General features: G+C 69.9%; 100 protein-coding genes, 2 tRNA genes, 1 other RNA gene, 2 pseudogenes and 1 riboswitch (1 of these 106 only partly in view). Of the genes and pseudogenes, 63 read left to right on the top strand and 42 right to left on the bottom strand.

What is annotated here, in order from left to right; genetic code table 11:
• Both ACLBX8_RS21595 and ACLBX8_RS21590 read left to right on the top strand, forming a co-directional pair.
• Positions 1–308 carry the 3' portion of an RNA polymerase subunit sigma-70 gene (locus ACLBX8_RS21595; protein ID WP_447715724.1) on the top strand. The gene continues 112 nt to the left of window position 1, outside the view, so only the last 308 of its 420 coding nucleotides appear in the window; the start codon falls outside the window, past its left edge; it ends in the stop codon at positions 306–308.
• Between the two features lie 378 nt (positions 309–686).
• Entirely contained in the window at positions 687–1070 is a 384-nt protein-coding gene (locus tag ACLBX8_RS21590) for a hypothetical protein (RefSeq protein ID WP_447700872.1), read from the top strand.
• A gap of 64 nt (positions 1071–1134) precedes the next feature.
• Here ACLBX8_RS21590 and ACLBX8_RS21585 read toward each other — a convergent pair whose 3' ends face one another.
• A complete protein-coding gene (locus tag ACLBX8_RS21585; RefSeq protein ID WP_447700873.1) occupies positions 1135–2463 on the bottom strand; it encodes an alpha-amylase family glycosyl hydrolase in 1329 nt (442 codons plus the stop codon).
• Between the two features lie 270 nt (positions 2464–2733).
• Positions 2734–2809, bottom strand: a tRNA-Ala gene (locus tag ACLBX8_RS21580).
• Between the two features lie 123 nt (positions 2810–2932).
• Here ACLBX8_RS21580 and ACLBX8_RS21575 point away from each other — a divergent pair.
• Both ACLBX8_RS21575 and ACLBX8_RS21570 read left to right on the top strand, forming a co-directional pair.
• Positions 2933–3235, top strand: a complete 303-nt coding sequence (locus ACLBX8_RS21575; RefSeq protein WP_020091350.1) for a YggT family protein — start codon at positions 2933–2935, stop codon at positions 3233–3235.
• A gap of 12 nt (positions 3236–3247) precedes the next feature.
• Positions 3248–4291 (top strand): MaoC family dehydratase, encoded by a 1044-nt coding sequence (locus ACLBX8_RS21570; RefSeq protein WP_043353002.1) that lies wholly within the window; start codon positions 3248–3250, stop codon positions 4289–4291.
• Positions 4292–4342: 51 nt separating this feature from the next.
• Here the strand turns inward: ACLBX8_RS21570 and ACLBX8_RS21565 are convergent, their stop codons facing one another.
• From ACLBX8_RS21565 to ACLBX8_RS21555, 3 genes are all read right to left on the bottom strand, one after another.
• Complete coding sequence (locus tag ACLBX8_RS21565) at positions 4343–4975, bottom strand: outer membrane protein (protein ID WP_020091348.1); 633 nt, start codon at positions 4973–4975, stop codon at positions 4343–4345.
• A gap of 129 nt (positions 4976–5104) precedes the next feature.
• Entirely contained in the window at positions 5105–5653 is a 549-nt protein-coding gene (locus ACLBX8_RS21560) for a formaldehyde-activating enzyme (protein WP_012321386.1), read from the bottom strand.
• A 160-nt stretch (positions 5654–5813) separates the two neighbouring features.
• Entirely contained in the window at positions 5814–6377 is a 564-nt protein-coding gene (locus ACLBX8_RS21555) for a L,D-transpeptidase (protein ID WP_447685333.1), read from the bottom strand.
• Positions 6378–6647: 270 nt separating this feature from the next.
• On the opposite strand from ACLBX8_RS21555, the gene ACLBX8_RS21550 reads away from it, so the two are divergent.
• The 9 genes from ACLBX8_RS21550 to crcB all read left to right on the top strand — a co-directional run bounded on the left by ACLBX8_RS21550 (position 6648) and on the right by crcB (position 18494).
• Positions 6648–7076, top strand: coding sequence for a hypothetical protein (locus ACLBX8_RS21550; protein ID WP_447715723.1), 429 nt, complete (start codon positions 6648–6650; stop codon positions 7074–7076).
• Between the two features lie 156 nt (positions 7077–7232).
• Positions 7233–8513, top strand: a complete 1281-nt coding sequence (locus ACLBX8_RS21545; protein WP_103985950.1) for an efflux RND transporter periplasmic adaptor subunit — start codon at positions 7233–7235, stop codon at positions 8511–8513.
• A gap of 18 nt (positions 8514–8531) precedes the next feature.
• The gene (locus ACLBX8_RS21540; protein WP_042672012.1) at positions 8532–11690 is read left to right on the top strand and encodes a multidrug efflux RND transporter permease subunit; all 3159 of its coding nucleotides are present in this window, start codon (positions 8532–8534) and stop codon (positions 11688–11690) included.
• A 312-nt stretch (positions 11691–12002) separates the two neighbouring features.
• A complete protein-coding gene (locus ACLBX8_RS21535) occupies positions 12003–13619 on the top strand; it encodes an ABC transporter substrate-binding protein (RefSeq protein ID WP_447715722.1) in 1617 nt (538 codons plus the stop codon).
• Between the two features lie 10 nt (positions 13620–13629).
• Positions 13630–14610 (top strand): ABC transporter permease, encoded by a 981-nt coding sequence (locus ACLBX8_RS21530; RefSeq protein WP_447715721.1) that lies wholly within the window; start codon positions 13630–13632, stop codon positions 14608–14610.
• A 175-nt stretch (positions 14611–14785) separates the two neighbouring features.
• Positions 14786–15757 (top strand): ABC transporter permease, encoded by a 972-nt coding sequence (locus ACLBX8_RS21525; RefSeq protein ID WP_042672010.1) that lies wholly within the window; start codon positions 14786–14788, stop codon positions 15755–15757.
• Positions 15758–15899: 142 nt separating this feature from the next.
• Positions 15900–16880 carry an ABC transporter ATP-binding protein gene (locus tag ACLBX8_RS21520; protein ID WP_447715720.1) on the top strand — a complete coding sequence of 327 codons (981 nt, stop codon included), beginning with the start codon at positions 15900–15902 and terminating at the stop codon, positions 16878–16880.
• Positions 16877–17857: an ABC transporter ATP-binding protein gene (locus ACLBX8_RS21515; RefSeq protein ID WP_447682016.1), complete on the top strand. Its 981-nt coding sequence runs from the start codon at positions 16877–16879 to the stop codon at positions 17855–17857. The genes ACLBX8_RS21520 and ACLBX8_RS21515 overlap by 4 nt, the downstream gene beginning before the upstream one ends.
• Positions 17858–17921: 64 nt before the next feature.
• Positions 17922–17983, top strand: a riboswitch (Fluoride riboswitch).
• A 79-nt stretch (positions 17984–18062) separates the two neighbouring features.
• A complete protein-coding gene (crcB, locus tag ACLBX8_RS21510) occupies positions 18063–18494 on the top strand; it encodes a fluoride efflux transporter CrcB (protein WP_091927858.1) in 432 nt (143 codons plus the stop codon).
• Between the two features lie 37 nt (positions 18495–18531).
• On the opposite strand, the gene ACLBX8_RS21505 is transcribed toward crcB, so the two are convergent.
• Together ACLBX8_RS21505 and ACLBX8_RS21500 are read right to left on the bottom strand one after the other, a co-directional pair.
• A complete protein-coding gene (locus tag ACLBX8_RS21505; protein ID WP_020091337.1) occupies positions 18532–18975 on the bottom strand; it encodes an MEKHLA domain-containing protein in 444 nt (147 codons plus the stop codon).
• Between the two features lie 6 nt (positions 18976–18981).
• On the bottom strand, positions 18982–20142 hold the full coding sequence (locus ACLBX8_RS21500; RefSeq protein ID WP_447715719.1) for an SMP-30/gluconolactonase/LRE family protein: 1161 nt from the start codon (positions 20140–20142) through the stop codon (positions 18982–18984).
• A gap of 308 nt (positions 20143–20450) precedes the next feature.
• On the opposite strand from ACLBX8_RS21500, the gene ACLBX8_RS21495 reads away from it, so the two are divergent.
• Entirely contained in the window at positions 20451–21179 is a 729-nt protein-coding gene (locus ACLBX8_RS21495; protein WP_056524449.1) for a ParA family protein, read from the top strand.
• A 19-nt stretch (positions 21180–21198) separates the two neighbouring features.
• Here ACLBX8_RS21495 and ACLBX8_RS21490 read toward each other — a convergent pair whose 3' ends face one another.
• Positions 21199–22584 (bottom strand): M20/M25/M40 family metallo-hydrolase, encoded by a 1386-nt coding sequence (locus ACLBX8_RS21490; protein ID WP_042672005.1) that lies wholly within the window; start codon positions 22582–22584, stop codon positions 21199–21201.
• 273 nt (positions 22585–22857) lie between these two features.
• Between ACLBX8_RS21490 and ACLBX8_RS21485 the strand changes: the two genes are divergently transcribed.
• From ACLBX8_RS21485 to ACLBX8_RS21465, 5 genes are all read left to right on the top strand, one after another.
• Positions 22858–23382 (top strand): (2Fe-2S)-binding protein, encoded by a 525-nt coding sequence (locus ACLBX8_RS21485; protein WP_026604649.1) that lies wholly within the window; start codon positions 22858–22860, stop codon positions 23380–23382.
• Positions 23379–24386 carry an FAD binding domain-containing protein gene (locus tag ACLBX8_RS21480; protein ID WP_091675521.1) on the top strand — a complete coding sequence of 336 codons (1008 nt, stop codon included), beginning with the start codon at positions 23379–23381 and terminating at the stop codon, positions 24384–24386. Before ACLBX8_RS21485 ends, ACLBX8_RS21480 begins: the two co-directional genes overlap by 4 nt.
• Positions 24387–24394: 8 nt before the next feature.
• Positions 24395–26647 carry a xanthine dehydrogenase family protein molybdopterin-binding subunit gene (locus ACLBX8_RS21475; RefSeq protein WP_447715718.1) on the top strand — a complete coding sequence of 751 codons (2253 nt, stop codon included), beginning with the start codon at positions 24395–24397 and terminating at the stop codon, positions 26645–26647.
• 204 nt (positions 26648–26851) lie between these two features.
• A complete protein-coding gene (locus ACLBX8_RS21470; RefSeq protein ID WP_091675525.1) occupies positions 26852–27289 on the top strand; it encodes an EamA family transporter in 438 nt (145 codons plus the stop codon).
• Between the two features lie 75 nt (positions 27290–27364).
• Entirely contained in the window at positions 27365–27520 is a 156-nt protein-coding gene (locus tag ACLBX8_RS21465; protein WP_020091329.1) for a hypothetical protein, read from the top strand.
• Positions 27521–27545: 25 nt separating this feature from the next.
• Here ACLBX8_RS21465 and ACLBX8_RS21460 read toward each other — a convergent pair whose 3' ends face one another.
• The 3 genes from ACLBX8_RS21460 to ACLBX8_RS21450 form a co-directional block, all read right to left on the bottom strand.
• Positions 27546–28226 carry a glutathione S-transferase family protein gene (locus ACLBX8_RS21460; protein ID WP_447700540.1) on the bottom strand — a complete coding sequence of 227 codons (681 nt, stop codon included), beginning with the start codon at positions 28224–28226 and terminating at the stop codon, positions 27546–27548.
• Between the two features lie 73 nt (positions 28227–28299).
• Positions 28300–29784, bottom strand: coding sequence for a M48 family metalloprotease (locus ACLBX8_RS21455; protein WP_447715717.1), 1485 nt, complete (start codon positions 29782–29784; stop codon positions 28300–28302).
• Between the two features lie 5 nt (positions 29785–29789).
• Positions 29790–30674 (bottom strand): thermonuclease family protein, encoded by an 885-nt coding sequence (locus ACLBX8_RS21450; RefSeq protein ID WP_447715716.1) that lies wholly within the window; start codon positions 30672–30674, stop codon positions 29790–29792.
• Between the two features lie 574 nt (positions 30675–31248).
• Between ACLBX8_RS21450 and ACLBX8_RS21445 the strand changes: the two genes are divergently transcribed.
• The 4 genes from ACLBX8_RS21445 to ACLBX8_RS21430 all read left to right on the top strand — a co-directional run bounded on the left by ACLBX8_RS21445 (position 31249) and on the right by ACLBX8_RS21430 (position 35945).
• On the top strand, positions 31249–31656 hold the full coding sequence (locus ACLBX8_RS21445) for a helix-turn-helix domain-containing protein (protein WP_012321411.1): 408 nt from the start codon (positions 31249–31251) through the stop codon (positions 31654–31656).
• A 177-nt stretch (positions 31657–31833) separates the two neighbouring features.
• Positions 31834–33012 (top strand): methionine adenosyltransferase, encoded by a 1179-nt coding sequence (metK, locus tag ACLBX8_RS21440; protein WP_020091324.1) that lies wholly within the window; start codon positions 31834–31836, stop codon positions 33010–33012.
• Positions 33013–33319: 307 nt separating this feature from the next.
• The gene (trmB, locus tag ACLBX8_RS21435; RefSeq protein WP_447700543.1) at positions 33320–34057 is read left to right on the top strand and encodes a tRNA (guanine(46)-N(7))-methyltransferase TrmB; all 738 of its coding nucleotides are present in this window, start codon (positions 33320–33322) and stop codon (positions 34055–34057) included.
• 172 nt (positions 34058–34229) lie between these two features.
• A complete protein-coding gene (locus tag ACLBX8_RS21430; RefSeq protein ID WP_051123710.1) occupies positions 34230–35945 on the top strand; it encodes a sensor histidine kinase in 1716 nt (571 codons plus the stop codon).
• A gap of 25 nt (positions 35946–35970) precedes the next feature.
• Here ACLBX8_RS21430 and ACLBX8_RS21425 read toward each other — a convergent pair whose 3' ends face one another.
• Positions 35971–36843, bottom strand: coding sequence for a hypothetical protein (locus ACLBX8_RS21425; RefSeq protein ID WP_447700544.1), 873 nt, complete (start codon positions 36841–36843; stop codon positions 35971–35973).
• 299 nt (positions 36844–37142) lie between these two features.
• Between ACLBX8_RS21425 and ACLBX8_RS21420 the strand changes: the two genes are divergently transcribed.
• From ACLBX8_RS21420 to ACLBX8_RS21405, 4 genes are all read left to right on the top strand, one after another.
• The gene (locus tag ACLBX8_RS21420) at positions 37143–37742 is read left to right on the top strand and encodes a superoxide dismutase (RefSeq protein ID WP_020091320.1); all 600 of its coding nucleotides are present in this window, start codon (positions 37143–37145) and stop codon (positions 37740–37742) included.
• 200 nt (positions 37743–37942) lie between these two features.
• A complete protein-coding gene (gene murJ, locus ACLBX8_RS21415; protein ID WP_447700545.1) occupies positions 37943–39469 on the top strand; it encodes a murein biosynthesis integral membrane protein MurJ in 1527 nt (508 codons plus the stop codon).
• A 71-nt stretch (positions 39470–39540) separates the two neighbouring features.
• The gene (locus tag ACLBX8_RS21410) at positions 39541–40218 is read left to right on the top strand and encodes a haloacid dehalogenase type II (RefSeq protein WP_447700546.1); all 678 of its coding nucleotides are present in this window, start codon (positions 39541–39543) and stop codon (positions 40216–40218) included.
• A 260-nt stretch (positions 40219–40478) separates the two neighbouring features.
• Complete coding sequence (locus ACLBX8_RS21405; protein WP_042673343.1) at positions 40479–40835, top strand: hypothetical protein; 357 nt, start codon at positions 40479–40481, stop codon at positions 40833–40835.
• Between the two features lie 54 nt (positions 40836–40889).
• Here ACLBX8_RS21405 and ACLBX8_RS21400 read toward each other — a convergent pair whose 3' ends face one another.
• The 3 genes from ACLBX8_RS21400 to tlpA all read right to left on the bottom strand — a co-directional run bounded on the left by ACLBX8_RS21400 (position 40890) and on the right by tlpA (position 44723).
• The gene (locus ACLBX8_RS21400) at positions 40890–42647 is read right to left on the bottom strand and encodes a carbamoyltransferase family protein (RefSeq protein WP_447715727.1); all 1758 of its coding nucleotides are present in this window, start codon (positions 42645–42647) and stop codon (positions 40890–40892) included.
• 177 nt (positions 42648–42824) lie between these two features.
• The gene (nhaA, locus tag ACLBX8_RS21395; protein WP_447715715.1) at positions 42825–44027 is read right to left on the bottom strand and encodes a Na+/H+ antiporter NhaA; all 1203 of its coding nucleotides are present in this window, start codon (positions 44025–44027) and stop codon (positions 42825–42827) included.
• A 54-nt stretch (positions 44028–44081) separates the two neighbouring features.
• On the bottom strand, positions 44082–44723 hold the full coding sequence (gene tlpA / locus ACLBX8_RS21390; RefSeq protein WP_447715714.1) for a thiol:disulfide interchange protein TlpA: 642 nt from the start codon (positions 44721–44723) through the stop codon (positions 44082–44084).
• 42 nt (positions 44724–44765) lie between these two features.
• Here tlpA and argH point away from each other — a divergent pair, with 42 nt between their 5' ends.
• From argH to ACLBX8_RS21375, 3 genes are all read left to right on the top strand, one after another.
• Positions 44766–46145, top strand: a complete 1380-nt coding sequence (gene argH, locus ACLBX8_RS21385) for an argininosuccinate lyase (protein WP_091675547.1) — start codon at positions 44766–44768, stop codon at positions 46143–46145.
• A 253-nt stretch (positions 46146–46398) separates the two neighbouring features.
• Positions 46399–46680 (top strand): hypothetical protein, encoded by a 282-nt coding sequence (locus ACLBX8_RS21380; RefSeq protein WP_234081680.1) that lies wholly within the window; start codon positions 46399–46401, stop codon positions 46678–46680.
• Positions 46681–46788: 108 nt separating this feature from the next.
• Positions 46789–47517 carry a hypothetical protein gene (locus ACLBX8_RS21375; protein ID WP_020091311.1) on the top strand — a complete coding sequence of 243 codons (729 nt, stop codon included), beginning with the start codon at positions 46789–46791 and terminating at the stop codon, positions 47515–47517.
• Positions 47518–47525: 8 nt separating this feature from the next.
• Here the strand turns inward: ACLBX8_RS21375 and ACLBX8_RS21370 are convergent, their stop codons facing one another.
• Positions 47526–47813 carry a hypothetical protein gene (locus ACLBX8_RS21370; RefSeq protein ID WP_091675555.1) on the bottom strand — a complete coding sequence of 96 codons (288 nt, stop codon included), beginning with the start codon at positions 47811–47813 and terminating at the stop codon, positions 47526–47528.
• Positions 47814–48220: 407 nt separating this feature from the next.
• Complete coding sequence (locus tag ACLBX8_RS21365; RefSeq protein WP_427508568.1) at positions 48221–48898, bottom strand: HAD family hydrolase; 678 nt, start codon at positions 48896–48898, stop codon at positions 48221–48223.
• A 187-nt stretch (positions 48899–49085) separates the two neighbouring features.
• Here ACLBX8_RS21365 and ACLBX8_RS21360 point away from each other — a divergent pair, with 187 nt between their 5' ends.
• On the top strand, positions 49086–49406 hold the full coding sequence (locus ACLBX8_RS21360; RefSeq protein ID WP_020091308.1) for a hypothetical protein: 321 nt from the start codon (positions 49086–49088) through the stop codon (positions 49404–49406).
• Between the two features lie 29 nt (positions 49407–49435).
• Here ACLBX8_RS21360 and ACLBX8_RS21355 read toward each other — a convergent pair whose 3' ends face one another.
• The 3 genes from ACLBX8_RS21355 to ACLBX8_RS21345 form a co-directional block, all read right to left on the bottom strand.
• A complete protein-coding gene (locus tag ACLBX8_RS21355) occupies positions 49436–49930 on the bottom strand; it encodes a PAS domain-containing protein (protein WP_447700548.1) in 495 nt (164 codons plus the stop codon).
• Positions 49931–50239: 309 nt separating this feature from the next.
• The gene (locus tag ACLBX8_RS21350; RefSeq protein ID WP_165923204.1) at positions 50240–50407 is read right to left on the bottom strand and encodes a hypothetical protein; all 168 of its coding nucleotides are present in this window, start codon (positions 50405–50407) and stop codon (positions 50240–50242) included.
• 9 nt (positions 50408–50416) lie between these two features.
• Complete coding sequence (locus tag ACLBX8_RS21345; RefSeq protein WP_447715713.1) at positions 50417–51943, bottom strand: FAD-dependent monooxygenase; 1527 nt, start codon at positions 51941–51943, stop codon at positions 50417–50419.
• Positions 51944–51998: 55 nt separating this feature from the next.
• On the opposite strand from ACLBX8_RS21345, the gene ACLBX8_RS21340 reads away from it, so the two are divergent.
• On the top strand, positions 51999–52652 hold the full coding sequence (locus tag ACLBX8_RS21340) for a TetR/AcrR family transcriptional regulator (protein ID WP_042672642.1): 654 nt from the start codon (positions 51999–52001) through the stop codon (positions 52650–52652).
• A 26-nt stretch (positions 52653–52678) separates the two neighbouring features.
• Here the strand turns inward: ACLBX8_RS21340 and mepA are convergent, their stop codons facing one another.
• Positions 52679–53599 carry a penicillin-insensitive murein endopeptidase gene (gene mepA / locus ACLBX8_RS21335; protein ID WP_447715712.1) on the bottom strand — a complete coding sequence of 307 codons (921 nt, stop codon included), beginning with the start codon at positions 53597–53599 and terminating at the stop codon, positions 52679–52681.
• Between the two features lie 120 nt (positions 53600–53719).
• Here mepA and ACLBX8_RS21330 point away from each other — a divergent pair, with 120 nt between their 5' ends.
• On the top strand, positions 53720–54130 hold the full coding sequence (locus tag ACLBX8_RS21330) for a PRC-barrel domain-containing protein (RefSeq protein WP_447715711.1): 411 nt from the start codon (positions 53720–53722) through the stop codon (positions 54128–54130).
• Positions 54131–54155: 25 nt separating this feature from the next.
• Here the strand turns inward: ACLBX8_RS21330 and ACLBX8_RS21325 are convergent, their stop codons facing one another.
• The 4 genes from ACLBX8_RS21325 to fumC all read right to left on the bottom strand — a co-directional run bounded on the left by ACLBX8_RS21325 (position 54156) and on the right by fumC (position 56895).
• Positions 54156–54782: a ParB-like protein gene (locus ACLBX8_RS21325; protein ID WP_020091301.1), complete on the bottom strand. Its 627-nt coding sequence runs from the start codon at positions 54780–54782 to the stop codon at positions 54156–54158.
• An 82-nt stretch (positions 54783–54864) separates the two neighbouring features.
• Positions 54865–55089 (bottom strand): ribbon-helix-helix domain-containing protein, encoded by a 225-nt coding sequence (locus ACLBX8_RS21320; protein ID WP_020091300.1) that lies wholly within the window; start codon positions 55087–55089, stop codon positions 54865–54867.
• 137 nt (positions 55090–55226) lie between these two features.
• Positions 55227–55424, bottom strand: coding sequence for a DUF4169 family protein (locus ACLBX8_RS21315; RefSeq protein ID WP_056524383.1), 198 nt, complete (start codon positions 55422–55424; stop codon positions 55227–55229).
• 61 nt (positions 55425–55485) lie between these two features.
• Positions 55486–56895, bottom strand: a complete 1410-nt coding sequence (gene fumC / locus ACLBX8_RS21310) for a class II fumarate hydratase (protein WP_020091298.1) — start codon at positions 56893–56895, stop codon at positions 55486–55488.
• Positions 56896–57017: 122 nt separating this feature from the next.
• Here fumC and ACLBX8_RS21305 point away from each other — a divergent pair, with 122 nt between their 5' ends.
• Complete coding sequence (locus tag ACLBX8_RS21305) at positions 57018–58412, top strand: cytochrome P450 (protein WP_447700550.1); 1395 nt, start codon at positions 57018–57020, stop codon at positions 58410–58412.
• Positions 58413–58497: 85 nt separating this feature from the next.
• Positions 58498–58776, top strand: coding sequence for a hypothetical protein (locus tag ACLBX8_RS21300; RefSeq protein ID WP_056524376.1), 279 nt, complete (start codon positions 58498–58500; stop codon positions 58774–58776).
• A 221-nt stretch (positions 58777–58997) separates the two neighbouring features.
• Here ACLBX8_RS21300 and ACLBX8_RS21295 read toward each other — a convergent pair whose 3' ends face one another.
• The gene (locus tag ACLBX8_RS21295; RefSeq protein ID WP_020091294.1) at positions 58998–59624 is read right to left on the bottom strand and encodes an SspB family protein; all 627 of its coding nucleotides are present in this window, start codon (positions 59622–59624) and stop codon (positions 58998–59000) included.
• A 64-nt stretch (positions 59625–59688) separates the two neighbouring features.
• Positions 59689–60070, bottom strand: a transfer-messenger RNA (tmRNA) gene (gene ssrA / locus ACLBX8_RS21290).
• Here ssrA and ACLBX8_RS21285 point away from each other — a divergent pair.
• Positions 60062–60919: a CPBP family intramembrane glutamic endopeptidase gene (locus ACLBX8_RS21285; RefSeq protein ID WP_447700551.1), complete on the top strand. Its 858-nt coding sequence runs from the start codon at positions 60062–60064 to the stop codon at positions 60917–60919. The two genes, ssrA and ACLBX8_RS21285, sit on opposite strands and share 9 nt — an antisense overlap.
• A 134-nt stretch (positions 60920–61053) precedes the next feature.
• A complete protein-coding gene (locus ACLBX8_RS21280) occupies positions 61054–61848 on the top strand; it encodes a thymidylate synthase (protein ID WP_447700552.1) in 795 nt (264 codons plus the stop codon).
• A 72-nt stretch (positions 61849–61920) separates the two neighbouring features.
• On the opposite strand, the gene ACLBX8_RS21275 is transcribed toward ACLBX8_RS21280, so the two are convergent.
• Positions 61921–62607 (bottom strand): dihydrofolate reductase, encoded by a 687-nt coding sequence (locus tag ACLBX8_RS21275; RefSeq protein WP_447700553.1) that lies wholly within the window; start codon positions 62605–62607, stop codon positions 61921–61923.
• Between the two features lie 456 nt (positions 62608–63063).
• Between ACLBX8_RS21275 and hflK the strand changes: the two genes are divergently transcribed.
• From hflK to ACLBX8_RS21255, 4 genes are all read left to right on the top strand, one after another.
• On the top strand, positions 63064–64257 hold the full coding sequence (gene hflK / locus ACLBX8_RS21270; protein ID WP_331297775.1) for an FtsH protease activity modulator HflK: 1194 nt from the start codon (positions 63064–63066) through the stop codon (positions 64255–64257).
• Positions 64254–65231: a protease modulator HflC gene (hflC, locus tag ACLBX8_RS21265; RefSeq protein WP_020091289.1), complete on the top strand. Its 978-nt coding sequence runs from the start codon at positions 64254–64256 to the stop codon at positions 65229–65231. Before hflK ends, hflC begins: the two co-directional genes overlap by 4 nt.
• A 113-nt stretch (positions 65232–65344) precedes the next feature.
• A complete protein-coding gene (locus ACLBX8_RS21260; protein WP_447700573.1) occupies positions 65345–66898 on the top strand; it encodes a DegQ family serine endoprotease in 1554 nt (517 codons plus the stop codon).
• Between the two features lie 140 nt (positions 66899–67038).
• On the top strand, positions 67039–67545 hold the full coding sequence (locus ACLBX8_RS21255) for a coiled-coil domain-containing protein (RefSeq protein WP_447700554.1): 507 nt from the start codon (positions 67039–67041) through the stop codon (positions 67543–67545).
• 3 nt (positions 67546–67548) lie between these two features.
• Here the strand turns inward: ACLBX8_RS21255 and serB are convergent, their stop codons facing one another.
• Complete coding sequence (gene serB, locus ACLBX8_RS21250) at positions 67549–68442, bottom strand: phosphoserine phosphatase SerB (RefSeq protein WP_447700555.1); 894 nt, start codon at positions 68440–68442, stop codon at positions 67549–67551.
• 14 nt (positions 68443–68456) lie between these two features.
• On the opposite strand from serB, the gene miaA reads away from it, so the two are divergent.
• Positions 68457–69383 carry a tRNA (adenosine(37)-N6)-dimethylallyltransferase MiaA gene (gene miaA / locus ACLBX8_RS21245; protein ID WP_447715710.1) on the top strand — a complete coding sequence of 309 codons (927 nt, stop codon included), beginning with the start codon at positions 68457–68459 and terminating at the stop codon, positions 69381–69383.
• 134 nt (positions 69384–69517) lie between these two features.
• Here miaA and ACLBX8_RS21240 read toward each other — a convergent pair whose 3' ends face one another.
• Positions 69518–70387, bottom strand: coding sequence for an NAD(P)-dependent oxidoreductase (locus ACLBX8_RS21240; protein WP_447681994.1), 870 nt, complete (start codon positions 70385–70387; stop codon positions 69518–69520).
• A 290-nt stretch (positions 70388–70677) separates the two neighbouring features.
• Here ACLBX8_RS21240 and ACLBX8_RS21235 point away from each other — a divergent pair, with 290 nt between their 5' ends.
• From ACLBX8_RS21235 to ACLBX8_RS21215, 5 genes are all read left to right on the top strand, one after another.
• A complete protein-coding gene (locus tag ACLBX8_RS21235) occupies positions 70678–72738 on the top strand; it encodes a carbon starvation CstA family protein (protein ID WP_447681993.1) in 2061 nt (686 codons plus the stop codon).
• A gap of 8 nt (positions 72739–72746) precedes the next feature.
• A complete protein-coding gene (locus ACLBX8_RS21230; protein WP_020091282.1) occupies positions 72747–72968 on the top strand; it encodes a YbdD/YjiX family protein in 222 nt (73 codons plus the stop codon).
• A 225-nt stretch (positions 72969–73193) separates the two neighbouring features.
• Positions 73194–73394, top strand: a complete 201-nt coding sequence (locus ACLBX8_RS21225) for a DUF3606 domain-containing protein (protein ID WP_020091281.1) — start codon at positions 73194–73196, stop codon at positions 73392–73394.
• A gap of 106 nt (positions 73395–73500) precedes the next feature.
• On the top strand, positions 73501–73935 hold the full coding sequence (locus ACLBX8_RS21220) for a tellurite resistance TerB family protein (protein ID WP_020091280.1): 435 nt from the start codon (positions 73501–73503) through the stop codon (positions 73933–73935).
• 272 nt (positions 73936–74207) lie between these two features.
• Positions 74208–77504 (top strand): efflux RND transporter permease subunit, encoded by a 3297-nt coding sequence (locus tag ACLBX8_RS21215; protein WP_447715709.1) that lies wholly within the window; start codon positions 74208–74210, stop codon positions 77502–77504.
• A gap of 97 nt (positions 77505–77601) precedes the next feature.
• On the opposite strand, the gene cynS is transcribed toward ACLBX8_RS21215, so the two are convergent.
• Entirely contained in the window at positions 77602–78090 is a 489-nt protein-coding gene (cynS, locus tag ACLBX8_RS21210) for a cyanase (RefSeq protein WP_029358676.1), read from the bottom strand.
• Positions 78091–78396: 306 nt separating this feature from the next.
• Between cynS and ACLBX8_RS21205 the strand changes: the two genes are divergently transcribed.
• The 5 genes from ACLBX8_RS21205 (at position 78397) to ACLBX8_RS21185 (ending at position 84369) form a co-directional block, all read left to right on the top strand.
• A complete protein-coding gene (locus ACLBX8_RS21205; RefSeq protein WP_447715708.1) occupies positions 78397–80289 on the top strand; it encodes a sigma 54-interacting transcriptional regulator in 1893 nt (630 codons plus the stop codon).
• Positions 80290–80375: 86 nt separating this feature from the next.
• Positions 80376–81656 (top strand): EAL domain-containing protein, encoded by a 1281-nt coding sequence (locus ACLBX8_RS21200; RefSeq protein ID WP_447700559.1) that lies wholly within the window; start codon positions 80376–80378, stop codon positions 81654–81656.
• Positions 81657–81833: 177 nt separating this feature from the next.
• Positions 81834–83396: a tRNA (adenosine(37)-N6)-threonylcarbamoyltransferase complex ATPase subunit type 1 TsaE gene (gene tsaE, locus ACLBX8_RS21195; RefSeq protein WP_427508558.1), complete on the top strand. Its 1563-nt coding sequence runs from the start codon at positions 81834–81836 to the stop codon at positions 83394–83396.
• Between the two features lie 19 nt (positions 83397–83415).
• Positions 83416–84168 carry a nucleotidyltransferase family protein gene (locus ACLBX8_RS21190; RefSeq protein WP_447700560.1) on the top strand — a complete coding sequence of 251 codons (753 nt, stop codon included), beginning with the start codon at positions 83416–83418 and terminating at the stop codon, positions 84166–84168.
• A gap of 124 nt (positions 84169–84292) precedes the next feature.
• Positions 84293–84369: transfer RNA gene (locus ACLBX8_RS21185), tRNA-Arg, on the top strand.
• Positions 84370–84565: 196 nt separating this feature from the next.
• Here the strand turns inward: ACLBX8_RS21185 and ACLBX8_RS21180 are convergent.
• From ACLBX8_RS21180 to ACLBX8_RS21170, 3 genes and pseudogenes are all read right to left on the bottom strand, one after another.
• A pseudogene (locus tag ACLBX8_RS21180) lies at positions 84566–85368 on the bottom strand (IS5 family transposase).
• Between the two features lie 82 nt (positions 85369–85450).
• Entirely contained in the window at positions 85451–86503 is a 1053-nt protein-coding gene (locus ACLBX8_RS21175) for a glycosyltransferase family 2 protein (RefSeq protein ID WP_447699917.1), read from the bottom strand.
• A gap of 316 nt (positions 86504–86819) precedes the next feature.
• Positions 86820–87134 (bottom strand): ATP-binding protein, encoded by a 315-nt coding sequence (locus ACLBX8_RS21170; protein WP_447699918.1) that lies wholly within the window; start codon positions 87132–87134, stop codon positions 86820–86822.
• Between the two features lie 433 nt (positions 87135–87567).
• On the opposite strand from ACLBX8_RS21170, the gene ACLBX8_RS21165 reads away from it, so the two are divergent.
• Both ACLBX8_RS21165 and ACLBX8_RS21160 read left to right on the top strand, forming a co-directional pair.
• Entirely contained in the window at positions 87568–88512 is a 945-nt protein-coding gene (locus tag ACLBX8_RS21165) for a glycoside hydrolase family 16 protein (RefSeq protein WP_447699919.1), read from the top strand.
• A 29-nt stretch (positions 88513–88541) separates the two neighbouring features.
• Positions 88542–89152: pseudogene (locus ACLBX8_RS21160) on the top strand (IS5 family transposase); the annotation flags it as partial.
• Positions 89153–89452: 300 nt separating this feature from the next.
• Here ACLBX8_RS21160 and ACLBX8_RS21155 read toward each other — a convergent pair.
• From ACLBX8_RS21155 to ACLBX8_RS21130, 6 genes are all read right to left on the bottom strand, one after another.
• Entirely contained in the window at positions 89453–90145 is a 693-nt protein-coding gene (locus ACLBX8_RS21155) for a class I SAM-dependent methyltransferase (RefSeq protein WP_447699920.1), read from the bottom strand.
• Between the two features lie 238 nt (positions 90146–90383).
• Positions 90384–91496, bottom strand: coding sequence for a glycosyltransferase (locus tag ACLBX8_RS21150; protein WP_447699985.1), 1113 nt, complete (start codon positions 91494–91496; stop codon positions 90384–90386).
• 71 nt (positions 91497–91567) lie between these two features.
• A complete protein-coding gene (locus ACLBX8_RS21145; RefSeq protein WP_447699921.1) occupies positions 91568–93232 on the bottom strand; it encodes a Wzz/FepE/Etk N-terminal domain-containing protein in 1665 nt (554 codons plus the stop codon).
• A gap of 1 nt (position 93233) precedes the next feature.
• Positions 93234–95264 (bottom strand): glycosyltransferase, encoded by a 2031-nt coding sequence (locus tag ACLBX8_RS21140; protein ID WP_447699922.1) that lies wholly within the window; start codon positions 95262–95264, stop codon positions 93234–93236.
• A gap of 269 nt (positions 95265–95533) precedes the next feature.
• Positions 95534–96841 (bottom strand): glycosyltransferase, encoded by a 1308-nt coding sequence (locus ACLBX8_RS21135; protein WP_447699923.1) that lies wholly within the window; start codon positions 96839–96841, stop codon positions 95534–95536.
• Positions 96838–97602, bottom strand: coding sequence for an HAD family hydrolase (locus tag ACLBX8_RS21130; protein WP_447715707.1), 765 nt, complete (start codon positions 97600–97602; stop codon positions 96838–96840). Before ACLBX8_RS21130 ends, ACLBX8_RS21135 begins: the two co-directional genes overlap by 4 nt.
• Before the next feature lie 705 nt (positions 97603–98307).
• Between ACLBX8_RS21130 and ACLBX8_RS21125 the strand changes: the two genes are divergently transcribed.
• The 6 genes from ACLBX8_RS21125 (at position 98308) to ACLBX8_RS21100 (ending at position 107408) form a co-directional block, all read left to right on the top strand.
• Positions 98308–99330: a glycosyltransferase family 2 protein gene (locus ACLBX8_RS21125; protein ID WP_091675625.1), complete on the top strand. Its 1023-nt coding sequence runs from the start codon at positions 98308–98310 to the stop codon at positions 99328–99330.
• Positions 99331–99512: 182 nt separating this feature from the next.
• Positions 99513–100574: a glycosyltransferase family 4 protein gene (locus ACLBX8_RS21120; RefSeq protein WP_447699926.1), complete on the top strand. Its 1062-nt coding sequence runs from the start codon at positions 99513–99515 to the stop codon at positions 100572–100574.
• 244 nt (positions 100575–100818) lie between these two features.
• Positions 100819–102234 (top strand): lipopolysaccharide biosynthesis protein, encoded by a 1416-nt coding sequence (locus ACLBX8_RS21115; protein ID WP_447699927.1) that lies wholly within the window; start codon positions 100819–100821, stop codon positions 102232–102234.
• Between the two features lie 280 nt (positions 102235–102514).
• Complete coding sequence (locus ACLBX8_RS21110) at positions 102515–103873, top strand: polysaccharide biosynthesis/export family protein (protein ID WP_447699928.1); 1359 nt, start codon at positions 102515–102517, stop codon at positions 103871–103873.
• Positions 103874–104021: 148 nt separating this feature from the next.
• Positions 104022–105497, top strand: coding sequence for a hypothetical protein (locus ACLBX8_RS21105; protein ID WP_447715706.1), 1476 nt, complete (start codon positions 104022–104024; stop codon positions 105495–105497).
• Between the two features lie 567 nt (positions 105498–106064).
• On the top strand, positions 106065–107408 hold the full coding sequence (locus ACLBX8_RS21100; RefSeq protein WP_447699930.1) for an FAD-dependent oxidoreductase: 1344 nt from the start codon (positions 106065–106067) through the stop codon (positions 107406–107408).
• Between the two features lie 118 nt (positions 107409–107526).
• Here ACLBX8_RS21100 and ACLBX8_RS21095 read toward each other — a convergent pair whose 3' ends face one another.
• The gene (locus ACLBX8_RS21095; RefSeq protein ID WP_020091237.1) at positions 107527–108672 is read right to left on the bottom strand and encodes a glycosyltransferase; all 1146 of its coding nucleotides are present in this window, start codon (positions 108670–108672) and stop codon (positions 107527–107529) included.
• Between the two features lie 1192 nt (positions 108673–109864).
• Here ACLBX8_RS21095 and ACLBX8_RS21090 point away from each other — a divergent pair.
• The 3 genes from ACLBX8_RS21090 to ACLBX8_RS21080 all read left to right on the top strand — a co-directional run bounded on the left by ACLBX8_RS21090 (position 109865) and on the right by ACLBX8_RS21080 (position 112651).
• The gene (locus tag ACLBX8_RS21090; protein WP_020091236.1) at positions 109865–110623 is read left to right on the top strand and encodes a sugar transferase; all 759 of its coding nucleotides are present in this window, start codon (positions 109865–109867) and stop codon (positions 110621–110623) included.
• Between the two features lie 156 nt (positions 110624–110779).
• Entirely contained in the window at positions 110780–111004 is a 225-nt protein-coding gene (locus ACLBX8_RS21085) for a hypothetical protein (protein WP_447699931.1), read from the top strand.
• A gap of 1134 nt (positions 111005–112138) precedes the next feature.
• A complete protein-coding gene (locus tag ACLBX8_RS21080; protein ID WP_139215721.1) occupies positions 112139–112651 on the top strand; it encodes a hypothetical protein in 513 nt (170 codons plus the stop codon).
• Between the two features lie 247 nt (positions 112652–112898).
• On the opposite strand, the gene ACLBX8_RS21075 is transcribed toward ACLBX8_RS21080, so the two are convergent.
• Entirely contained in the window at positions 112899–113399 is a 501-nt protein-coding gene (locus tag ACLBX8_RS21075) for a hypothetical protein (RefSeq protein WP_427508533.1), read from the bottom strand.
• Positions 113400–113709: the final 310 nt, after the last annotated feature.

Below are 113709 nucleotides of genomic sequence, written 5' to 3'. Positions count from 1 at the left end.
AGGCCGCGGACGCCGCGGAGGCCGAGGGGCAGGTCCCGGTCGGCTTCGGGGCGGCGCTGGTCGACGCCGTGCCGGACCTGCGCTGCCGCGCGCTGACGCTGACCCGCGACGCCATCGCGGGCGATGTCCAGGGGGACGACCTCGTCCGGCTCACCCTCCTGAAGGCCTGGGAGCGCCGGGCGGCGTTCCGGCCTGGAACCGGGATGCCTGCATGGCTCGACACGTTCCTGCGCTGCCGCCCCGCCGGCGGCCGCGCCGGGCCGACCGGCCTGTCGCGGAACGGCGTGTCTGCCGGGATGGCCCGCTGAGACATGTCGGCGCGTGGCGTCCCGCGGAGCCGGTGAGAAACACGGCGTACTGGTAAAAATATCTCATTCTCATGAACGTGTTAGGCCCCATATCGCGGTCGTGGAACGCGCCGTGCGCCGTCGGGCGCCGCCGGGTTCCGCGCCCCTTTCCCGAGGTTGTGCCGGGCGGATGGCCCTCTTGTCCGGCACGGCCGCGAGGCCGGGCGCCCGCGCCGCTCCGGGCGCGCGTCCGGCCCGTTGCCCTTTCACCCCGTGCTCCGGCTCCCGGCGCTCCGTCGAGCGATTGCACCGGCTGACGGTCCGCCCGCGCGCCGCGCGATGGATCCGTCCGGCACGGAGGAATCCCATCCGAGATCCGAGACCATCACTGAGGAGACGATGACCCGACTTCGCGCCGCACCGCTCGCGCCCGCCCTGATCCTGACTGCCTGCACGACCGTCTGTGCCGCGACGGGAGCCTCCGCGGCCAACCGGTTCGACGGGTCCTGGTCGGTCATCGCCACCGCGGAGAGCGGGAGCTGCACAGGGCCCTACAGCTATCCCATCGTCATCCGGGACGGGACCGTGGACGACGTCGGCGGCAACGGCGTCGACGCCTCCGGCCGGGCCGGGCCGGACGGCCGGATCACCGGCACGATCCGCAAGGGGCTGGCCAGCGTCTCGGTCACGGGCCGCCTGCGCGGGTCCGCCGGGACCGGCCGCTGGACTTTGTCCGGGCTCGGTGCCTGCGCGGGGCGCTGGACGGCCCGCCGCACCGGCTAGGGAGAGCGGGCAGTCGGCCCCTTTCCGGCCCCGTTCCGGCCCCTTTCCGGCCGAGGCGCGGCGGTCACACGGTCAGGACGGCCCAGCCGTGGGCCGGAAGGGTCACGCGGGCGCCGGTGCTGCCGGCCTCGGCGAGATCGCCGGTGCCGGCCTCGATCGCCCGGGCCTCCGGCACCGGCAGCGTCGCGTCCGCGTCGGCGAGGTTCAGGGCCGTCAGCACCCGCGCGCTCCCGTCGCCCAGCGCGAGCACGATCTGCGCGTTGGCGAGATGCAGCGCCCGCGCCCGCGCGCGGTGGAGCCCGGCGTGGCGCCGCCGGAGGGCGATCAGGTCCCGGTGCAGCCGGTAGATCGGCCAGCCGTAGGGAGCGAGATCCGCGGGCGTCGGCGGGAAGGCCGGCCGGATGGCGTCGTCGCCGCCGACCCGCTCCTCCTTCACGCCGCGGAAGGCCTGCTCGTCGCCGGCGTAGATCGAGGGCGTCCCGCCGCAGGTCAGCAGGATCGCCAGCGCGTGCGGCAGGTGCCGCTCGTCGGTGAGCCGGCTCGCGATGCGCGTCACGTCGTGGTTGCCCACGAAGGTCAGGGGCGCGAACCTGTCGAGAAGGCCGTTGTGCCGGTCCAGGGCGTGGGCCAGCTCGAACAGGTTGCGATCGTTGAGGGCGCTCCAGATCGCCTTCCAGAGCTCGTACTGGGTCACCGAATCCATGCCGGTGTCCTGCACGATGCGGGCGTAGTCGCCGTGGATCACCTCGCCGACGATGTAGGCCTCCGGATGCGCGAGGCGGACCTGCCGCAGCACGCGCGCCCAGAAGCGCGGCGGCACCGCGTAGGCCGCGTCCAGCCGCCAGCCGTCGGCGCCCCGGGCGAGCCAGTGGCCCATGACGGCGGCGACGTGGTCGGCGATTCGCGGGTCGTCGTGGTTGAGCGTGACGAGCTGCCGGTGTCCCTCGAAGCAGGCGTAGTCCGGCTCGATGCCCGGGCCGGAGCCCCGCGGCCAGGACAGCCGGAACCAGCCGGCCCGCTCGGATTCGGGCCCGTGCCGCAGGACGTCCTGGAAGGCCGGGTGCGCCCGCCCGACATGGTTGAACACGCCGTCGAGCAGGACGCGGAGGCCGCGGGCCCGGGCCGCCGCGACCAGGGCGTCGAAATCGGCCTCGTCGCCGAGGCGCGGATCGATGCGGAAATGGTCGACCGTGTCGTAGCCGTGCGTGGAGGCCGCGAAGATCGGCCCGAGCGCCAGTCCGGACGCGCCGAGCTCGACCGCGTAGTCGAGCCAGCCGTGCAGGTGGGCGAGGCGGTGCGTGACCGGTGCGGCCGGGTCGGCTTCGTTGGGGGCTCCGACGAAGCCGAGGGGAAAGACCTGCCACCAGACTGCCTGTTCGATCCAGGACGCCACGCGACCTCCTCCGTCTCCGATCGGGACCGAACCCTGCCGCGCCGCGATGGTTGCGGGCTCGCCGCCGGCCCGGACGCGGCCTCGGCTCGCGGCGGGGGATCTCCGGGCAGCCCGGACCGAGACCCGGAGCCAGGCGCGGTCACGGGTCGGGATGTGGAATCGGGCAGGTGGCGCGGGGCGGGAAGCGATCTCCGCGGACCGGCGCTAAGTCCCGGCCGCGCCAGCGCTATCGCTGCGGAACCGGGACGCTGTCTTGTCACCAGGAAAGCCTGGTGGAGCTGAGGGGATTCGAACCCCTGACCTCCGCAGTGCGATTGCGGCGCTCTCCCATCTGAGCTACAGCCCCGTCGAGGCGCCGGCCTTGTAGGCGCGGGCGGCTCAGCCTGTCAATTCCCTGTTTCAACGTCGCCCGCCGCGCGCCGCTCCGGCGCTGGGGTGCGGGCGGCCCGAAGGATACGCGCGGACCCGCATGAACGCCCTGATCTGGCTCTTCGACACGGTCGTCCAGCTTTTCATCTACGTCCTCATCGCAAGCGCGGTTCTCAGCTGGCTCGTCGCGTTCAACGTGGTGAACGTGCGCAACCCGATCGTCGCGCAGATCGGCGAGGTGCTCTACCGGCTGACCGAGCCGGTGCTGCGGCCGATCCGCAACCTGCTGCCCAATCTCGGGGGCGTCGACATCTCGCCGATCATCCTCATCCTGCTGCTGCTGTTCATCAGCCGTCTGCTGCATGAATACGCCGTGCCCGCAGCTTACGTTTACACGCAGTAGGGTCGAACGCCCGTGAAGACGAATCCCGGCCGCTTCTTCGAGGATTTTCGCCTCGGCGAGACCATCCGCCACGCCACCCCGCGCACCGTGACGGTGGGCGACGTGGCGCTGTACACGGGCCTCTACGGACCGCGCTTCGCCGTGCAGTCGTCGGACGCCTTCGCCCGGGCCATCGGCTACCCGAAGAGCCCGCTCGACGACCTGCTCACCTTCCACATGGTGTTCGGCAAGACCGTCCCGGACGTCTCCCTCAACGCGCTGGCCAATCTCGGCTACGCCGAGGGCGGGTTCCGGCGGCCGGTCTACCCGGGCGAGACGCTCTCCACGGTGTCGGAGGTGATCGGCCTCAAGGAGAGCTCGAACCGGCAGACCGGCGTGGTCTACGTCCGCTCGGTGGGCTCCGACGAGCGCGGCGAGACCGTGCTGAGCTATTGCCGCTGGGTGCTCGTGCGCAAGCGCGACCCCGAGGCGGCGATCGCCGAGGAGCACGTGCCGAGCCTCGCCAAGGTGGTCGACCCGCAGGACCTCGCGGGCGCGCTGCCGAAGCTCTCGGCCGCCGCCTACGACACCGACCTCGCCGGCAGCCCGCACCGCTTCGCGGATTACGCGGTGGGTGAGAAGATCGACCACGTCGACGGCATGACCGTCGAGGAGGCCGAGCACCAGATCGCCACGCGCCTGTTCCAGAACACCGCCAAGGTGCATTTCGACGGGCTGGCCGCCAAGGACACCCGCTTCGGCCGGCGCCTGATCTACGGCGGCCACGTGATCTCGCTGGCGCGGGCGCTGAGCTTCAACGGGCTCGGCAACGCCTTCGCCCTCGCGGGCATCAACGCCGGCCGCCACGTGGCGCCGCTCTTCGCCGGCGACACGGTCTATGCCTGGAGCGAGGTGCTGGCGACCGCCGATGTCGGCCGCGACGATGTCGGGCTCCTGCGCCTGCGGACGGTCGCCACCAAGAACCAGCCCTGCGGCGCCTTCCCGGACCGCGCCGGCGACGGCTATGACCCGGCGGTGATCCTCGACCTCGACTACTGGGCGTTCGTGCCGAAATAGGCGGCCACGCCCCGGACGGCACCGCTCGGCGAGGCCGGCGGGGGCCGCGCCTCAGCGGATCCCGCCGCCGACCACGCCGGCCTCGACCGCGAGCGACAGGCGGTCCGTGACCGCCCACTCGACGCCCACGCCGGCCACCGGCCGGACCGCGATGTCCTGGCGCGCGAACGGCAGCGACCCCGGGGTCGGCCCGACGCGCAGCGTCTGGTGCAGGGCCAGGGCGCCGGTCTTGGCGTAGACCAGCACGTCCGGCGCGACGAGGGTGCCGACCTTCACCTCCAGGGATCCGGCGAAGTCGTTGGAATAGGCGAGCCGCCCGTAGCCCGGCGTGAGGTTGCCGCCGAGGCCGGCGAGATAGTCGAACCCGCCGCTGATGCCGTAGAGGATCGGGCCCTCCTGCCACATCCGGCCGCCCTCGAACCCGATGGTCGGTCCCGAATAGCTGCCGAGATGCCGGGACGTGCTGACCGCGTAGCCGGTCGACAGGCGGGCGTAGGAGCCGGTCCAGCGGCCATACGCGTCCTCGGGCATCTGCGGCCACGCGAAGGAGGGCAGCGGCGCGAAGCCGATGGACGGCCAGAACAGCGCCTGGGCGGCGGCGGGACCGGCCGGGAGCCAGCAGGCCCCGAGCACGAGGCCGGCCGCGAGGCGGCGGAACGGACGGGAATCGGCGCGTCTGCTCATGCCGCCATCCTACCCGAAGGCACCGGATCGCGACAGGCTTGGCCGTGGCCGCCCGCGGGATCGTGCGCGCCCCGCCCGCCGCTGACCGGGCGCCGCGGCAGGGCGGCCGACCGCCGCGGCGCCGGGCGCTCAGATTTTTCCGTCGAGGCCCATCTGGTAGTACTTGTGGGTGATCTTGTCCTGGTTCTCGAGGAGCCAGTCGATCGAGGGCTCGTTGGTCATGGCCTTGCGGATCGCCTCGGTCATGCCCCGGCGCTGGATGTCGAACAGCGCCTTGTGGTCGACGTGCTGGGCCTCGATGACGCCGGGGCTGAGCCAGACCGAGCAGATGATGCCGAGGTCGTTGGCCTTGTGCTTGGGGATGTAGCCGGCGCGCACGGCGTCCAGCACGCCGTTGGCGATGGCGAACTGGACGGTGCCCATCAGGATCGAGGTGTACTTGCTCTCGGTGACGCTGACCTTGGACACGCACAGGGTGACCGGGCGGACCATGATGTCGGTGTTGAGCAGGGCGAAGACGCGGCTGTGGCCGACGACCTGATCGCCGGTCAGCGTGGCCAGGGCGGTGCCGACCGGCCCGTCGAGCTCGCCGATGATGACCTCGGGCTCGGAGGCGGTGTTGGGCGGCCCGCCCGCGACCAGGGCCTCGCCGGCCCGCAGGATGATGCGCTCGTTCATGCTGTCCCTCGTGGCGATCGGGCGATCCGGCTCTGCCCGACGGCGCGGCTCCTAACACCGGCCCGCCGCGCCTGTCGACGCGGGCGGGCGCCGCCCGTGGCGGCTCCGCGGCGCGGGAGGAGGGGGCGGCCGGAGGGGGGCGGCCGGCGCGGCCGCCCGGTCAGTCGCGCACGACAACCTTGGTGCCCACGCGGACCCGGTCGTAGAGGTCGACCACGTCCTTGTTGGTCATGCGGATGCAGCCGGACGAGACCGCCGCGCCCATCGTCTCGGGCTCGTTCGAGCCGTGGATGCGGTAGAGCGACGAGCCGAGATAGAGGGCGCGGGCGCCCAGCGGGTTGTCCTGGCCGCCGGCCATGTAGCGCGGCAGGTCGGGGCGGCGGGCCAGCATCTGCTGCGGCGGGCGCCAGTCCGGCCACTCCTTCTTCATGGTGACGGTCTTGGTGCCGGACCACGAGAAGCCCTGCCGCCCGACGCCCACGCCGTAGCGGACCGCCGCGCCGCCGCCGAGCACGTAGTAGAGCCGGCGCTGGCGGGTCGAGACCACGATGGTGCCGGGCTTCTCCTTGCCGGTCCACGCCACCGTCTCGCGCGGGATCGCCTGGCTGCGGAAGATGTTGAGGAAGTCCGCGATCGGACCCCTGTCCAGCGGGTTGGCGGCCGCCGCCGGGGCGCTCCCGAGCAGCAGGCCCGCGAGCCCGAGTAGCGCGATCCGTCTCGCCATAGTCTTCCGTCCTCCGTTCGTCGCGGCGCGGGGACTCGCGGATCTCGGCGGGTCTTCGCAGATCTCGGCGAGTCTTCGCAGATCTCGGCCAAGCCCGCGCGGAACCCCTGCGCGCATGGGGCGAGCCGGCCCGGACTTCACGGCAAGGTTGAGGCCGGGCCGCCGGTATGGCCACTTCCGGGCGCAGCTGTGTGCTGCGCGCAACACTGGGCGGGTGGCGCGACGCCGTGGGTGATTGCGCGCGGCGACAGCCGTGCTTATCTCAGACTCGTGATCCGATCCGCCGCTCTCCTGACCCGCCGCGCCGCGGGCCTGCCGGACCGCCTCGCCCGGGGCCTCGCCGCGCTGGCGCTGCTCGTGCTCGCGACGGCCGCGCTGGTGGCCGCGCCCGCGCGGGCCGAGGCCGCGCACCCGGAGGGCCCGGCCTGCGCCATCGCGAGCCCGCGCCTGACGATCCTGTCCGGCACGCCGGACGCGCAGCCCGAGGCCAAGCGGTCCGAGGCGAAGCGTTCGGTCTTCGGCCGCACCGATCTCTGCGCCGCCGACAGCGAGATCCTCACCGAACTGGGGCTGCCGCGCCCGCCGGTCGACGCGCCGCGCCCCCGTCACACTGTCAACGCATCGTTCGACTACAGGTCCGACAGCGTACCGGCCTCCGCGCCGGACGGTTCGCCGCACCGGCCTCCACGCCGGGCCTGACGCGCGCGCCGGTCTCGCGGCCGGCATGATGGCGCGCCCGTCCTGATCTTCGTCCGACCGGCCTCGTGACCGGTCCCGGGATCTGACTCGACGATGCGCGGGCCCACGCTCCGCGCCAGCCTCAGCAGACGCATGCTTTCAGGAGCGTCGGTAATCGTGACCCGCACTTTGTCCGCCAGAATCCCGTCGTCGTTCCGCGCCTCGGCCCGCGCGACCGCCCTCCTGCCCGCGGCCCTGCTCCTGCTGGGTGTCGCCGCCTGCAACCCGAAGCAGGTCGCCGCGCCGACCCCGCCGGTGCCGGAGGTCGGGTTCGTCAAGGTCGAGCCCCAGGCGATCCCCTACCTGCGCGACCTGCCGGGCCGCGTCGCGCCGATGCGCATCGCCGAGGTCCGCTCCCGGGTCTCCGGGCTCGTGGTCAAGCGGCTCTTCGAGCAGGGCAGCCAGGTCAAGGAGGGCGACATCCTCTACAAGATCGACCCGGCACCCTACGAGGTCGAGCTCGCCAGCGCCGAGGCGGCCCTCGCCCGCCAGGAGGCCGCCCTGGTGCTCGCCCGCCAGCAGGCCGACCGGCTCGAGCAGCTGCTCTCCCGCGCCACCGCGAGCCAGGCGCAGTACGACGCCGCCTTCGCGGCCAAGAAGCAGGCGGAGGCCGAGGTGGCCGGCGCCAAGGCAACCCGCGACCGCGCGCAGCTCAACCTCGGCTGGACCGACGTGCGCGCGCCGATCACCGGCCGCATCGGCCGGGCGCTGCTCACCGAGGGCACGCTGATCGAGCCGGGCTCCACGGGGGCGCTCGCCACGATCCAGCAGCTCGACCCGATCTACGTCGACATCACCCAGTCGGTCGGCGAGCTGAACCGCCTGCGCCGGGACCTCGCGAGCGGCGAGCTGGCGCGGCTGGAGGACAACACCGCCAACGTCCACCTGATCATGGATGACGGCTCCCTCTACCCGCTGGCGGGCCGGCTGCTGTTCTCGGACGTCACCGCCGACCCGAGCACCGGCCAGGTGACGCTGCGGGTGCAGTTCCCGAACCCGCACGACGAGCTGTTCCCCGGCATGTACGTGCGGGCGCGGATCAAGCAGGGCATCGATTCCGACGCGATCGCGGTGCCGCAGCAGGCGATCCAGCGCACCGACGACGGCCGCGCCGAGGTCTGGATCGTGCGCGCCGACGAGACCGTGATGCGCCAGCCCGTCGAGGTCGGGCCGGTGGTCGGGCAGAACTGGCTGATCCGCTCGGGCCTCAAGGCCGGCGAGCGCGTCATCATCGACGGCTTCCAGAAGATCACCGTCGGCGCCAAGGTGAAGCCCCTCGACCAGACCCCGGTCCACGGCGAGACCGGACCGAAGCACGACACCGACGAGGCGCCCGACGTGCCGGGCGACAAGGCGGAGGTCACCCCGCGGGCCGCCGCCGTCCAGCAGCGCCACTGAGTCCGGGAGAGCCCGATCATGGCACGCTTCTTCATCGACCGCCCGGTCTTCGCCTGGGTGGTGGCGCTGTTCATCTGCCTCGGCGGCGCGCTCGCCATCCCGAACCTGCCGGTGGCGCAGTACCCGGTGATCGCCCCGCCCTCCATCGCCCTGTCGACCGCCTATCCGGGCGCCTCCGTGGAGAGCCTCTACATCGGCACGACCCGGCTCATCGAGGATGAGCTGAACGGCGCCGCCAACATCATGAGCTTCGAGTCGACCACCGACTCGTTCGGCTCGGTCAACATCACCGCCACCTTCCAGCCCGGCACCGACCCGTCGCTCGCCTCGGTCGAGGTGCAGAACCGGCTGAAGCGCGTGGAGGCGCGTCTCCCGGCCGAGGTGCGCCAGCAGGGCATCCTCGTGGAGGAGGCCTCGGCCGCGACCCTCAACATCATCACCCTGGTCTCCAAGGACGGGTCGATGGACGAGGTCGGCCTCGGCGACTTCCTGATCCGCAACGTCATCAACGAGATCCGCCGCATCCCCGGCGTCGGCCGCGCGACGCTCTACTCGACGGAGCGGTCGCTGCGCGTCTGGGTGGATCCCGACAAGCTGCGCGGCCTCTCGCTCAGCGCCTCGGACGTCACCGACGCGATCCGCAACCAGAACGTCCAGGTCGCCTCCGGCTCGGTCGGCGCGCAGCCGAGCCCGACCCGGCAGGCGCTCACCGTGCCGATCATCGTGAAGGGCCAGCTCGGCACGATCGAGGAGTTCGGCGCCATCGTGCTGCGGGCCAATCCCGACGGCTCGAACGTGCGCCTGCGCGACGTCGCCCGGATCGAGCTCGGCGGCGACGCCTACCAGTTCTCCACGCGCCTCAACGGCGGCCCCGCCGCCGGCATCTCGGTGACGCTCGCCCCGGACGGCAACGCGCTCGAGACCGCCAAGGCGATCCGCGCCAAGATGGTGGAGCTGTCCCAGTTCTTCCCGCCGGACCTGAAGTGGGACATCCCCTACGACATCACCCCGGCGGTGGAGGCCTCCATCGAGAAGGTGCTGCACACGCTGGTCGAGGCGGTGGTGCTGGTCTTCCTCGTGATGTTCCTGTTCCTGCAGAACATCCGCTACACCCTGATCCCCACCATCGTGGTGCCGATCGCTCTCATGGGCACGGTCACGGTGATGTGGATCTCGGGCTTCTCGGTGAACGTGCTCACCATGTTCGGCATGGTGCTGGCCATCGGCATCCTGGTCGACGACGCCATCGTGGTGGTGGAGAACGTCGAGCGGATCATGAACGAGGAGGGGCTGCCCCCCAAGGAGGCCACCAAGAAGGCCATGGGGCAGATCACCGGCGCGATCATCGGCATCACCCTGGTGCTGATCGCCGTGTTCATCCCGATGGCGTTCTTCCCCGGCTCGGTGGGCATCATCTACCGGCAGTTCTCGATCGCGATGGTGACCTCCATCGCGTTCTCGGCGCTGCTCGCCCTGTCGCTGACGCCGGCGCTCTGCGCGACCTTCCTGAAGCCGATCGAGAAGGGCCACGGCCACGCCAAGGGCGGCGTGTTCGGGATGTTCAACCGTTTCGTCGATCGCGAGACCGCCCGCTACGGCCGCGGCACCGCGGCGTTCATCCGGAAGTCCGGCCGGGTGATGCTGGTCTACGTCGCGCTGGTGGCGGGCACGGCCTACGCCTTCGTCAACCTGCCGGAGGGCTTCCTGCCGGTGGAGGACCAGGGCTTCTTCACGGTCGACATCCAGACGCCCCCGGGCGCCTCCTACAACCGTACCCAGGAGGCGGTGCGCAAGGTCGAGGAGCACCTGCTGGCGCAGCCCGGCGTCGCCACCGTGACGATGCTCAACGGCTTCTCGTTCTCGGGGCAGGCCCCGAGCACCAGCCAGGCCTTCGTCACCCTCAAGCCGTGGAGCCAGCGCGACGCCAAGAACTCGGCCGCCGCGCTCGTGGCCGGCACCAACGCGGCGCTCGCCACGTACCGCGACGCCACGGTGGACGCGCAGGAGCCGCCGCCGGTCGACAACCTCGGCAACGCGGCGGGCTTCTCGTTCCGCCTGCAGGACCGGGCCAACCGCGGCTACGCGGCCCTGCTGTCGGCCCAGGAACAGCTCCTGAAGCTGGCCTCGCAGAGCCCGGTTCTCCAGAAGGTGAAGATCGAGGGCCTGCCGCCGACCCCGCAGGCGGAGCTGGTGATCGACCGCGAGAAGGCGGCCGCGCTCGGCGTGAAGTTCGAGGACATCAACAACACGATCCAGCTCAACCTCGGCTCGGTCTACCCGAACGACTTCCCCAACCGGGGCAAGATGCAGCGGGTCTACGTGCAGGCCGAGCAGCTCCAGCGCATGAACGCGTCGGACATCCTCAACTACGCGGTGAAGAACGCCACCAACACGATGGTGCCGATGTCGTCCTTCGCGGAGCTGAAATGGAGCATGGGGCCGAGCCAGATCGTCGGCTTCAACGGCTACCAGTCGGTGCGCTTCACCGGCGAGCCGAACCCCGGCTACACGTCGGGCGACGCCATCGCCGAGATGGAGCGGCTGATGCTGCAGCTGCCGAAGGGCTTCGGCTACGCCTGGACGGGTCAGTCCTACCAGGAGAAGCAGGCGGGCAGCCAGGCGAGCCTGCTGCTCGCCCTGTCGGTGCTGATCGTGTTCCTGTGCCTCGCCGCGCTCTACGAGAGCTGGGCGATCCCGGTCTCGGTGATGCTGGTGATCCCGCTCGGCGTCATCGGCGCGGTGGCGGCCGTGTACCTGCGCGGCATGCCCAACGACGTGTACTTCAAGATCGGGCTGATCACGATCATCGGCCTCTCGGCCAAGAACGCGATCCTGATCGTGGAGTTCGCCAAGGACCTCTGGAAGCCCGGCACCTCCGTGGTGCGGGCCGCGGTCGAGGCGGCGACGCTCCGGTTCCGGCCGATCGTGATGACCTCGCTCGCCTTCATCTTCGGCGTGGTGCCGCTGGCCATCGCCACCGGCGCCGCCTCGAAGAGCCAGCAGGCGATCGGCACCGGCGTGATGGGCGGCATGATCACCGCGACCGTGCTGGCGGTGTTCTTCGTGCCGGTCTTCTTCGTCGTCGTCATGCGCCTGTTCCGGCGCAAGGCGGTGGCGGAGGGCGAGGCGGCGGAGGCCGAGGCGCGGCACGAGCCGGCGCGGGTGGCGGCCGAGTAGGCCGGCGCCGGCCGCGCGCTCCGTCATCGCGAGCGGAGCGACGTGACCCGGGGCAGCGCGCCGTCGCGCGGCGCCGCCCTGGATGGCTTCGCTGCGCTCGCCAAGACGGGGCGCGTCGAAGCCGCGATTCTGTAACGGGGATGAAGCGGGGAAAACGCGCTTCGGAACGCGCTTCGAAAGACACGAGATGTCGCGCCCCCGCGACAGGCTCGGCCCTCGTCTTGTATACAGATGGTCCGATGCTTGCTGACGCCGCGGTGGACACCGCCGGGGCAGCCGGCCGGTGGCGCATTCACGGTCTCGGAGATCCGCTTGTCCCGCTCAGCCCTGAAGACCCTCGCCCGCGGCGTGGCCGCGAGCACGGTCGCGACGTTCGCGCTCGCCGCGCTGCCCGCGCAGGCCGCCAACGTCTTCCGCTTCGCCTTCCAGGGTGACCTGAAATCCCTCGACCCGTACTCCCTCAAGGAGAGCTTCACGGAAGGGATGCAGCAGGCGGCCTACGAGTCCCTCGTCACCCTCGACAAGAACCTGAAATTCGCCCCCGGCCTCGCGGAATCCTGGGAGACGCCCGAGCCGACCCGCTGGCGCTTCCACCTGCGCAAGAACGTGAAGTTCCACGACGGCTCGCCGTTCACCGCCGACGACGTGATCTTCTCCGCCCAGCGCGTCCGCGCCCCGGGCTCGAACTTCACCACCAACGTGCCCGCCGACGCCGAGTTCGTGAAGGTCGACGAATTCACCGTCGACATGGTGCTGAAGAAGCCGAACCCGATCGCCATCGCCCAGTTCCCGACCTGGGTGATCATGTCGAAGGCGTGGTCCGAGAAGAACGGCGTCGTGCAGCCGACGCCGCCCAGCGCCACCAGCCCGAGCTACGCCACGCTGCACGAGAACGGGACCGGCCCGTTCGTGATCACCGAGCACCAGCCCGGCGTGAAGACCGTCTTCAAGAAATTCGACGGCTACTGGGGCAAGGTCGAGTCGAACCTCGACGAGGCGGTGCTGACCACCATCGCCAACCCGGCGACCCGCGTCGCCGCGCTCCTCTCCGGCGAGGTCGACTGGATCGACCCGGTGCCGCTGCAGGACCAGCAGCGGGTCAACGCCAGCGGCACCGCCACCGTGATGGCGGGACCTGAGCTGCGCACGATCTTCCTCGGCATGGACCAGGACCGGGACGAGCTGAAGGATTCCAGCGTCAAGGGCAAGAACCCGTTCAAGGACATCAAGGTGCGCGAGGCCTTCTACCTCGCCATCGACGAGGACACGATCGCCAAGCGCGTCATGCGCGGGCAGGCGGTGCCCTCCGCGCTGATGATCGCCCCGGCCCTCTACGACCGCGGCGCCGAGTTCAAGCGCCCGGCCACCGACCTCAAGAAGGCCAAGGAGCTGATGGCCCAGGCGGGCTACCCGGACGGGTTCTCGCTGACCATGGATTGCCCGAACGACCGCTACGTCAACGACGAGGCGATCTGCCAGGCGGTGGTCTCGATGCTGGCCCGCATCAACGTCAAGGTGAACCTGAACGCCCAGCCGAAGGCCAAGTACTTCGCCAAGGTGCTGGCGCCGGCCTACGACACCTCGTTCTACCTGCTGGGCTGGACCCCGTCCTCACTGGACAGCCACAACATCCTCTACGAGATCGTCGGCTGCCGGAAGCCCGGCGACAAGTCGGGCCGGGGCAGCTGGAACCTCGCCGGCTACTGCGACCCGAAGATCGACGCGATCGCCGACAAGGTCGAATCCGAGACCGACAAGACCAAGCGCGACGCCCTGATCAAGGAGGGCTTCGACGTCCTCAACGCCGACTGGGGCTACATCCCGCTGCACCAGCAGGCGCTGGCCTGGGGCGTCTCCAAGAAGGTCCACCTGACGCAGCGCGCCGACAACCTGCTGCTGCTCTACTGGGTGTCGAAGGACCCGCAGTAGGGGCCGGGGCGTGCTCGCCTTCCTGCTGCGCCGGGTGATCCAGGCGGCCGCGGTCCTCGCGGTCGTCGGGCTCATCGCCTTCGCGATGTTCCGGTTCGCGGGCGACCCCGTGAACCAGATTGTCGGGCCCGACACCACCGTGGCCGAGCGGGCCCAGATCCGGACGGATCTCGGCCTCGACGACCCGGTCCTGGTCCAGTTCGTCCGCTACGCCGGCAACGTGGTGCGGGGCCAGTTCGGCATCTCGTACCAGTTCCGGCAGCCGGTCTCGCAGCTGCTCGCCGAGCGCATGCCGGCGACGCTGGAACTCGCCTTCTGCGCGACGGTGTTCGCCCTCGTGGTGGGGATCCTGATGGGCGTCTACTGCGCGCTGCGCCGCGAGTCCTGGCTCGCCGGGCTGTTCCAGGCGGTCTCGCTGATCGGGATCAGCCTGCCGACCTTCCTGATCGGCATCCTGCTGATCTACCTGTTCTCGGTGACGCTGGGCTGGCTGCCCTCCTACGGGCGCGGCGACACGGTGCGGCTCGGCTGGTGGACCACCGGCTTCCTGACCGCCTCCGGGCTCAAGGCGCTGATCCTGCCCTCGGTGACGCTCGGCCTGTTCCAGATGACGCTGATCATGCGGCTGGTCCGCGCCGAGATGCTGGAGGTGCTGCGCACCGACTACGTCCGCTTCGCCCGGGCGCGGGGGCTCACCACGCGCGCCGTCCACCTGCGCCACGCCCTGAAGAACACCCTCGTGCCGGTGATCACCATCGCGGGGCTGCAGCTCGGCTCGGTCATCGCCTTCTCGATCATCACCGAGACGGTGTTCCAGTGGCCCGGCATGGGCCTGCTCTTCGTCCAGGCGGTGCAGAACGTCGATATCCCGATCATGTCCGCGTACCTGCTGCTCGTCGCGCTGATCTTCGTGACCATCAACCTCGTGGTCGACATCCTCTACACGGTGGTGGACCCGCGCCTGCGGCTGCCCACCGGGCGGACGGCGTGAGGTCGGACATGACGGACTCCTCCGCCTGGCCACCCCGTCATCGCGAGCGCAGCGAAGCGACCCAGGGCAGCGCGCGTCCGGTCGGCGTGGCGCTGCTGGATTGCTTCGCTCCGCTCGCGAGGACGACAGGTGCCTCCCTGAGCTTCCCAATCGGACACGGCGTGAGGGGCGGCCGATGAGCGGATACGACCTCGACGCGGGCGACGCCCCGCCGGTCCCGCTGCCGGAGGCGAAGCCCTCGCGGCTCGCGCGCTGGCGCGACTCCGACCTGCTGGCGAACTTCCTGCGCTCGAAGGTGGCGGTGGCGGCGCTGGTCGCCACGCTGCTGATGGTCGGCCTCGCCTTCGCGTCGCCCTGGATCGCCCCGCAGAACCCCTACGATCCGGCCCAGCTCGACCTGATCAACTCCAACCTGCCGCCGATCTGGCAGGCGGACGGTCAGGCGCCGTTCTACCTCGGCACCGACGACCAAGGCCGGGACGTGCTCTCGGCGGTTCTGTACGGCCTGCGCCTGTCGCTGATCGTCGGCGTGCTCGGGGTGCTGACCTCCGGCATCCTCGGCATCGCCCTCGGCCTGATCGCCGGCTACGCGGGCGGCTTCCTCGACACGCTGATCATGCGGGTCGCCGACGTGCAGCTCACCTTCCCGGCGATCCTGATCGCCCTGGTGGTGGACGGCGTCGCCAAGGCGAGCTTCGGCAGCGCCCTCGACGTCGGGCCCTTGATCGGGCTGATCGTGGTCTCGATCGGCCTGTCCTTCTGGGTGCAGTACGCCCGGACCGTGCGCTCCTCCGTGATGGTCGAGAAGGGCAAGGACTACGTCCAGGCGGCGCGGCTGATCGGCCTGTCGCCGCCGGTGATCATGGTCCGCCACGTCCTGCCGAACGTCACCGGCCCGGTCTTCGTCATCGCGACGATCAACCTCGCGCTGGCGATCATCACGGAGGCGACCCTGTCGTTCCTCGGCACCGGCCTGCCGGAGACCATGCCGTCGCTCGGCACGCTGATCCGCACCGGCAACCGGTTCCTGTTCTCCGGCGAGTGGTGGATCGTCGCCTTCCCGGGGCTGGCGCTCGCCGGGCTCGTCATCGCCATCAACCTCCTGGGGGATTGGCTGCGCGACGCGCTCAATCCGAAGCTGCAATGATCGGGCATCGTCATCGCGAGCGCAGCGAAGCGACCCAGGGCAGCGCGACATTGGTGACCATGGCGCCGCTGGATTGCTTCGCTCCGCTCGCAAGGACGGGAGTGGCCGTCCGACACCCGGCTGCCGCGGGAGCCCGCACGCCATGACGGAAACCATCCTCTCCGTGCGCGACCTCACGGTCGCCTTCGACACCCGCCGCGGGCCGCTCACCGCCATCGACCGGGTCTCGTTCGACATCGGCCGCGGCGAGATCCTGGGCGTGGTCGGCGAGTCCGGTGCCGGCAAGTCGGTGACCGGCTCGGCGGTGATCGGGCTGATCGACCGCCCCGGCCGGATCGCCGGCGGCGAGATCCGCCTGCGGGGCGAGCGCATCGACAACCTCTCCCCCGAGGCGATGCGGCAGGTGCGGGGCCGGCGCATCGGCATGATCTTCCAGGATCCGCTGACCTCCCTCGACCCGCTGTTCCGCGTCGGCGACCAGATCGTCGAGACCCTGCGCACACACACCGACCTGTCCGCCAAGGCGGCGCGCAGCCGCGCCATCGACCTGCTGGCCGAGGTCGGCATCCCGGCGCCGGAGCGGCGCATCGACGGCTACCCGCACGAGTTCTCCGGCGGCATGCGCCAGCGGGTGGTGATCGCGCTGGCGCTCGCGGCCGAGCCGGAGCTGATCATCGCCGACGAGCCGACCACGGCGCTCGACGTCTCGGTCCAGGCCCAGATCATCACGCTGCTGAAGCGCCTGTGCCGCGAGCACGGCACCGCGGTGATGCTGGTCACCCACGACATGGGCGTCATCGCCGAGGCCGCCGACCGGGTGGCGGTGATGTATGCCGGGCGGGTGGCCGAGATCGGCCCGGTCGCCTCGGTGATCGCCAAGCCCCACCACCCCTACGCGGTCGGCCTGATGGGGGCGATCCCGACCCTCTCGCAGGAGGCCGACCGGCTCAGCCAGATCCCGGGCTCGATGCCGCGGCTCACCGCCATCCCGAAGGGCTGCGCCTTCAACCCGCGCTGCCCGAAGGTCTTCGCCCGCTGCCGGGTCGAGCGGCCCGAGCCGATCCCGGTCGACGCGAGCCGGGTGGCCTGTCACCTGTACGATGCAGCGGAGCGCGCAGCGTGAGCGCCTACGTCGAAGTCACCGACCTGCGCCGCCAGTTCGACGTCTCGAAGCCCTGGCTCAACCGGGTGATCGAGCGCGAGCCGCGGAAATTCCTCACGGCGGTCGACCGCGTCGGCTTCGAGATCCGGAAGGGCGAGACCTTCGCGATCGTCGGCGAATCCGGCTCCGGCAAGTCGACGGTGGCCCGGATGGTGGTCGGCCTGCTGCCGCCGAGCGCCGGCGAGGTGCGGATCACCGGCGTCTCGATGACCGACCCGCGCCAGGCCGCGGCGCGGCGGCGCCTGCGCGCCCGGATCCAGATGATCTTCCAGGACCCCTACGCGTCCATGAACCCGCGCTGGCGGGTGGGGAAGATCATCGCCGAGCCGATCCGGGCCTTCGACCTGATCCAGGGGGAGGGGGCGATCCGCGCCCGGGTCGGCGAGCTTCTGGGCCTCGTCGGCCTCCACGCGGATGATTCCAAAAAATACCCGCACGAATTCTCAGGCGGGCAGCGCCAGCGGGTGGCGATCGCCCGGGCGCTGGCGAGCCAGGCCGAGTTCCTGGTGGGCGACGAGCCGACCTCGGCGCTCGACGTCTCGGTGCAGGCGCAGATCCTCAACCTGATGCGCGACCTGCAGGACCGGCTGGGGCTGACCTACCTGTTCATCTCCCACAACCTCGCCGTGGTCCGCCACATGGCGACCCGGGTGGGCGTGATGTATCTCGGCCGCCTCGTGGAGGTCGCGTCCGCCAGGGACCTGTTCGCGACGCCGCGCCACCCCTACACGCGGATGCTCCTCGACGCGGTGCCCGACCTCGCCCATGTCGGCCGCGCCCGGGTGCCGGTCTCCGGCGAGATCCCGAACCCGATCGACCCGCCGCCCGGCTGCACCTTCAACCCGCGCTGCCCGCTCGCCAACGACCGCTGCCGGACCGAGGTGCCGGCGCTCCTCGACGGCGTCGCCTGCCACGCCGTGCAGGAAGGGCGGGCCTGACAAGCGGACCCGGGGGGCGGCCCCGGCCGGCCGTTGCGCTCGGCCCGCGCAGGCGCTATGGGCCGTCCCCGATGGGGATGGAGTTCCCCGAAACCGCCCGTCAGGGCTGATGACTCCTACCGCGAAACCGGCGGTGGGAGTGCGTCTTGCAAGCGCCCGCCGCGACGGCGGGTTTCTCATGCCCGCCCGACGCACTGGAGCGCGCATGTCCTTCACAACCTGCATCCTGGTCATGATCGGCGGTGCCCTCGGCACCTTGGCCCGCTACGTCGTCTCGGTGCTGGCGCTGCCCATCAGCCGCGACCTGCCCTGGGGCACGATCCTCATCAACGTGACGGGCTCGTTCATCATCGGCCTGTTCGGCACGCTGACCCTGGCGCATGGGCGCTTCCCGGTCTCCGAGAACGTCCGCCTGTTCGTGATGATCGGGCTGTGCGGCGGCTACACGACCTTCTCGTCGTTCAGCCTCCAGACCCTCGACCTCATGCGGAACGGCGCGGTGGTCCGGGCCATGGTCAACGTGTTCGCCTCGGTGGTGCTCTGCGTCCTCGCGGTCGCGCTGGGCCACCTCGTGGCGGCCCATTGGAACGGCGGCGCCGTGCAGATCGCCCAGGTCAGCATCGAGGAGGACGGCTGACCGGGCAGCGGCCACGCGCATCGGCGCGGCCCGGCCCTCACGCGTCGCGCCACTGCGCGAAGGTCGCGGCCTGCCCCACCGTCGCGCCGTCGCGGTCGAGCTGCCAAACCACCGCCTCGTCGATCCAGAAGCGCCGGCCGTCCTTGGCGATCCGCAGGCCGCGATAGCCGCGGCTGAAGCCGTCCCGGGTGACCGCGTCGAGGAGCCGCTGCCGCTCGGCCCGCTCGGGAGCCTCGGCCGAGAGCCGCGAGGGCAGGCCGACGAGCTCGTCCCACGCGTAGCCGAAGCAGGCCTGCGCGGTCCGGTTGGCGTAGACGAAGCGCGGATCCGCGCCCCCGTCATGGGCGAGCACCGCGAACGGGGCCGCCGCGTAGAGCCAGTCCGCGTCCGCATCCGCCGGCACCAGAGGTTCGCCGAGGCGCCGCGCGTAGCTGCCGGTGAGCAGGGCGAAGAAGTCCGGGTCGTGCGAGAGGTCCGTCATGATCCGCTACAGGACTGGGTCGGCGTCGATGCGCATGCGCAGGATCGCGTAGGGCGGCTGCTGCAGGTCCCGCCCGCGGTTGAATTCCGGCCGCCGGTTGACCTGGGCCGCCGAGATATAGAGCCACCGGTCCGGGGTGATCCAGAACGTGTCGGCCCAGACCAGCCGGTCGTCGGCGGCCAGCACCTCGACGGTGCCGTCCGGCAGGCGCCGGCCGACCGCGTTGTGCTCCTGCAGGCTGAGATAGACCCGGTCCTGGGAATCGGTGGTCAGTCCCCCGGTCATGCCCTTCTCGCCGAGATCCTCGACGGCGGCGGCCACGGCCGCGTCCGCGACGCCCGGATCGCGCAGGGCCGCGGTCTCGACCGCGTAGAGCCGCCGGCTCATCAGCGGCGCGTAGTAGAGGCGGCGGCCGTCCGGGCTGATCGCGATGCCGTTGGCGCCGCCCTTCGGGCTCTTCTCGGGCGCGTCGCCCTTCCGCTCCATCACGGGGCGGCGCTCCACGAACTTGACCAGGCCCTCCTCGGACCGCGTGCTGACGTGGTCCGCGAGGCGCCGCACCACCCGCCCGCTGTCGAGGTCGACCGCCAGGATCGCGCCCGCGCCGGACTGGCCCTGGTCGGTGACGTAGGCCAGAGCCCGCCCGTCGCGCACGTCGACCCGCAGGTCGTTCAGGGAGGAATCCGGGCCGATGCCCGCGTCGAGGGGGATCGTCCGGCGGACGCTGTTCCGGCCGATATCGATCGCCAGGATCTTCGCGCCGCCCGGCACCGGCCGCCCCTTGCCCGCGGGCAGGCCGGCATCGAGGATCCAGAGGGTGTCGTCGCGGTCGAAGACGCCGTTGGGGACGTGGAACAGCGACGCCTGCGGCGCCCCCGAATCCGGGCGGTTGGTCGCCGCGTCCGGGTAGGGCTTCACCGACCCGTCGGGCAGCACCTCGCCGAGGGTGATCGGCTCCGCGCCGGTGAAGCGCGGCATCATCACGAAGATCCGGCCGCCCCGGGCGATGGCGAGCCCCGTGGGGGTCGAGGGCGCGTCCGCCGCGATGGCGAGCTCCAGCGTCCCCACGGGCCGGCTCGTCGGGGGCGACGGCGTCGCGGCGCGCGCCGCGGGGGCGGCGAGGGCCAGGAGACCGGTTCCGAGCAGGCGGCGGCGGTCGAGGCGCATGGGAATCCTGTCGCGGAGCTTGTCGGGGCGAGGGTCTTGGCGCGCCGCTCAACCTGTGGGGATGCCGGCCCAACGCGCGGGCCCGGTTCGCGATCCCGCGATGCGGTATCGCGGCGGCCTCGCGGCGGAATTCCGGGACCGGTCCCCGGGCCCCGTGATCGGGAGCCGCCTCGGGGCGGTCCACAGGTGCCGGGGCGCGACGCTGGCTCCGGCCCACGCCGTCACGCTAAGCACGGTCGTGCCGGGCGTTCGATTCGGCGCCGCACGGGCCGCGGCCCGGCTGGCAGATGTGGAGAGGTGGGACACGCATGGATCCCGAAGGATCCGAACCGGCGCCGGAGACCGCGCCCCGGCCCGCCGCCGGACCGCTGCGGGTCCTCGCCCTGGCGGTGCAGAAGGGCGGGACGGGCAAGACCACCCTGGCGGCCTCCCTGGCGGTCGCCGCCGCGGAAGCGGGCGAGCAGGTGACCGCCCTCGATCTCGACCCGCAGAGCTCGCTGGCCGGCTGGGGGGCCCTGCGCAAGGCCGACGGCAGGAGCGACCGCGCGCGCGACGCCGTCGCGGTCGACCGGGTCCAGCCCTGGGAGATGGGCCAGCTCTCGGAGATCCTCGGCATCCTCGCCGAGCAGGGCACCACCCTCGCCGTCCTCGACACCGCCGGCAGCGCGTCCGGCCTCGCCCCGGCCCTGAAGGACGCCGATTTCGTCCTGATGCCGGTCCGCCCCTCCCGGCTCGACATCGTGGCCGCCCGGCCGACGCTCCAGGCGCTGGTCGGCCTCGGCCTGCGGGAGCGGCTGGCCCTGGTGCTGAACCAGTGCCCGCCGCCGCCCTCGCCGCGCACCAGCGCCTACGCGGCGCAGCTGCGCGCCCTGGGCGTCCTGGCCGAGCCCGGGATCATCCACCGGGTCGACCACCAGGACGCCCTGGCGACCGGGCTCGGCGTCACGGAATTCGCCCCCGGCAGCCAGGCCGCCGAGGAGGTTCGGGCGCTCTGGGCCTGGGTCGACGGGAAGATGCGGGCGGCGCCCGCCCGCTGAGATCGGGCCGCTGCCGGGATCAGCCCTGGCCGAGGGCCGCGAGGATCCGCGCCCAGGAGCGCGTGCCCTTGTGGAAGCTCGTCAGGTCGTACTTCTCGTTCGGCGAGTGGATCCGGTCGTCGTCGAGGCCGAAGCCGATCAGCAGGGTGTCGCGCCCCAGGATCCGCTTGAAGTCGCCGACGATCGGGATCGAGCCGCCCGCGCCCACGGTCACCGCCGGCACGCCCCACTCGTCCTGCAGCGCCGCCTTGGCGGCGCCGAGCTGCGGCATGTCGAAGGGCAGGCTGATCGCCCGCGAGCCCTTGTAGGTGATGACCTCGACCTGGCAGTCGGCCGGCACCCGCGCGCGCACGAAGGCCTCGAAGCTCTCGGCGAGCCGCTTCGGGTCCTGGTCGTCCACGAGGCGGAACGAGACCTTGGCGGAGGCGGTGGAGGCGATCACCGTCTTGGTGCCCTCGCCCGTATAGCCGCCGATGATGCCGTTGGCGTCGCAGGAGGGGCGGGACTGCACCAGCTCGATCGGCATCCGCCCGCGCTCGCCCGCGGGCTCCTTGAGGCCGATCGGCCCGAGCAGCGTCTCCGGCGTCAGGCCGAGGCCGCGCCACTGTTCCAGCACCTCCGGCGGGCGCTCGTGCACGCCCTCGTAGAAGCCCGGGATCGTCACCCGCCCGTCGGCGTCGTGCAGGTCGGCGATGATCTTCGACAGAACGTGGATCGGGTTGCGCGCCGCGCCGCCGAAGAAGCCGGAATGCAGGTCGCGGTCGGCGCAGGTGACCTTCACCTCGAAATAGGCGAGCCCGCGCAGCGACGACGTGATGGCCGGGGTCTTCCGGTCCCACATGCCGGTGTCGCAGACCAACACCACGTCGCAGCCGAGTCTCTCGCGATTGGCCGCGACCCATTCGGGCAGGCCTTGTGATCCACTCTCCTCGGCGCCCTCGATCAGGATCGTGACGCCGCAAGGCAACTCGCCGTGCATGGCGATATAGGCCCGGCAGGCCTCCACGAAGGTCATCACCTGACCCTTGTCGTCGGAGGCGCCGCGCCCGACGATCGTCTTGCCGCCCTGGCCGTCGTCAGCGATGTGCGGCTCGAAGGGCGGCGTCTTCCACAGGTCGAGGGGATCGACCGGCTGCACGTCGTAATGGCCGTAGAACAGGACGTGCGGCGCGCCCGGCTTCGGCCGGTGGGCCAGGACCACCGGGTGGAGCGAGGTCTCCTCCACCGAGGTCTCGAAGCCCAGCGCGGTCAGGTCCTGGGCGAGCCAGGCGGCGGCCTCGCGGCAATGCCCGGCATAGGCGGGATCGGTGGAGATCGACGGGATCCGCAGGAAGGCGAACAGCCGCTCCAGGGCGTTCTCCAGGTCCGTGTCGATGTCGTTGAGGATCGCGTCGAGCGCGGCCATCGGTGGCTCCGGGGTGCGGCGTGGACTCTGCGGGAAGGAGGGTTAGCCGAGGCGGGGTGGGGCCGGCAATGTCGGACGGTGCGGCGGCCGATATGCGCGCCGCAGGCGCGCCACCCTCGCTCACGGGTTGAGACGGCGCGCTCCGGAACAGGCGCAGATTGGAATGGTTATCGACCGGAAGCCCAGGCCGCGGCCCGCGCGTCGCTGCCGGTCGCTGCCCCGGACCGATCCGCTCCCGCCCGGCCCCGGCCGGCCCAGACCGTGGACGACATCATGCGCCTCGAGACCCAGCCGCCGGTGTCGGCGGACACGCCGATCGGCATCACGCTGACGATCAACGGGCAGCGGCGCGAACTGCAGGTCGCGCCGTGGACCACGCTCCTCGACCTCCTGCGCGAGCGGCTCGACCTCACCGGCACCAAGAAGGGCTGCGACCACGGCCAGTGCGGAGCCTGCACGGTGCTGGTGAACGGCACCCGGGTGAATTCCTGCCTGACGCTGGCGGTGATGAAGGACGGCGCCGAGATCACCACGGTCGAGGGGCTGGCCGCCCTCGGCGACCGGGCGGGCAGCAACGCCCTCCACCCGATCCAGGAGGCGTTCATCGAGCACGACGCCTTCCAGTGCGGCTACTGCACGCCGGGCCAGCTCTGCTCGTCGGTCGGCCTGATGAACGAGGGCCACGCCCACACCCGCGACGAGATCCGCGAGGCGATGAGCGGCAACATCTGCCGCTGCGGCGCCTACACCAACATCGTCGACGCCATCGAGGACGTCATGCAGGGAGGCGCCCGATGAACCGCTTCGACTACGTCCGCGCCGGCACGGTGGCGGAGGCGGTGCAGGCCTTCGGGGCCGGGGCCCGCTTCATCGCCGGCGGCACCAACCTGATCGACCTGATGAAGTACGAGGTCGAGAAGCCGGGCCGGCTGATCGACATCACCCGCCTGCCCCTCGACCGGATCGAGGACGACGGGGACGGCCTGCGGATCGGGGCGCTCGTGACCAACGCCAAGGCGGCCTACGACGATCGGGTCGCGGCCCGGTACCCGCTCCTGCGCAACGCCATCCTGGCCGGCGCCTCGGCGCAGCTGCGCAACGCCGCCTCCACGGGCGGCAACCTGCTCCAGCGGACCCGCTGCTACTATTTCTACGACGTGGCCACGCCCTGCAACAAGCGCGCGCCCGGCTCCGGCTGCCCGGCGATCGGCGGGATGAACCGCATCCACGCGATCTTCGGGACGAGCGCGCACTGCATCGCCACCCACCCCTCCGACATGTGCATCGCGCTGGCCGCCCTGGAGGCGACCGTGCGGGTGAGCGGGCCGCAGGGCGACCGGTCGATCCCGTTCTCCGAGTTCCACCGCCTGCCGGGGGACTCGCCCGAGCGGGACACGAACCTCGCCCCCGGCGAGATCATCGTGTCGGTCGACCTGCCGGAGAGTCGTTTCCCGCAGCACTACACCTACCTGAAGCTGCGCGACCGCCTGTCCTACGCCTTCGCGCTGGTCTCGGTGGCGGCGGCCCTGGAACTCGACGGCGACCGAGTGAAGACCGCGCGGCTGGCGCTCGGCGGCGTCGCCCACAAGCCCTGGCGCAACCGTGAGGCCGAGGCCCTGCTGGAGGGCCGGCCCGCGACCCGCGAGAGCTTCCAGGCGGCGGCCGACCTGATCGTCGCGGAGGCCAAGCCCCAGTCGGAGAACGGCTTCAAGATCGATCTCGCCCGGCGCGCCATCGTGCGCGGCCTCGAGCAGGCCGCCGCCGGCACGCCCCAGTCGCTCAGCGACAAGCGCATCCAGTAGGGCCCGCCATGACCCAGACCTTCAGCTCCACCGGCCGCGACACCTTCGTCGGCAGCCCGCGCAGCCGCATCGACGGGCCCGCCAAGGTCACCGGGCTCGCCAAGTACGCGGGCGAGTTCGCCGCGCCCGACCTCGCCTACGGCGTGGTCGTGTCGAGCTCGATCGCCAAGGGCCGGATCACCGCCATCGACTCCGCCGAGGCCGAGGCGGTACCGGGCGTCCTCAAGGTCCTCACCCACGAGAACCGGCCGCGCACCGCGTGGCGGGACAAGAACTTCCAGGACCAGGTGGCGCCCCCCGGCTCGCCGTTCCGCGCCCTCTACGACGACCTGATCGTGTTCAGCGGCCAGCCGGTCGCCCTGGTCGTGGCGGAGGATTTCGAGACCGCGCGCTACGCCGCGTCCCTCGTCCGCGTGAGCTACGCGATGGAGGAGCCCGGGACCGACCTGGAAGCCCTGCGCGGCACCGCCTACGACCCGCCCTACAAGCGCACGGGCATCAAGCCGCCGCCGGAGCCCTGGGGCGACGCCGACAAGGCGTTCGGCAGCGCGCCGGTCCGCGTCCAGGGCGCCTACAGCCTCGCCGACGAGCACCACAACCCGATGGAGCCGCACGCCTCCACGGTGGTGGTCGAGCAGGACGGCACCTACACGGTCTACGACAAGATCCAGGGCGTCTCGAACAGCCACCAGTATCTCACCAACGTCTTCGGCCTAAAGCCCGATCAGGTGCGGGTGCTGAACCCCTATCTCGGCGGCGGCTTCGGCTCGGGCCTGCGCCCGCAGTACCAGCTGTTCCTGGCGATGCTGGCCGCCCAGGAGCTGAAGCGCTCCGTGCGCGTGACCCTGACGCGCGACCAGCTGTGGAGCTTCACCTACCGGTCGGAGGCGCTGCAGACGATCGCGCTCGGCGCCGAGCCGGACGGGAGGCTGACGGCCCTGCGCCACGACGCCGTCCAGGGCACCTCGCAGTACGAGGATTACCAGGAGGTCGTCGTCAATTGGTCGGGCGTCCTCTACCGGTGCGACAACGTCGCCCTCGGCTACCGGCTGGTGAAGCTCGACACGCCGACGCCCGGCGACATGCGCGCCCCCGGCGCGGTGACCGGCGTCTTCGCCATCGAGACCGCGATGGACGAACTCGCCTACGCGACCGGGCTCGACCCGATCGAGCTGCGGCTGAGGAACTACGCCGAGTCCGACGCCACCGCCGAGGGCAAGCCGTTCGGCTCGAAGGAGCTGAAGAGCTGCTTCCGGCAGGGCGCCGAGCGGTTCGGCTGGGCGAGGCGCAGCCCTGAGCCCCGCTCCATGCGCGAGGGCCGGGAGCTGGTCGGCTGGGGCGTGGCCACCGGCATCTGGGAATCGATGATGATGCAGTCGAGCGCCATCGCGACCCTGACGCCGGACGGTCGCCTGACGGTCGGCAACTCCACCGGCGACATCGGCACCGGCACCTACACGATCCTGACGCAGATCGCGGCCGACACGCTGGGCCTGCCGATGGACGCGATCACCACCAAGCTCGGCGACACCCGCCTTCCGGAGGCCCCGGTCGCCGGCGGCTCGTGGACGGCCGCCTCCTCGGGCACCGCCGTGATGAAGGCCTGCCGCAACGTCGGCGCGCAGGTGTTCAAGCTCGCCCGCGCCATGGAGAACTCGCCGCTGGCCAACGTCGACTTCGACCGCGCCGTGTTCGCGGACGGCCGCATCGCGGTCGCGGGCGATCCGGGCCGCAGCGTGTCGCTCGTCGAGGTGCTGCAGGCGGCGGGCGTCGACAAGGTCGAGGCCGTCGAGGAGGCCGGGCCCGACAAGGACTTCAATCAGAAATACGAGGCCTACACCCACTCGGCGATCTTCGCCGAGGTGAAGGTCGACGAGGAGCTGGGTCAGGTCCGGGTCACCCGCATCGTCTCGGCGATCGCGGCCGGCAAGGTGCTGAACCCGAAGACGGCGCGCAGCCAGATCCTCGGCGGCGTGGTGATGGGGATCGGCTCGGCCCTCGAGGAGGAGTCGATGCTCGACCACCGCATCGGCCGGTTCATGAACCACAATCTCGGCGAGTACCACGTGCCGGTCCACGCCGACATCTACGACATCGACGTGATCTTCGTGGAGGAGGAGGACAAGGCGAACCCGCTGGGCGTGAAGGGGCTCGGCGAGATCGGCATCGTCGGCACCGCGGCCGCCATCGCCAACGCGGTCTTCCACGCCACCGGCAGGCGGGTGCGCGACCTGCCGATCACCGTCGACAAGCTCCTGTGAACAGCGGATGTTTCACGGGAAACATTGACGGTTCGGCAAGGAGTCGCGCGGGTCACGCTGGGCCGCGCCGTCAGCGCGCGCGCAGCGAAGCGACCCAGGGCGGCGCGACATCGTCGAGCGTGGCGCTGCCTGGGTTGCTTCGCTGCGCTCGCAAGGACGAGGATGCGTCCGAGCCCTATGAATAGGGACGGCGTGGAAATTTCCGTGAGCCCCCTGCTGGAATCCTGGCGCTTCTGGGCGCTCGCCGCCGCCGGCTTCGCGGCGCTGACCGCGATCCTCGCCAAGGTCGGGGTCGCGGGCGTGCCGTCCGACGTCGCGACCTTCGTGCGCACCGCGGTGATCCTGGTCTTCGCCGGCGCGATCGTGGTCGCCTCCGGGCAGGCCGGCGGCCTCGCGCAGATCTCCGGTCGGAGCCTCGTCTTCCTCGTCCTATCGGGGCTCGCCACCGGGGCGTCGTGGCTCTGCTACTTCCGCGCGCTGTCGCTGGGCGACGCTGCTCGGGTCGCGCCGATCGACAAGCTCAGCGTCGTGCTGGTGGCGATCCTCGGCGCCACCCTGCTCGGCGAGACCCTCAGCCTCGCCGCCTGGGCCGGCGTCGCGCTGATCGCGGCGGGCGCGGCCCTCGTCGCCTCCGGACTGTGAGATCGTGCGCGCTGGCGCACCGATCCCTTAACGCGATGCGCGCATCCTGCGGTTGCCTCGCGAAAGGGGACCGTCATGGAATGGGTTTATCGCGGCTTCGAGACCTCGATGCTCGGTCTCGCTCTCTGTCTCGGACTCGGCGCCTGCCTCACGCTCGGCACCGCGCGCGTGCCGGCCGGAACGCTCTCCGTCACCCTGCCGATGCTCACGGTGACCGCCCCCGCGCCCTGAGGCGCGGGACCGGTCCGGCGGGGCGTCAGGCGGCGCCCTTCACGGCGCGGAACATGAAGCCCCGCGCCTCGGCGTCCATCTCCGCCTTGAAGGCGTGGCGGCCCTTCAGCGCCTCGGCGGCCTGGGCGGCCGGCCGCGCGTTGAGCGCGTCGAGGTGGCGCTTGACGTTGGGCAGGTCCCCGAAGGCACCTTCGCCGAGGACGAAGGGCACCATCCGGGCCCAGCCCCAGACCGCCATGTCGACGATCGTGTAGGTGTCGCCCAGCACGTAGGGGCGGTCGGCGAGGCGCTGGTCGAGGATGCCCCAGTGCCGGCGCGCCTCGAAGGCGTAGCGCTCGGTGGCGTAGGCGCCCCCGTCCTGCGCGAAGTGGCGGAAATGCACGCACTGGCCGGAGAACGGCCCGATGCCGGTCGCCACGAACATCAGCCAGGACAGCATCTCGCCGCGGACCGGCTCGCCCTCCGGCAGGAACCGGCCGGTCTTGCCCGCCAGGTACATCAGGATCGCGTTCGAATCGAACACGGTGACGTCGCCGTCGACGATCGCCGGCACCTTCCCGTTCGGATTGACGGCCGTGTAGGCCGGATCGAACTGCTCGCCCCTGCGGGTATCGACCGGCACCGGCTCGTAGGGCAGCCCCATCTCCTCGAGGCAGAGGGCGACCTTCATGGGGTTGGGGCTGAGATTGTAGAAGAATCGAATCACGGCGCTCTCCCTGAACGACCCGGGCAGGATGTCCGGGCCCCGCGCCCGCACAAGGCGCGGCCGCGCAGGGCGGCTATTCCGCGACGATCTTGTAGCCGCGTCCCGGCACCAGCGCGGCGCCCCGGTCCAGCCCGTTGAGGACGAGGAACCGGTCGAGCGCCCGGTCGGGCACCGCCATGCGGCGGGCAAGGTCCTCGGCGCTGGTCGAGGTCGCCTGCACCACCTGCAGCCGCAGGGGGCGCAGGACCGCCTCGTCGGGCGACACGGCGACGAGGGTCGCGGTCCAGCGGCGGAAGGCCGGGTCGGGATCGGTGGCGCCCTTGGCGGCCATGATCATCCGGTAGGTCGAGTCGCCGATCCGGATGGCCGCGAGGCGGAAGGTCCACTCCTTCCCCCGCGACAGCGCGAAGGCCGCGGGGTGGCCCGCGACGTCCCGGGTCTCGAAGCCGGCCGGGTCGAGGGCGTCGTTCCAGCTCGCCTTGAGCACCGCCTCGAGGGGCTGGCCGTCCTTGGCCTCAATCTGGTCGAACAGCAGGCGCCGGGCGCCGTCCGGGGTGGTCCCGAGCACCGCCGAGCGGGTGTTCTCCAGGGTGAAGCCCTCCGGCACCTCGAAGGCGATGCCGAGGCCGGGATGGATGAAGCGGTGCCCGCGCACCGCGCCGTCGCGCGGGTTGTCGCCGTAGGCGAGCCCGTCCACTGCCGCAAGGTAGGCGGCGCGGTCGTCGGTGCCGATGCCCGGCGCGCCGATGCGGCGTGCCGCGCGGGTGACCTGGGTGATGCGCTCGGCCGTGCCCGGATGGGTCGCCAGCATGTCGGGCGCGGCGGCGCTGCCGGCCTTCAGCCCCGTGGAGCGGTTGAGCGCGGCGAGGAAGCGCCCGGCCGCGAACGGGTCGTAGCCGGCCTTGGCCAGGGTGCGCACGCCGGTGGCGTCCGCCTCCAGCTCCTGCTCGCGGGAGAACCGGGCGAGGGCGAAGCGCGACTGGCTCTGCAGCTGCGCGCCGGTATCGGGGTCGTTCAGCACGTCGGCCACGACGCGGCTGACGAGCGCCGAGCGCAGCTCGAGCTCGCTGCGGGCCGTGGCGTGGTTGAGGGTCACGTGGGCCATCTCGTGCGCCAGCACGGCGGCCACCTCGGAGGTGTCGCTCGCCAGGGCCACGAGGCCGCGGGTGACGTAGAGCCGCCCGTTCGGCAGCGCGAAGGCGTTGACCACCGGCGAGTCGAGGAGCGTCACCGTGTAGGCCTGGTCGGGCCGGTCGCTGGCCTTCACGAGGCGGTCGGTCACCTCGGTCAGCATCCGCGTGACGTTGGGGGCCCGGGCCTCGCCCCCGAAGGAGGCCACGAGCTTGAGGTGGTCGGCATCGGCGGCGCGCTCGCGGCCGGTGGTGCGAGGCGCCTCCGCGGGCACCCGCACCACGGCCGGCCGCACGGTCGCCTCGGTCTGGTCGGCGACGCAGGCGCCGAGCAGCAGGGCGAGGCCGCCCAGTGCCGCCGCGCCGAGGGTGCGCCGCCCCGCCGCGCGGGTCCGCCCCGCGCCGATGTGCCCCGTGATCCCGCCCATCGCGATCAGCGCCGCAATCCCCGTTCCCCCTCCGGATCGGCCTCCGGCCGGTCCGTCTCCTCGAGCGTCTCGAGCCCGTCGAGGGCGACCTCCAGGGTCGGGCCGCGCCGGACCTCCAGGAGGCCGCGCACCCGCACGCGCCGGCCCTCGAGCGAGGCCGCACTCAAACCACGGGCGCGCATCATTCGCCAAGTGCGTTTCGATACCGTCACCGTGAGGCCGTCCGTGCCGCGGGCCGCGAAATCGAGATAGGTGCGCGCGCCGCGCTCGCCGACATGGCGGATTCGGCCCTCCGCGACGACGAAATGTCCGACCTTCTCCCGGAGCGCCGGGCCGTCCTCCGCCGCAGGGCGCGCCGCGCCCCAGAGGCCGAGCCCGCGCGCGCGGGCGGCCGCCTCCACGAGGCGCAGGCCGGGCCGGCACAGCGAATCGGCCTCGTTCGCGTCCGCGTACGCGAGGCCGGCCCCGATGAGGCCGCCCGCCAGATCCGCGCCCGACAGATCCGCGCTCTCCGCGATGTCGCTCTCCGCGACCAGGAGGTCGGCCCGCGCGCGCTCCCACCGGTCGGGCTGCCCGCGGGGAACCACCGTGACCCGGGCGCCCCGCCGGGTCTCGAGCCAGGCCCGCGCGGCGGACGCGGCCTCCGGCGTGTCCGGCCAGCGCAGTGAGTCCAGCACCGCGCGGAGGCCCGAGACCATACGGATCTCCCCGCGGGGCCCGATTTCCGCCACCACCTCGTCGCGCGCCGGCCCGGTCGCGCACGCCGACGGCCCGGCGCGCGACGCGGCGCGTGCCGGACAGGGCGCCGCCGCGGCGAGCGCCGCCGCCATCAAGGTCGCCATCGAGGTCGCCGGCGGGCGTCCCCGCACGACCGCCGCGCCCCCGCGCATCGGTTCCCCCCGCGATCGCGGCCTCCGGCACCGCGCCGCCCCACCGGTCGCGGTTGGCCTCGGCCGGCGAGAATGCTATGGAGCGCCGGTTGTCTCCGTAGCTCAGCTGGACAGAGCACAGGTTTCCTAGAAGGTTCAATTGGGCGTCGCGCCGGGAAACCGCGCGACGGATCCGCTCAAAGTCGGGGAAAGCTTCCGGCATCGACGCGCCGCCGTCCGATGCTCTGCCAATCCCGAGCCAAGCCCGCGCGGCGCCCCGGCGTTCTGCGGGAAGGTGTAGAGACTAGACGGGCGGCACCTACCGGTTGGATGCAGTCCAGCCCACGGTGAAGGGATAGTCCAGGCCACGAACGCGGTCCTTCGGGGCGCGGCGGCGAAAGCCGAAGTGGTATGAAACCTGGGGTCGCAGGTTCGAGCCCTGCCGGGGACACCAAGTTGTCTATTCTTGCAGATCTCCCGGCCGCAGAGCCGTGAGCAAATCGTCCACCACGTCGAACGCCTGCCGGTGACAAGTACCGAGGGGCGCGCTAAGCTTTGCCGCCAGGATTCATGGCAGGGGGTGGACGAGCACTTCATGGCGGGCCAGAAGACCGATCAGCGCGACGTCTATGTCGGGCAACGCATCGCCGAGCAGCGCCGCAAGGCATCGCTCACACAGCGCCGCGTCGCGCAGAGCTTCGGTATGTCTGCAGCTCAGCTCCAGAAGTACGAGAAGGGAACCAACCGGATCAGCGCCGTCCATCTCGACATCTTCTCGCGCATGACCGGCGTGCCGATGGATTACTTCTTCAAAGGGATGCCCCGGAACGATGACTTCATCGCGCCGGGCTTCAGCGAGCGCGAGCAGTCGACCCTGTCGGAAGCCGGGCTGAAGGGGCTGGCGGAGGTCGTGGGCCGCCACATCACCGAGAACTTCTCCGAGGAGGCGCGCCGCGACGTGGCCGACGCCATCCGGGCCCTTGAGAGCAAGCTCGGCGGCTGAGGGCAGAGGCGGGCCCCGGGGCACCGCGCGATCGTTTTTCCGGTCGCTTCGTCCGGTATAGCGGATCCGTTCGTTCCTCCATCTTGACCGGCCCCCGGCCGGGTGCGAGAACCCCGGCCCCATGAAGGGTCAAACGCCGCGATCGCGACGGCGTACCTCTGCAGCCGAGGCCGTCCGATGCCGCGTTCCAACTACCTGTTCACCAGCGAGTCCGTGTCCGAGGGACACCCCGACAAGGTCTGCGACAGGATCTCGGACACCGTGGTCGACGCCTACCTCGCGGCGATGCCGGAGGCGCGGCTCGGCGTCGAGACGCTCGCCACGACCAACCGCATCGTCATCGCCGGCGAGGTGCGCGGACCCGATTCGGTGACCTTCAAGGACCTCGAGGCCCTGACCCGCGAGGCCGTGAAGGACATCGGCTACGAGCAGTCGGGCTTCCACTGGAAGAACAACGACGTCGCGATCCACCTGCACGCCCAGTCGGCCGACATCGCCCAGGGCGTGGACGCGGCCGGCAACAAGGACGAGGGCGCGGGCGACCAGGGCATCATGTTCGGCTACGCCGCCGACGAGACGCCCGAGCTGATGCCGGCGCCGATCTTCTACGCCCACAAGATCCTCAAGGACCTCGCCGACGCCCGCAAGGCGAAGCAGGGCGACGCCGCCAAGCTCGGCCCCGACGCCAAGAGCCAGGTCACGGTCCGCTACGAGAACGGCCGCCCGGTCGAGGTGACCCAGATCGTGCTGTCGACCCAGCACCTCGACGAGTCCCTCGATTCCGCGGACGTCCGCGCCATCGTCGAGCCCTACATCCTGAAGGCGCTGCCGCAGGGCTGGGTCAACGAGGGCACGGTCTGGCACGTGAACCCGACCGGCAAGTTCGTGATCGGCGGCCCGGACGGCGACGCCGGCCTCACCGGCCGCAAGATCATCGTCGACACCTACGGCGGCGCGGCCCCGCACGGCGGCGGCGCGTTCTCCGGCAAGGACCCGACGAAGGTCGACCGCTCGGCGGCCTACGCGGCGCGCTACCTCGCCAAGAACGTGGTGGCCGCGGGCCTCGCCAGCCGCGCCACGATCCAGCTCGCCTACGCGATCGGCGTCTCGAAGCCGCTCTCGATCTACGTGGACCTGCACGGCACCGGCACGGTCGACGAGGCCAAGCTCGAGGCCGTGCTGATGGACGCCATGGACCTGTCGCCCCGCGGCATCCGCACGGCGCTCAGCCTGAACAAGCCGATCTACGCGCGCACCTCGGCCTACGGCCATTTCGGCCGCGCCCCCGAGGCCGACGGCGGCTTCTCGTGGGAGCGCACCGACCTCGCCGGCAAGCTGAAGTCGGCGCTGGCCTGAGGGCGGCCGCCGCTCGGCCCCGGGCCGACGCGCGGGCCGGAGATCGGCGGCGCGCCGGGGTGACCTGAAGGCGGTGCGGGCGGTGCTTTGAGCGCCGCCCGGTCCCGGACGCTCCGCGGCCCGTGTTCCCGATCGGGCGCTGGCGGCGCGGTGCGTTCGGCGCCGCGGCGTCCGCGCGGGTGCCGCGCCACCCGATCGTGCCGCGTCGCGGCGTGCCGGGCGTGCTGTCCCGGACGGCGTCCCACCGACGCGCCCCGTTTCCGGTCGTGACCCGGGACGCGTCCCATCTCCGAGGTAGACTGAGCCGGTGGACACCGACGCCCCTGGACGCTCCGACCACCCGGTCGAGGAGCCGGAGCGCGCCTTCTTCGGGCGCCGCAAGGGCAAGCGCCTGCGCGGGCAGCAGGAGCGCCGGCTCGCCGAGCTGCTGCCGAGCCTGCGGGTCGACCTGCCGCCGGGCGACGCGATCCTCGATCCGCGCGCGCTGTTCCCCGCCATGCCGGCGCCGCCGGAGGCGCTGTGGCTGGAGATCGGCTTCGGCGGCGGCGAGCACCTCGCCGCCCAGGCGGCCGCGCATCCGGCCGTCGGCATCATCGGCGCCGAGCCCTTCGTCAACGGCGTGGTCAAGCTGCTGGCGGCGATCGAGGCCCGGGCGCTGCGCAACGTCCGCATCCGCGACGAGGACGTGACCGCCCTGCTGGCGCGCCTGCCGGACGCCTGCCTCGACCGGGTCTACCTGCTCTATCCCGATCCCTGGCCCAAGCGGCGGCAGCGCAAGCGCCGGTTCGTCTCCGACGCGGCGCTCGCCGAGATCGGCCGGGTCCTGAAGGACGGCGGCCTGTTCCGCTTCGCCAGCGACATCGACGACTATGCCGGCTGGACGCTCGTCCGGGCCGCGCGGTGCCCGGTCCTCGCCTGGACGGCGCGGGACGCGCGGGACTGGACGCGGCCGTTCCCGGGCTGGCCCGGCACGCGCTACGAGGCCAAGGCGCTGGCAGCGGGCCGCCGGCCCACCTATCTGGAATTCGCCCGCCGCCCCCGCTGAGAGCCCCCGCGGTCGGGTCGCGCGGGTGCCCGGTCGCCGCAGGCGGAGCGGAACGCCTTGCCACAGTCACGCTCGGGCGCCATCCTCAGGGCCCGCCGCGGTCCGGGATCGTGGCGGGAGGGGGCTCATCTCCGGCGGGAGCGCGCCACGGCGCGTTCGAGGATTCTTCCGAGTGAATGAGAGGGTGGGTCAGGACCCGGCGGCGGAGGACCCGTTGCGCGCCGGCTTCGACGAGGCCGCGATCGGCCTCGCCGTGCTGTCGGCGGACGAGGCGGGGATCGTCGCCGCCAACCGGGCCCTGCACGATCTCGCCGGCTGGCCGCCCGGCACCCTGCCCGGGCGTGCGGCCGCCGAACTCCTGGGCGAGGGGCCGGAGGGGCTCCGGGACGGTCTCCAGGTCTGGCGCCGGGCGGACGGCACGCCCCTCGACGTGCGGGTCCGGCGCGCGGGCCGGACCCTGGCGGTCGAGACGGTCGACGTGGACGCGGCGGCCCATTCCGAGGCGAACCGCGAGGCCCTCGCGGCCGCCGGGCTCGGGGAGTGGCGCTGGGACCGCGCGACCGGCCTCCTCACCCTGTCGCGCCGCGCCGCCCGCATCCTCGGGCGCCCGCCGGGCCGCTCCGTCTCGTGGGAGGAGCTGAAGACCGGCCTGTCGCCGGCGGAGCTCGCGCGCCTGAGCGCGCTGATCGCCGAGGCGGACGGGACCGACGAGCCCTACCAGTTCGACACGGCCACGACGGTGGCCGGGCGGACCGTGATCCTGCGGGTGCGGGGGCAGGCCGTGCCGGGCCCCGACGGCGCGCCGATCGGCATGGTCGGCGTCCTCCAGGACATCACAACGCGGGTCGAGGCCCGGGACGAGATCCTGTCCCGCGACCAGCGCCTGCGGGTCGCCACCACGGTCGCCCGGCTCGGCATCTTCGAGTGGCACATGCTCGAGGACCAGGCGATCTGGGAGAACGAGCACATGTACGAGATCTTCGGGCACGCGCCCGAGGACGGGACGATCGGCAAGACCGAGTTTCTCAACGACATCCTCCACCCGGACGACCGCCCCGCGGTCCGCCGGGCGATCTCCCAGGCGCTGCGGGAGGACGGGGACCTGCACATCAGCGGCCGCATCCGCCGGAAGTCCGACGGCGTGTGGCGCACGATCGACATGGCCGGCCGGTTCGAGCGCGACGCCCCCGGCCGCCTGCCGCGCCGCCTGATCGGCGTCGTCGCGGACGTGACCGACCGCCGGGTCGCGGAGGAGCGCCAGAGCCTGCTGATCCGCGAGCTGCACCACCGGGTGAAGAACACGCTGGCGACCGTCCAGGCCATCGTGGGCTCCACCGCGCGGACGGCGTCCAGCATCGAGAGCTTCTACGAGGCCTTCGTCGGGCGGATCAAATCCCTGGCGCACACGCACTCGGTCCTCACCGAGGACACGTGGCAGACGGCGTCGATCGCCAATCTCCTGCGCAACGAGCTGAAGCCCTACGCGGAGGTGGCCCCGGACGGCGCCGCCGAGGGGCGCATCAGCCTCGACGGGCCGGCGATCGACCTGCCCTCCGAGATCGCGGTGCCGATCGGCATGGCGATCCACGAGCTCACCACCAACGCGGCGAAGTACGGGGCCCTGTCGAACCGCACCGGCCGGGTGGCGGTGGAATGGTCCCTGGAGCCCGGCGGCCCGGCCGGGATCCTGCGGTTCTCCTGGCGCGAGACCGGCGGGCCGCCGGTCGCGCCGCCGAGCCGCCAGGGCTTCGGCTCGCGCCTGCTGCAGCGGGTCCTGATCACCCAGGTCCAGGCCGAGGTGACCACCGACTACGCCCCCGGGGGCTTCTCCCTGACCATGCGGGCCCCGATCCCGCCGCGCAACGACAGCCTCAACCCGCTGGTGTGACGCCGCGGCCGTCCCCGGGGCGGGTTCAGGCCGCGCCGCGGGTCCCGGACTCGCCGCCGCCGTCCACGAAGGCCTTCAGCTCGTCGAGGGACGCGAAGGTGAAGCGGCCCTGCGGCGTCTCCGCCTCGATCGAGCCGTCCTCGAACATCACGTAGGTGTTGCCGCCGGAGGCGTAGCGCCCCACGACGGTGCGCGGGGCGGCCGGTGGGGCCGGCTCCGGCTCGGGGGGCGTGTCGAGGCTCGGGCGCAGGGCCGGCGCCTCGTCCGCGGCCGTCGTCCCGGGCTCCCCGCGGGGCTCCTCCCGCGGCTCCTCCCGGAGGGACGGCTCGGGGGCGGCGAACAGGTCGTCCTCGGGCGCGATCGCGCGCTCGCTCGGCGCGTCCGGCTCGGGTCGGCGGTCCGCCTCCGGGACGCGGACGGGCGGGACCACGGGCACCGGCTCGGCCGGAACCGGCTTCGGGGTCTCGACCGCGCCGGGTTCCGGGAAGGGGGCGCGGGCCTCGTCGGCCCGGAGCTCCAGGCTCGGCTCGATCCGGGGCCGCTCGGGATCGAAGGACGGCTCGACCACCGACGGCACGATGAAGGCGGGCGCCGCCGGCAGGACCGGCGGCAGCCGGGTCCGGGCCTCGTCGACGGGGGCCGATGCCGGTGCCGGCGCCGCGGCGGGGGCCGGCCGCGCGCCGGTCACCGGGGCGCGCCCGAGCGCGCGCTCCACCCGCCGGAAGCCGAGCGCCACGACGCCGAGGCCGAGGAGCACCGCGCCCGACGAGGCCGCGACCGACCCCGCGATCACCATCGCGAGCCCGCTCTCCAGACGCACGTACGGGAAGCCCTGGATCACGGCGGCGCAGCCCCCGATGATCATGGCGGCGGCGAGCGCGAACAGCGCAGCGATCATGTTACTCTCTGACACGGGCCGGCTGACGGCCGGCGCTCAAGGCGTGCCGCACAGTAAGGCCTAGCCGTCATATTGCAAAACTCGGGACCGAGATGCCGGGGAAACCGGAATAGTCCGGATCTGCGCCGGCTATCTCCGGGCCGGCCGAGCCGCCGCGTGCCGGCGATCTGCGGAACTTCCCGCGCCGCCGTGGCGGAACGGCGTTGCCGTCCCGCGGCCACCGACTTACCTAGCGGGCTCTCGACTCGGGAGCCCCCGCCGGGGACGAGGCCGCCCCCTGCTAAGCGGAGATAGACGCGATGACCTTCACCCTGCCGGAACTGCCCTACGCCTACGACGCGCTGGGGCCGTACATGTCGAAGGAGACCCTCGAGTTCCACCACGACAAGCACCACAAGGCCTACGTCGACACGGGCAACAAGCTGCTTGAGGGCACGGATCTCCAGGGCAAGAGCGTCGAGGAGATCGTCAAGGCCGCCTACAACACGAATCAGCCGCTCTTCAACAACGCCGGCCAGCACTACAACCACATCCACTTCTGGCAGTGGATGAAGCCGAACGGCGGCGGCGCGATCCCGGGCGCGCTGGCCAAGAAGATCGACGAGGATCTCGGCGGCGCCGAGAAGTTCAAGGCGGATTTCATCCAGGCGGGCGTCGGCCAGTTCGGCTCGGGCTGGGCGTGGCTCGCCGTCAAGGACGGCAAGCTCGCGATCATGAAGACCCCGAACGGCGAGAACCCGCTGGTCCACGGCGCCAAGCCGATCCTCGGCGTCGACGTGTGGGAGCACTCCTACTACATCGACTACCGCAACCGCCGTCCCGACTACCTGAAGGCGTTCATCGAGAACCTCGTGAACTGGGAGCACGTGGAGAAGATGTACGCCGAGGCGACCCGCTGAGGCGTATCGCCGGTGCCGCGGATCCTGTGTCCGCGGCACCCTTGAGGTGGCGCACGAAACCGGCTCTTGATGCGCGCGACGCCGGCTGACCCGGTGCAGATGGGGCCGGCCATTTCCTCTCGATCGACACGCGCGACGCTTCGACCGTGCTCCCGCCCGCCCCCGCTGAGGCGGGACGGGCTCGGCGAGCGCCCCGCCCGATGATCCGCTCCATCCTGTCCGTCGGCGGCTGGACCCTGGTCTCGCGCGTCACCGGCTTCGCCCGCGACGTGGTGATGGCCGCCGTGATGGGCGCCGGGCCCGTGGCCGACGCCTTCGTGGTCGCCTTCCGGCTCCCGAACCATTTCCGCGCGATCTTCGGCGAGGGCGCGTTCAACACCGCCTTCGTGCCGGCCTATGCCGGGCTCGCGGAGGCCGGCGAGCCCGGGGCGGCGCACCGCTTCGCCGACCGCGTCTTCACCCTGATGCTGATCGTGCAGCTCGTGCTGCTCAATCTCGCCCTGCCGGCCATGCCCTGGGTGGTCCACGCCCTGGCGCCGGGCTTCGCGGAGGACGGCGAGCGCTTCCAGCTCGCCGTGGCGCTGACCCGCATCACCTTCCCGTACCTGCTGTTCATGACGCTGGTGACGCTGCTGTCGGGCATCCTGAACGCCCACCGGCACTTCGCCGTGGCGGCGGGCGCCCCGGTCCTGCTCAACCTCGCCATGCTGGCGGCCCTGGGGTTGAGCTTCCTGTTCCCGAACGCGGCCTACGCCGCCGCCTGGGGCGTCGCCGTCTCGGGGGTGCTCCAGTTCGGGCTGCTTTGGTGGGGCTGCCGCCGCGTCCGCGTGATGCCGGACCTCGCGGTGCCGCGCCTCGATCCCGCGCTCAAGCGCTTCTTCGTCGTGCTCGGGCCCGCGGTGATCGGCTCGGCCGGCTTCCAGATCGCGGCCTTCGCCGACACGATCATCGCGAGCTGGCTGCCCACCGGGGCGGTCTCGGCGCTCTACTACGCCGACCGGCTCTACCAGCTGCCCTTCGGCGTCATCGCCATCGCGGCCGGCACCGTGCTGCTGCCCGAGATGAGCCGCCGGATCGCGGCCGGCGACGTCGCCGGCGCCCACGCGGCCCAGAACCGGGCCGCGGGCTTCTCCCTGGCCCTCTCGGCGCCGTTCACCGTGGCGTTCCTGACCATCCCGGGCCTGATCATGGCGGCCCTGTTCCAGCGCGGCGCCTTCAGCGCCGAGGACGCGGCGCGGGCGGCCTCGGTGCTGGCGGCCTACGGCCTCGCCCTGCCGGCCGTCGTGCTGGTGCGCAGCGCCGTGGCGAGCTTCTACGCCCGCCAGGACACGAAGACGCCGCTCTGGGCCTCCCTGACCGCGATCGGCGTCAACGTCGTCCTGAAGCTGTGGCTCACCGGCCCCTACGGCGTCACCGGCCTCGCGCTCGCCACGGCCGTCGCCCAGTGGGTGAACCTGCTGCTGCTGCTCGTCCTGGCCAGGCGCCGGGGCTGGACGGCGCCGGGGCGGACGCTCGGGCTCACCGTCGCCGGGGTGGCGCTGGCCTGCCTCGGGCTGGCGGCGGTCGCCGTCTACGGGCAGGGGCTCGTCCAGGCGCTGGTGCCCGCCCTGCCGCACGGGCGCGACCTCGTCGTCCTGGCGGTGCTGGGGCTCGTCGGGGCCCTGGTCTACGGCGGCCTGCTGGCGGGCCTGCTGCACCTGTTCGGCCTGCGCCTGCGCCGGGCCTGAGTGACCCGGCCGGGCTCGCCGCCGCGCGGGTCCGGCCCCAGATCGGGCGAGAGCACCCAGTGAGGACCGCCATGACCGACGCACCGAATCCCCTCGCGGGCGTGAAGGCCGCGGTGTTCGACGCCTACGGAACGCTGTTCGACGTGAACGCCGCGGTCCAGCGCTACGCCGAGGCGGTGGGTCCGGACGCCGCCCACCTCTCCGAGGTCTGGCGCAACAAGCAGCTCGAGTACAGCTGGACCCTGTCGCTCATGGGCCAGTACGCCGCCTTCTGGGACCTCACCGTGCGGGCCCTCGACTACGCCCTGGCGGTCCACCCGAACGTCGATCCCAGCCTGCGCGAGCGCCTCCTCGACGCCTATCGCGACCTCGAGGCCTACCCGGAGGTCCCGGGCGTGCTGGCGGCCCTGCGCAAGCGCGGCATCCGCACCGCCGTCCTCACCAACGGCAACGCCGCCATGGTCGACCGGGCGGTCGCCTCCGCGGGGCTGGCCGACCACCTCGACGCGGTCCTCTCGGTGGACGACGCGCAGGTGTTCAAGACCCATCCCGACGCCTACCGGATCGCCCTGACCCGGCTGGCGGTGGGGCAGGGCGACGTGCTGTTCTGCTCGTCGAACCGTTGGGACGTGGCGGGGGCGGGGGCCTTCGGGTTCCGGACCGCCTGGGTCAACCGCAGGGGCCTGCCCGACGAGTACGCGGATCTGGCGCCCACGACGGTGGTGGGATCTCTCGACGGGCTGCTCTGAAGGGGGATCTGCGGCCGCCGCGTCCGGCGCGGGAAGTGCCCATTCCGTCCTTGCGAGCGCAGCGAAGCGATCCAGGGACACGGCTGCATCCGGGCAAAGCGCGCTGCCCCGGGGTTGCTTCGCTGCGCTCGCAAGGACGGCAGCGCCTCGCCTCAGGCCGGAGCGACCGCGGGCCGCCTTATCCGGCACACAATTCAATTGGCCCACTTCGCGGATTCTTAATCCTCCCGGTGTTGGATCATCCTCAACACGAACGGGAGATGTTTCGCGTGTCCTTGAACGGTTCCTTCACGACGATCCGCGCTGGGGCCGCAGCCCTCGCGGTCACCCTGGTGCTCGGGGCGGTCGCCCCGGCCACCGCCCGCGACCAGACCGGCGCCATCGTCGGCGGCCTCGCGGCCGGCGTCGTCGGCGGCATGGTCGGCAGCGCCCTCGTCAACGGCGCGAACCCGCCGCCCCCGCCGCCGCCGGAGTACCGCCCGCGCCGGGTCGTGGTCGAGGAGCCCGAGACCATCGTGGTGCGCGAGCGCCGCGGCCCGATCTGCCACTACGAGCGCCGCAAGGAGTGGCTCGGCGACGGCGAGTTCACCTACCGCCGCGTCGAGGTCTGCGAGTAAACCGCGTCCGCGGTGATCGGACCGGCGCCGCGTCCCCCGGGGGCGCGGCGCGTCTCATTTCACGACCAGCCAGTCCTCGACCACGAGGGCGTCGAGACCGGTGGTGTAGAACATCAGGATCGCGTCCTCCGCGCCGTGGAGGATCGGCTTGCCCATCACGTTGAAGCTCGTGTTGAGCAGGATCGGCACGCCGGTGATCGCCGCGAAGGCGCCGATCAGGGCCGCGTAGGCCGGGTTGCGCGCCGCCGTGACGCTCTGGAGCCGGCCGGTGCCGTCCGCGTGGACCACCGCCGGCACCCGGGCGCGGACCGCCTCGCGCCAGACCAGGGTGCGCTCCATGTAGGGGCTGTCGGCGTAATCCTCGAACCAGTCCGGCCCGGCCTCCGCCAGGATCGACGGCGCGAACGGCCGGAACGCCTCCCGGTACTTCACCTTGGCGTTGAGGGCGTCCTTGGCGCCTTCCGGCCGCGGATCGGCCAGGATCGACCGGTTGCCGAGCGCCCGAGGCCCGAACTCCGCCCGGCCCTGCACCCAGCCGACGAGGCCGCCCTCGGCCAGGATCCGCGCCGCCGCGCGGGTCGCCTCCGCGTGGCCGACGCGCCGGGCCCGGGGCTCCTGCTCGGCGAGCCGCTCCATCGGCGCCGTGGAGACCCGCGAGCCGAGATAGGGCGTGAGCGGCCGGGCGGCGGGCGGCGGACCGGCCCAGCCCGGATTGTCCTCCGCGTAGGCGAGCCACGCGGCGCCGACCGCGTTGCCGTCGTCCGCCGGGGCCGAGGGCACGTGCAGCCGGGTGAAGCCGGACCGGCCGAGCACCCGGCCGTTGTAGGAGGAGTTCAGCCCGCAGCCGCCCGCGATCACGAGGTTCTCGGACGGCGCCAGCGCGTGGGCCTCCGCCACCAGCGCGTCCATCAGCGTCGCGAACAGGTCCTGGCCGCAGCGGGCGAGGTCGGGCCAGCCGTTCTCCAGGGCATCGGCCGGGCGGCGGGCGCGGATCTCCGCGGCGACCGCCCGGATCGTCTCCGCGTCGGCGTAGCGCAGGCGGTGGCCCTCGACCGTGCAGAGCCGGCCGAGCAGCGCGGCGAGGTCCGGGTCGGGCCGGCCGTAGGGGGCGAGCCCCATGATCTTCCACTCCTCGCCCTTCACCTGATCGAAGCCGGCGAGGTCGGTGATCAGCCCGTACAGGAAGCCCAGCGAGCCGCGCCCGCGGTGGCGGCGCAGCTCCGTGATCCGGCCGCCCTCCAGGCGGTAGATCGCCGCCGCACCGGTCTCGCCCATGCCGTCGACCACCAGGGCGGTGGCCGTCTCGAAGGGGCTGCCCCAGAGGCCGTAGGCGGCGTGGCACAGGTGGTGCGGGTAGCGCCGCTGCCCGGCGATCGTCGCCCGGGGCGCCGCGCCGGTGATCCGCGCCTCCTGGTTCAGGGCCAGCAGGGTGCCGTGGCCGGCCCGCTCCTGGGCGCCGTGGAGGTCGGCGATGAACACCCGCTCGGCCTGCTCGGGCACGAAGGAGCGGTTGAGCGCCGTGGTGTGGGTGGCGAGCGCCATCAGGTCGAAGGCCCCGGCACCGGCCTGGCCGCGCAGGAAGTCGGTGAATTGCGGGCCCCAGGTCGAGGCGACGACGAGTTCCGAGCCCGGCGGGACGTGCGCCTTCAGCAGTGCGGCCATCTGCGACGGGGCGTCCGGCTCGCAGTTCGGCGCGCGCTTGTACTGCAGGGCGCGCTCCGCCGCCTCGGCGAAGAGCAGGGTGCCGTCGGGCCCGACCAGGGCGAGGGCCGGGTCGTGGAAGGTGGTGGCGAGGCCGAGATAGAAGCGCATGCCCACGGGGGGTAGCGCATTTTCGCGCCGGACGGAGCCCGGCACGTGGAAGAGGTGCCGTCCTTGCGCCGCCGTCATTGCGAGCGGAGCGAAGCAATCTAGACGGCGCCACGCTTCCCGATGTTCCGCTGCACTGGGTTGCTTCGCTGCGCTCGCAATGACGAAGCGCGCCGCCCGCTAGTGCGGGGCGACGCGGCGCTTCGCGACGAGGAGGATCGCCGCGCCGGCGAGTCCCGACAGGGCCGAGCCCGCGAGCACGCCGAGCTTCACGGCGGTCTCGTGCTGCGGGTCCGGGAAGGCGAGGCCGCCGATGAACAGGCTCATGGTGAAGCCGATGCCGCACAGGACCGTGACCCCGTAGACCTGCCCCCAGCCGGCCCCGGCCGGGCGCTTGGCCCATCCCAGCGCCACGGCCAGCCGTAGGCTCGCGAACACGCCGGCCTGCTTGCCGAGGAACAGGCCCGCCGCGATGCCGAGCGTCACCGGCTGGAGCAGGGCCTCGGGGGTGAGGCCGGAGAGGTCGACGCCGGCATTGGCGAAGCCGAAGACCGGGACCACCCCGTAGGTGATCCAGGGGGCGAGGGCGTGCTCCAGCCGGTGCAGGGGCGAGTGCGCGTCCTCCGGCCGGCCCGGGCTGACCCGGATCGGGATCGTGATCGCGAGCAGCACGCCCGCGATCGTCGCGTGGATCCCGGAGCGCAGCACGAGGACCCACAGCACGAGGCCGAGGAGCCCATAGGCCGGGAGCCACCCGATCCCCGCCCGGTTGAGGCCGTAGAGGGCGGCCAGCACCGCGGCGGCGAGCGCCAGCATGGTGAGGTCGAGGCCGGAGCTGTAGAACAGCGCGATCACCACCACGGCGCCGAGGTCGTCGACGATGGCGACCGCGCTGAGGAAGATCTTGAGGGAGACCGGCACCCGCGACCCGAGGAGCGCGAGGACGCCCAGCGCGAAGGCGATGTCGGTGGCGGCCGGGATCGCCCAGCCCCGCAGGGTGCCGGCCCCGAGATTGGTGAGCGCGTAGAATGCGGCCGGGACCGCCATGCCGCCGAGCGCCGCGACGCCGGGCAGGACCCGGTCGGGCCAGGTCCGCAGCCGCCCGTCGAGGGCCTCGCGCTTGATCTCCAGGCCGACCAGCAGGAAGAACCCGGCCATCAGGCCGTCGTTGATCCAGTGCTGCACGCTCATCGGGCCGAGTTCGGCGTGGAGGGCGTGCGCGTAGGTGTCCGCGAGCGGCCCGTTGGCGACGACCAGCGCCAGGGCCGCCGCCGCCATCAGGATCAGCCCGCCCGCCGCCTCGCCGGCGAGCAGCGTGCGGATGATCGAGAGGGGGCGGGGCCTCCGCCTCGGAGGGGGGCGGTCAGGGGCGGGCGAGGTCATCGCGACACGCCTTGCCGCGCATCGGAGACGCGCGCAACCGCGCGGCCGAGACCGTTACGACGTCCGCCCCAGGGCCGCGCGGATCAGCGCCAGCCCGTCCGGGCTCGACCACGCGGCCGGCCCCTTCATCACCCCGATCGTGCAGCCCCGCGCGTCGACCAGCATCGTGGTCGGCAGGCCGGGCGACTGCGTGTCGCGCTGGAGGATCGGCAGCACGCGGCCGCCGGGATCGGCGTAGAAGGCGAGGTCGTGGATGCCCGCCTGCTTCAGCCATTCCGCCGGCTTCTCGAGGTTGCGCGTGTCGACGTTGATCGCGACGACCTGGAAGTCGGGCCCGCCGAGCTGCGCCTGGAGCCGGTCGAGGGCCGGCATCTCGGCCTTGCAGGGCGCGCACCACGTCGCCCAGAGATTCACGAGGAGCAGCCGGCCCCTGAGGTCGGCGAGGCCGGTCTCGGCGCCGTCCGGCCCCTTGAACCGGATGTCCGGCGCGGGCCGGGCCTGCGGCGGGGCCTGCATGGCGGCGACCTCGCCCTTCGCGGCTGCATCGACCCGGGCGAGCGCCGGCTTGGCGGCGGCGCAGGGCTGAAGGGCGCCGCCCGTGTTGCCGGGCAGGAGACCGCTCCCGTATAGGGCGAGGCCGAGGACGGCGAGCGCGGCGACGCCCGCGCCGGCCAGGATGGGCGTGCGGCCGGGCATCAGGCTCGGGCCTCGGGACGGTCAGGGCGCGGAAGGATCGACATGAGCAACCGGATGTGGGGCGGCCGCTTCGCGAGCGGCCCGGCGGAGATCATGGAGGAGATCAACGCCTCCATCGGGTTCGACAAGCGCCTCGCGCCCCAGGATATCCGCGGCTCGCTGGCGCATGTGGCGATGCTGGGCCAAGCCGGCATCCTGCCGGCGGAGGATGTGGCCGCGATCGAGGCCGGGCTCAAGTCCGTGCGTGACGAGATCGAGGGCGGAAGCTTCGCGTTCAAGCGCGAGCTCGAGGACATCCACATGTCGGTGGAGAGCCGGCTGACCGAGATCGTCGGCCCGGCCGCCGGCCGCCTGCACACGGCGCGCTCGCGCAACGACCAGGTCGCCACCGACATGAAGCTCTGGGTGCGCGACACCCTCGATTCCCTCGACCAGCAGGCCGCCGACCTGCAGCGCGCCCTCAGCCAGGCGGCGCTGAAGCACGCCGGCACCGTGATGCCGGGCTTCACCCATCTCCAGTCGGCCCAGCCGGTGACCTTCGGCCATCACTGCCTCGCCTATGTCGAGATGCTGGCCCGCGACCGGGGCCGGTTCCGCGACGCCCGGGCGCGGCTCAACGAGTGCCCGCTCGGCGCCGCCGCGCTCGCCGGAACGTCCTTCCCGATCGACCGGCACGCCACCGCGGCGGCCCTCGGCTTCGACCGGCCGACCGCCAACTCCCTCGACTCGGTCGCCGACCGCGACTTCGCCCTGGAGGCGCTGGCGGCGGCCTCGATCTGCGCCGTGCACCTGTCGCGCTTCGCCGAGGAGCTGGTGGTCTGGACCTCGGCCCAGTTCAACTTCGTGCGGCTGTCGGACGGGTTCACCACCGGCTCGTCGATCATGCCGCAGAAGCGCAACCCCGACGCCGCCGAGCTGGTGCGCGCGAAGAGCGGCCGGATCATCGGCGCGCTGACCGGCCTGCTCATCGTCATGAAGGGCCTGCCGCTCGCCTACTCGAAGGACATGCAGGAGGACAAGGAGGGCACGTTCGACGCCCTCCAGGCCCTGTCCCTGTGCCTCGCCGCCATGACCGGCATGGTGAAGGACCTGGAGCCCAACGCCGAAGTGCTCGGCCGCGCCGCCGGCTCCGGCTACGCCACCGCCACCGACCTCGCCGACTGGCTGGTGCGCGAGCTCGGGCTGCCGTTCCGTCAGGCACACCACGTCACCGGCCGCCTCGTCGGCGCGGCTTCCGCCAAGGGCGTCGGGCTCGAAGAGCTGTCGCTGCCCGAGATGCAGGAGGCGGAGCCGCGGATCACCGAGGCGGTCTACGCGGTGCTGGGCGTCGAGAACTCGGTGGCGAGCCGCACCAGCTACGGCGGCACCGCACCCGACAACGTCCGGCGCCAGGCGCAGGCCTGGATCGAGCGGCTGGGCTGAGCCGTCGCGGCCGACGGCGACCGGCGCCGGCTGACGCTTCGCGCCGCTAGCCCCTGAGGGTTGCCGGGGGCCTGCGGCCCGACGCTCCGACCGCGGGGTGGGCCCCCGGTCGCCTCGGATCAGGGAACGGGCCCCCGCTCATCCACAGGACCGTTCAAAATTGTGCATTGCAACCCTCGGCCCACCCGCGCGTTCACCATCTGGCTAAGTCCGCTCAGCTACAAGCTTCGCCGTCTGGATCGGAGTTCGCAGGATGCCTGTCGAGAGTTGGCTGAACACGGAGGAGGTGCCGGATTTCGCGGCGCACGCCACGGCGATGATCGACGCCGCCCTGACCGGTTCGGGCCTGACGCGCGAGTCCTACTGGGCCGCCGTCCGCAAGGGCTACAACACCCCCTACAACGATCCGCCCCGCCAGCGCGCCGCGCCGGCCCGGCCGAACGCCATCGCGGTGCCCGCCGGCCCGGCGGTCGAGGCGCTGCCGGTCCCGGCCGGCGTCATCGCGGCCCGGGCGACGGAAGCCCGCGCCGTCTGATTGTCGACGGATCCCGCCTCGCCATCTTGCCGACGTTTTACGCAAGCTTCACTAATCCCGAACCCCGGTCCGGCTCCTGACGGAGCCGCCCGTCGTCAGGAAGTGAAGATGGTCCGCGTCCCCCGCTCGCTCCCGGTCGGAGCTCTCGCCCTGCTCGCCTCCGGGCTGGTTACCGGCCTCGTCGGAGGTGTGCTCGGCGGGACCTGTCTGGTCGCGACGGCGGCCCACGCCCAGGACGCGGCGGCGGCCCCGGACGCCGGCGGTGGCGACGCGGCCCCGTCGCGGCGCGGGCGGCGGCACGGCCGCGAGCGGAGCAAGCGCGCCGAGAAGAAGACCGCGACCCCGCCGGGGATGCAGCAGGCCACCCCGGTGGCGATCTTCGGCGACTGGAACGTGTTCGTGAACGGCGACGGCCGCAACAAGCTCTGCTACGCGATCGCGCAGCCGCAGACGCGCTCGCCCAAGACCCTGAAGCGCGACACCGCCTACCTGTTCGTGAGCGTGCGCAAGGGCGAGAACATCCAGAACGAGGTGGCGGTGATGCTGGGCTTCCCGTCGAAGCCCGCGGCCTCCCAGGTCAAGCCCGGCTCCGCGGCCGCGCCGACCGACCCGAGCCTCAACCTCGGCGCCAGCCGCTACGGCCTCGTGGTCAAGGACGGCAATGCGTGGCTGCAGAACCCCGCCGAGGAGGCGCGGGTCGTCTCCGAGATGAGCGCCCGCAACCCGAAGATCATCATCAAGGCCACGTCGCTGCGCGGGAACCCGACGAGCGACGAGTACGCGCTCGGCGGATTCGCGGAGGCCATGAAGCGCACCCGGGACGAGTGCAGCAAGTAGCGGGCGGGTCAGGCCCGCCGCAGCGCGGGCCGGTGCGCCCGGTCGGGGGGCCGGGTCCGGGCGCTCATGCGCGCGCGGGCCGCGCGGGCGGCCTGCTCGGCCGTGCGGAACACGGCGCCGTCGAGCCCGTCGAAATCGCGCGCGGACGAGAAGAACCGGACGCCGCGCCCCTCGGGAACGGCGATCCCGGCGGTGACCTCACCGATCTCGATCACCCGGGCGGGTTCGCTCGGGCCGAGGGCCGGGTCCGCGAGGTCGGGACGGTCTTCGGGTTTGTACTCTGCGAGGCTGTGCATCGGATCGGGAACTCCCTGGGCCGGCCGGTCGCCGTGCCGGATCGCGTTGGCTGCTGCGGAGGATCGACGGGGCTCAGCGTCGACAGCGCCGGCGGGCGGCGGGGCAGCAGGGGGCGATCGGGAGCGGGTATCGAAGGGACGATGTGCGAGTGACCATCGGACGTCCTCCAGACTGAAGGACCGCGCGGCGCGGGGCCGGCGCAGTGCTTTAGCGTTTGATCACGCGGCGCAAGCTACGCTTCTCAAAGGACCGCGGCCGGTCCTGTCGCGCACCCGAAGTGCGCGGCCGGGCCGGCATCCCTGAAGATGGGCGCGGCACGGCGCACCGTCAACGGAACGGACTTCCGATTTCGAGGGCCGGCCTGGCAGGAAGCCGGTCCCGGGCGCGCGTCCGGGAGGCGGATCGTTCAGGCCGCGGCGATCACCGCGGCGAGGTCGGAGAAGTCCGAGAAGATCCGGGCCGCGCCGGCCTCCGCGAGCCCGGCGCCCGCCGGATCGTGACCCCAGTGGCCGCCGCCGGTGAAGCCCGCGACCCGCATGCCGGCGCTCCGGGCCGCCGTGACCCCGGGAACGCTGTCCTCGATCACGAGGCAGGCCGCCGGAGCGACGCCCATCCGCTCGGCGGCGAACAGGAACAGGTCGGGGAAGGGCTTGCCCCGCGCCACCTGCGCCGAGGAGAAGACGCGGTCGCCGAACAGGGGGAGCAGCCCGGTCAGCGTCAGGGAGTGGCGCAGCCGCACCGGGTCGCTGCTCGACGCGACGCAGACCGGCAGGCCCACGGCGGCGACCGCCTCGGCGACGCCGCGCATCGCCCGCAGCTCCGCGTCGAACAGCGCCAGGGTCTCGGCCTTCACCGCCTCGACGAAGCCGTCCGGGGCGGTGACGCCGTAGTCGCTCGCGATATGCGCCATGATCGAGGGCATCGCGGTGCCGGTGAAGCGCGCCCGCACGGTGGCGAAGTCGATGTCCACGCCGATCCGGTTGAGCCCGGCCGTCAGGCAGGCGAGGCTCAGGGGCTCGCTGTCCACGAGGACGCCGTCGCAATCGAAGATCACGAGGCCGAGATTCGTCGCGCGCGCGTCCAAGGTCGACCGTTCCCGCACGGCCCGCCGCCGCCGGGCGACCCTGTGGCATGGGCCCGAGGGCCCCGCAACCGCGCGGATCGACGCTCGCCCCGGGTGCTTGCACCTTGCGGCGCGGCCCCATACTCCCGGGGCGGGCGCGCCGATCCGGCACCCACGGCCCGTAAGGCAAGGCTCAGAAGGCCCCGCGATGTTCCGCTTCCTGGCCCGCGTCCTGGGCTTCCTGCTGATGGCCGGCGGCTTCGTCGCGCTGGTCTACGACGGTGCCCGCTCCATCGCCAACAACGGGCTGCGGGTGACGCCGCTCTCCGACGTGATCGCCACCCTGTTCAAGGACAAGGCCAGCGCCCTGCAGGGCAGCGTGGAGGGGGCGGCGCCCTGGCTCTGGCACATCCTGGGCCTGCCGCTCACCCTGGCGCCGGCCTCCCTGATCGGCCTCGGCCTCGGCGCGGTCCTGCTCTGGCTCGGCCAGCCGGGCCGCGAGCCGATCGGGTTCCTGACGAAGCCCTGATCCGACGAAGCCCTGATCCTCCGGACGGGCTAGCGGGCCGCGAGCTTGGCCTCGGCCTCGGCCAGGGCGGCCTTCAGCCGCTCGATCTCGGCGGTCAGCGCGTAGTGCTCGCTGACGTCGAGCTGCGAGGCGAAGAAGTAGACCACCCGTCCCGCCTCGTCCCGCACCGGGCCGACGTAGAGGGCGTTCTGGAAGGTCGAGCCGTCCCTGCGGTAGTTGAGGAGGTCGACCCGGATGTCCTCCTCCCGCCGGATGGCCGCGCGGAGGCGGTCGACGGCCGCCGCCTCGGTGTCGGGCCCCTGCAGGAAGCGGCAATTGCGGCCGACCACCTCCATCCGGGTGTAGCCGGTCAGCTTCAGGAAGGCGTCGTTCACGAAGACGATCGGGTTATCGTGCTGGGCCGGATCGGTGATGATCATCGGCATCCGGGTCGCCCGCACGGCGGCCGCGAAGGGATCGCCCCGGTGCGCCTCCGCCTTGAGGTCGTCCGGCACGTGGCTCGTGGCGGTCCCGCCCGTCTCCATCCGGATCAGCCCCTCACAGCGCCGCGCAGGGCGGACGTCCGACCCGCGTCGTCGGGGCACCAAGCCGGAATTTGCCCGCGCGGTCCAGTCTCTCGCGGCGCGGTTCGCGGAGGGCGGGCGCCGAACGTCGTCCGGCGGTCCCCGCCTTCCCGTATCGGGCGGCGCCCGAGACCGGGAGGCGGGCCGCTGGCGCACCGCTTCGCGGGGGCCTGCCACCAGCAGTCCCCGGCCAAGAAGCTGGCCAAGAACCGGGCCAAGAACCCGGCCGGCTGTTGCGGCCCGGTGGGAACCGGCGGCGGCGCCCGAGCCTCACGGGCTCCGGCTGTCGGGCCGCGTCTGCGGGCCCGGCGCCGGGGCGCCGGCGGCGCCGCCCCGCAGGGGCGGCGTGCTGTTCGGGCTGCGCAGCACGATCAGGACGCTGCCGAGGACCGAGAGGGCGAGGGCGGTCGCGAGGAGGATGAAGAGCCAGCGGGGCATCCGGGGCGGTTAGCACATCGGAGCCGGCGCGCCGAGCGGCCCGGCATGTGACGGGCCGAACCAGCGGCCCACCGCCTCCCGCAGGCCGTCGAGGGCCGTTGCCGCGCCCGTCCAGGCGATGCAGCCGTCGGGGCGGACCAGCGTCGAGGGCCCGTCCGGGACCGCCACGCAGGTCACCCGGCCCGTCGCCGCGGCGACCATCCGGGAGGCCGCGCCGTCGGCGCTGCCGTCGACGAGGAGGCCCCGGCCGTCCTGCATCGCGCCGTAGAGCGTCGCGCCGCCGGCGCCGAGCGGCCCGTCGCCGGCCATCCGGCCGACCGCGTCCTCGGCCGAGCCGAGATCGTACCGGGCGCTCAGGCCGCGCATCAGGCCGCCGAGGATCCGGCTGACCTCGTCGCTCTCCAGGAGCCGCGCCATCAGGTCGCGCAGCGCGCCCGATTGCGGATCGGGCCGCAGGATCGCCGCCTGGGCGCGGGTGTTGGCCGTGACGGCCTCGGCCACCGGGCGCCGCTCGGCCGTGTAGGTGTCGAGCAGGGTCTCGGGCATCTCCCCGCGCAGCACGGCGGCGAGCTTCCAGCCGAGATTGGCGGCGTCGCCCAGGCCGAGGCTCAGGCCCTGGCCGCCGAAGGGCGCGTGGACATGCGCCGCGTCGCCGGCGAGCAGCACGCGGCCCCGGCGGTAGGTGTCGACGAGGCGCGTGTTGTCGGCCCACCGGTTCGCGACCGCGACCCGGGCGACGCGGACGTCCGTGCCGCTGACCCGGCGCAGCGCGGTCTCGATCTCGTCGCGCGTGACGGGCGCCTGCCGGTCGGCCGGCGGGCCGCTGAAATCCAGCATGAACAGGCGGCGCGGGAACGGCCCGTGGCCGTAGACGCCCCCCGGCCCGCGGTGCCAGCCGACCGGCAGCGTGCCGGCGGGATCGTCGAGATCGGCGATCGCCTGGTACATGGTGAGCGTCGGCGGCGTGCCGGGGAAGGCGAAGCCGGCCATCTTGCGGACCGCGCTGCGGCCGCCGTCGCAGCCGACGAGATAGGCGCAGCGGACGCGCGCGTCGCCCGTCGGCGCGGTCCAGGCCACCTCGACCCCGTCGGCCGACTCCGTGAAGCCCGTGAGCGTGCAGCCGCGGCGCAGGTCGATCCCGCGCGCCGCGGCGCGGTCGAGCAGCATGGCTTCGAGGCTCTGCTGATCGACCGCGCGCATGCGCCGGTCCGGCTCCGCCTGCGGGCCGCGGCGGATGAACAGGAAGCCGAAATGGCCGCTGAACTGCGCCCCGCGCGGGCCGCCGCCGACCTGACCCGGCAAGCGGCCCATCGCCGCGAGGCTCCGCGCCTCGGCGGCCTCGATCGCCGCGCCCATCCCCCGCCGCTGCAGCGCCTCGACGCCCAGGGGGCCGAGCCCCAGCGCCTTGATGGTGGTGCTCGGCTCGGTGAGGCGCTCCAGCACCCGGACGCGCGCGCCCCCGAGGGTCAGCTCGATGGCGGTGAGGAGCCCGACCGGCCCGGCTCCAACCACGACGACGTCGACAGGCTCATCCATGGACTTAATCCATTTCTATACTCAGTCCATGAATGGATGTGGTATGAGGCGGCGCATGTCAACGCCTCCCGACCGCCGGTCCCGCAAGCGCCTCGCCACCCGGCAGGCCATCTCCGACGCCGCCACGCGGCTGTTCCTGGAGCGCGGCTTCGACGCCGTGACGGTGGATGAGATCGCGGCGGCTGCGGATGTCGGCCGGATGACCGTGTTCAACCATTTCCCCCGCAAGGAGGACATGTTCTACGACCGCGATGAGGAGGGGCGCGCACTCCTGCGCGAGACCCTGCGGCAGCGCGATCCCCGGGTCGCGCCGGTCGAGACGCTCCGCCAGCTGGCGCACCGGCTGGTGACGGGCCGGAACCCGGTCGTGGAATTCTCGGCGCGCAGCGGCGCCTTCGTCGCGACGGCGGCCGGGAGCGAGACGCTCAAGGCCCGGGCCCGGGCGATCCGGGACGAACTCGCGGGCGTGGTGCGGGTCGCGCTCGCCGAATCCGTCGGGCGCGGGCCTGAGGATCCCGACGCCGACCTGGCGGCCGGCCTGCTGCTGGCGACCTGGAGCGTGGCCTTCCTCCGGGCGCACCGGACCTTCCGGGCGACGCGGCGGACGGAGGCGGCGAATGCCGCCTTCCTGGCGGTCATCGACCGGGGGACGGCCGGCCTCGCGGCGGCGCTGGCCGGCACGCCCTACGCGGAGGCGGCCGCGCCCTGAGCGGCGACCATCCCCGGGGTCCCGGCCTACGGTGCCTTCAGCACCGCCCGGCAGGCGGCGGGCAGCGCCGCCATGGTCATGGCGGGCTTGGCCTTCGGCGGCGTCTTCGGGGGCTTCGGGTGGAGCACCGCGTCCGAGAACCAGTAGCTGAGGTCGTCGCAGCCGTCGCCCGGCGGCGGCGCGCCCTGGGGCTGGCAATCCTCCTGGCCGGCCGGGCAGGAAAGCCGGATATGGTAGTGGTAATTGTGCCCGTACATCGGGCGGACCTTGGACATCCAGCGGCTGCCCGCGGCGTCGCGGCAGAGGGCCTTCTTGATCGCCGCGTTGACGAAGATGCGCTCCACCTCCGGCTGCTCGGCGGTGATCTTGATCAGCTGCAGGTGCGTGGGCGTCCAGACCTGGGGATCGATGTCGAGGCGGTCGCGGCGGACCATGTCGGTGGCCGAGGTCTCCTCGCGCTCCGCCCGGCTCATGCGGTGGTCGGGCATCGGCGTCAGCCAGACGTCGGCGTCGATGCCGATCTGGTGCGAGGCGTGGCCGGTGATCATCGGGCCGCCGCGGGGCTGGGCCATGTCGCCCACGAGGAGGCCGGGCCAGCCGACCCGGGCGGCCTTCTGCGACAGCCGCTCGATGAAGTCGACCAGGTAGGGGGTGCCCCACATCCGGTTGCGGGACGGGCGCATGACCTGCCAGTTCGGCCCGTCGAGCGGCAGCGCCTCGCCGCCGGCGAAGCAGCCCTTGGCGTAGAAGCCGTAGATGTGGGCCGGACCGGAGGACGCCTTGGTGACCCGCCCGAACAGCGCCTTGGCGGGCGTCGAGGGCGCGTCCGGATTCTCCAGGGGCGGCAGCGGCTTCGGATTGACGCTGCCGCGATCCTGGGCCTGCGCGGCGGCGGGCAGGAGCAGGGCGGCGAGCGCGAGGTTCTGGGCGAAACGCGGCATCGGCATGCGGGGGCTGTTCGTCCGGCTGGAGAGGGCGGGCGCGGGCGCCCGCCGGAACGTGGCCCAGGGGCGGGGCGTTTTTCGGGCAGACGGCGCGCGTCGCGCGGAAACGGTCGGGAGGCGGCGATGACGGGAACGGGAACGGACACCGGTCAGCCCGGCACGGTGAACCCGGCCGGCCGGGAGCCCCGCCGCCTGATCGCCAGCGATCGGGTCATCGGGACGGATGTCCGCCGGCCCGACGGGACACGGGTCGGACGGATCGAGCGGCTGATGCTCGACAAGGTCTCGGGCCGGGTCGCCTACGCGGTGATGAGCTTCGGCGGGTTCCTGGGCCTCGGCGAGGACTTCTACACGCTGCCCTGGTCGGTGCTGCGGTTCGAGCCGCAGCAGGACGCCTACGTGGTCGACATTACCGAGGCGCAGCTGCGCGCCGCCCCGGCCCGCACCCCCGAGGGCACCGATCCGGCCGCGGACGGCGCCTGGGAGGAGCAGATCCACCGCTACTACGACGCGGCGCCCTACTGGGGCATCTAGGCGGCGCCGCGACCGTCTGCGGGTCTCAGCGGACGTGGCGCGTGACCGGCCCGCACCAGCCGGGCAGGTAGTCGGCGTCCTTGGACTTGGCCAGCGACATCGCCCGCTCCAGGGCCGAGGAGAAGTCGTTCTCGATCCGCTTCTCCTTGATGTTCCGCCGCAGGAAGTCGGCCCAGAGAAACTCGCTGAACGGCGTCGTGTCCTTCGCGAAGCCGCCGGCCCGGCGCAACTCGCCGGCGAGGCTGCGATAGGGGTCGTCCACCAGGGCGTCGACGGATTTCGGGATGTCGTCGAAGTGCTGGCGCACGCCGTCGGCGTCGTAGGGGTGGGTCCAGGATTTGTGGTCGCAGACCGTCCAGAACGCGTCCTTGTCGAGGTAGTGCAGGTCGGCCACCACGGTGACGAGCACGTTCTCGACGCCCTCCTCGTGCAGGGCGCGGGAGAGGTGGTGGTGATCGATGATGTAGTGGCGCTTCTTCGGCCCGAGCAGCGTCGGGATCATGTGGGCGCCGAGGAATTCCTTCTTCTTCTCGCCGTCGTACTCCCGCCAGCGCCGCCGCTTCTCCGCCACTTCCCGGTAGCCCACGGTCATCTGCGTCGGGCGCAGCTCCGCGATCGGGATGGTCTTGAGCAGCGGCTCTCTACTGGCCATGGGGTCTCCTTCGTGCGTGGATTTGTCACGCGATCGTCAGACACCTATTCAGGATCGGGTGAGCGGCCAGGGCGCGCGGCGCTCACGTTTCCGGCATCGCGCGGACGGCCTCCAGCACGAACACGCGGATCGCCGAGGACAGGTTCTGGCCGTCGCGGCCGGCGTCGATGTGCCCGATGAGGGCCTGGACCGACTGGCCCCGCGCCTCCGCGATCGCCCGCAGGGCCGCCCAGAACGGGTCCTCCAGGGACACGCTGGTCCTGTGGCCGGCGATCATCACGGAGCGCTTGGTGATGCCCGGGCTCATGGCGAGGCGGCTGCGCGTCCCGTCCTCGCGAGCGGAGCGAAGCGATCCAGGGCAGCGCGACCCTGGTCGGCGTGGCGCGACTGGATCGCTTCGCTCCGCTCGCAAGGACGGTGGGGCTGCTGCATCCGGATCTGCTCTCAGTCTGCCGGATCGGGCTCGCCCCGCTCCAGGCGGTGGCCCTCGTGCCGCTCGGTCTCCAGGGCCTTGCGGCGCTGCTGGAGGGTCCTGGCCTTCTTCGGCTGCCCGAAGGCGATGCGGTTGGACTCGGCCTTCGTGTCGGCCTCGGCGCGGGCCTTCGCCTTGCGGACCTGACGCAGGTTGATGATCTCGGCCATGGATCGCCTCCCGGCAATGGCGACCGGCGCAGGACACCCGCGCCGGCCAAATCCCAAGAAACTAATCGGCGCTGGGGGCCAGCATGGTCTCCGGCCGCACCACGCGCTCGAACTCCGCCTCGGTCACGTAGCCGAGGCGCAGGGCCTCCTCCTTGAGGGTCGTGCCGTTCTTGTGCGCGGTCTTGGCGATCTCGGCGGCCTTGTCGTAGCCGATCGAGGGGGCGAGCGCGGTGACCAGCATGAGCGACCGGCTCATCAGGTCGGCGATCTTGTCCTCGTTGGCCTTGATGCCGACGACGCAATTGTCGGTGAAGCTCACCGCCGCGTCGGCGAGCAGGCGGATCGACTGCAGCACCGCGTTGGCGATCACCGGCTTGAACACGTTGAGCTCGAAATTGCCCTGGGAGCCGGCGAAGCTCACCGTGGTGCCGTTGCCGATCACCTGGGCGCAGACCATCGTCAGGGCCTCGCACTGGGTCGGGTTGACCTTGCCGGGCATGATCGAGGAGCCGGGCTCGTTCTCGGGGAGCGACAGCTCGCCGAGGCCGGAGCGCGGGCCCGAGCCGAGGAAGCGGATGTCCTGGGCGATCTTGAACAGGCCGGCGGCGAGCGCCGAGAGGGCGCCCTGCGTGAACACCAGGGCGTCGTGGGTCGCGAGCGCCTCGAACTTGTTCTCGGCCGACGTGAAGGGCAGGCCGGTCAGCTCGGCGACCTTGGCGGCGAAGCGCTCGGCGAATTCCGGATGGGCGTTGAGGCCGGTGCCGACCGCCGTGCCGCCCTGGGCGAGCGCCAGCACCCCCGGCAGGGTCGCGGCGACCCGCGAGCCGCCGAGGGCGACCTGCGCGACGTAGCCGGAGAATTCCTGGCCGAGGGAGACCGGCGTCGCGTCCTGCAGGTGGGTGCGCCCGATCTTGACGATCGCGTCGAACGCCTTGGCCTTGGCGTCGAGGGCGGCGTGGAGGTGGGAGAGTGCCGGCAGCAGGCGGCCCTGGATCTCGCGGGCCACCGCGATGTGCATGGCCGTGGGGAAGGTGTCGTTGGAGGACTGGCCGCGGTTGCAATGGTCGTTCGGGTGGACCGGCGACTTGCCGCCGCGCTGGCCGCCCAGGCGCTCGTTGGCGAGGCTGGCGATCACCTCGTTGGCGTTCATGTTCGACTGGGTGCCCGAGCCGGTCTGGTAGATGACGAGCGGGAACTCGTCGTCGTAGCGGCCCTCCACGACCTCGGCGGCCGAGGCCGCGATGGCGTCGGCGAGCTTCGGGTCGAGGGCGCCGAGATCCTTGTTCACCAGGGCGGCGGCCTGCTTCACCACCCCGAGGGCGTGGACGAGCGGCGCCGGCATCCGGTCGGTGCCGATCTTGAAGTTCTGGATCGAGCGCTGCGTCTGCGCGCCCCAGTAGCGGTGGGCCGGGACCTCGATCGGACCGAAGGTGTCGGACTCGGTGCGGGTGGCGGTCTCGGTGGGCGACATCGTGGCCTCTACGTCTGGTGCAGTGCGGTGCCTACTTAAATGAGGCGCGGGTGAATCGCGATGCCGGTTTTCCCCGGTGCGCCGACAAGGGCGGGGCTCTGTTCCCGCCGGACAAGGAGCCGATGAGCGCCACGATCGATCTCTCCGAACCGATGGCCGGCACCCGGTTCCGCCCCGTCGTGCCGCCGCCGCTGAAGGAGCCGCTCGGCTTGTTCGAGTTCCTGCGGGCGGCGCGCAAGAACCCGATCACCACCTGGATGGACGCGCATTTCAAGCTGCCGGTCGTGGCGGCCGAGGGCGCGATGGGCCGGATCACCCTGGTGAGCGACCCGGCGCTGATCCGCTACCTGCTGATCGAGAACCCCGACGGCTACCGCAAGGACGACCTCCAGCGCCGCGTGCTGGCCCCGGGGCTCGGCAACGGCCTGCTCAGCGCCGAGGGCGACGAGTGGCGGCTCCAGCGCCGGACGCTGGCGCCGATCTTCAACGCCCGGACGGTCCAGGGCTTCTCCGACGCGATGAACGCCGCCGGGGCGCGGCTCGGCCGCCGCCTCGTCCGCCGCGACGGCAAGCGGGTCGACGTCGCCCTGGAGATGACCCGCGTCACCCTCGACGTGCTGGAGCGTACGATCTTCACGCAAGGTTTGCCGAGCGATCCCGACGCGCTGGGCCGCGCGATCACGCGCTTCCTCGAGGCCGTCGGGCCGATCGACCCCCTCGACGTGTTCGGCGTGCCCGATTTCGTGCCGCGGATCGGCCGGTTGCGGGCGCGCCCGGCGGGGCGCTTCTTCGCCGAGGTGGTCGACGAACTGATCGCCCGGCGCAAGGCGCTGATGGCGGGGGGCGAGGCGCCCCGGGACCTGCTGACCCTGCTGCTCGCCGCGCAGGATCCCGAGACCGGCAACGGGCTCTCGGACCTCGCCGTGAAGGCCAACATCGTCACCTTCATCGCCGCCGGCCACGAGACCACGGCCAATTCCCTGACCTGGGCGCTCTACTGCCTGTCGCAGGATCCCGCCGCGCAGGCGCGGGTCGAGGCCGAGGTCGACGCGGCCGGGCCGGGGGATTTCGCCGTCGAGCGCCTGCCCTTCACCCGGGCGGTGATCGAGGAGGCGATGCGGCTGTTCCCGCCGGTGCCGTTCCTCAGCCGGCAGGCGGTCCGCGACGACCGCCTCGGCCGGATCAAGGTGCCGCGGGGCTCGCTGGTGATGGTGGCGCCCTGGGTGCTCCACCGCCACCAGCTGCTCTGGGACGACCCGGAGGCCTTCGTGCCGGAGCGGTTCCTGCCCGAGAACCGGGACGCGATCCCGCGCTTCGCCTACCTGCCGTTCGGGGCGGGGCCGCGGGTCTGCATCGGCCAGAGCTTCTCGATCCAGGAGGCGGTGATCGTGCTGGCCCACGTGGTCCGGGCGGTGCGCTTCCGGCTGCCGGCGGATCACCCCGCGGTCACGCCGCTCCACCGGGTGACGCTCCGGCCGGAGCACGGCTTGCGCATGGAGGCCGAGCGGCGAGCGTGAGCGGGTTGACGGGTTCCCCGTGCGTTCTCACATTGCCGGAACGGGTCAGCAGAGTCGCGCTGGCTGAGATCGGGCACGAACCGCGATGGTCGACACCGTTGCTCCCGTGACGCTGGATTATGCCGAGCAGGTCGCCCGCGTCCTGCGCTCCAATGCGGAGACGGAAAAGTTCGTGGCCGAGCAGCGGAAGCTGATCGACGAGCAGACCAAGCTTCAGGCCGAGGCGGCGAAGCTGCACGCCGAGACGCTCAAGCTCGGTCGAGACCGTGTCCTGGCCCCGCTCTCCATCGGTTTCGCCGGCATGGCAGCTGCGGCCGCATTCTTCGGCGCGGGCGCCGCGTTCGTCAAACTTCTGAGCCCCTGACCGTCGATCTGGGGCACGACCGGCGCCGGCGCGGTCCGAAATGCCTGCCGCGACTGTGTGAAGCTCCCTGGGCGATCGTCTGGGCAACGTTCGGTCGAGGCCTGCTATCGGGCATGCCCCGAGCTTCGATTTGAACGCGTTCCCATCGCCTCGCCTCACCGCGCCTGAGCCTGACGGATCTCGCAGCGGAAAGGTCGTGACCGAGTCGGCCAGGGGCGATCTCAGCTCTTCTTGCGGAAGGCGTCCAGGCTCACGACCTCGGCGCTGCCCTCCTCGCCCTCCTTCTTGGCGGCGGGGCGGGGGGCCTTGTCGTCGGTCTTGCCGGCGTCCTTCTCGCCCGGGGCGGCGGGCGCGGGAAGACCCTTCGGCGCGCCCGCGCCGATCGTCGCGAGACCGGCGCTCTTGGGCCGCACCTCGCCGGGTTCCGAGCCGGCGCCGCGGGGACCGGGCTTGGCCGGGGCGGCGTTGGCCTCCTCGGGGGTCTCGCCGGCCTCGCTGAGGTCGAACTTCAGGCCGAACTGCACGGAGGGGTCGAAGAAGCCCGACAGGGCGTCGAACGGCACCAGCAGGCGCTCCGGCACGCCCGAGAAGGACAGGCCGACCTCGAAGGCGTGCTCGGTGACGTTGAGGTCCCAGAACTGGTGCTGCAGGACGATCGTCATGTCCTGCGGGTACTTCTCGCGCAGGGCCTGCGACATCCGCACGCCGGGGGCCTCCGTCCGGAACGAGACGTAGAAATGGTGCTCGCCCATCAGCCCCTCGCGGGCCGCGTCGGTCAGGACCTTGCGCACCACGCCGCGCAGGGCGTCCTGTACCAGGAGGTCGTAGCGGATCAGGTCGTCTGCCATCTGCGGTCGCGCTCTCGCCCGGTCTGCCCGGCGCCCCGCCGCGGATGGCCGGACCGAGGACTGAAGTGGAGGCTTCTGTTGCCAGGCGCCTCCGAACCCCGCCTATGCGGAGCTACCCGCTAGGACTTCAGGTCGATATTGGGGACCGCTTACGCGGCCACCGCCACCGGAGCAAAGTTGTCGTTGGCAACTATTGCAAAGGCCCGATAACGGCGGAACCATGCCGAGCGAAAGCTCAACCTTTACGCCCTCGTCGATCCTATTTCGCCCCCGCCGAAGCCCCGGTTCCGATCACGCCCCTTGCGGCAGCATGTCCTGGGCTCGGGTGGAGGCGCCGGGTACCGCCCCCGGGTCCGATAGGTTTATTGCGAAGAACGTTTATCGCCATAGCCGGCCTCGCGACCGGCTCCCGAGATATAGAGGGGATCGGTCCGGTTTTGAAGCCCGATCGTGTCGCGCCGCCGCCTCATTTGGAGCCTCCGGGGGAGGCTGTTGCCGGAAGTGCGCAGTCGCGCGCCGCCGTCCCCGACGCGCGGGGCCCGCTCGAGCGCGCCTGGGGCGCGACGTGGCGGCTCGGCGCCCTGGTCGCCCTCGTGATCGTCTATCTCGGCGCGGCGAGCCTCCTGTCCCTCGCCACGGTGCGCGTCGGCTTCGACCTCTGGAGCGGGATCGACCCGTTCCTGCCCCCCGAGCGGCGCCCGTTCCTGGGCGCGGTGGAACTCGCCCACCGGGCCTTCGCGATCGACGCCCTGCGCCAGGTCTACCTCGCCGCCCTGGTGCTCGGCGGCGCGTGGTGGCACGACCGGACCGGTTGGCGCCGCCGCCTCGCCCTCGACCGCGAGCGGCCGAACGGCATGCGGCCGGTCGCGCTGCTGGGCCTCCTGCTGGTCTGGCCAGTGCTGCACATCGCCTGGGTCACCGGCACGGCGGAGCTGTTCGGCGCGAGCTTCGGCCAGCACGTGCGGCTGTCGCCGTTCATGAGCCAGGCGGCGGTCGCGGCCTGGCTCGCCTATCTGGCGATCCTGGCGCCGGTGGCCGAGGAGCTGCTGCTGCGCGGCGAGGCCTTCGCCCGCGCCCGGGCGGCCGTCGGACCCGCGGGGGCGATCCTGGTCACCGCGCTCATCTTCGCCGCCGCTCACATCTCGTCCTGGGGGCTCGCCCGGCCGGTCTCGCTGCTGCCCCTCGCCCTGGCGCTGGGCTGGCTGCGCTGGCGCACCGGCCGGCTCTGGCCCGGCATCGCCCTGCACGGCTGGTCGAACCTCGCCCTAGTGACCTACCTGCTCTGGCCGGTTTGAGGGCCGGTCTGAGGTCGGCTTGGCCGACAGGGCGCCGCGCGCAGGCCTGCGCCGGAGCGGCTCCCACGCGACGGCGGTGGACATATGGCGGCGGCGCGCTTGCCGGCCGGCGCGCCGGCGCGCAGGAATGGGCGATGGACGCTTATCACGACCTGCTCCGGCGCATCCTCGACGCGGGCGTCGCCAAGGACGACCGCACCGGCACCGGCACGCTCTCGGTGTTCGGCCACCAGATGCGCTTCGACCTGTCGGCGGGCTTCCCGCTGGTCACCACGAAGCGGCTGCACCTGCGCTCGATCATCCACGAGCTGCTCTGGTTCCTGGCGGGCGACACCAACGTGGCCGCGCTGAAGGCGAACGGCGTGACGATCTGGGACGAGTGGGCGGACGAGCGCGGCGATCTCGGCCCGGTCTACGGCAAGCAGTGGCGCTCCTGGGAGAGGCCCGGCGGCGGCACGGTCGACCAGATCGCCTGGGTGCTCGACGAGATCCGGCGCAACCCCGATTCCCGCCGCCTGATCGTGTCGGCCTGGAACCCGGCCGACCTCGACCGGATGGCCCTCGCGCCCTGCCACTGCCTGTTCCAGTTCTACGTCAGCGAGGGGCGGCTCTCCTGCCAGCTCTACCAGCGCTCGGCGGACGCCTTCCTGGGCGTGCCGTTCAACATCGCGAGCTACGCCCTCCTGACCCACATGATCGCCCAGGTGACCGGCCTCGGGGTCGGCGACTTCGTCCACACCTTCGGCGACGCCCATCTCTACCGGAACCACCTGGAGCAGACCCGCACCCTCCTGGCCCGGGAGCCGCGCCCGCTGCCGCACTTGCGGCTCAACCCGGAGGTGCGCGACCTCTTCGCCTTCCGGTTCGAGGACATCGCCATCGAGAACTACGACCCGCATCCCGCCATCGCGGCCCCGGTGGCGGTATGAGCGGCAATCCGCTTTCTACGGCTTCCAGAGTACCGAGGCGCGGCGCTTGTGCGAGGGTTCGCCTCTAAGATGTTACGCGACTAGAAGAGACAGATTTCCCTGTGACTTAGTTTCGGCAGGAGGATTTATAAATTTTTCAGGGAATTCTTCGAGGTCCTTCTTAGAAACGTCTGGCTTCTCCCTCACTAAAAATTCTTCCAGCTTTCTGTGTCTTGTGTATTTATTGCGTCGTTCCAGTATCGATATATTGAAATCGTACTCATCTATATCTGACGCCTTGAATTCTTGTTTGCTTATCAGGACCCACTCACGCAGATCGAATCGCTCTTTAAAATAAGCGTCCCCGCAGTCAATTCTATGCTGAACCTCGGTCAGATAGATTTTTGTGAACAATTGCTTGAACACTAGATAAATCTGCGCCCCGCCGATGACTATGATTTGAGAATTTCCCTGTATAATTGAAAAAAAATCTGCTATAAACAGGGCGTCTTCTGGTGATTTCGCCCAATAAAGGTTGTCTCGATTTTCTCCCCCTTTTGTTGAAAGGACAATATTAATTCTGTTTGGAAGCGGTCGACCTAAAGATTCGAGAGTTTTGCGGCCCATTATGACGGCGTGACCTACAGTCACTGATCTAAAAAATTTCAGATCAGTTTTTAGTTTCCATGGCAATTCATTCTCGCAGCCGATTACGTCGCCCGGATTGCTCCGGGCAACAATGTATGAAATCGATGGCATTGTGCGTTCGATCGGTTTCATTTTGTTAATATTTCATTCTGCCAGGCATTGGGCTGCGTGCATCAGAGAGCATCATCTCCTCGAACAGTTAAGGTGATATGTCGGCCTCGCTGTGGGGGTACGTAGGCAGGCCCTTGTTACGCAGCGAATCCAGAATCAGCGCCCCGACTCAAACGGTTTCTGTGAAGCGTATCTAACTTGATGTCGCAGTTGCCAACCATGCTCGGCATGCCCACCTGCCAGCCTTGACAGCACGGGGCGTGCGCCCGCAGGTGCCTGTCGGGTGCGCGCGCTCACGCCGGGCCTGCACATCCTGCGGGAAGATGCGCGTGCGGGCCCTCGAGGCCTCCAGCCGGGAGCGGTCGCGGTGCGATCGGTCCGGATGGTCGGGACTAGGCGGGCGAGCGTGGCCGTTCAGGCAGGGGGCGCCGGTCGGGACGTGGGCCGGGCGCGGACAGGCAGGAGACGACGGCTAGGATGCCTTGGAGCAATCAGAGCGGCGGCGGGGGGCCCTGGGGCCGGCCCGGCGGTAACGGCGGTGGTCCCTGGGGTGGCGGCAGCGGCGGCGGCGGTGGCAAGACGCCGCCGAACCTCGAGGACCTGCTCCGGCGCGGGCAGGACCGCCTGCGCGGTCTGATCCCGGGCGGCGGTGGCGGTTCGGGCGGCGGTTACGGCGGCGGCGGCTCGACCGGCGTCGGCGGCGGCCGCAGCGCGGCGGTGATCGCCGTCCTGGCCGTCGCCATCTGGCTCGCGACCGGCTTCTACACCGTCTACCCCCGTCAGGTCGGCATCGAGACCATCTTCGGCCGCTACGTCGGCACCAAGGGCGAGGGCCTGCGCTACAACTTCCCCTATCCGATCGGCGGGGTGGTGAAGCCGGATGTCGGCTCCCAGAACTCGATCCAGATCGGCTTCCGCGCCGGCCCGAACGGGCAGGGCCGCAACCGCGACGTGCCGGACGAGAGCCTGATGCTCACCGGCGACGAGAACATCGTCGATCTCGACTTCGAGGTGCAGTGGCGGGTCAACCCGCTGAAGGCCTCCGACTTCGTGTTCAACCTCCAGAATCCGGAGGGCACCATCAAGGCGATCTCCGAGAGCGCGATGCGCGAGGTGATCGGCCGCCGCAACATCCAGGCGATCCTCACCAACGAGCAGTCGAGCATTGCCCAGGAGGTGAAGGAGATGGTCCAGAAGGCGCTCGACGAGTACGGCGCCGGCGTGCGCATCGAGGTGGTGCAGCTCGTCTCGGTCAACCCGCCGCCGGAAGTGCGCCCCGCCTTCATCGACGTGAACGCGGCCCAGCAGGACGCCGACACGGCGCAGAACGAGGCCAAGACCTACGCCAGCCGCGAGGTGCCGCAGGCCCGCGGTAAGGCGTCCCAGATCGTCCAGCAGGCCGAGGCCTACCGGACGAAGGCGACCGCCGACGCCACCGGCCAGGCCGCGCGCTTCAGCGAGGTCTACGCCTCCTACAAGGCCGCCCCGGCGATCAGCCGCGAGCGGATCTTCCTGGAGACGATGGAGAAGGTCCTGGGCTCCGTGAACAAGGTGATCATCGACCAGAACGGGACGCAGCCCGGCGGTGCCACCGCGGCCGGCGTGCTGCCGGTGCTGCCGCTCTCCGAGTTCGGCGCCCGCGCCCAGACCCAGACGGGAGCTGCCCGATGAAACAGGCTCTCCGCACCGGCCTGATCGTGGTCGCGGCCATCGTCGCGATCGGCCTCTACGCCTCGATCTTCACCGTCGGCCAGATGCAGCAGGCGCTCGTCCTGCAGTTCGGCCGCGTCCGGGCCGTCCTCAACGCCACCGGCGAGGACAAGCCCGGCCTGTACTTCAAGATCCCGTTCATGGAGAACGTGGTCGTCTTCGACAAGCGCGTGCTCGACCTCGACCTGCCGGTCCAGACGGTGCTCACCGCCGACCGGCAGAACCTGGAGGTGGACGCCTTCGCCCGCTACCGGATCGTCGATCCGCTGCGCTTCTACCAGGCGGTGGGCAATATCGGGCTGGCCAACCAGCGGCTCGCGAGCTTCACCAATTCGGGCCTGCGCAACGTGCTCGCCCGCTCGACCCGCGACGCGATCGTGAAGACCGATCGCGGGCAGCTGATGCACCAGATCCAGGAGGACGTGAACCGGCAGGCCAAGGCGCTCGGCATCGAGATCGTCGACCTGCGCATGACCCGCGTCGACCTGCCCGCGCAGAACTCGGCCGCCGTCTACCGGCGGATGAAGACCGAGCGCGAGCGCGAGGCCGCCGACATCCGCGCCAACGGCGACCAGATCGCCGCCACGATCCGCGCCAAGGCCGACCGCGAGGTCACGGTCATCCTCGCCGAGGCGACGCAGAAATCCGAGCAGCTGCGTGGACAGGGTGACGCGGACAAGAACCGCATCCTCGCGGACGCGTTCGGGAAGGACGCGGACTTCTTCAGCTTCTACCGCTCGATGCAGGCCTACGAGAGCGGGCTGAAGGGATCCGATACCCGCCTGGTGATCAGCCCGAACACGGATTTCTTCCGCTTCTTCAGCGATCCGCAGGGCCGGGCACCCGCCCCGGCCGCCCGCGGGCCGCGCGGACCGGCCGATCCGAGCGCCACCACGGGCTCGACGACCGGCTCCACGGCGGGGACGGCGCGCTGAGGGGGCCCGTTGGCGCCCCAGCGCCCGGGGATTACCGTGCAGGACAACCCGCGGGCGATCGGCCATCGGTCGGGGCCCGCGGGACCGGAAACGCGTTCATGAAGAGGTCGACCATGCACCCCGTCGCGAGCGCCCCCGAGGCGCCGTTCGACCGCGCCCCGGCGCGGCCCCGCTCCCGCGCCCGCGCGGTGATGGTCTCGATCCTGATCGGCGCCTCGGTCACCGTCTCCGTGGCCGCGGCCGCCCTGCCGGTGCCGGCCTTCGCCAAGGGGCCGGCCTCCCTCGCCGATCTCGCCGAGCAGGTCACCGACGCGGTGGTGAACATCTCCGCGTCCACCACCGTCGAGGCCCGCGCCGGCCGTGCCGGGCCGCAGGTGCCCCCGGGCACCCCGTTCGAGGACCTGTTCGAGGAGTTCTTCAACCGGCGCGGCGGCCGCGGCGGCGGTGGCGGCGGTGACGGCGACGGGCCGCGTCAGCAGCGCAAGTCGAACTCCCTCGGCTCCGGCTTCATCATCGATTCCGCCGGCCTCGTGGTGACGAACAACCACGTCATCGGCGACGCCAACGACATCCAGGTCATCCTGCACGACGGCACGAAGCTGAAGGCCGAGATCGTCGGCAAGGATTCGAAGATCGACCTCGCGGTCCTGCGGGTGAAGCCCCCGGCCGACCGCACGCTGAAGGCCGTGCCGTTCGGCGATTCCGACAAGATGCGGCCCGGCGACTGGGTCATCGCCATCGGCAACCCGTTCGGGCTCGGCGGCTCGGTCTCCGCCGGCATCGTCTCGGCGCGGGGCCGGAACATCGAGTCCGGACCCTACGACAACTACATCCAGACCGACGCGGCCATCAACAAGGGCAATTCCGGCGGCCCGCTGTTCAACATGGACGGCGAGGTGATCGGCATCAACACGGCGATCCTGTCGCCGACCGGCGGCTCGGTGGGCATCGGCTTCGCGGTCCCGTCGGGCACGGCCAAGCCCGTGATCGACCAGCTCCGCGACTTCGGCGAGGTCCGCCGCGGCTGGCTCGGCGTGCGCATCCAGAACGTCGACGACACCACCGCCGAGGCGCTCAACCTCAAGGGCGGCGCACGGGGCGCCCTGGTGGCCGGCGTCGACGAGAAGGGACCGGCCAAGACCGCCGGGATCGAGGTCGGCGACGTGATCCTGAAGTTCAACGGCGCGCCGGTGAAGGCCTCGGGCGACCTGCCGCGCATCGTCGCCTCGACCCCGGTCGGTCAGAAGGTCGACGTGGTCGTCATGCGCAAGGGCGAGGAGGTGACGAAGCCCGTCACCCTCGGCCGCCTGGAGGACGGCGACAAGCCGCAGCTCGCCAACCTGCGCCAGCCGGAGCCCGAGAGCGCGACCCGGCAGGCGCTGGGCCTCAACCTCTCCGGCATGACCGACGAGCTGCGCAAGAAGTACTCCATCAAGGACACCGTGAAGGGCGTGGTCGTCACCCGGGTCGACCCGAACTCGACCGCCGCCGACAAGCGGATCCAGCCCGGCGAGGTGATCGTCGAGGTCGGCCAGGAGTCGGTCAGCACCCCCGCGGAGGTGACCAAGCGGATCGACGCCCTCAAGAAGGACGGGCGCAAGTCGGTCCTGCTGCTGGTGGCGGGCGCCACCGGCGACGTGCGCTTCGTGGCCGTCGGCCTCGACTGAGCGGTCTCATCGCGTCGCCGAGGGCCGTCGCTCCGCGGGGGGCGGCGGCCCTCGCGCGTTCAGGGGTCCCACATTGACGCTGCGCCGCGGCACGGCACACTGGGGCCGCGAGTCGGTGCGGCTCGGGCGGGTTCGGACCCATGACGGCCGTTGCGTTCGACACCCTGAAATTCGCCCGCGCCCTGCGGGAGACGGCGAAGCTGTCGCCCGAGCAGGCGGAGGGCCTGGCCGACGCGCTGGTGGACGTCTTCGACGGGAATCTGGCGACGAAGGCCGACATTCGCGACGTGCAGGCCGAACTGCAGATCGTCCGCGGCGATATCGAAGCCCTCAAGATACAGACCCGCGGCGACATCGAGGCACTGCGACTCACGACCCAGGCGGATATCGAGGGGCTTCGCATCTCGACCAAGGCGGATTCTGACAGTCTTCGTCAGTCGACCAAGTCGGATATCGAAGCCCTCCGCCTATCCACAAAAGCCGACATCGACGGTCTGCGCCTCGAGACCAAGGCCGACATCGAGGCCGTGAAGGGCGCGATCGCCTCCGCGAAGGTCGAGACGGTGCGCTGGCTCGTCGGCGCGATCGGCTTTCAGACGCTCGCCGTGCTCGGCGCGGTCATCGCCCTGACCCGCACCCTCCACTGAGCCTCACCCCACGAACTCCGCCGCCGCGTAGCCCTGCAGGTACAGGAGCGCGGTGAGGTCGCCGTGCTCGACCCGGACCCGCGCCGCGGCCGCGACCGCGGGCTTCGCCCGGAACGCCACCCCGAGGCCGGCCTCGCCCAGCATGTCGAGGTCGTTGGCGCCGTCGCCGACCGCGAGGGTCTCGGCGGCGCCGAGGCCGAGCTGCCCGCGCAGCGCGATCAGCGTCGCGCGCTTCTCGGCCTTCCCGACGATCGGGTCCTCCACCAGGCCGGTGAGCCGCCCGTCCGCAACGCCCAGCACGTTGGACCGGTGCTCGTCGAAGCCGATCATCGCGGCGATCGGGCCGGTGAACAGCGTGAAGCCCCCGGAGACCAGGCAGGTCTGGGCGCCGTGCGCCCGCATCGTCCGCACCAGCGTGCCGCCGCCCGGGGTCAGGGTCAGGTGCTCGGCGATCAGCCCGTCGACCGCGCCGACCGGGATGTCCTTCAGGAGCGCGACGCGCTCGCGCAGGGCCGGCTCGAAGGCGATCTCGCCCCGCATCGCCCGCTCGGTGATCGCCGCCACGTGGTCCTTGAGGCCGAGCGTCCCGGCGAGCTCGTCGATGCATTCCTGCTCGATCATGGTGGAATCCATGTCGGCCAGGAACAGGCGCTTGCGCCTGTGCGCGTCGGCGGGCAGCACCGCGAGGTCGATCGGCTCGCCGGCCAGCGCCGTGCGCAGCCTGTCGGTGAGGGCCGCCGCGGCCGCGGGCTCGCCCGGCACCAGCAGCTCGGCCGCCACCTCGCCGTGCAGGATCCGGGGCTGGTGCTCCGTCCGCAGCACGGCGCGCGTCTCGGCCAGCACCGCGTCGGTGATGGACGGCCGATCCGGGTTTGCTATCAGGACCGCGACCAGCATCGTGGAGTTTCGCCTTGCCGCCAGACCGGGGGGAAGCCGGGGGGCGCCCGGCCGCGGTCCTCATCGCAGGGCCCACCGCGTCGGGCAAGTCGGCGCTGGCCGCCCGGCTGGCGGAGCGTCACGGCGGCGTGGTGATCAACACCGATTCCATGCAGGTCTACGCGGACCTGCGCCGCCTGACCGCGCGGCCCGACCCGGACGAGGAGGCGCGCGTGCCCCACCGGCTCTACGGCCACGTCGACGGCGCCGTGAACTACTCCGCGGGGCACTTCGCGCGGGACGCGGCGGCGCTGCTGGCGACGCTCGGCGGGCGCCTGCCGGTCTTCGTGGGCGGCACCGGCCTGTACTTCCGGGCGCTGGAGCAGGGGTTTTCGGAATTGCCGCCGGTGCCCGACGTCGTGCGGCGGCAGGTGCGGGACGCGGCCGAGGGCCGGCCGACCGAGGCGCTGCACGCCGAGCTCGGCCGGCACGATCCCGAGGGGGCCGCCCGCCTGCGCCCGAGCGACCGGATGCGGGTGATGCGCGCCCTGGAGATTTTTCTCGCGACGGGCCGGCCGATCGCCAGCTTCTACGGCGATCCCGTTCCCGGCCCGCTCGCCGGGCGGAACCTCCAGAGAATCTTCCTGGCACCCGACCGGGCGGTGCTGCGGGCCCGGATCGACGCCCGCTTCAAGACCATGATCGCCGAGGGGGCGCTGGACGAGGTCGCCCGCCTGCGCGCGCGCGATCTCGACCCGATGCTGCCGGTGATGCGCGCCCACGGGGTGCCGGGCCTGATCGCCCACCTCGACGGCGCGATGAGCCTCGAAGCGGCGATCGTCCGGGGGCAGGCGGACACGCGGGCCTACGCCAAGCGCCAGGTCACGTGGTTCCGCCACCAGATGGGGGAGGCGTGGCGCTGGGTGGATCCGGAGGCGGCGGAGGTCGAGGCGCTGTTCTGAGGCGAGCGTCCGGCCCGCCGGGCGAGACCGGCGCGCCCGGCGCCGCGACCGGTGCAGCCCCCTCTCGCGCGGGAGAGAGGGCCTGTCGCGTCCGTCTTGCCCGGTCCTCGGCTCCGGGCGAAGGCTGAGAGCCCTCAGCGCTCCAGCCGCGCCACGAGGCTCGACGTGTCCCAGCGGTTGCCGCCCATGGCCTGCACCTCGGCGTAGAACTGGTCGACGAGGGCCGAGACCGGCAGCTTGGCGCCGTTGCGGCGGGCCTCGTCCAGCAGGATGCCCAGGTCCTTGCGCATCCAGTCGACCGCGAAGCCGAAGTCGAACTTGCCCTGGTTCATGGTCTTGCCGCGGTTCTCCATCTGCCAGGAGCCGGCGGCGCCCTTGGAGATCACGTCGAGCACCGCCTCGACGTCGAGGCCGGCGCGCTTGGCGAAGTGGACGCCCTCCGACAGGCCCTGGACGAGGCCGGCGATGCAGATCTGGTTGACCATCTTGGTGAGCTGGCCAGCGCCGGCCGGGCCCATCAGCCGGCAGGCGCGGGCGAAGGACCCGATCGCGCCCTCGACCTTGGCGTAGGTCGCCGCGTCGCCGCCGCACATCACGGTGAGCACGCCGTTCTCGGCGCCCGCCTGGCCGCCGGAGACCGGCGCGTCGATGAAGCCGAGCCCCTTGGCCTCGGCCGCCGCGGCGAGTTCCCGCGCGACCTCGGCGGAGGCCGTGGTGTGATCGACGAACACCGCGCCGGGCTTCATGCCGGCGAGCGCCCCGTCGTCGCCCAGCACGACGCTGCGCAGGTCGTCGTCGTTGCCCACGCAGGCGAACACGATCTCGGCGCCCTCGGCGGCCTGCCGGGGCGTGGGCGCGTGGGCGCCGCCGTAGGTCTTCACCCAGGCCTCGGCCTTCGGGGTGGTGCGGTTGTAGACGGTGACGTCGTGGCCACCCTTCTTGGCGAGGTGTCCGGCCATCGGGCCGCCCATCACGCCGAGACCCAGGAATGCGACCTTCGCCATTGTCGTGCGCTCCTCGCAGGCCCGACCGCGCCGGCGCCCTTCCATCTCCGACGGCGGGCGGCGCACGGAGCTCGGCAGCCGGGCCGTGAAGGGGGTCGGGGCCGTGCCGGGGGACCCGATGTGACAGATTGGGCGTCGTGCCGCCGCCGACGCTGCATCACAGGTCGGATCGCTTGCGTCAACGCCGGACCAATAGGATAACCCGCCCGTGTAGCCCGGGACCACGAAGTCCCAGCCGGAGCCCCCCGCGCGTGGCCCCGCGCGCGAGGCGTTCGGTCAGGGAGTGGGACATGGGTTCGGCGATCGGCAGGCACGGGCCCTGGGCCCTCGTGGGGGCGCTCGGCGCCGCGGCGCTCGCGATCGTGGCGAGCCAGCGCGGCGAGACGATCAACGCCCTCTGGATCGTGGTCGCGGCGGTCTGCGTCTACCTCATCGCCTACCGCTACTATTCCCAGTTCATCGCCGACAAGGTGATGCGGCTCGACCCGAAGCGCGCGACCCCCGCGGTGCGCCACAACGACGGGCTCGACTACGTGCCCACCAACCGCGGCGTGCTGTTCGGCCACCACTTCGCGGCGATCGCGGGCGCGGGCCCGCTGGTCGGCCCGGTGCTCGCCGCCCAGATGGGCTACCTGCCCGGCATGCTGTGGATCCTGGCCGGCGTGGTCCTCGCGGGCGCCGTGCAGGACTTCATGGTCCTGTTCGTGTCGATGCGCCGGGACGGCCGCTCGCTCGGCGAGCTGATCCGGGCCGAGCTCGGCACCGTGCCGGGCATCATCGCCCTGTTCGGCACCTTCCTGATCATGGTGATCCTGCTCGCCGTGCTGGCGCTGATCGTCGTCAAGGCGCTGGCCGAGAGCCCCTGGGGCACCTTCACGGTGATGTCGACGATCCCGATCGCCATGCTGATGGGCGTCTATTCGCGCTACATCCGCCCGGGCAAGATCGGCGAGGTCTCGATCCTCGGCTTCGTCCTGCTGATGCTCGCCATCGTCGCCGGCGGCTCGGTGGCGGCGAGCCCGGTCTGGGGGCCGGCCTTCACCTTCACGGGCCCGCAGCTCTGCTGGATGCTGATCGGCTACGGCTTCGTGGCGTCGATCCTGCCGGTCTGGCTGCTGCTGGCCCCACGCGACTACCTGTCGACCTTCCTCAAGATCGGCACCATCGTGGGCCTCGCGCTGGGCATCGCCTTCGTCGCCCCGCACATGCAGATGCCGGCGGTCACCAAGTTCGTGGACGGCACCGGCCCGGTCTGGGCGGGCAGCCTGTTCCCGTTCCTGTTCATCACCATCGCCTGCGGCGCGGTCTCGGGCTTCCACGCCCTGATCTCGTCGGGCACCACCCCGAAGCTGATCGCCAGCGAGTCCGACGCCCGCTTCATCGGCTACGGCGGCATGCTGATGGAATCCTTCGTGGCGATCATGGCGCTGGTCTCGGCCTGCGTGATCGACCCGGGCGTCTACTTCACCATGAACTCGCCCGCGGCCCTCATCGGCACGACGCCCGAGACCGCCGCCGCCGCGGTGACCAAGCTCGGCTTCGCCACGACGCCGGAGGTCATCACCCAGACCGCCGCCGACGTCGGCGAGCACACGATCATCTCGCGGGCCGGCGGCGCGCCGACCCTCGCGGTCGGCATGGCCCACATCATCTCGTCGGCCATCGGCGGCAAGGCGATGATGGCCTTCTGGTACCACTTCGCGATCCTGTTCGAGGCGCTGTTCATCCTCACGGCCGTGGACGCGGGCACCCGCGCCTGCCGGTTCATGGTGCAGGATCTCGTCGCCTTGGCGATCCCGTCGTTCAAGAACACCACGTCGTGGGGGCCGAGCATCGCGGCGACCGCCATCTCGGTGGGGGCCTGGGGCTACTTCCTCTACCAGGGCGTGACCGACCCGCTGGGCGGCATCAACACCCTGTGGCCGCTCTTCGGCATCTCGAACCAGATGCTGGCCGCGGTGGCGCTGACGCTCTGCACGGTGGTGATCTTCAAGATGAAGCGCGAGCGCTACGCGTTCGTGACCATCATCCCGACCGCGTGGCTGTGCATCTGCACCCTCACGGCCGGCTGGCAGAAGATCTTCTCGGCCGACCCGAAGATCGGCTTCCTGGCCCACGCCGAGCGCTACGCGGCCGCCGCCGCGGAGGGCAAGGTCCTGGCGCCTGCCAAGAACGCCGACCAGATGAGCCAGATCATCCTCAACGACCGGATCGACGCGGTGCTGGCGGCCCTGTTCATCGGCCTCGTCGTCGCCATCGCGGGCTTCGGCATCGCCGCCTGCGTGAAGGCGTGGCGCGCGGACCGCTGGACCGCGCTGGAGACCGAGCCGCACATGGTCGCGGCGGAATAGGAGGTCCCATGCTGCCGTCGTCGAACCTGCGGGACCGGATCCGGACGCTGTCCAAGTGCGTCTGCGACGGCGCCCGCCTGATGGTCGGGCAGGGGGACTACGCGGCCTATGCCGAGCATGTCCGCCGCACCCATCCCGACCAGGCGCCGATGAGCGAGGTGGAGTTCTTCCGCAACCGGGAGAACGCCCGCTTCGGGGTCGGCAACACCGCGGGCTTCCGCTGCTGCTGACAGGCGGCCGGTGAGCTTTGTCGTCCTTGCGAGCGGAGCGAAGCAATCCAGGCAGCGCTGCGTCTTCCAACGTGGCGTTGCCCTGGGTCGCTTCGCTGCGCGCGCGATGACGGCGGCGTGTCCTCGCCGCGGACCGGGCCCCGCTCGCTGCGCGGACCCGATCGGGCCCGGCCGGCGTTCTCCACGCCGGAGGGCCGCCCGGCCCTTGCCAGATGCGGAAGGCCGATGACCGACCAGAGCGTGCAGGACCCGATCGAGCCCCGGGCCGTCAACATCGCCCATGCCTGGGAGCGGGCCTACTGGGCGCGCCGGTTCATGGTCCCGGTGGAGCAGGTCGAGGCCGCCGTGGCGGCGGTCGGCGACGATCCGGCCCGCGTGGCCGCCCATCTCGGGCGGGACTGGCCGGGCCACGAGCCCGCCACCTGATACCGCCGCGCCAGGACTAGTCCTCCGCGATCCCGGGCTTAAGCTCGGCCGCATCTTGACTCCGCCGCCACAATATCCGCCATCTCAGGCCCGACGGGAGGTCGGCATGAGCATTTTCCAGGACGCCATCCTTCGGTTCGGCCGCACGATCATGTCGTACGCGGGCGACGCGGTCTTCCTGCAGGCCGCGGTCTCGTCCGCCGCCAACGTCATCGTGGCCGATGGCGACGTGGGCGAGGAGGAGATCGAGTCGGCGATCACCGGCATCCGCGCCAACCCGATCCTCGAGAAATCCTACGACACGCTGCGCGTCGAGCAGGAGCTCTATGAGGCGATCACCCGGGCCAAGACCCGGGCCGGGCGGCTGGAGAACCTGCGCCATGTCGGCGCCATCGCGGATCGGCCGATCGAGCAGCGCCAGGACGTGTTCCTGATCGGCGCGGACGTGGCCGATATCGACGGCATCAGCGAGGTCGAGCACAAGGCGCTCGACGAGATCGCCGGGGCGCTGCAGGTCGACAAGTCCGCCCTGCTGCGCTGATCCGGCCGGCCTGTCGCCCGGCAGACCCCGGGACGGCGCGCCGGGACCGCTCTCCCCGTCCGGCACCCACATCCCGAGGTGACGCGGCCCGGCCCGCCGTGCCGGGTCTTCGCGGACGCCGGCGCGGGCGCGAGGCCGCCGCCATCCCGAACCTGCGGCGACGCGGCCCGTCCCTTGCCTGACCGGACGTGATAGCGAAACAGTCCGGGTTTAGCCGGTGAGCCGGTATACAACGCGGAGTTGCCGGCCCGGGGCCGGACGGCGGAGACCGCATGGGCCTCGTCCTCTACGCGCTCAAGTTCCGGATCACGACCTACGTGCTCGCGGTCCTGATGATGCTCGGCGGCGTCGGGGCGATCGTCGTCGCGCCGAAGGACGTGCTGCCGGTCGTCGACATCCCGGTCGTCGTGGTGGTCTGGACCTATACCGGCCTCTCGGCGCCGGAGATGGAACAGCGCATCACGACCTACGCCGAGTACGGCATCTCCAACAACGTCAACAACATCCGCCGCATGGAGTCGACGACGCTCCAGGGCACGGCGGTGCAGCGGATCTACTTCGAGCCCACCGTCAGCCTCAATCTCGCCATCGCCCAGGTGGTGTCCTCGACCAACTCGATCCGCGCCGTGATGCCCCCCGGCACGCAGCCGCCGGTGATCGTGCGCTACTCCGCCTCCTCGGTGCCGGTGATCCAGCTCGCCCTGACCTCGGCCAAGGAGAGCCTCAACCAAGTCTACGACTACGCCCAGTACCGGATCCGCCAGACCCTGGCGCAGGTCCCGGGCTCGACCCTGCCGTCGCCCTTTGGCGGCGCCCCCCGGCAGATCATGGTCGACCTCGACCTCAACGCCCTCCAGGCGCTCGGCCTGACGCCGCTCGACGTCACCAACGCCATGACGGCCCAGAACCTGACCGTGCCGTCCGGCCTCGCCAAGATCGGCGAGCAGCAGTACCCGGTCCAGCTCAACGGCACTCCGCCGTCGATCGAGACCCTGAACCTCGCGCCGATCAAGGTGGTGGCCGGCCAGCCCGTGCTGGTGCGCGACGTCGCCTATGTCCGCGACGGCGGCCCGCCGCAGGTCAACGTGGTCAGCGCCGACGGCCAGCAGGCGGTGCTGATGCAGATCATCAAGAACGGCAACGCCTCGACCCTGAGCGTGGTCAACAACGTCAAGGCGGCGATGCCGACGATCCGCGCCGCCGCGCCCGAGGGGCTGGCGATCAAGCCGCTCTTCGACCAGTCGGTGTACGTCTCGAACGCCATCGAGGGGGTGCTCCACGAGGCGCTGACCGCGGCGGCCCTGACCGGCCTCGCCATCCTGCTGTTCCTCGGCTCCTGGCGCTCGACGATCATCGTGCTGATCTCGATCCCGCTCTGCGTCATGACCTCGCTCGCCGTGCTGGCGGCGCTCGGCGAGACCATCAACGTGATGACGCTGGGCGGGCTGGCGCTCGCGGTCGGCATCCTGGTGGACGACGCCACGGTGGCGATCGAGAACACCTACCGGCTGTTCGAGGAGGGCGAGGAGTTCCGCGAGAGCGTGGTCCACGGCGCCGCCGGCATCGCCAAGCCGGCGCTGATCTCGACGCTCGCGATCTGCGCGGCCTTCACGGCCGTGTTCGCGCTCACCGACACGCCGAAATACCTGTTCACCCCGCAGGCGCTCGCGGTCGTGTTCGCGATGCTGACCTCCTACCTGCTGTCGCGGACCCTGGTGCCGCTCCTGATCGACGTGATCGTGGCGCCGGAATACCGCCGGAAGCACGCCAAAGACCGGGACGCGCACCGGGACGCGCACCCGGCGCAGCACGCGGCGCCCCGGCGGGGCCGGATCGCCCGGGCCGTCGGCCTCGTGGGCGCCCCCGCGCTGCGGCTCGCCGGCCGGATCCACGGCGCGTTCGAGCGCGGCTTCGCGCGGTTCCACCGGGGCTATGTCGGGCTGCTCCACGCGGTGCTGCGCCACCGCGTCGTCACCCTGGGCGCCTTCGGCGGCGTGCTCGGCATGACCGGCGTGCTGTTCGTCTTCGTCGGCCAGGACTACTTCCCGCAGATCGAGGCGAGCCAGATGACCATGCATCTGCGCACCCGCGTCGGCATGCGCATCGAGACCGCCCGGCAGGTCTTCGCCGAGGTCGAGGACACCGTCCGCGAGGTGATCCCGGCGGGTGAGGTCGACCAGATCCTCCAGAACATCGGCCTGCCGTCGAACAACTACAACTTCGCGTTCTCGGACGGCTCGTTCGTCTCCTACAATGATGGGCAGATGCTGATCAGCCTGAAGGAGGGGCACGGCCCGGTGGCGGGCTACATGAAGCGCCTGCGCGAGGTCCTGATGAAGCGCTTCCCCGACGTGGTCGTCTACTTCCAGCCCGCCGACATGATCACCCAGATCCTGAACTTCGGCGTCCTCACGCCGATCGACGTGCAGGTCTCCGGTCGGCACAAGGAGAAGGACCTGGAGGTCGCCCAGCGCATCGTGCAGCGGCTGAAGCACACGAAGGGCCTCGTCGACGTCCACCTGCAGCAGATCGTCAACGAGCCGCAATTCTACGTCGACGTCGACCGGCGCCTCGCCTCCGAGCTCGGGCTGACCGAGCAGCAGGTGGCGCAGAACATGAACATCTCGCTGTCCGGCAGCTACCAGGTCACGCCGAACTTCTGGCCGGACCCGAAGACCGGCATCCCCTACCAGCTCTGGGTGCAGACGCCCGAGTACCGCAACAGCTCGCTCACCGACCTGCGCAACACGCCGATGTTCGTGCGCGCCGCCGCGACCTCCGGCTCCGGCCCCGGGGTGCTGACCCTGCTGTCGAGCCTCGCGGACATCCGCCGGACGCCGACGCAGACCATGATCAGCCACGTCAACATCCAGCCGACCTTCGACATCTTCGCCTCGGTGCAGGACCGGGACCTCGGCTCGGTCGCGCGCGAGATCGACAGGATCGTCGAGGACGAGCAGAAGAACCTCGAGGCGCCGGACAAGATCGTCGTCCGCGGCCAGATCGAGAACATGCGCTCGGCCTTCTTCCGCCTGGAGATCGGCCTCGGCATCGCGCTGATCGCCGTCTACCTGCTGATGGCGGTGAACTACCAGAGCTGGGGCGACCCGTTCGTGGTGATCGCCGCCCTGCCGTTGGCCTTCTGCGGCATCACCTTCGCGCTGTTCGTGACCGGCACGCCGTTCTCGATCCCGTCGATCTTCGGGGCGATCATGTCGGTGGGCATCGCCTCGGCGAACTCGATCCTGCTCGTCACCTTCGCCAAGGAGCACCGGGAGGAGACCGGGTGCAGCGCCCTGGAGGCGGCGATCACGGCGGGCGAGACCCGGCTGCGGCCGGTGCTGATGACCGCCTCGGCGATGTTCCTGGGGCTCATCCCGATGGCGCTCGGGACCGGCGAGGGCGGCGAGCAGAACGCCGCGCTCGCCCGCGCGGTCATGGGCGGCATCGCCTTCGCGACGCCCGCGACGTTGCTGCTGGTGCCGTTCCTCTACGTGCTGATGCGCGGCGGCCCGGCGCGGCCGGTGCAGGATTACCTGGAGCCGGAGGGCCGCCCGGCGGCGGCGTGAGGGACGGCGGCGCGTCCCGCGCCGCGGCCGGTGTCGCTGGCCCGATCCGGATGCCTGACCGTCGGATCCCGATCGGGGGGATGCCCTCGCGGGTCGCTCACCCCTCCTTGAAGCCGTATTCCGGCGTGTCGTCGTCGTTGCCGTAGTACTTGTACGGCAGGAACTTGCCCGACATGGTGAGCTTCACGCGGTCGCCCTTGTTGTTGGCCTCCCGGGCCATGTCCATGTTGAAGTCGATCGCCGACATGATGCCGTCGCCGAACTCCTCCTGGATCAGCTCCTTGAAGGTCGTTCCGTAGACCATCACCAGCTCGTAGAACCGGTAGATCAGCGGGTCGGTGGGCGGCATGGACGGGATCGAGCCGCGATAGGGCGGCTCGTTGAGCATCCGCTCCTCGGCGGCGGTGAGGCCGAAGAGCTCGGCCGCCCGCTTGGCCTGGGCCTTCGGGAGCTTCATCTGGCCCATGCAGGCCGCGGTGATCAGGAACGGCGACAGGCCGCCGATCTCCGCGTGGATGTGCTTCCAGCTCCACCCCTTCTCGCGCTTGATGTCGAGAAGCTTCTCGGTGAGGTCTTCGCGCTTCATCGTCGGCTCCCGGATCTCGATCTGCGATGGGTCCGGTGAGGCCGCGCGCTCCGCGGCCCCACCCACCCGGTGCGGGTGCGCGTCCGGACCGCGACCGGTGAGGGGGGACGGTCGCGTCCGGACGCGGACATCCGCCGGGCGTCGTCGCGGCGCGCCTTCGGGAGCGGTGCCGGCCGACGGGCGGACAGCCTCACTCGGCAAAGGGTGTGCCAGAAGGGATGCCGGAGAAATCGCTCGATCTGCCAGAGGTTTGGGTCGCCGGATGTCGCTGACGACATCTCGTTGGAAACGAGATATCGTGAGCCAATGACGATATCTCGTGAGTCCGGTGCCGCCGGAAGCTTCGGGCCGGTCTTCGAGGCGAGCCCGGATCCCATGCTGGTCCTCGCGCCGGAGGAGGACCGGGTCGCGGACGCCAACCCGGCGGCGGCGCGCCTCCTCGGCTACGGCCGCCCGGCGCTGCGCGGCGCACGGGCGAGCGCCCTGTTCCCGGGCCAGCTCCCGGCGCTCACGGTCTTCACCGAGGCCGCGCTGGCCCGGGGGCACTGGTGGACGCGCACATTGGCGCCGCGCGACGCGGCCGGGCGCGACCTGCGGGTCGAGACCGTGGCCTTCCCGCTCCCGGGCGACGCGATGCGCCTCCTCGTCACCCTGGCGGACCCGGACACGCTCCACCGCCGCCAGGTCGACGGCGAGGCCGAGGCCCACATGCGCGCCGGCCTCTCGGAGTGGCAGCGCGTGGAGCGCATCTTCCGCGACATCGAGCGGGGCAACCAGCTGATCCTGCGCGCGGCCGGGGAGGGGATCTACGGCGTCAACGCGGAGGGCGTGACCACCTTCGTCAACCCGGCCGCCGCGCGCATGCTCGGCTGCGAGGCCGCCGACCTCGTCGGCCGGGACATGCACGCCGCCGTGCACCACACCCGCCCGGACGGGAGCCACTACCCCCACCGCGACTGCCCGATCTACGCGGCGTTCCGGGACGGGACCGTGCACCAAGTCGATCACGAGGTCTTCTGGCGCGCCGACGGCACCGCCTTCCCGGTCGAGTACACCTCGACGCCGATCCGCGACCGGGGGCGCCTGCTCGGCGCCGTCATCGTGTTCCGCGACATCAGCCAGCGCCGTGAGGCCGAGGCCCGCCTGACGAGCGCACTCGCCGAGGTCGATTCCCTCCGGGAGCGCCTGGAGCTGGAGAACGCCTACCTGAAAGAGGAGATCCGGGCCGAGCGCCAGCACCAGGGCATCATCGGCCGCTCGCCCGCCATCGCGGCGACGCTCCGGCAGGTCGACCGCGTCGCCGCCACCGACGCCACCGTGCTGATCACCGGCGAATCCGGCACCGGCAAGGAGCTGATCGCCCGGGCGATCCACGAGGGCAGCCGCCGCAGTGCCCGCCCGATGATCCGCGTCAACTGCGCGGCGATCCCCCGCGAGCTGTTCGAGAGCGAGTTCTTCGGCCACGCCAAGGGCAGCTTCACGGGGGCGCTGCGCGACCGGATCGGCCGGTTCGAACTCGCCGACGGCGGCACGCTGTTCCTCGACGAGGTCGGCGAGATCCCCCTCGACCTCCAGGGCAAGCTGCTGCGCGTCCTGCAGGAGCGCTCGTTCGAGCGGGTCGGCGAGGCGCGCACGCGGGCGGTGGACGTGCGCGTGGTCGCGGCCACCAACCGGGACCTGCGCGCCGAGATCCGGGCGGGCCGCTTCCGGGAGGACCTCTACTTCCGCCTCAACGTCTTCCCGATCCAGGCGCGGCCCCTGCGCGAGCGGCCCGAGGACATCCCACCGATCGCCCTGCACCTGCTCCGGGTCGCCGCGCGCCGCCTCACCGTCCCGGAGCCGCGCCTCACGGAGGGCGATGTCCGCCGCCTCTGCCGCTATTCCTGGCCCGGCAATGTCCGGGAACTGGAGAACGTGATCGAGCGGGCGGTGATCCTCTCCGCCCGGGGGCGCCTCCGCCTCGACCTGCCCGACGGTGAGGCGACCGGACCCGCGGACGCGGCCAGCCCGGCCGCGCCGCCCGGCGGGCGGCCCGCCACCGAGGCCGAGCGCCGGGCGCGCGACCGCGCCGAGATCGTCGCGGCCCTGGCGCTGGCGGGCGGCAGGATCTCCGGGCCGGGCGGCGCGGCCGCGCTCCTCGGCCTTCGGCCGACGACGCTGGCCTCGCGGATCAAGGCACACGGGATCCCGCGCGGCTGATCCGGCGGGCCCTTGATCCGATCTTAAGGCCGCTGTGCCTACGCTCGCGCCGGGCTTTCCCCGCGAAGGCGCAGCGTCCCCGACCGATGCACGACCTCTCCGATCCCGTCACTCTCCCGGCCGGCACCGTCCTGTTCGAGGAGGGGGCGATCGGGCACTGCGCCTACCTGATCCTGAGCGGGCGCATCGCGATCTTCCGGCGGCGCGACGGCGCTGAGGCCGTGCTCGCCCGGCGCGGCCCCGGCGAGATCTTCGGCGAGATGGCCATCCTCGACGCCCTCCCGCGCTCCGCCGGCGCGCGCGCCGAGGCGGATTGCGTGCTCGTCCCGGTGGACGCGGCGCAGATCCGCCAGCGGCTCGCCGGCGCCGATCCGATCCTGCGCCTCTGCCTCGAGGGGCTCATCGCCCGGTTCCGCGAGACCCTGCCGCGCCTCGGGCCGGCTTCCGCCGAGGGGCTTCAGGCGCCGCCGTCGCCCGCCGCCCGCGCCGATTTCGACGCGACGGTCGCGTCGCTCGCGCAGGAGCGCGCCCTGCGGCGCGCCCTGGCCCGGGACGAGTTCGCGCTGTTCCTGCAGCCGATCGTGCGGCTCGCCACCGGGCGCCTCGCCGGCTTCGAGGCCCTGATCCGCTGGCACGATCCCGAGCGCGGGCTCGTGCCCCCCGCCGCCTTCATTCCGGCCGCCGAGGCGAACGGCCTGATCCTGGCGATCACCGCCTGGGTGATCGACGCGATCGGCCGGATCGTGCCCCGCATCCTGCAGGCCGGCCTGCGCGCGCCCGCCTCCGTCGAGCCCTCCCTGTTCGTGAGCTTCAACGTCACGGCCCAGGATCTCGCCCGCGCGGACATACCGGGTCTCGTCGACGCGATGCTGCGCCGGACCGGCCTCGCGCCCGGCGCCCTCAAGATCGAGGTCACCGAGAGCGCGCTGATGCAGGATCCGGCCGGGGCCGCGGCCGCCCTCGCGCGCTGCCGCGCTGCCGGCCTCGGCATCGCGGTGGACGATTTCGGCACCGGCTACTCCTCGCTCAGCCATCTCAGCACCCTGCCGATCACCACGCTCAAGGTGGACCGGGCCTTCGTCCGGGCGATGCTGGCGGAGCCGCGCGATCGCCGGATCGTCCAGACCATCCTGCGGCTCGCCGAGGAGATCGGGGTGGCGGCGGTCGCGGAGGGCATCGAGGGCCGCGCCGAGGCGGAGGCCCTCGCGGCGATGGGCTGCGCCCTGGGCCAGGGCTACCATTTCGGCCGCCCGATGCCGGAGGCCGACGCCCTCGCGGCGGCGGCGGCCTGGAACGCCGAGGCGTGGCGCGTCGGGCTCTCCGGGGAGGCTGATCCGGGGCGGCACGGGTTCCACGCCCGGGCCTGACGGATTCCCGGCCCCGGCGCGGTCTTTCGCCACCCCCGCGAGCGTGGTTTCGATGCACCGGGCGGGCGGGAAGCGCGCGGCTCCGGGCGGAAACGCTTGCATCCGGTGCGTGTTTTCGGACCATGCGTCTTCGGGTCTCGGAGGCGGGCTTTGGGCGGAGACGAGCGGGACGGGCAGATGGCCGAAGGGGCTGCGGGGGCATCCGCGCATCCGGCGCCCTGGGAATTCGTGCTGCCGGAGGAGACGGCCACCGAGGATCTCGGCCTGTTCCTCTCCGAGTTCCTGATGCCCGGGGACGTCGTGGCTCTGTCCGGCGGCCTGGGCGGCGGCAAGACCACGCTCGCCCGCGCGGTCATCCGCGAGCTCGCCGGCGACCCGCGCCTGGAGGTGCCGAGCCCGACCTTCACGCTGATCCAGCCCTACGCGGCCCGCGACGGCCGGCCGATCGTCCACGCCGACCTGTACCGGCTGCGCGACCCCGACGAATTGGTGGAACTCGGCTTCGACGAGATGGCCGAGGGCGCGATCACCCTGGTGGAGTGGCCCGACCGGATGCCGCCCCGCGCCGGCCCGGTGCTGACCGTGGACCTGTCCCTGCGGGCGGAGTTCGGCCCCGAGGCGCGGCTCGCGCGGATCGACGGCACCGGCGGCATGCGCGCCCGCCTCGACCGGGCCCGCGCGGTGCGCCGCCTCCTCGACCGCAGCGGCTGGGACATCGCCGAGCGGACCTTGATGCAGGGGGACGCCTCCTCCCGCGCCTACGAGCGCCTGACCAAGCCCGACGGCACCAGCGCCGTGCTGATGATCGCGCCGCCGCGACCCGACGGGCCGCCGGTGCGGGACGGCAAGCCCTACAGCGCGATCGTGCACCTCGCCGAGAGCGTCCACGCCTTCGTGGCCCTCGACCGCGGCCTGCGGGCACTCGGCTTCTCGGCTCCGAAGATCTACGGCGAGGACCTGACCGAGGGCCTGCTCATCCTGGAGGATCTCGGCAGCGAGCCGGTGATCGAGGGGGGCGCCCCGCGGCCCGAGCGCTACGCCGAGGCCGTGCGCGTGCTGGCCAAGCTCCACGCCAACCCGCTGCCCCCGGTCCTGCCCGTGGCGGAGGGGATCGAGCACAGGCTGCCGCCCTACGACATGGAGGCGCTGCTGTTCGAGGCGGAGCTGATGCCCGAATGGTACGCCCCGGCGATCCGGAACGTCAGCCTGTCGGCGGAGGCGCGGGCGGCCTTCGTCGACCTGTGGCGGGGGGCGCTCCAGGGCGCGATCCCGGACCGGCCGACCTGGACCCTGCGCGACTACCATTCCCCGAACCTGATCTGGCTGCCCGAGCGCGACGGGCTGGAGCGGGTCGGGCTGATCGATTTCCAGGACGCCGTCATGGGCCACCCGGCCTACGACGTCGCCTCGCTGCTGCAGGATGCCCGGGTCGATTCCAGCGCGGAGTTCGAGCTGCGGCTCCTCGGCCTCTACGCCCGCGAGCGCCGCGGCCGGGACCCGACCTTCGACGTCGGCGCCTTCGCCACCGCCTACGCGCTGCTGGCGGCCCAGCGGGCCACCAAGATCCTCGGCATCTTCGCCCGGCTCGACCGGCGCGACGGCAAGCCCGGCTACCTCGCCCACCTGCCGCGGATCGAGGGCTACCTCGCGCGCAACCTCGCCCATCCGGCGCTCGCCGGGCTGCGGGCCTGGCACGCGGACCATCTGCCGGGCCTCGTCGCCCCGGCGCCCGACCCCTGACCACCGGATTCCCGACCGCATGAGCGATCCCAGCCCCGCCGTCAGCCGCGCCTTCGTCCTGGCCGCGGGCCTGGGCAAGCGCATGCGGCCGGTGACCGCCACCGTGCCGAAACCCCTGGTGGAGGTGTCCGGCAAGGCCCTGCTCGACCACGCCCTCGACCGGGTCGCCGAGGCCGGGATCGGGAGCGCAGTCGTCAACGTCCACTACCTCGCCGACCTGATCGAGGGGCACCTCGCGCGCCGGGCCGAGGGGGCGGCCCCGGGACCGGCCACGACCGTCTCCGACGAGCGCGCGGCGCTGCTGGAGACGGGCGGCGGCATCCGCAAGGCGCTGCCGCTCCTGGGCGACGCGCCGTTCGTGGTGCTGAACTCGGATTCGTTCTGGCTCGAGGGGCCGGCCTCCAACCTGCGCCGGCTGATCGAGACCTGGGACGGGGACCGCATGGACGGCCTGCTGCTGGTGGCGCCGACCGCCACCAGCCTCGGCTACGAGGGCGCCGGGGATTTCGTGATGGATCCGGACGGCCGCCTGAAGCGCCGCGGCGAGCGCGCGGTGGCGCCGTTCATCTACGCGGGGGTGGCGATCCTCACGCCGGGCCTCTTCGCCGACACGCCGGAGGGCGCCTTCTCGCTCAACCTGCTGTTCGACCGGGCGATCGCGGCGGGGCGGCTGTTCGGGATGCGGCTCGACGGCCAGTGGCTGCATGTCGGTACGCCGGAGGCGATCCGGGCCGCGGAGGAGCGCGTCCGCGCGAGCGCCCGGGCCCCGTAGAGAGCCGGATCCGGGGCACGATGCGCGGAGCGCGAAGTCCTTGTCCGAAGTGTCTTGCCAAGCCGGATCTGAGCCTCTAGAAGCCCCTTCACACCGGCGGGCCGAGAGCCCGCCGCCGTGTCAGGCGCCCGTAGCTCAGCTGGATAGAGCACCAGACTACGAATCTGGGGGTCAGAGGTTCGAATCCTTTCGGGCGCGCCATTCCTATTTCACCGCTATAAACATCCGCTAAGACCTTGAATGGAGGGTCAGTTTGCGGTTCCAAATCCTTTGCCGTGCCTGTAACGAGGTTGGCCGGCGAAGGTTAATTTGAGTACTGCGCGGCGATCCTCGGTCCAGACGGTACTCCAAAGACTTCAACGACTTGCGATGAACGCCAAGGCGGTCCTTGAAGCGCCTAACAAAACCATCGTTTGATGAAACGCCAGACGATGGGGGCAGCGGCCAGCGTCGGGAAAGCGAGATGGATGCCGCTGCGTCGCTCGTAGCGGATGGCGAGGCGGCGGAACTGGGCGAACCACGCCAGGGTGCGCTCGACGACCCACCTGCGACGTTTCAGCCGCTGGCTGCTCGCGATCCCGCGCCGGGCGATGTGGCGCTGGATGCGGCGGCGGGTCAGCGCCTGACGACAGCGGCGGTGGTCGTAGGCCCTATCGGCGTGCAGCTGCGATGGCCGCCTGCGTGGCCGTGCCCAGTATGAACAGATCGGCGGGACGGCATCCACGACCGCCTCTAGAGGTCGGCTCTCGTGAACGTTGGCACCCGTCAGCTTCAGCGCGAGGGGATGCCCTTCGCGTCGGTGCGGACGTGGCGCTTTGTGCCCGGCTTATCCCGATCGGTCGGGTTCGGGCCTGTCGCCGCGCCCCTTCGTTTGCGGCGACCGAGGCGTTGTCGAGGGAAGCTCGACTGAAGTCGATGCCGTTCTGGCGGCCGAGCCGGTCGAGAAGGGCGTGTTGCAGGCGATCTCTCACTCCGGCCCTCTTCCAATCCCGCAGACGCCGCCAGCAGGTCATGCCCGAACTGCAGCCATCTCCCGAGGCAGCAACTCCCACGGCGTACCTGAGCGCAGCACGAACAGGATCCCCGTCAGCGCCGCGCGGTCAGAGGTCCGAGGCCGACAGCCCTTCGGCTTGGCCCGATCAGGCGGAAGCAGCGGTGCGATCTCGGCCCGCACGCCATGGGAAGGAGCGGTCTCGCCATCTCCTCCCAACGCGCCAACCCCAGTTTTGCTAGAGGCTCTAAAGTCAGCCGGTCAGGTCAAGATCCGGCGGACATCGGAACGCTACGCTACGCCCGACGCCGGACGTCGCTTCAGCGACGCGAGCAGCCGGACCAAGTGAAAGCGCCACGAGTTGATGAAGCGCGCATTGATGGTGTTCGGTAAAACGATCGCCATCATGATCGCCGAAGCGGTCGCCACCCGTCTGAGCGGGCTATACCAAGATGGAAACCGGCCAACCGCACATAAGGCCTTCTTCACGGACACCCTCTTTCCGGACAGGATGTCGTGAGTGATCTCGTAGATGTTGTGGAAGTACATCTGGTTCGGAGGCTGGACGCTGTCGACCAGACCTCGCTGCCGCAAGGCCGATTTGAGATGCAGCACGCGGTCGCTGAAGCGCCGTTTGTGTAGCTCCAGCAGAGAGAGCGAGAGCATGCTCCCGACTCCGGATTTGTTCTCCCCATGGATCCGATAGCATCCGAGCGGCCGTTTCAGGCTGACGATGTCCCCGAAGAAGGGGGCTGCTGACAGGATGACCCCGTCGACGGCCGAGTCGTAAGTGGCCTCCCGCAGCAACTCGCAGACATCCCTCCGGAAGACGTTTCCCGAGGTGGGAGGGGACACATAGGTTCCCGCTTCATTCACGAACTTCTTGAAGCGGTCGCGTTCCCGTCCTTCCAGCAAGGACGGGAAGGCGGGTGCGATCATCGATCCGGCCTCGTCGATCCGAGTCAGAGGAAATTGCAGCTTCGCGATGTCCGCATCGAGCGCGCTTATGATGACCGCGAGCGAATTCGGCAAGAGTTGATCGTCCGCATCGAGGAATAAGACGAACGGGGCGACAGTTTTATCAAGTCCCAGAAGGCAGGCGCTGACCTGTCCTCCGTTCGTTTTGTGAAAGGCTCGCACTCCGCTCGACTGGATGACCGTCCAGGACCGATCGGTCGATCCGTCATCGACGACGACTATCTCGCAAGATCGATTGTTCTGTGAGACGGCGCTCTGAATCGCACAGTGAACGTATCTTTCGTAGTTGAAGCAATTGATGATGATCGCCAGGACGGGATACGTCGGGCCTGATATACTCTTCTCAGCTTTCGAGATTGAGGACATGAGTTTCCCGCTGAGAGTATAGTGTGGCTAATTGCTTCGATGATCTGCCGGCCTCGCAGCTTTCTTGAGCGTCTAGGTAAGGTCTCTGTCCGATCAAATCTGAGATGCGTCGACCGTGAAGTGCTGCGAGAGGCCGATACTGCCTCAAACGTCTCGCGCGGCGATTTATTCCGCAGTCGAAACCAGGCTCAAGCGGCCACCTGAGTCGTTCCAGTCTGAGCTTCGCAGGGTGACTTTCGCGATCCGACGCGGTCTTGTCAATGACGGGTGCAGCATCCGCAGATCCGCCGAAGGGAAAATAGCCACTTCAGCCTGATCAGCTGTGGCGAACTTCAGGATCGCGTCGCAAGAGCGGTCGACCTCGTCGCTTCGAGGCTGGTGGCGGTGTGATGGGCGGCCTCGAGCGCATGTAGTCAGGCGCCAGATCACCATGCTGACACAGCGGGTGGCTCGCCCACTCGTTGCGCCACGACACATGATGCAGCAGACGGTCGACGGGCGGGGTGGCCGCGACAGGGGCGTCGAACACTTCGCCCCATCGGGCAAAGCCGCGGTTCGAGATCTGAATCATCGCGCCGCGCTCGTTGCGCGCGCTGACGAGTTGGAAGAACAGATTGCGCCCGCCCGGCACCTCCGGCGGGCGGCGACCGACGGCCGTGAAGTTCTCCGGTGAGCGCCGCGCTCCCTGATCGCCCGTCGGAGCCGGGAACTAGTCAGCGTAGAATGGGCGGCAACGCGCTCGCGCAGATAGGCCTCGAAGGGATCAGGATGATGCTCGCGGGGTTGGCGCGGTTTGTAGGCTGGTGGCTTGAGGCCGTGGGCGATGTCCTTACGGGCCGTCTTGCGGTCGACGTTGAACTGCAGGGCGATGGTGGTGACGGACAAACTCTGGCGCTGCAAACCCGGACCGCTGGGCCGGCGGACGTTCGAGCTCGGCTTTCGCGCGCGTGATCCGCCGTCCACATCGAGGGTCCGGAGCTGTTCGGGGTAAAGCCTTGAGGCGAAGGCTATCTCTTGGGTAGGATGAGAAATCAGTAATCGCCTCGCGATTTGGAACGCCGCAAATGATGAAGTCCGAGTGGGCCCGCCGAGATTTCCTGAAACTCGGTCTTCGAGAACTGCCAGTCTGGACGACGGCATCCCTGATCGGAATCGGTCGCGCCAGCGCGGCGACCAATGTGACTGCAGACCCGACACAGGGGCGAACGCTCGTTTTCGATGAGCCCTTCAAGGAGATTAACGGACGGATCTGGAACGGCGGTCCGAAGGCGACGACCGGACCTTCCGGATACTACGGCCGCTCCGCGTTCGCGCCCCTCTCCGGAGCAGAAGGTTTCAAACCATACGAGATCATCGAGGACGCGGAGGCCACGGGTGGCACTGCTCTTCAAATATCAGCAAAGTATATCGGACGGAAAATGTCCGTCATAAATTATTACGGAAACGATATATCCGACTATCAATGGATCTCGGGAAACCTGCAGGCCGGGAGTCGGAGCGGGGTTGTCTCCGTCGGATGGGCGCGAGGCTATTTCGAGGCCAGAATGAAATTTCCAAAACACCCTCTGACTTGGCCCGCGTTCTGGTTGCTCAATCGGGACGGTATATCAAATAAAAATAGAAGTATAGAGGTCGATATTGTCGAGCAGAAGGGTTTCGAGCCCAATCTCTACGGCGTTTATCTGCATGAGTGGGGCCAGCCTGACGAGCATAATGAGGGCAGCGGTGTTCCGACACCGGTTGATATGACTCAGCAATATTGCCGCTACGGGGTCCTGATTCAGGATGGAAAATGCATCCCCTACTTTGAACGCAAGCCTGTCATCAATCCAGCAACCAAACAGGTCAACATCTGGACATTGACGCGCGCCTCCGAGATGGCGAAGACGGGGGATGTCTTCTGGCCGCTGCTCACACTCGCTCTGCGGACAGACGTTCAGGTGCCGCAGCTGACCGAAGCTCAGAAGCTGGTCCATATGCAGGTCGATTATTTCCGCGTCTACAGTTAGTTTGACATCATGTCCCCGCGCCGGGGCGCGACTGCCCGGCTGCGAATGGCCCACGCACCACGGTCTACAACCGCTTCAATCGCTGGTCGCGGCGCGGCTTCCGGAGGGCGATGCTGGCCGCGTTGGCCAAGGCCGGGTGGTCCGGCGATGCAGCCGCGCTCGACAGCAGCTACGTCCGGGCTCACCGGTCTGCCCATGGTGGGAAGGAGGGGCGAGGGCACAGGCCATCGGCCCGTCGCGCGGCGGTCAGACGACCAAGATCCACGCGCTCACCGTTGTCCTCGGTCGGCCCGGCGTTCGCCTGCTGACGCCGGGCAACGCTAGTGACGTAACAGCCGCCCTAGCGGTGTTGGCCGAGGCGCCCGGCCGGATCCGCCGCCTGAGTGCCGACAAGGGCCACGATGCTGATTGGCTGCGCACCGACCTGCGCGGGAACGGCATCACGCCCGTCATTCCGGCTAAACGCGGTCGCATGCGCCGGATCCGTCATGACAAGCCCCGCTATCAAGACCGCTGGCGCATCGAGGCAGCTTTCAACTGACTCAATGACTTTCGTCGCATCGCCACCCGCAACGACAAGCTCGCCCGCGTCTACGCTTCAACCCTGGCTTTGGCCGCCGTCGTCGCGTTCCGGTGCTGATCGAGTTCAGATTCTAGAGGCGCACGTCACGCTGGTGATGCAGGCGAGGACGCGTGCGGGCATCGAGGCGATCGTGCCGCGTTGCGACGTGATAGGCCTGTCCCGTCTCCTGGCCCGCAGGCCGGGAAGAGCAGAGCAGTCGGCCTGGCTGCTGCCTCGCCTGTCCATCCGGGTTCGGCGGAGAAGGGGAGACAACGCCTCTCCAACGCTTCGCCGCGAGAGCCGATTCGAGCAACAGTGGATCGTGGACAGCGTGGGACTAAGCGACCGCGTGCACGGCTTCTCGGAACGTGCTCGAGATTATTCGGCAAGCACCAGGAGTGAGTAACCTCCGAGCACTCTGACGGTCAGATCCTTGCTCAATGCGAACAGCGCCCGACGCGGAACACTCATCAGACGGCTAGACAAAGCTTGATTCGGAAGTTCGATGCGACTTGCCGTATAACAATAATCAATCACATTGTATCCGCAGTCACGCAGAGTGGCGAGTGCGGTGTCCTTGAAGAAATAATGGAGGTGACCGACGCTGGACCGGAGGTGCAAGATCGGGTTGCTGCGGAGCAGTGATTGGACCGAAAGATCGAGGGGAATATGGAAAATCTTGACCTTTGCGAGCGGTCGGAGCTGCTTCGCGAAGCTGATGTAATCCTCGACATGCTCGATGACGTCGATAGCAAGCAGTACATCGAAGGGCGCGCCAGGTGCGTCGAAGACGTCGTCCAGGTAAAATTTCGTGCGCGCCGTTTCCTTATCCTTGGCGCGCCAGTACGCGTGCGGCGAAATCTCGTATCCGTACCCTCGCGAGTGATCGAACATATGCTCAAGATTTAAGATGACGTCGCCGGTCCCGCACCCGACTTCGCAGATATTCTCAAAGCGGATTCCGTTTTTTCTGATTATGTTCCCAATCTGCGCCGCCTTCCACGGTGCGTCCGCTTCGTGCCAGTCGGGATTATTTTCAGCGTAAATCGAGTTTTTATAGATCTCAAGCACGGCGGTTACTCCACTAGGCCATGGCAGGCGTATCGTAACTTTCCTCGGACGCCCTCAGTCGGGATAACTCGCCGATCCGCTGAATATTCGCGATCGTAGAATCGAAAATGATGCGAGCATGCTACGAAAGGGATCGCACCTTATCACCATCGAGAAGCGGGGTTCGGCGTAAAAGGGACATGAAGGTCTCGGAAAATGGCGCAAAGCGCGATGCGGAATCCTGGTGTGTCTTGATCAATCAGAGAACGGATTCTCGGATTGCGTCGGCGTGAACGTGGACCACGTTCTCGGGACTGAAGCGATCAATATGTTTTTTTCTGAAGGAGGAGAAGGATTTTTCAAAATCTAAATTCTCGCAGTAGTGAATCATCGCTCTGACCAATGCGTCCTCGTCATCTGGAGGCACGAGACGCCCGAGGCGTTGATCGACCAAGATGTCGCTCGGACCGAATTCGCAATCGGTAGATATGACGGGCAGCCCGCACCGGAGCGCTTCGCATATGGCGAGCGACCAGCCCTCCCAGCGCGACGTGGCAACAAACACATCACTGGTATCCAGTGCTTGCTGGGGGTTCTCGGGATGGTGCGCGAGTTTGATAACGTTCGACATGTTGAGTGCCTGGATCTGCGCGGTGAGGGCCGCCTTATCGGAGCCATGACCGACCAGATTGAGGCTGACATCTTTTCGGCGAGCGTACAGCTTCGCAAACGCCCTAATCAGGATATCCTGGCCCTTCTGAAAGTCGTAACGCCCGACATTCACGAAGGTTACGAGAGTCGAATTTCGCCGCATATCGGTGCTTGACGGTTCAAAGCGTCGAACCGGGTTCGGCACCCAGTACATCGGGCGGGTGCAATTGAAATCCTGTTTGAACGCTTCAAGTTGTCTTGGAGAAGTCCCGAAGACCGATCTGATGCGGCGAAGGACCAGATGATTGAGAAGGAAGAAGTACATTGCTGATTTAAAATTCGCGGCTTCCCGTCTAGGATTGCCATGGAGGTGCATGGCAACGCGCTGCTGGATTCCCAGGCGCGCGAACCAGAAAATGACGGTCGGCTCGATCTGCGGAACGATCACCAGATCGTAGCGCTTCTCCTGGATAACAGACCTGAAGGTTCGAAGGAGATTGAGCCGCGAGTTCACCGGCCGAAAGACGCTCCGGTAAACCCGTGGCTCTGGCGGATGGTTCTCATGCTGCGAAAGCCTCAGGACATCGACGTCAAACTCTGCCCTGAACCGTGTGGCAAGCTCAGTGCAGATCGTATCGACGACACGCTCGATCCCTGCGAAGACGGGTGTCCTCGGCTGGATATACAGGACCTGAAATTTGCCCCTGTCCTCAGATCGCATCGACGCAGGTCCCATTTCACGATTGATTCTGAGCGTCGAGCGCGGATTTGCCGACGATGCGAGGGCACGGCTCACGCGCGATTGAGAACGGCGCCGATCACGTTCGCGCCGGCACCGATCAGGCCGTTCACCGCGTCCGACAGCTCGTCGACGGTCGTCCGCCCGGCCTCGGCGACGATCACCACGACATCCGCTCGACGGGCCGCGACCCGGGACTCGGCCGAGACGGAGAGCGGCGGCAGGTCGAGGATGACGTAGCCCCCCCGGCGCATCTGGTCGATGACGCTCTGGAAGACCGAGGAGCTGAGGGAGATGCCGGTGCCGACCGCCGTGTACGGCGACCGCGACGGCAGGACCGAGACGCCCCCGAAATCCACGAACTTGGCGAGGGCCAGATGGCTCGGATTGATGATCAGGTCGGCGAGACTCGCGCCGACCCCGGCCTTGGAGTCCGGGGTCAGGAAGAAGGTTCCGGCGCCGTGGATATTCGTGTCGATCAGCCGGGCGGTCCGGCCACCTTCCTGCAGCAGGCGCGCCAAGCTCAGGCCGATCAGGGTCGTGCCGGTGCGCGGGGTGCAGCCGACCAGGGCGATGACACAGTCGGACTCGTGGCCGCGCGCGGAGAGGGCCAGCTGGATCGACGTCCGAAGGTCGCGGACGCCCGTGGAGAATTTGACGTTGAGGAACCACGGCGCGTTGACGTTGCGCAGATCCACGGTCTCGCGGCGCCCCTCGGCCGTCTTGCGCAGGACCTCGGGCATCACGGCGAGGCAGGGGATGCCGGCCCTCTGGACGAGATCCTGCGGCGTCCGGATCCGGCGGTCGAAGGCCTGCAGCAGCGCCACGGCCAGGAAGCCGCCGACGAGGCCGATCATCGCGCCGAGGCCGAGGATCAGGGTCTTCCGCGGGGCCGAGGGTTTGAGGGGCTGCAGCGCCGCGCCGATCACCCGCGCGTCGGCATCGGGCGTCGGCGCGTCCGGCAGCGTGCCCTCGGTGACGGCCGCCGCGGCGGACCGCGCCTGGGAGGCGAGGGCATTGACGCGACCCTGGAGGAACTCGGCGCCGTTCTTGGCCGCATCGGCCTTGGCAGCGATGGATTGCAGGAGATAGGCCGAGACGGCCGCGTTCGCGACGCGCCGCGCCAGGTTCGGGTCTCTGGACGTGTACGAGACCTCGACAACGTACGACTGTCCGACCCGCCTGACGGTAAATCGCTCGGCGAAATTCTCGAACTTCCTCTGCTGCAGGATGGCTGCCGTCGACGGCGGGGCGGTCCGCAGCCCCGACAATTCGGACGCGCCCGGGCCCGGCTCCTTCGGGCTCTCGGCTTCCGGAGGACCGAATTCCGGATTGTTCGCCAGCTGGAGACTGTTGAACACGTTCGCCAGCAGCCGTTCCGAGCGGAGGACCTGGAGCTCACTCTCGGCCCGGCCCACATCGAGGCTCGGCATCAGGGCGCCATCGGAGGAGCCCGAGCCCACCGGGCGCCGCGGCTCGAGCAGCAGCACAGCGGTCGCCGTGTAGAAGGGGGTCGCGGTCACCGTGTAGAGCGCCGCGCAGCCGATGCAGAAGACCACCCAGACGGCCACCGCCAGTTTGTGCCGGCGGGCCGCCTTGAGGGCCGCCGAGATGACGGCCAGCGGGCCGTCCTGCACGCCGATGGAGGTCGTCTCCGGAAAATGGGAGACCGATTGGGACTGGTCCGGCGGGATCCGGTTGGTGTTGTGGATGTTCATCTCACACTTTCCGTCGGATCTTCAGGGCCCGCTCGGGCTCCAGCCGTCCCAGGAGCACGTCCGCGGCGCCGCGCAGATTGCCGCGCAGCCGGCCGCGCCGGTCGATGAACGGCTCGGGGGCCGCGAAGCGCGTCACGTTGCTGAGAACGTTGCGGGTAATCTGGCCGAAGACTTGAGACAGGGTCATCGTGCCCTTGCGCAGCATGTATAGCGGGTTGACAATCTGCGAATAGCCGAGCCGATCGCCGGAGATGCGGCCGCCTTTCACACCCATATGGACGCCGCGGGCCTCCATGCATTTGACGAGCCGGCCGCCTCGGGCCGCCAGGGCCGCGCCGAAATCGCGGTCCTCGAGCCAGCCGTACAGGACGAGCCGCTCGTCGAAGCGCAGCGTGCCGATGGCCGAGCGGCGGAACGCCATGTTGCAGCCGTACGGGCTGAAGGCCTCGATGGGCGCCGCCGGCTCGACCGGAGCCAGCGCGGCGAGCATCCGGTCGACCTCGGTGAAGCGCAGTCCGGGCCCCTTGATGCCGTCCGCGACGACGTCGCCCGTCAGGCCGACGATGTCCGGCTCGTCTTCGAAGCGCTGCGCGGCTGCCGCGAGCCAGCCGGCCTCGGGGACGAAGTCATCGTCGAAGAAGACCACGATATCGATCGCCTCGGGCAGCGCGGCGAGGGCGGCATTTCTCTGAGTGGCGAGGCCGGGACGCCCCGTGACCACCGTCACGCCGGGCCACGCGGCCGCCTCGCCGGCATCGTCCGGGGTGACGCAGGAGATCAGGATGGCGGCGGGCTTCAGGGTCTGCCGATCCAGGATCCGCCGCAGCGTGCCGGTCACCACCTCGGGACGGCCCAGCGTCGCGATGGCGACGGCGATGCTGGGCGGGGTTGGCTGTGCCGCGGATCGCGCGGCAGGGCGCGCGGCAGGGCGCGCGGCCTGCCGCACCTTCGGCGCCCGCATGAGATCGAGGTAGCCCTGCGCCGAAGCCTCCCACGAGAAGAGGGCGGCCTGATCGCGACCGCGGCCGATCAGGTCCGATCGCAGGTCCGGGCTCGCGGCCAGGGCGCGGATCTGGTCGAGCCAGCGTTCCGGCCGGTCCGGCGGAGCGAGCAGGGCCGCCGACCCGCAGATCTCCGGCAAACTCGCGCGGTCGGTCGAGACGACGGGGCAGCCGCGTGCCATCGCCTCCAGCGCCGGAAGCCCGAACCCCTCCGTGAGGGAGGGGAAGGCCAGGCACAGGGCGCGCTCCATCAGGTAGGCGAGGTCGTGGTCGGTGACGAAGCCGAGGTGGCGGACATTCTCGCCGCGCCGCAGGTCCTCGGCGGCGTAGATGGTCGCTTGGCCGCCTGCCACCACGAGGTCGAGCCCGAGTTCGCCCAAGGCGGGCGCCAGTTTGAGCAGCAGATCGAGGTTCTTGTGGCGGGCGCGGGACCCGAGGGCCAGCACGAAGGGGCGCTCCAGGCCGTCGGCGTCCCGGTCCAGGGCCGCCGGCGCCCGGACGGCCTGTCGCGGATCCCAGGCGTGCACGTGCTCGTGCCCGTTCGGGAGCACGACGATGTCGGAGGCTCTCACCGAGAGATGGTTGGCGATCTGTCCGGCCGAGAAGCTGGAGACGGTGGCGATCCGCGCGGCACGGCGCGCCAGAAGCGGCTGGAGCGTCCTGTAGAAGGTCCGGAACGACGCGCTGTAGCTCTCCGGCGCGTTGAACACGTTCGCGTCGTGGATGCAGACGACTTGATCGGCCTTCAGCGCGGGGGCGGTGTTGCAGAGGTTGAGCAATCGGCCGGGCCAGGCGCGCGGCAGGACGAATTGCTCCCAGGCATGCCCACCCGCCGGTCCGACGGTGCGGAGCGGCGTGCCTGCGAGACGGGGATCCTGCGCGTCCGGCACGGACAGCAAGGGGGCGCTCTCGCCCCGAGCGGCCAGGGCCGCGCTCAGCGCCCGGGTGACGTTCATCGCGTAGCGCTGAACCCCGGTCATCGGCTGGGTGAGGAACCGACCGTTGATTCCGAACGATCCGACTGCCGTCATGCTGTCGCTCTACTCCTGTCGGAGCCCCGATTCGCGGATCGAATACGAGAACAAGAGTGTTCCACCTTTCGCGTGAGCGGCGCGGTCGGACCCGCGATCCCAGGAACCGGGATCGCGCATGACCCCGCGCGTGCGCAGAATTCGCGTACGTAATAGAGGCAAAAATCCGGGACGCTAATTATTTTATAGGCAGCATTCTGATTCTCGACAGGAAAATCCAAGTTCAGTAGCCGAGGCCCGAACGCTGCATTCGACGACACGGAGAGACCTCAGTTCGCGCCAGAGGCCTGCCGGCGCCACAGGGGCGGCTCCGCGCATGCCTCGGGCGCGGGCTCGCGGCGGCGGACGAGACGGGACGTGGCCTCCCTTCGAAGGGCGCGACCCGCGTAGACGGCCTCGATCACGGGAAGCAGGAACCGGCCGGCCCGCGGGAAGAAGCGGAGAAGCGCGCCCTCGCGCCAGAGACTGTCGCGGATCTGCTGCGCGGGTCGGGCCGGCCGCGGTGTGGCGTACTGCGCGCTCAGCTCGACGCGTCCGAAATCGCGGGATCTGCCGCCGAGACTCAAGGTCGAGACGGTCCGGTCATCCGGCCAGATGATTGCCTTCTTCAGGGCCGCCCACGCCCGCGCCGCGTCGTCGGGGATCGCCGCGACGCTCTCGGAGCGAAGATCGTCGATGTGGGCCAGGACGCCGGTGAAGAGGTCCGGCCGCGTCGATGCGATCCGCGCCTCCCAGCCGTCGTCCTGAAGATTGGCCCGCGGCGGCGATCCCGGGACGGCCTGGGCGAAGGTGCGGACGCTCGGCAGGTCCGGTTCCAGGCAGGCCTCGATCAGGTGCCAGAAGCGCAGCACCGACGTGCGCGCGTCCCAGGGCTTGTACCAGTCGCTCTCGACACTCAGGCCGAACGTGCGGCGGAAATGCGGTGTGGCGAGGCGCTTGTAGTTGCAGCGGGCGAGCTGGAGCCCTGACCACGTCCGCTCCGGCAGGCCCTCCTGAAGCATGCGGACCGTGCTGCCGTAGAGCCCGGTATCGACCAGCACGCAGTGGCGCGCCGGGCCCGCGCAGGCCTCGAGATGCGCGCGGAAACGGGCATCCTGTTGGGCGACCGCGGCGTGAAGGCGGGCCACGCTGGGCTGGTTGCCGGACAGCAGCGCGGTGAATGCCCCCTCCTCGAAGGGCTCATCCCAGGACGCCGGAAGGGCCAGATCGTCGCGTTGCGCCAGCGCCGCCGCGATCTCCGCCATCGACCGGCCGCTGAATTCCCGACCGAGTTCGGAGAGCATGCCGGGGCTCGGCGGATCGAAGGCGGTGCGGGCGGCCACGAGGCGCGAGACCATCAGGGCCGCGCGCGGGAGGTTCTGCGGCAGGCTGGTTCGCTGGAGGAAGCGCTCGTAGACGAGTTGCAGGCGCAGGCCGCCCCGGGCGCAGAACAGGAGGACGGTCCTGTCCGGCGCGAGGAAGCGTTCCGCGAGCCAGAGGCGTAGGCAGAACTCGGCGAGGATCGGGCCCAGCACGCGCTGGCCGAACGCGACCGCGTCGTCGCCCGCGGGGCCGCGTGCGGCGTCGGTCGCGCTCACGGCCCGATCCTCCTGGCCCCGCTCCGGGCGGCACCGATCCAGTGCCGGTGCATCACGCGAGCGCGGACGGCATCGAGGCGGCGACGCAGCACCACGTGGCGCGGCCGGAGCAGTTGTGCCGTCCTCAGGCCCGCGGCGGCGGCCATCGTCACGTCCGCCAGCGTGTCATCGCCGAGGTGGAGGATCTCGGCGGGGGGCACTTTCTCGCTCCGGAGAACGACATCGAAGAGCGCCCGTGTCCGCTTGGTCGCGTCGTGGTCGGCACTGGTGTAGATGCGCGCGATGGGATGGTCGGGAGCCAGCGCATTCAGCAGCTGCGCGATGGTCTCGCCGCGGTGGTACGTATCGCTCACCGCGATGATCCTGCCCCCGGCCCGCGCCCGGCCCCTGAGCCACGTCATCAGCCGGGTGTTCGCGCGCAACTGCGCGCGTTCGACCGTGATCTCGGCCCGATACAGGATATCCGCGGCCCGATCATCGAGACCGAGGACGCGCGTCATGGCCGCGAGCATGTCGGCGAAGCGCACGTCGCCCGAGGGATTGGCCAAGTCGAGCGCCCGGTAGGCCGCTCGCTGCACCTCCAGGCGCGCGGCGTAGATCGCGCCCGGTCGGCGCACCACGCCATCCTCCGCCGCGAGCAGCTGCGACGCGACGGCCGCGATCTCGTGGAAGCGGCAGCGCTCGGACCGGTGATCGCGCAGGAGCAGCGTGTCGAAGACGTCGCAGGATACGATACGGGCTGCCGTCTCGGGTAGGTGCATGATGGCTAGATCTCTCCCGATCGATGGCGATCGAACCTGATGTCTGCCCGCCGGGCCGCGCCCGGCGGATCCCTTCTGCAATGACGGTGCCGTATCGGCACCACGCTGCGCGCGATGTCCATCCTCCAACGAGTATAGCAACAATCTGTCCCGTCCGACATCAATGAAGGCGTGCTGCTACGGCCATAAGCATTGACGAGGCGACCGCGCACCCCCGAAAAGGCGGGTTGATCGGCCCGACCGAGGGGGAATCTCCAGGAAAGGGGGCCTTAGTGGAGCTTGGCGGCGCCCAACAAGACCGCCGTTCGGAGTAGGTCCGGGGGATCAAAGGTACGACCGCCCGCGCTGGGAGGGCGGGCCGGCGCCGTAGGCCGCGACGGATCGACCGACAGGCTCAACGTGCCTGGATGTCACCTTGATCTCGCGCCTCATGCGAGGCTCAACACGTCCCCAGAGCTCCGAGTCGGGCCGGAAGGTGACGATCATCGATCAATTCCCGATCACGGAGTGTTGATTTTTGTCTCCGAGCCAACGTGAAGTGCGCAGAGCGTCAGCGATTAAACTACCAATTGGACTTGGATTTTTGCTGCGGCTTCAGATGTCGATTGTGGATTTCGGCGGGATACCGTGCTAGCCACATCCTGTCGGGCGCTGCAGACCGTGAGATACGGGCGCGCTGAACGACGAGCGTGAAAGACATTTGTCGTGGTCACGGATCCCAAGCTCGCAGTCATCATTACCTGTTACAACTACGAAAATTTTGTCGGTCGAGCAATTCAAAGCGTTGTTGGGCAAGGCAATGACTCTTGTGAGATCGTCGTGATAGACGATGGATCGACGGATGACTCGTGGTCGATTATCCAGCGGTCCGGTGTCGCGGCGTTCCGGATCCCGAACGGCGGTCAGAGGGCGGCTTGCCTGTACGGATTGGCCAAGGCCCGGGCCCCGTTTCTGCTCTTTCTCGACGCGGACGACGAGCTTCTGCCGGGTGCTCTCGACCGTATTCTCGCGGAACTAGATCCGACTGTCGCCAAACTTCAGTTCTGTCTGAGGTGCGTCGACTCGACTGGGACGATCCTGGCGGACCCATACCCCGCTCTCGGCGCGTTCCGCGGGCAGGACAGGACTGTCAACGACATCCTGCGCTCAGGCGTCTATCAGACGCCGCCCACGTCCGGGAATGTCTTCCGCCGCGATGTCTGCGATCTGCTCCATCAATGCGCGTACGACCAAGCTGTCGATGGCGTGATTCTGTTGGCTGCCCCGTTCATGGGCGAGATCGTCAGTCTTTCTGAAAGTCTTGGGCTCTACCGTGTCCATGGCCGCAATGACTCGGGTCTGGGCCGCGTCCCGCAGGCGGCCACCGTCGAGCGGGACCTCCAGCGTTTCCAGTCACGTCTGAGGCATCTGCGCGGTCTTCTTCACGACTGGCGTCCCGGAGTCTCCCTCGTCGAGCCAGAGCAGACATACTATTTTCAGTTCCTCGAGTTCTGCCTGGCGATCCTCCGGGGTGTCCGGTACGGTGGCAGGCCGTTCCTGGGCCTGATCAGATCCGTCCTGATCGAGCCGCGTTCCCTGAAGTGGAAAATGGCGAATGCGCTCTTCGTAGTCGCGACGTTTCTCGCGCCCGTTCGGTGTGCGCAGGCGTTGCTCGCCTTCCGCTTCTCGCCCAAGCGCCGGCCGGTCCGACAGATCCTGCGCGCCACGATCGGTGCGGGGCATTGTTGAAAATCAGTAGTGCGCCGGATTTTTCTGTTGCGCCCGGTCGCGCTTTTACACCTAGATGGCTCCGGAATATGTGGCGGCTCTCCTGTTCGGCCAGGGTCGTATCTCCCGCCTAATCGGCGCCGCGGCTTGCATGGAGTCCAGCGCAGGCCGGGGCTCGGATCCGACACGAGCGCTCGTAAGTCATGCGTATTCTCCATCTGCTGAATCACACGCGCCGACTGAACGGCCATGTCCACGCGGCCGTCGATCTCGCGTGCCAACAGGCGCAGGCCGGACACCGGGTCGCGATAGCCAGTCAGGGTGGGGATTTCGATGCGCTGCTCCGGTCCAACGGCGTCGAGTCGATCTTCGCGAGCCACGCGCGCACGCCGGCCCGGATCCTGACGTCGTTCCTCGGATGTGGCGGTGTGCTCCGGCGTTGGCGTCCCGATGTCGTCCACGCCCATATGATGACCAGCGCCGTGCTGGCTTGGCCGACCTGCAAGCTGCTGCGCGTTCCCCTCGTGACGACCGTCCACAATGAGTTCGAGAAGGGTGCCGTCCTCATGGGCCTTGGGACCAGGGTCATCGCTGTGAGCGGCGCGGTCGCTGCGGCAATGCGGAAGCGCGGCATCGCGGCTTCCCGCATCGACGTCGTGCTCAACGGGACCATCGGCTCAGCCCGCATGCGCGGTCGGTCCGAGGAACCGCAGACTCTGGATCATCCCGCCATCGTCTTCGTCGGAGGCCTGCATCCCCGGAAGGGATTGCCCGATCTGCTGCAGGCCTTCGACAAGGCGTTCCCCCACAATCGCGCCATGCGGCTCTACGTCGTCGGCGGCGGTCCTCACCGGGACGCCTATGAGCAGACCGCGCGCGCGCTGGCCTGCGCGGATGCCATTACCTTCGCCGGGCCGCGGGACGATCCGTACCGCTGGATGCTGGGCGCCGACATCTTCGTGCTCCCGTCCCACGCCGATCCGGCACCGCTCGTGCTCTCCGAGGCCCGGGAGGCGGGCTGCGCGATCGTGGGCACCGACGTCGACGGGATTCCCGAGCTGCTCGACGGGGGAAGGGCGGGCATTCTGGTCCCGGCAAACGATCCGGACAAGCTTGCGCAGGCGCTGATCACGCTCACGACCGATCCGAGCGCCCTGGGCGCTTTGAGAGCGAAGAGCCAGATCAACCTGGATCACCTGCGGATCGCACGGGTGGCCGACGAGACCTTGACCGTCTATCGGCGCGCTGCCGGCCTCGCGGGGTGATGCGCGTCCCGGTGCGCGGAAGCCGGACACGGCTCCCACAACGCACCGCGGGCGCGGCTCGATCGCAAGCTAACCAAATTAGCTAGATTGATGCCGCCGCCGGATGCTGGTTCAGGACTGCCTTGCAGAGCGTGTCAGGATCGGAATCGCCATGTTGCTCAGATCCGGATCCATGTCGTGACCACGAGGCACGACGTCGTTCCGGGCCGGTGTGGCGCCGGTCAGTCCTCCGTGGGACACGTTCATGCTCGCCTCTAAGACGCTGCGCGGCGCCGGATGGAGTGTCGCCGCGCGGATCTCCGCGCGCGCGATCGATCTCGGCACGCTGCTCGTCCTCGCACGGATCCTGTCGCCCGCCGATTTCGGCCTGACGGCCATCGCCGCGTCCCTGATCTCGATCGTCGAGATGATCCTCGAGATCCCGCTGGTTCAGGCCCTGTTGCGTCTGCAGAAGATCGAGAAGTCGCATCTGGATACTGCATTCACGCTGGGCCTTCTTCGGGGCGGAGTCATCGCCGTTCTGATGATGGCCGCCGCTTGGCCGGTCGCCCACATCTACGACGACGTCCGACTGATCCCCATCACGCTCGCGCTCGCGTCGGCCCCGATCGCGCGAAGCCTCTACAGCCCGGCCATGGTACACCTGTTCCGCAAGATCGACTTCCGTGCGTCGTTTCTCGCGGATTTTTCCGGCAAAGTGGCCGCGGCCCTGATCTCGATCGGGTCTCTCTACTTGGGAGCCGGCTACTGGGCCCTGGTGATCAATCCGGCTGCATCCGCGATCCTGCCGACCATCCTGTCCTACGTGCTCGCACCTTACCGACCGAGGCTCTCCCTGGCGCGGCTGAGTGCCTTTTCGGCGTTCACAGGCTGGTTCACATCCTCACAGATCCTCGCTGCCTTCAGTTGGCAGTTCGATCGCATGTTCCTCGGTTACCACGTCGACAAGGCCGTACTCGGCCGCTACGGGGTGGCGAGCGATTTCTCCGTCCTCCCGACTCAGAGCGTCATCGGTCCGGCTATGCGGCCGGTCATGGCCGCGTTCGCGACGATGGCCGATGACCGCCTCCGCTTACGAGCCGCCTTCCTGAAGGCGGCTCGACTCACGATGATCATCGCGCTCCCGGCCGGCGTGGGCATCGCACTGACCGCCGACCAGATCGTGAGCGTCATCCTCGGTGCGCAATGGATTTCCGCGGCGCCCTATCTGCGATGGCTGTCGCTGGCCATCATGTTCACCGCCTATTACCAACCTGTCTCGACGCTCTGCCTCGCGATGGACGAGCCGAACGTGATGCTCAAGATCACGCTCCTCGAGTCGGTGGTGAAGGTCTCGAGCATGGCAATAGGATTTTATATCGGCGGCGTGATGATGATGATCTACGCGCGCCTTGCCACGGCCCTGTTTCACTTCCTGATCAGCGCGATCTACGCGCGGCGTCTCGTCGATGCCGGTGTGGCGGGGCAGATCCGTAATCTCTGGCAGATTGCCCTCTCCTGCGCGGTGATGGCGGCCGCCGTCCTCGCGCTGCAGACCGTCTTGAGCCGCGCCGATATCGGGTTGGTCGGCCTATTGATCGCCACGGTCTTCAGCGGCGCGGCGGCCTACAGCGCGAGCATGCTCCTGCTCGGGTTTCGCCTGCAGACCCTGCGTCCTTGAGGCCGATCTCGAAGTGCTGGCCGGCGAATAACGATGAGCGCATCAGTGTCATTGGTCTGATACATGAGACCGCCCGCGCTGAACTTGAATCGGCCCGCGCTCCGATGTCTCGGCAGGGGGGGCGGCCGCGCGGCAGATCTGAGATCTATAAATCTTGGCCAGGCTGGCTGCGTCTGCTACGATTAAATGCGGCTCTCGGGACTCTGTGGTGCAGGTACCGTGGGCAGATCGCGGCGCGCAAATTTGTACTCAAGATTTGGATCTGGTCGAGGAGAATTTGATGCGTCTGCGTCTCATTGCGGCGGCCTGTGTTTTGCTGTTCGGCAGCCCGCTCGCGCATGCGGTTGCCGACGAAGCCGGTCGATACGTGCTCGGCCCACAGGATCATCTGACGATCCGCGTCTACGATCTGCGTCGCAACACCGGCGAAGCGTACTCGTGGACGGCACTGAACGGTCAGTTCGTCGTGGCGGCGGACGGAACTGTATCCATGCCGCTGATCGGCCAGATCAAGGCCGCGGGCGGCACGCCGATCGACCTCGCGAACGCCATCGGTGTCGCGCTGAAGCAGGTCGCCGATCTCGCTGAGAAGCCAGCGGCATCGGTCGAAGTCGCAACCTACCGTCCATTCTACATCATCGGTGCGGTCCAGCAGCCTGGCAAGTACGAGTATCAACCTGGCCTGACCGTACTGCAGGCCGTCAGCACGGCTCAGGGCCTGATGCGCGGCACTGACCCACGCGGCATTCAGCGCGATGCGGTCACGTCGCGCGGCGAGTTGCGAAATCTGGCCGCGGAGCGGGTCGCTCTGGCCGCCAAGTTGGCCCGTCTGGAGGCAGAGATCGGGGGCGCGGAGACGATCGCGTTCGGGGGTGATGTCAAAGGCACAGTGGACAAGACGTATGCGGAGCAGGCCGTTCGCGGTGAGCAGCTCCTGTTCGATACACGCCGGAACGCGCTGAAGGCCGAGATCAAGGCGATTGAACAGTCGATAATCATTTTCCAGAATGAGATGAGTACACTGGATAATAAGTCCAAGACGCTGGACCGCCAGATCGAGCTCAGCCGCGGCGAACTCGGCCTCATCAACGATCTGGTCTCGAAAGGACTCACGATCGCGCCGCGGAAGCTCGCTGCCGAGCAGAGTCAGGCCTCGTTCGAGAGCAGCCGGCTCGACGTGCAGGTTGCCATGCTGCGCGCTCAGCAAAGCCTCACACGCGCCGAGCGCGACATGATCGACCTCAAGGCCCGTTTTCGCCGCGAAGCGCTGTCGGAGGCCGCAGATGTCCGTCAGAGGCTCGCCTCGATCGACGAGAAGGCGCGCACGGCCGAGCGTCTCTCGGCCGATGCCGAATCCCAGATGGTCGGCAACACCGATGACGCGTCTGAAACCCTGAGTGCGCGCTACGAGATTACCCGGAAGCAGGGGGTGAAGGCGGCCACATGGCTCGCCTCGGAGGAGGCCGTCGTCGAGCCCGGCGACGTCGTGCGCGTGACGCTCGTGCGTCAGCCGGCCGACAGATCCGGTGAGACGCGGCAGTCCCCGACTCAGCGCCCCGGATCGGCGGACACTCCGGTGAGCCGCGGTCCGGCCGCGTCGGATGGCCCGCACCGGCCGACCGACAGCGCCAAACGCTGAGATCGCCCGTGCGGGCGCGTCGCATCGATCCGGGCGGCGGTCGGGCACGCTGTCGCCTGACACAGGCCCGGCATGATCGTCTGGCTGGCGATGCGTGGCCTGAGCGCCGATACCGATCCGCCGCCGATCATGCCTGGACCAGCCTGACATGAGCTTCGAACCGATTGGTGCCATCACGGTCGTCGTGGGCCTGTTCTGTCTGCTGTTCGGCCGGGAATTGGTCGTGATCGCGTTCGTGGTCATCTGCAATCTGGGATCGGCCGCGGCAATTCTGCTGGGCGGCGCCAATGTACAGCCGGCCCATCTCTTCCTCCTGTTCCTGATGATCGCGACACTGTTTCATCGCAACATCTCGACACGGGTCCTGAGTTCGTTCCGCCTGCCTGAACCGGGTTTCTGGCTTCTCTGTCTCACTCTCTACGGGGTGGCCAGCAGCTATATCCTGCCGCGGCTCTTCGCGGGTGAGACCTATATCGTGCCGCTGGGAACGTCGTCACACCTGATCACGAGCGACGGTGTCGTTCCCCTGGGACCAGTATCCAGCAATTTCACGCAGCCGATCTATCTCATCGGTGATCTGGCTTGTTTCAGTATCATCACCGCGTTCGGTTTCACGAGGAACGGGCTCGAAACGCTCGCGAAGGCGCTCATCCTCTACGCGGCCGCCAACATATGCTTCGGCATCATCGACGTGGTGACCGCGGCCACGGGCACTCAGGACGCCCTGCAATTCATTCGCAACGCTCAGTACACGTTCCACGATGAGGAGAGTGTCGGCAGTATGCGGCGAATCATCGGAGCTTGGCCGGAAGCGTCCGCCTTCGCGGGAATGACACTGGGAAGTTGCGGGTTCACCGGCATGCTCTGGCTCTGCGGCCGCAAGCCCTCGGTCACGGGACCCCTGGCGCTGATCTCGCTGCTGTTCGTGATCCTGTCGACGTCCTCGACCGGTCTGGTCGGCGCCGGGGTGGTAATCGCCCTCCTCTACACGATCGCGATGCTGCGGTGCAGCACGCATCGGCAGGACCGTTTCAGTGCCGGTCTGGTGGTCGCAGGGCCACTGGTGTTCTGCGTCCTCGTGCTCCTGGCCCTCTCCGTCAGCGGTGTGGCAGAGCACGTCTACGATTACGTCGATACGCTCGTCCTGAGCAAAGCCGAGACAAGTTCGGGTGTTCAGCGCTCGGCCTGGAACGCCTACGCTTGGAGGAACTTCGTCGACTCCAGCGGCTTGGGCGTCGGCCTCGGGACCAATCGCACGTCGAGCTTTCCCCTCGCGGTGCTGTCGAATGTCGGGATCCCCGGCGCCGTCTTCTACGCGCTGTTCCTGGCTTCGGTGTTCGGCTTCCGGCGCGGGGCGCCGCGCACCTACGCGAGCGATATCCGTGCTGCCGGCCGCGTCGCCTGCCTCTGCCTGCTCTCCGGCAGCATCATCGCAGGTCCGACGGTCGATCAGGGCTTGATGTTCTATATCTTCGCTGCCACCGCGTGCGCCTATCCTGCGAGTCAGCCGGTCAGCCGTATCGGTGTTTCCGCGGCCCCGGTCGATCCGGCCGCAGCCGCGATACGGTCGCGGTTCGCTGAACCAGCTTGCCAGTCGGCCCAGAACGCATCACTCGGCACGTGAGGGCGGCCCTGGATACCGCCGGCCCGGCCCGGCGGCGGGGCGTTGCTGCCGTCCGGCACCGGAAGCTGCTGTTCCGCGCCCGCTCTGGGAGAAAACCGCGGTCCGCGCCATCGCGCCGCGACAACCGTGCGAGCGGTACGGAAATGGCCCCGGGGTCCGTGGGGAGCGCTCGAGATATGCTGGGTGCATCCGTTGCATCGAATGCATTGATCAAATGGTTCATAGGCATCTGCCGTTTTCGTTGTTGACTTTACCCTGCTGAAGGGCTGCCATTGCTGCCTCTGTCAGCCGAATGGCTGGAAGCTCCCGTCTGCCGGTCCAAGGCGTGTTGCAGATGCGTAGTTCGACCGTCAGGCGGTGTTTCGGTCCGCGCGCCATAGTGTGTTTGCAAATTCTGCTCAGTTAACGATAGTAGTGACTGGGTTTCGCAAGGAGCCTATGGTATCGATCCGTAAATCTCGATGAGATTCGAGGTGTCGGCGATGTTCACCGTGCTCCGCGCGGCCGACCATCATGCTCCGGCATCATCCTCCATCGCCTGACGCCGTGGCCGATGCAAAGCGAATCATGACCGTTTCTTCAGCCTTCGATCGTCATGGGCACTCGGGAGACGAGATTTTCGATGCGATCGTATTAGGGGCCGGTATTACAGGCCTCGTATCGGCTTCAATTCTTCACGATCTCGGCTGTCGAAATATTGCCGTCATCGACGAATTTGAAAATATCGGCGGCAATCATATCGACCGATCCATCAATGGATATACATTCGACATCGGAAGTCTAATATTTCAGGACGATTCGCCGCTGCTGAAGTATTTTCCGGAGTTGCTGGAACATTACGTTCCGATCAAGCCGACGTGGGGAAAGCTGACACCCCAGGCTTTCGTCACTTCGTACCCGCTGTCGATCCGGGACGACATCGTCCGGGCCGGTCCATGGGGCATCTTCAGGATCGTGCTATCGGCCGCTTTCTCGCGCGTGGCGCGGCGCAGAATCGGGAATGCGCGGGAGTTTGCTCGTTACTGGATCGGTGATTATCTGCTCAGAAGGTCCGGCCTCGAGAGCTACATGAAGCGGTTCTTCGGCGTTCCGGCCGACTGGGTCGATCTGGAATTTGCCGAGAAGCGGATGCTCTGGATCAAGGAGCACGCCAGCCCGCGCGTCTTGTTGCGCTATGTCCGCCGGCATCGCGCGCCGGGTCCGACCAACAGGCAGTTGGCGCGACCCCGCGAAGGCTTCAATGCCCTCTACGAAGTGGCCGCCCGGACCCTGCGGCAGCGCGGTTCGGTCTTTCATCTGGGCGAGCGGATCGAATCGATCACACGGCGCGGGACGCAATTCGATGTCCGCACCGGTGGCCGCCGTTTGACCGCCCAGCGACTCATCTCGACGATCCCCATTGCGCGGGCGTTGGCCCTCTGCGGAGTCCGAGAAGATCCCGGTCTCGCGTCGGTAACGCTGATCAGCCTGTATTTCAGCTTCGACGGGAATCGCGGCTTCGACTGTTCGATCCTCTACAACTTCGCGCATGACGGCGCTTGGAAGCGGCTCACGATGTATTCCGATTTCTACGGTCGGGTGGAGGGGCGCGAGTATTTTGGAGTCGAGGTCATCGCTGGCCACGCGAACGATTCCGTGACGATCGCCGAGCAGGATTTTCGGGCACATGTCGCCAAGAACGGGCTCTTCGCCGGTGATCTGGTTTGTGAGGGCAGCCAAGTGGTGCCCTGTGCCTATCCCATCTACACCGGGCAGGCCCATCAGCGGGTGTCGCGCGCGCTCGCCCAACTCGCCGACCTCGGGATCGAGTCGTTCGGACGACAGGGCGGTTTCGACTACCAGCCGACCGCCCGTGTTTCGACGCTCAACGCGGCGGCTCACCTGATGCCGACAAGGACATCGGACGCTTAGTCGAGTCGATTCGGCGGGCGGGCGCCGCGCGCCGCCCTCTGAGACCGGGGCCTCCCCCGCGTCGGTCGTGACCTCGGCGGTTCGGCGAGGAGGCCGGGGCCGCCGGCGCGGGGCCGTCTCACTGGACCAGATAGGCGCGGCTCGGCTCACGCGGAGGACGAGGGGCCGCCAAGCGCTCGCGCGCGAGGACCCCGTCGACGAAACGGCTGATCTCGTCCGCGAAGCGGCCGACACCGAAGTCGGCAGCGCGGCGGACGAGGCGCTCTGGCTCCACCCCGATCGCCCGACAGCGCTGGACGGCATCGATCAGCGCGTCGACGGACTGCTCGTGGAAGAAGGTGCCGGTCACGCCGTCGATGACCGTCTCGGTGACACCACCCTTGCCGAACGCGACGACCGGCCGGCCGCTCGCCATGGCCTCGACCGGGACGATGCCGAAATCCTCTTCTCCGGGGAAGATCAGGGCTTGGCACCGTGCGTAGTGGTGTTTCAGGACCTCGAAGGGCTGCGGACCGAGGATCTTGATGTGCGGACCGGCCATGCTGCGCAGTTCACGCAGCATCTCGCCGCCGCCGATCACCACGAGGGGCTGCCCCAACCGGTTGAAGGCCTGGATCGCCAGTTCCGGCCGCTTGTAGCGGACCATTTCGCCGACCATCAGATGGTAGTCACCGCGCTGGCCATCCGGAGCGATCTCGAAGGCCGCCGTGTCCACAGGCGGATGGATGACCTTGGCTTGGCGTCGATAGTAGGTCTCGATGCGTCGCGCGACCGTGTCCGAGTTGGCGATGAACTCGTGGACCCGGCCCGCCGAGACCGCGTCCCAGTTGCGCACGTAATGGGCCACCGGCGGCATCAGCAGGCGCGTGAGCAGCCCCGTCCGCTCGCGATAATCGTGGTACATGTTCCAGACGTACCGCATCGGTGAGTGACAGTAACAGATATGAAGCGCGTCGGATGGCGGGATGATCCCCTTCGCCGGACCCGATTCGCTGCTGATGATCAGATCGTATCCCCGCAGATCGAGCTGCTCGAGGGCCATCGGCATCAGGGGTAGATAGGATTTGTATCGGCTGGTCGCGAACGGCAATCGGCCGATGAACGAGGTCCTGACCCGGTGCGCCCTGATGGTCGGCGACATGGATTGCGGGGCGTAGGCGTGCGTGAAGATGTCGGCTTCCGGATAGAGGTCGCAGAGCGCCTCGACGACCTTCTCGCCGCCGCGCATCCCGATGAGCCAGTAATGGACGATCGCGACTCTCATCGCTCGGAACCTGCTTCCCCGATCGCCGCGCAGCTCTCACCGAGTCGCCCGGTGGATGTCCGATCGGTCGCTGGCAGGCAGCTGCTCCACAGGCAAGGGACCATGATTGCGCTATTCTCAGTCTTGATCGGAAACGTGCGCCTTCGGCTGGACCTGTGTGGTTCGAGCCTCGGGAGCCGCGGGGATTGATGACTTTCAGACGGGATCGACGGGTCTCACGCCATCCGCTGCGGATGGACGTTGCAGGCAGGCCTGGCCGACTTGGCGGGTATGCTCCGGGGCCGCATCAGGCTCCGCGCTCCCACCCGTCGGCCGAACAGGCGCAGACCACCCGGCGTGCCGCGCCACCCGGCACTCTGTTCTCTCTCGGCGCATGCATCATGAGTGGCCCCAATCCGTACTGGCTCCGGCATTGTGGCCGCTCCTGCACGTTGGATGCCGCTTAGCCATCCGCAGGATACTGAGTTCGCCCATCCGGGTCACGCTGCGGAACCCGCCGCCATAGGGATTAGTCCCGCGGCATCGCAATAGGGCCACGCACGCACGGTCCGTCGCGGCGCGGCGGCCGATGCCACCGATCCGGCACGCGTCTCATCCCGCTGACCGCGCCTGAGGTACTGTATCGGAAGTCCATCCATAGAGCGCGCCCCGCACGTTGTCATGATCGCCCTCGGCGCGAAATTGATTTCGTCGCGCCATTCAGCAACATCCCGGTGATCGCCGCCGCAGCGACCTCCCGGAATGCCTGCGGCGGGACGTCTGGACATTGCGCCGCGATCCCATGCGCGAGCGTCCCGGTCCGGACGGGTGGCCCGCGCGCGCGGGAGAAGCACAGAGCTGCAAGTGGCTCAGCTCTCGACCATCAACCGTGGGAACGCGCGGCATTCCTCGGGCCGGACGAACGCAGTGCACAATGATGGGTGAGCATCCGGCCAAGGTCGGTGTCTCGTGACATTGCTTGGATTGCGGCATCGAGGCGGATTCGTGGCCGGGTCGAGAGGCAGAGGCCCGGTGCCACTGTGCTTCATCCTGCGGGATCGAAATCTATTCTTGCATTTTTGGGCGGAAAATATACTGGCATTTTGGGTACGGTTAAGCTTGAAACAGGCGCGATGATTTGATATCCGATCGGTAACAATTGATTAACCGTTGTTGCGCCTGGCGGCCACCTGCCGTCACGAGGAGCCAGAACATGCTGCGCGACGTCGGCCCACCGCTTCAGCCTGCCTTGCGTGCGCCGCAGTACGGTGTCGAACTGGCGGACCAAGTGGGCGATGCCGCGGAGGCTGTCGCGGAGGCCGTTCTGCCAACGGCGCCGTTCGTGGCGCGCGGTCTGCGGTTGGGCTGGGCGGCCAAGCGCGGGCTCGACATCACGGTGGCGGCCACGGCCCTCTTCCTCTTGCTGCCGTTGCTGATCCTGATCGCCGCTCTCGTGTATGCCGGTGATCGTAAGGCGCCGATCTTCCGCCACATGCGGGTGGGCCGGGACGGTCGCCGCTTCGGGTGCCTGAAGTTCCGCTCCATGGTGACGAATGGCGACGCTGTTCTGGCGGCGCATCTGGCCGCCAATCCTCTGGCCCGGGCCGAGTGGGCGGCGACGCACAAGCTCAGCGACGACCCGCGCGTCACCGCCGTCGGCTACGTACTGCGCAAGACCTCGCTCGACGAGCTGCCGCAGCTCTGGAATGTGCTGCGCGGCGAGATGAGCTTGGTCGGTCCGCGCCCGATCGTGCCGGCCGAAGTCGCCCGCTACGGGCGGGCATTCCCCACCTGTTTCGCCGTGCCGCCGGGCGTGACGGGGCTGTGGCAGGTCTCGGGCCGCTCCGACACGACCTATGCCGAGCGCGTCGCGCTGGATCTGGACTATGCCACCCGGTGGACCTTGCACCGGGATCTCGCCATCATGCTGCGCACGGTTCCCGCGGTTCTGGCGCAGCGCGGGAGCCGATGAGGCGCGGGTGGTCCCCGAGCCGCCCCGCGCCGGGGCACGGCGTGCTCTGGCCCTGCGCGACGGCGCAGCACGAACCGCGCTCCCAGATCCGGTTCGGGGCAGCACTTTGCTGGTCCTACAGATGAGGGCCGGATCGGATTGTGGCGGGTGCCAGCGATGACCGAACGAGACCCGTACCGCCACGAGGATCCGATCTGGTACGATCGGATCGAGGCGGATGAGCCGCCTGGCGTGATCCTCGATCTGCTGGCGCACGCGTTCGTGCCGATCATGGCGACTCTCGGTGCGGTGCGAGCGCTGTACTGGCTACCGACTCGACTGTGGTGCCGGGCCGCGCGCTCGATCCTGCGCGATCGGACCACCGCTGCGAAGCGGCTCTGAGCCGAGCGCAGCATCGTCACAGTGAAGCATCCGCCGGGCTCGAGCGGCCTGTCGTGATACGTCATCCGCCGACGGACCCGCGACGCGGCCTCCAGCCGTCCGAGCTCCGGTGAGCGTGATGCCACACTGAACGCGCATCTGAGCGTCCGTTCACCGCCCACCTCTCGGGCACGCAGCCCGGTTATGTCCGGAGCATACCGAACTCGGAGCCGCGGCGCCGGTTGTGGGAGCTTCATCAGGTCGAGATTGACAATATTAACGCTATGAAGTAGCGCTATTGACCATTCTGAAAATTGATAGACGTGATGGATCCCGAACGGGATCAGATGTCATTTGCCCATATCGAGTGGCGAGTGCTTGTATGAGGTTCTCGGAGGCAGGGGCTGCCATTCGGCGCTGGCACTTTGGCTGGCCGCCGCGCACGCGCAGGATGACTGCCAGCGAGCGCTCCCTCTCGGTCGGTGCCTGCCAAACGTGCGGGGCGAAGGTGGAGATCTCCAACGCATACTGCGTTCCCTGCGCCACAGAATACGCCGACTGCGATGTCGCATATTTTGATCGATGGTTGCTGGTCTTTATCTGGGTTGCTGCAGGTGTGACGCTGTTCGGCGCAATCTATTTTATGTTGAGACTCTTCGGTGTTGTATCATAGAGATGTTGACGGTCCTTCGTCGCTCGGCTTTCGCGTCATCGCCGACGTCGGATTGTGGAGCGGTCGGAAGGCTCACCGATCGGAGCGGAACGGCGCAAGCGGCATTCCCAGGATTCGGTGCGCGATGCCGCGCCATCGATTCCAAGTCTGGGACGTATAGGTCCCTGGTCAGGAAAGGTGGCACGTTCCCGGTATCGGATGGCGATCACGTCGATGCGCCGGCTGTCAGGTTCGTGCACGCTCCTGTCCCGGACCCAGGGCCCTGGCTCGGCGATCACGGGTGGGCCGGCGCTCGAGCGTTGGTATGCGGTCCGTCCAGCGCGATATCCCGGTGGATGAGAGATCTGAGTACCTCTATCGGGTGATGGACGCTGGCCATTGCTCGGTAGAATGGCTGTGGGACCCGCTGTTCAGGGCGCGATCACGGCTGACGATACAATCGAGCCGGGTCTGAACAGGTTGCGGGTGAGGGTGAGGGCAGGATGCGCGGCTTGGTTTCGACTGCGACGCTCTCCGGAGTGCTGGCGCTTGTCTTCAGCATGCCCGCATCGGCGGCCTCCGATATCACGGTCGCTGCCATCGCCACCGGTCGGCTCTATGTTGTCGGGACGACCGATCGCCCGCACACGGCCGTGATTTTGGACAAACGGTTCAAAACCGAATCCGATGAGAACAGGAAGTTTCAGTACGAGTTGGTGTACCATCCCGCCAATTGTGTGGTTTCTGCCGCAATCGATGGGACGATACATGAAGCGGTTGTCAGCAATTGTGGGCAGCAGGTGGTGCCCGGAACTTGGCTGGACCCGAAGCCCGCGATGACGAGGCCGACGCCTCTGGAGCGGGTGCTCTCACCGACGGTCGAGGTGCCCTCCACCGTTTTCTGCCCCTCAGTTCAGACAGAGCGCTCGCAGGATCCGGCACGCATCGAGCTTGCTGACCGCACGCCGCCGGTCTTCACCGTCGTGACGGGGATGAATTTCTCGCCGCGCTACTGACGCTTGGCCGCAGGTGTGAAGCAGGCGGAGAGGATGGGTGCGGCGCATCGTCGGGATCCTCCCGGAAGGAGTCCGCGAACGGACTTCTGCGCGGCGTCGGCTGACGGAGCGCACGGCGAAAGCGATGGCCGCTTCGCCGGCTTGGGGGCCGTAGTCGGGACCGGCGTGGCGGGTGAGAACGCACCGAGGCGTGCCGGTCGATACGGAGAACTCGCCGTTCACTCTCGAGCCGCGTCGAAGAGCGACGTCAGCATCCTGAGCATACGCTCTTCGCGGCGGCGTGTCCGCCCTTCAGGAGCGCCGCCATCGCCGCTTCGCGATTGTACTCCGACATGATCCTCTTGGTGGCGAGATCCTTATCGAAGCCGGGAATGTTGTCTTTCTGTGTGGCCGAGGCTTCTCCGACGCCGGCACCGTTCGACATGCGGGACAGGCCGGAATAGATCGGCGGCTTCGTCAGATTCTCCGGACGGAGACTCTTCCAGCTCATGCGGTTGCGCATCGAGGAATCGAGAACCGCCAGAGGGTTCACACCGTTCTGGCCGATCTGCGCGTCCGTGAGCTTCAGAGTGCCGGGAATGACGACGGGGAGCGGATCGATATCGCGCTCAGCACGCGGTGCCGCGGCGCCCACGAGCGGGCCCGTCGACGCGGTTGCCGCAGGCATCGCGGTCGGGGGCGGCAAGGCGCTGTAGGCAGTCGGCATCAGCGGCGCGTGGGAGCACGCGCCTAGAGTGAGCACCGCCACGAGCGTTCCGATTCGTCTGAAAGCCATGGTCGCCCTCGCGCTGCGCCGGGCCATTCTAGCCAAGCTTGCACATGACATACCAGTGTTGGGCGGGGTGAGTCCAACCCCTATAAACTGGCTACAGCGATCTCCGAAGTACGCAATGACCAAAAGTAGTATAGGGGCTCAGTGGCCATTCTTGCCGTATCCATCCGGCGAAGGACGCGGGAGCTACGGTTTCCTCGGGAGCAGATCACTTTCTGCCGTATGGGCGGCGATCCGCTCCTTCAGCTCGTCGATCCCATCGTTGGTAAACGCTGGGTACGCCTCG

Source organism: Methylobacterium sp. D48H, from assembly GCF_053345715.1.
Note: the sequence above shows the minus strand (reverse complement) of the source record. Positions and strands in the feature narration are given on the sequence as shown.

Coding starts and splice junctions, on each gene's coding strand:
- ACLBX8_RS21590 (WP_447700872.1), top strand. CDS start 687: ATGACCCGACTTCGCGCCGCACCGCTCGCGCCCGCCCTGATCCTGACT.
- ACLBX8_RS21575 (WP_020091350.1), top strand. CDS start 2,933: ATGAACGCCCTGATCTGGCTCTTCGACACGGTCGTCCAGCTTTTCATC.
- ACLBX8_RS21565 (WP_020091348.1), bottom strand. CDS start 4,975: ATGAGCAGACGCGCCGATTCCCGTCCGTTCCGCCGCCTCGCGGCCGGC.
- ACLBX8_RS21560 (WP_012321386.1), bottom strand. CDS start 5,653: ATGAACGAGCGCATCATCCTGCGGGCCGGCGAGGCCCTGGTCGCGGGC.
- ACLBX8_RS21555 (WP_447685333.1), bottom strand. CDS start 6,377: ATGGCGAGACGGATCGCGCTACTCGGGCTCGCGGGCCTGCTGCTCGGG.
- ACLBX8_RS21540 (WP_042672012.1), top strand. CDS start 8,532: ATGGCACGCTTCTTCATCGACCGCCCGGTCTTCGCCTGGGTGGTGGCG.
- ACLBX8_RS21525 (WP_042672010.1), top strand. CDS start 14,786: ATGAGCGGATACGACCTCGACGCGGGCGACGCCCCGCCGGTCCCGCTG.
- ACLBX8_RS21520 (WP_447715720.1), top strand. CDS start 15,900: ATGACGGAAACCATCCTCTCCGTGCGCGACCTCACGGTCGCCTTCGAC.
- crcB (WP_091927858.1), top strand. CDS start 18,063: ATGTCCTTCACAACCTGCATCCTGGTCATGATCGGCGGTGCCCTCGGC.
- ACLBX8_RS21505 (WP_020091337.1), bottom strand. CDS start 18,975: ATGACGGACCTCTCGCACGACCCGGACTTCTTCGCCCTGCTCACCGGC.
- ACLBX8_RS21500 (WP_447715719.1), bottom strand. CDS start 20,142: ATGCGCCTCGACCGCCGCCGCCTGCTCGGAACCGGTCTCCTGGCCCTC.
- ACLBX8_RS21495 (WP_056524449.1), top strand. CDS start 20,451: ATGGATCCCGAAGGATCCGAACCGGCGCCGGAGACCGCGCCCCGGCCC.
- ACLBX8_RS21490 (WP_042672005.1), bottom strand. CDS start 22,584: ATGGCCGCGCTCGACGCGATCCTCAACGACATCGACACGGACCTGGAG.
- ACLBX8_RS21485 (WP_026604649.1), top strand. CDS start 22,858: ATGCGCCTCGAGACCCAGCCGCCGGTGTCGGCGGACACGCCGATCGGC.
- ACLBX8_RS21480 (WP_091675521.1), top strand. CDS start 23,379: ATGAACCGCTTCGACTACGTCCGCGCCGGCACGGTGGCGGAGGCGGTG.
- ACLBX8_RS21475 (WP_447715718.1), top strand. CDS start 24,395: ATGACCCAGACCTTCAGCTCCACCGGCCGCGACACCTTCGTCGGCAGC.
- ACLBX8_RS21465 (WP_020091329.1), top strand. CDS start 27,365: ATGGAATGGGTTTATCGCGGCTTCGAGACCTCGATGCTCGGTCTCGCT.
- ACLBX8_RS21455 (WP_447715717.1), bottom strand. CDS start 29,784: ATGGGCGGGATCACGGGGCACATCGGCGCGGGGCGGACCCGCGCGGCG.
- ACLBX8_RS21450 (WP_447715716.1), bottom strand. CDS start 30,674: ATGCGCGGGGGCGCGGCGGTCGTGCGGGGACGCCCGCCGGCGACCTCG.
- ACLBX8_RS21445 (WP_012321411.1), top strand. CDS start 31,249: ATGGCGGGCCAGAAGACCGATCAGCGCGACGTCTATGTCGGGCAACGC.
- metK (WP_020091324.1), top strand. CDS start 31,834: ATGCCGCGTTCCAACTACCTGTTCACCAGCGAGTCCGTGTCCGAGGGA.
- ACLBX8_RS21425 (WP_447700544.1), bottom strand. CDS start 36,843: ATGATCGCTGCGCTGTTCGCGCTCGCCGCCGCCATGATCATCGGGGGC.
- ACLBX8_RS21420 (WP_020091320.1), top strand. CDS start 37,143: ATGACCTTCACCCTGCCGGAACTGCCCTACGCCTACGACGCGCTGGGG.
- murJ (WP_447700545.1), top strand. CDS start 37,943: ATGATCCGCTCCATCCTGTCCGTCGGCGGCTGGACCCTGGTCTCGCGC.
- ACLBX8_RS21410 (WP_447700546.1), top strand. CDS start 39,541: ATGACCGACGCACCGAATCCCCTCGCGGGCGTGAAGGCCGCGGTGTTC.
- ACLBX8_RS21405 (WP_042673343.1), top strand. CDS start 40,479: ATGTTTCGCGTGTCCTTGAACGGTTCCTTCACGACGATCCGCGCTGGG.
- ACLBX8_RS21400 (WP_447715727.1), bottom strand. CDS start 42,647: ATGCGCTTCTATCTCGGCCTCGCCACCACCTTCCACGACCCGGCCCTC.
- nhaA (WP_447715715.1), bottom strand. CDS start 44,027: ATGACCTCGCCCGCCCCTGACCGCCCCCCTCCGAGGCGGAGGCCCCGC.
- tlpA (WP_447715714.1), bottom strand. CDS start 44,723: ATGCCCGGCCGCACGCCCATCCTGGCCGGCGCGGGCGTCGCCGCGCTC.
- argH (WP_091675547.1), top strand. CDS start 44,766: ATGAGCAACCGGATGTGGGGCGGCCGCTTCGCGAGCGGCCCGGCGGAG.
- ACLBX8_RS21380 (WP_234081680.1), top strand. CDS start 46,399: ATGCCTGTCGAGAGTTGGCTGAACACGGAGGAGGTGCCGGATTTCGCG.
- ACLBX8_RS21375 (WP_020091311.1), top strand. CDS start 46,789: ATGGTCCGCGTCCCCCGCTCGCTCCCGGTCGGAGCTCTCGCCCTGCTC.
- ACLBX8_RS21370 (WP_091675555.1), bottom strand. CDS start 47,813: ATGCACAGCCTCGCAGAGTACAAACCCGAAGACCGTCCCGACCTCGCG.
- ACLBX8_RS21360 (WP_020091308.1), top strand. CDS start 49,086: ATGTTCCGCTTCCTGGCCCGCGTCCTGGGCTTCCTGCTGATGGCCGGC.
- ACLBX8_RS21355 (WP_447700548.1), bottom strand. CDS start 49,930: ATGGAGACGGGCGGGACCGCCACGAGCCACGTGCCGGACGACCTCAAG.
- ACLBX8_RS21350 (WP_165923204.1), bottom strand. CDS start 50,407: ATGCCCCGCTGGCTCTTCATCCTCCTCGCGACCGCCCTCGCCCTCTCG.
- ACLBX8_RS21345 (WP_447715713.1), bottom strand. CDS start 51,943: ATGGATGAGCCTGTCGACGTCGTCGTGGTTGGAGCCGGGCCGGTCGGG.
- ACLBX8_RS21340 (WP_042672642.1), top strand. CDS start 51,999: ATGTCAACGCCTCCCGACCGCCGGTCCCGCAAGCGCCTCGCCACCCGG.
- mepA (WP_447715712.1), bottom strand. CDS start 53,599: ATGCCGATGCCGCGTTTCGCCCAGAACCTCGCGCTCGCCGCCCTGCTC.
- ACLBX8_RS21330 (WP_447715711.1), top strand. CDS start 53,720: ATGACGGGAACGGGAACGGACACCGGTCAGCCCGGCACGGTGAACCCG.
- ACLBX8_RS21325 (WP_020091301.1), bottom strand. CDS start 54,782: ATGGCCAGTAGAGAGCCGCTGCTCAAGACCATCCCGATCGCGGAGCTG.
- ACLBX8_RS21320 (WP_020091300.1), bottom strand. CDS start 55,089: ATGAGCCCGGGCATCACCAAGCGCTCCGTGATGATCGCCGGCCACAGG.
- ACLBX8_RS21315 (WP_056524383.1), bottom strand. CDS start 55,424: ATGGCCGAGATCATCAACCTGCGTCAGGTCCGCAAGGCGAAGGCCCGC.
- fumC (WP_020091298.1), bottom strand. CDS start 56,895: ATGTCGCCCACCGAGACCGCCACCCGCACCGAGTCCGACACCTTCGGT.
- ACLBX8_RS21305 (WP_447700550.1), top strand. CDS start 57,018: ATGAGCGCCACGATCGATCTCTCCGAACCGATGGCCGGCACCCGGTTC.
- ACLBX8_RS21300 (WP_056524376.1), top strand. CDS start 58,498: ATGGTCGACACCGTTGCTCCCGTGACGCTGGATTATGCCGAGCAGGTC.
- ACLBX8_RS21295 (WP_020091294.1), bottom strand. CDS start 59,624: ATGGCAGACGACCTGATCCGCTACGACCTCCTGGTACAGGACGCCCTG.
- ACLBX8_RS21280 (WP_447700552.1), top strand. CDS start 61,054: ATGGACGCTTATCACGACCTGCTCCGGCGCATCCTCGACGCGGGCGTC.
- ACLBX8_RS21275 (WP_447700553.1), bottom strand. CDS start 62,607: ATGAAACCGATCGAACGCACAATGCCATCGATTTCATACATTGTTGCC.
- hflK (WP_331297775.1), top strand. CDS start 63,064: ATGCCTTGGAGCAATCAGAGCGGCGGCGGGGGGCCCTGGGGCCGGCCC.
- hflC (WP_020091289.1), top strand. CDS start 64,254: ATGAAACAGGCTCTCCGCACCGGCCTGATCGTGGTCGCGGCCATCGTC.
- ACLBX8_RS21260 (WP_447700573.1), top strand. CDS start 65,345: ATGCACCCCGTCGCGAGCGCCCCCGAGGCGCCGTTCGACCGCGCCCCG.
- ACLBX8_RS21255 (WP_447700554.1), top strand. CDS start 67,039: ATGACGGCCGTTGCGTTCGACACCCTGAAATTCGCCCGCGCCCTGCGG.
- serB (WP_447700555.1), bottom strand. CDS start 68,442: ATGCTGGTCGCGGTCCTGATAGCAAACCCGGATCGGCCGTCCATCACC.
- ACLBX8_RS21240 (WP_447681994.1), bottom strand. CDS start 70,387: ATGGCGAAGGTCGCATTCCTGGGTCTCGGCGTGATGGGCGGCCCGATG.
- ACLBX8_RS21235 (WP_447681993.1), top strand. CDS start 70,678: ATGGGTTCGGCGATCGGCAGGCACGGGCCCTGGGCCCTCGTGGGGGCG.
- ACLBX8_RS21230 (WP_020091282.1), top strand. CDS start 72,747: ATGCTGCCGTCGTCGAACCTGCGGGACCGGATCCGGACGCTGTCCAAG.
- ACLBX8_RS21225 (WP_020091281.1), top strand. CDS start 73,194: ATGACCGACCAGAGCGTGCAGGACCCGATCGAGCCCCGGGCCGTCAAC.
- ACLBX8_RS21220 (WP_020091280.1), top strand. CDS start 73,501: ATGAGCATTTTCCAGGACGCCATCCTTCGGTTCGGCCGCACGATCATG.
- ACLBX8_RS21215 (WP_447715709.1), top strand. CDS start 74,208: ATGGGCCTCGTCCTCTACGCGCTCAAGTTCCGGATCACGACCTACGTG.
- cynS (WP_029358676.1), bottom strand. CDS start 78,090: ATGAAGCGCGAAGACCTCACCGAGAAGCTTCTCGACATCAAGCGCGAG.
- ACLBX8_RS21205 (WP_447715708.1), top strand. CDS start 78,397: ATGACGATATCTCGTGAGTCCGGTGCCGCCGGAAGCTTCGGGCCGGTC.
- ACLBX8_RS21200 (WP_447700559.1), top strand. CDS start 80,376: ATGCACGACCTCTCCGATCCCGTCACTCTCCCGGCCGGCACCGTCCTG.
- tsaE (WP_427508558.1), top strand. CDS start 81,834: ATGGCCGAAGGGGCTGCGGGGGCATCCGCGCATCCGGCGCCCTGGGAA.
- ACLBX8_RS21190 (WP_447700560.1), top strand. CDS start 83,416: ATGAGCGATCCCAGCCCCGCCGTCAGCCGCGCCTTCGTCCTGGCCGCG.
- ACLBX8_RS21175 (WP_447699917.1), bottom strand. CDS start 86,503: ATGTCCTCAATCTCGAAAGCTGAGAAGAGTATATCAGGCCCGACGTAT.
- ACLBX8_RS21165 (WP_447699919.1), top strand. CDS start 87,568: ATGATGAAGTCCGAGTGGGCCCGCCGAGATTTCCTGAAACTCGGTCTT.
- ACLBX8_RS21150 (WP_447699985.1), bottom strand. CDS start 91,496: ATGCGATCTGAGGACAGGGGCAAATTTCAGGTCCTGTATATCCAGCCG.
- ACLBX8_RS21145 (WP_447699921.1), bottom strand. CDS start 93,232: ATGAACATCCACAACACCAACCGGATCCCGCCGGACCAGTCCCAATCG.
- ACLBX8_RS21140 (WP_447699922.1), bottom strand. CDS start 95,264: ATGACGGCAGTCGGATCGTTCGGAATCAACGGTCGGTTCCTCACCCAG.
- ACLBX8_RS21130 (WP_447715707.1), bottom strand. CDS start 97,602: ATGCACCTACCCGAGACGGCAGCCCGTATCGTATCCTGCGACGTCTTC.
- ACLBX8_RS21120 (WP_447699926.1), top strand. CDS start 99,513: ATGCGTATTCTCCATCTGCTGAATCACACGCGCCGACTGAACGGCCAT.
- ACLBX8_RS21115 (WP_447699927.1), top strand. CDS start 100,819: ATGCTCGCCTCTAAGACGCTGCGCGGCGCCGGATGGAGTGTCGCCGCG.
- ACLBX8_RS21110 (WP_447699928.1), top strand. CDS start 102,515: ATGCGTCTGCGTCTCATTGCGGCGGCCTGTGTTTTGCTGTTCGGCAGC.
- ACLBX8_RS21105 (WP_447715706.1), top strand. CDS start 104,022: ATGAGCTTCGAACCGATTGGTGCCATCACGGTCGTCGTGGGCCTGTTC.
- ACLBX8_RS21100 (WP_447699930.1), top strand. CDS start 106,065: ATGACCGTTTCTTCAGCCTTCGATCGTCATGGGCACTCGGGAGACGAG.
- ACLBX8_RS21095 (WP_020091237.1), bottom strand. CDS start 108,672: ATGAGAGTCGCGATCGTCCATTACTGGCTCATCGGGATGCGCGGCGGC.
- ACLBX8_RS21090 (WP_020091236.1), top strand. CDS start 109,865: ATGCTGCGCGACGTCGGCCCACCGCTTCAGCCTGCCTTGCGTGCGCCG.
- ACLBX8_RS21085 (WP_447699931.1), top strand. CDS start 110,780: ATGACCGAACGAGACCCGTACCGCCACGAGGATCCGATCTGGTACGAT.
- ACLBX8_RS21080 (WP_139215721.1), top strand. CDS start 112,139: ATGCGCGGCTTGGTTTCGACTGCGACGCTCTCCGGAGTGCTGGCGCTT.